The organism is Nonomuraea sp. NPDC005501, assembly GCF_040605905.1.
Taxonomy (GTDB): domain Bacteria; phylum Actinomycetota; class Actinomycetes; order Streptosporangiales; family Streptosporangiaceae; genus Nonomuraea.
Map to the genome: position 1 here is coordinate 1 of NZ_JBEXDT010000023.1, position 86,466 is coordinate 86,466.

Sequence of the window (86,466 nt, forward strand, 5' to 3'; positions counted from 1 at the left end):
TGCAGGAGCTGCCGGACGAGACGGCGCCCAGCCAGATGTTGTCGCCCATGCCGATCTCGTCGCCGTAGTAGAGCACCGGCGAGCCGGGCAGCGACAGGAGCAGCGCGGTGAACAGCTCGATCTGGTTGCGGTCGTTCTCCAGCAGCGGCGCCAGGCGCCGGCGGATGCCGACGTTGGCGCGCATGCGCGGGTCCTTGGCGTACTCGGCGTACATGTAGTCGCGTTCCTCGTCCGTGACCATCTCGAGCGTCAGCTCGTCGTGGTTGCGGAGGAAGATGCCCCACTGGCAGTTCTCGGGGATCTTGGGGGTCTGGGCCAGGATCTCGGAGATGGGGTAGCGCGACTCCCGGCGCACGGCCATGAAGATGCGCGGCATCAGCGGGAAGTGGAACGCCATGTGGCACTCGTCGCCGCCGCCGACCGGGTCGCCGAAGTAGTCCACGACGTCCGAGGGCCACTGGTTGGCCTCGGCCAGCAGGACGCTGTCGGGGTAGAGGCGGTCCACCTCGGCCCGGACGCGCTTGAGGTACTCGTGGGTCCGGGGGAGGTTCTCGCAGTTGGTGCCCTCCTCCTCGAACAGGTAGGGGACCGCGTCCAGCCGGAACCCATCGATGCCGAGGTCGAGCCAGAAGCGCAGGACCTCCAGCATCGCGTCCTGCACGGCCGGGTTCTCGTAGTTCAGGTCGGGCTGGTGGTGGAAGAACCGGTGCCAGTAGTACTGCCCGCGCACCGGGTCGTAGGTCCAGTTGGAGGTCTCGGTGTCGATGAAGATGATCCGCGCGTCGGAGTAGCCGGAGTCGTCGTCGGCCCAGACGTAGAAGTCGCCGAACGGACCCTCCGGGTCGTGCCGGGACGCCTGGAACCACGGGTGGGCGTCGCTGGTGTGGTTCATGACCAGGTCGGCGATGACGCGCATGCCGCGCTTGTGGGCCTCGTCGACCAGCTTCACGAAGTCCCCCAGATCGCCGAACTCCGGGAGGATCTTCATGAAGTCGGCGATGTCATACCCGCCGTCACGCAGCGGCGACTCGTACAGCGGCAGCAGCCACAGGCAGTCGACGCCGAGCCACTGGAGATAGTCGAGCTTGCTGATCAGGCCCTTGATGTCGCCCGTGCCGTCCCCGTTGGAGTCGGAGAAGCCTCGGATCAGGACCTCGTAGAAGACCGCGCGCTTGTACCAGTACGGGTCGCGAGGCTTTTCCTCGTCGTAGGGGTTGGGTATGGGTGCGGAGCTCATGAGGCCTCCCTTGGAGGGCTCATGAGGGAGGCGCTGACACACACGTTGAAGACTCCCCGCTGAATTCTGGTCTACCGTGGCGCGGCTCGAACGGTGAAGATGTGGGCAGGACGGATATGGGGATCGAGGCGGACATAATTCCTCTGTCGCCAACGATACGACTCGCCGGACAGTTCGTCGTCCACCACGAACTCCGCGTTCCAGTCGAGGCCGAGCGCGGGCATGTCGAGCTCGACCGTCGCCTCGTGGGTGTGGTGCGGATCGAGGTTGACGACGGCCAGGACGACGTCGCCCAGCCCGTGCCTTCGTGTGGCGGGGTCGTAGGCGCCCGGGAGCCGCTTGGAGAAGCAGACGGTGTCCGGCTGGTCGACCCGATGGAACCGTAGGTTACGCAATTCCTGCAGTGCCGGATGGGCTCTTCGGAACAAATTAAGATGCGTGATGAACGGGGCGAGAGTACGACCTTCGCGCTCCGCCGCATCCCAATCGCGAGGTCTGTACTGATATTTCTCGCTATTGAGATATTCTTCGCTTCCAGGGCGAACTGGACTATTTTCTCCGAGCTCGTACCCGGAATACACGCCCCAGGTCGGCGAGGTCAGCGCGGCCAGCACGGCCCGGATCTTGAAGGCGGGAAGCCCTCCGTGCTGGAGGTACTCGTGCAGGATGTCCGGCGTGTTGACGAACAGGTTCGGCCGCAGGAAGTACGACGTGTCCTGGGCCAGCTCCGAGAGGTAGGACTCCACGTCCGGCTTGGAGTTCTTCCACGTGAAGTACGTGTACGACTGGTGGAAGCCCACCTTGGCCAGCGTCTGGAGCATCGCCGGCCGGGTGAACGCCTCGGCCAGGAACAGCACGTCCGGGTCGGTCTGGTGGATGTCGGCCAGCAGCCGCTCCCAGAAGCCCACCGGCTTGGTGTGCGGGTTGTCCACCCGGAAGATCCGCACGCCGTGGTTCATCCAGTGCCGGACCACCCGGTTGACCTCGGCGAAGATGCCCTCGGGGTCCTTGTCGAAGTTGATCGGGTAGATGTCCTGATACTTCTTCGGCGGGTTCTCGGCGTACGCGATCGTGCCGTCGGCGCGGATCGTGAACCACTCCGGATGCTCCTTGACCCACGGGTGGTCGGGGGAGCACTGGAGCGCCAGGTCGAGCGCGACCTCCATGCCGAGCTCGCGGGTGCGGGCGACGAACGCGTCGAAGTCCTCCAGCGTGCCGAGGTCCGGGTGGACCGCGTCGTGCCCGCCCTCCTCCGAGCCGATCGCCCACGGCGAGCCAGGCTCGTCGGGCTCCGGGCTGAGCGAGTTGTTGCGCCCCTTGCGGAACGTCCGGCCGATCGGGTGGATCGGCGGCAGGTAGACGACGTCGAAGCCCATCTTGGCGACGGCCGGCAGCCGCTTGGCCGCCGTCAGGAAGTTCCCGGACTGGGTGACGCCGGACTCGTCGGCGACCGCGCCCTCCGACCGCGGGAAGAACTCGTACCACGAGCCGTACAGAGCCCTGCGCCGATCGACCCTGATCTTCCTCGGCCGTGACCGGGTGACCATCTCGCGCAGCGGGTGCGCCTCCAGCAGCGCCGCCGTCTCGGGGAGCTGGGCGATCGCCAACCGGGCCCGCGGGTCCAGCTCGTCGTCGCGCAGCGTGGACGCGACGGCGAGCAGCGCCGCCCGGTGCCCGCACGCGCTCGCGCCCGTCCCCTGCTCCCGGGACGCCTCCTTGAGTGATCCCTGCCTGGCCGCCGCGCGCGCGGCGGCTCTGGCCGGGTCGGCCGGGATGTGCCCGTTCCTGGCCTGCGGCGCCGTGCGCCCGCCGGCAACCGGACAGTCGGCCTGTCGCACGCCGCGGGCGGCCCGCTCGAACAGCCGGGCGCCCTCCTCGCACATCAGATCGGCGTCCAGGCCGCGCGGAATCTTGATGTCCGCGTCGTGCAGCCACGTCGCGATGGGGTCGCTCCACGCCTCCAGGCGGAAGAGCCACTCGCCCTCGGTGGGCAGACTCACCTCGACCCCCCACCGGTCGGTGCCGGGGGCCAGCTCGTGCATCGGTCTCAGGCGGTCACGCTGCCCGTCGGGCGCGGTGAACACCACGCCCGCGGCCACGGCATCGTGACCTTCTCGGAACACGGTCGCCGAGACCTGGAAGGTCTCGCCGGCGACCGCCTTGGCGGGCCACTGCCCGCAGTCGACGACGGGGTGGATGTCCGTGATGGGAATTCTTCCGATCATCGCGCATTTCGAGGTTGCGACGGCACACTCGGTACCGCCGGAGGCTTCCGTGGCAAGAACGATCCTTGCATGTAAATTGTGGGCAGCAGCGGATAGACCTCCCGTGTCCCCGGGAGAACTGACAATGGTGGAAGTTGCCCCAATCGTCGCGCTTCATGCTTCTTCCCGGAAGGGGTTTGAACGTCCTTGCTGAGGGTGAGGGACTGAGAGGTCCCTCCTAGCCCATAGGGTGCACAAACGTGAGAGCTATCCGCCGGTTTACCGTACGCACAGTCCTGCCCCGGGAGCTGGCCGCACTCGGCGAGCTGGTCCACAACCTCCGATGGTCGTGGCACCCCGAGACCACAGACCTGTTCGCCGAGGTCGACCCGTGCCTGTGGGAACAGGTGGGCCACGACCCGGTGGCCCTCCTCGGCGCCGTGGACCCCTCCAGGCTTTCCGAGCTGGCGGCCGACCGCCGCTTCCTGCGCCGCCTGGCCGACGCCGCCGACGACCTGCGCGAGTACATGACCGCCCCGCGGTGGTACCAGACGCTGCCCGACGCCGCGCGTGCCATCGCCTACTTCTCCCCCGAGTACGGCATCGCCGCCGCGCTCCCGCAGTACTCAGGCGGGCTCGGGATCCTGGCCGGAGACCACCTCAAGGCCGCCAGCGACCTCGGCGTCCCCATCCTGGCCGTGGGCCTGCTCTATCGCCACGGCTACTTCACCCAGTCGCTGTCGCCCGAGGGCTGGCAGCTTGAGCACTACCCGTCGCTCGACGCGGGCGGCCTGCCGCTGACCCTCCTGAAGGAGGAGGACGGCACCCCCGTCAAGATCCGCGTCGGCCTGCCCGAGGGCCGGGCGCTGCACGCCCAGCTCTGGGTGGCCCAGGTCGGCCGGGTGCCGCTGCTGCTGCTCGACTCCGACGTGGCCGACAACGACAACGCGGCCCGCGACGTCACCGACCGCCTCTACGGCGGCGGCACCGACCACCGGCTCATGCAGGAGCTGCTGCTCGGCGTGGGCGGCGTGCGCGCCATCCGCGCCTACTGCCGCATCACCGGCCACCCGGAGCCCGAGGTGTTCCACACCAACGAGGGCCACGCCGGGTTCCTCGGCCTGGAGCGCATCCGCGAGCTCACCGAGGCGCGGCTGTCGTTCGACGAGGCGCTGGAGGCCGTGCGGGCCGGCACGGTGTTCACCACGCACACGCCCGTCCCCGCGGGCATCGACCGGTTCCCCGTCGAGATGATCGAGCGGCACTTCGGCGGCGACAACGCCTGGCCGACCGTGCCCGTGGAGCGCATCCTCGCCCTGGGCGCCGAGGCCGACCCCGGCCGGTTCAACATGGCGGTCATGGGCATGCGGCTGGCCCAGCGCGTCAACGGCGTGTCGGTGCTGCACGGCGAGGTCAGCCGGGAGATGTTCAAGAGCCTCTGGCCGGGCTTCGACGTGGCCGAGGTGCCGATCGGCTCGATCACCAACGGCGTCCACGCCCCCACCTGGGTCGGCCGTGAGCTGATGGAGCTGGCCGGGCGCGAGCTGCCCTCGCTGATCGAGCGGGCGCGCGGCTGGGAGGGTGTGCAGAAGATCGCCGATGGCGACCTCTGGGACATCCGCGGCATCCTGCGGCGCCGCCTGGTCGAGGGGGCGCGGGTCCGGCTGCGCCGTTCCTGGCGCGACCGCGGCGCCTCCGACGCCGAGCTCGGCTGGATCGACGACGCGCTCGACCCGGACGTGCTGACGATCGGCTTCGCCCGGCGGGTGCCGTCGTACAAGCGGCTCACGCTCATGCTGCGCGACCCCGAACGGCTGAAGAGCCTGCTGCTCGACCCGGACAAGCCGGTGCAGATCGTGATCGCCGGCAAGGCCCATCCGGCCGACGAGGGCGGCAAGAAGCTGATCCAGCAGATCGTCAAGTTCGCCGACCAGCCCGAGGTGCGGCACCGGATCGTGTTCCTGCCCGACTACGACATGGCGCTCGGCCAGCTCATGACGCAGGGCTGCGACGTGTGGCTGAACAACCCGCTGCGCCCGCTGGAGGCGTCCGGCACGTCCGGCATGAAGTCGGCGCTGAACGGCGGGCTCAACCTGTCCATCCGCGACGGCTGGTGGGACGAGTGGTACGACGGCACCAACGGCTGGGCGATCCCCACGGCCGACGGCGTCGCCGACACCGACCGGCGTGACGAGCTGGAGGCCGCCGCCCTCTACGACCTGATCGAGCACGAGGTGTCCGACCGGTTCTACGACCGGGCCGCGGACGGGCTGCCGCGCCGCTGGCTGGAGATGGTCAAGCACACGCTGACCTCGCTCGGGCCCAAGGTGCTCGCGGGGCGGATGCTGCGCGACTACGTCGTCGGCCTCTACACGCCGGCGGCCAAGGCGGGCCGCGCGCTGTCGGCCGACTCCTCCGCCGGGGCCCGCGCCTTCGCCGCCTGGCGGCTGCGCGTGGCCAAGGCGTGGCCGGGGGTCCGGGTCGAGCACGTGGAGGGCTCGGGCATCGGCGACACCCCGGAGGTGGGGGCCGCGCTGGAGCTGCGGGCCACGATCGCGCTCGGCGACCTGACCCCGGACGACGTGCTCGTCCAGGCCGCCTACGGAAAGGTCGGGCCGCACGACGAGCTGATCCGCCCCAGCTACCTGGCGCTCACGCCCGTCGACACGGACGACGACGGCCGCGCCCACTACACGGGCGTGGTGCCGCTGGACCGCACGGGGCCGTTCGGCTACACGGTCCGGGTGGTGCCCCATCACGAGCTGGCGGCCTCGCCGGCCGAGCTGGGGCTGGTCACCGTGCCGGAGGAGCCGGTCGGGATGACCAACGGCACCCTCCGGTGACGACAGGGTCTCCGCCCGGCCGGGGCGGAGGGCCTTGACGGCGCTGGATAATCGGGATGTGGACGACAGCGGGAACGGCGTGCGAGCCGACACTCTGGTGGCCACGGTCCGCGGCGTGCTTCCCTCGTTGACGCCCGCCGCGCAGACCGTCGCACGCCTCATCCTGGAGGATCCCGCGACGGTGGCGCGGAGCACCATCACCGAGCTGTCCGCCGCCTCCGGCACCAGCGAGGCCACGATCGTGCGCACGGCCAGGCTGCTGGGCTTCGCGGGCTATCCGCAGCTCCGCCTGGCCCTGGCCGCCGCGGCCGCCCAGCCCGACCGGCTGGTGCCCGGCGACCTCGCGCCCGACGATCCGCTGTCGGAGGTCATCGTCAAGGTGGCCAGGGCCGAGTCCGAGGCGATCAACGACACGGTCGCCCAGCTCACCTCGGAGCGGCTCGGCCTGGTCATCGACGCCATCGTGGGGGCGCGCAGGGTCGACGCCTACGGCGTGGGCGCCTCGGGCCTGGTCGCGGCGGACGTCGCGCAGAAGCTGCTGCGCATCGGCCTGTCCAGCCACGCCTTCCAGGACGCCCACCTGGCGCTGACCAGCGCCGTCCTGCTCAAGCCCGGCGACGTGGCCATCGGCATCAGCACGTCGGGCGAGACGCCCGACGTGCTGGAGCCGCTGGGCCGGGCGAAGGAGGCCGGCGCCACCACCGTGGCGATCACCAACAACCCCCGCTCGACCATCGCGGAGCTGGCCGAGCACGTGCTCATCTCGGCCGGGCGCGAGACGGAGTTCCGTCCCGGCGCGCTGGCCAGCCGCATCAGCCAGCTCCTCGTCATCGACTGCGTGTTCGTCGGCGTCGCCCAGCGCACGTTCGACTCCTCACAGGAGGCGTGGAACAGCACCAGGCGCGCCGTTCAGGAGTTCACCCGGAGAACGTCACACGCACGTCGTCAGCCTTGACGAACATGACGCGGTGCCCGAACTGGATCTCCAGGTACTTCGTCTTGCCCTTGACCACGGTGTGCGGCTCCGGCTCGAAGGTGACCGCCCGGTAGTACTCGGTCGCCGCCGGGCCGGCCAGCGTGTACTTCTCGCCGGCCGAGAAGGTGTACTGCAGCGGGGTGACCGCCTGGTACGGGATGTCCGCCGGGTACGCCTCCTTCTCCGGATAGGCCCTGCCGTACACCGGGACCGTGGCGAGGCCCGGCTTGGGCGTCACCACGAGGCCCATGGAGGGCACGGCGGTCGGCGCCGAGGCGGGGTTGTGGAACCACGCCTTCTGGCCGAGGTACCAGATCGCCGTCCAGTCGCCCTGCCGGTCGGCCACGGCGAAGCGCTGGCCGGTGGTGGCGCGGGCGCTGTGGTCGTACACGCTGTAGAGCGACTCGCCGGTGGGGTGCTTGCCGATGTCCTTCACCAGCGGCGCGTCGGCGCGCGGCTCGGTGCGCAGCCAGACCGTGGAGGCGGGCAGCGGCGGGCAGGCGTTCTCCGGGTTCTTGCGGTCGCAGCCGTAGAAGTACGGCTTGTTCGTCGCGAAGTCCGGCTTGATCATGATGGAGCCGGCCCTGGGGCCGCCGAACTGGTGCAGCGGGGCGCCGATCAGCTGGAAGTAGTGCGTCCAGTCCCAGAACGGGCCCGGGTCCTCGTGCATGCCCTTCACCGTGGTCGGCAGCGTGCCGGGCACGTTGTCGTGGCCGAGGATGTGCGCGCGGTCGAGCGGCACGCCGTGGCGCAGCGCGAGGTAGCGCACCAGCTTGGCCGACGACCGGTACATCGCCTCGGTGTACCAGGTGCTGCCCTCGGCCAGGAAGCCCTCGTGCTCGATGCCGATGGACTTGGCGTTGATGTACCAGTTGCCGGCCTGCCAGCCGACGTCCTTGGTCTTGATCTGCTGGGCGATGTGGCCGTCACTGGAACGGACGGAGTAGTGCCAGCTGCCGGGCCAGGTCGGGTCCTGGTTCAGCTTGACCGAGGGGCCCCAGTAGCCCTCCATGTCGTGGATGACGATGTAGTCGATCTTCTGGCTGGCGGGGCGGTCGGCCAGGTCGTAGTGGCCGTAGTCGTCGCCGGGGAGCTGGGCGTAGGCGGCCGGGATCCACTCGCAGGAGATCGTGGGCGGGCACTCGACGCCGTCGCGGCGCGGCGGGCGCAGGCCGAGCTTCTCCAGCCACTTCTCGACGGCCTCCAGGCCGGGGATCGGCCTGAGGGTGACACGGTCGCCGTCGTCGGTGACCCGGTCGGCGCCCTCCTTGATGGTCGCGTACACCTCGTCGGCGAAGACCTTGGCGGCCTGCGACTCCTCGGCGCCGGAGTACTTCGCGACCGCGCCGTACCACTCGGCCGGGTCGCCGCTCAGCGGCGCGCCGATCGACTTCTGGTAGTCGGCGAGCAGGGCGGCGCCGCCCCTGATGTTGGCGGCGTCGTCGGCGCGCAGCTTCTCGCGGCTCTCGCCGGTGAGCTCGGCGGCCTTCTCGATGGTGCGCAGCGAGGCGGGGATCTCGGCGGGGGCGGGGGTCGCGGTGGGCGCCGCCAGTGGCCGGGCCTCGTCGCCGCGGGGGTCCTCCGCGCCGTCCGCGTGGTGGTTGGAGCCGGCGAAGGAGGCGGCGTCGGTCAGGTGCATCGGGCCGAACCCGGCGTTGTTGCTGGGCTGGCCGGCGTGGGCGTCCCAGCGCGACTCCAGGTAGGAGACGCCGAGCAGGACGCTCTCGGGGACCTTGAACTCCTCGGCGGCGGCGGTGAACGCCTGCTGCCGGTCGTCGGGTTCGGCGGCGTGGGCCGCCGTGGGGATGACCGTTAAGGGAAGGCTCGCTAAGGGAAGGAAGGCGACAGCGGCGATCGCCAGCGCTCTGCGCATGGGCGCTCCTAGACTGCTGGGGGCGTGGTGCAGGCACAGCGTCTCAATATTTTCTTTCTTCGGCGAGAGCTTTGCGAAGGTTTTTTTCAGCAGTTCACGGCGGCCGATCTTCCGCAGGGCGCTCTTGTAGGGTCGGGGCATGGCTGAGTTCGTACGCGTAGAGGTCGCCGGGCAGACCGCCACCATCAGGCTCGACCGCCCCAAGATGAACGCACTCAACGGCCAGGTGCAGAGGGAGATCGCCGAGGCGGCCCGCGCCGTCGACGCCGACCCCGACGTCCACGCGGTCGTGCTCTACGGCGGCGAGCGCGTCTTCGCCGCCGGCGCCGACATCAAGGAGATGGCCGGCATGTCCTACGCCGACATGGCCCTGCACTCCCGGACGCTGCAGGACTGCTTCACCGCCGTCGCGCGCGTCGGCAAGCCCGTCATCGCCGCGATCACCGGCTACGCTCTCGGCGGCGGGTGCGAGCTGGCGCTGTGCGCGGACTTCCGCGTCGCGGGCGAGTCGGCCAAGCTCGGCCAGCCGGAGATCCAGCTCGGCATCATCCCCGGCGCGGGCGGCACGCAGCGGCTGCCGCGCCTGGTCGGGCCGGCGCGGGCCAAGGACCTCATCTTCAGCGGCCGGCACGTCCCGGCCGCCGAGGCCCTCGCGATGGGGCTGGTGGACCGGGTGGTGCCGGACGCGGACGTCCACACGGCGGCGCTGGAGTGGGCGGCCACGTTCGCCGGCGGCCCGACGGTGGCGCTGCGGGCCGCCAAGCAGGCGATCGACCAGGGCCTGGAGACCGACCTGGACACCGGGCTGGAGATCGAGCGCCTCCAGTTCTCCGGCCTGTTCGCCACCGACGACGCGCATGCCGGGATGACGGCCTTCGCCGAGAAGACGCGCCCCAAGTTCTCCGGGCGCTGACTTCCTTCCGTCACGGCACGGCCCGGCAGCCCCCAGCCGCCGCACGCGGCTGAGGGCCTCCAGGGACACGGCCGCTGAGCCCGCACGGGGCCGGGCGTCGTTACGGCCGCCAGGTCACCGGGGCCGTGGTCACCCGTCGACCACGACCGTGGTGAGGGCCCGTGGGGCCAGGGTCACCGTGCGGTTCCTGACCGGGGACGGGGTCAGGTCGTTGGTCTCGTCCGTGAGGTATGCCGTCGCCCGGCCGCGTACGTCGCTCCACGTGACCGGGGCGGTCCCCGTGTTGAGGACCTCCACCACCCGGGAGCCGTCCGCGTTGCGGAACGCCGAAACTTTCAGCGCGGGGTCGGCGGCGGAGGCGTCAACCCGCACCGCGCCCGGCCGGATGAACCGGCTGTAGGCCGCCAGCGCCCACAGCCGCTTGGACACGTGGTACGTCCTGGCCGTCTCGTCGATCTGGAGCAGCGCCCGGGTGGCTCCGCGCGAGGCGCCCAGCCAGTAGACGTAGCCGCTGACGTTCCCGAGGGTGAGCGCGTCGTGCACGGCGGAGGCGATCGTCATGCCGTCGGAGCCGCCGCCGTCGTCCCAGCGCTCGTCCCAGGTGCTGCCGTTGGGGTTCCACTCCGACATCCACGTCCGGCGGGCGGTGGGCAGGGGGCCGTCCACGGGGCTGGCGTAGGTGTGGCCGGTGTGGGTCTTCACCCAGCGACGGGCCTGCGGGTCGGCCTCGATGGCCGCCGTGTACGCCTTGGCCTCGTTCCAGCCGAAGGAGTCGCAGCACACCACGTCCACGCCCTTGGCGATGGGCCCCAGGACCTTGGCGAACTCCGCGGCCTCGGCCGGGGTGAACCGCATGGAGGCGTACGTGGCGGTCCAGTCGGGCTCGTTGGTGAAGCCGAGGTCGGTGATCCTGATGCCCTCGCGGGCGTAGAAGCGGGTGTACTGCGCCAGGTAGCGGGCGTAGGCGGCGCGCCACTCGGGCTTGAGGGAGCCGCCGTTCTTGTCGTCGCCGTTGTCCTTCATGTAGCCGGGGGCGCTCCAGGCGTCGGCGAAGAAGCGGCGCACCCCGTACTCCTTGGCCGCCTTGGCGACCCAGACCTGGCTGTTGTCGTCGCCGTCCCAGACGTAGCGGGGCGGCGCGTCGGGGCCGCCCGGGTCCTCGGGCTGGATCGACACCATGTGGTCGTACGGACTGCCGGCGGGGGAGGAGCCGATGCCGAGGCGCAGGATGCTCAGCCCGGCCCCCTTGCCGCGGTCGAACCACAGGTCGAGGATCTCCCGCTGCTGGGCCTCGGGCAGGGCGCGGACCAGCTCGTTGCGGCGGAACGCCTGGGAGATGCCGAAGCCGTCGATCGCCTGGTGGTGGACGTGCTCGCGCACCGTGATGGCGGCGGCGGCCGCGGACGGGCCGGGGGCCGGGTCAGGGGGCGGATCGGTGGATGGACCGGCGGATGGGACGTGGACGGCCGGCAGGCCGAGCAGGGTGATCGCGACAACGCCTCGCCACATGGCGCCCTCCGAAACTTTCGGAACTTCAACGATACATTTCGCGCGCGTCCCGGAAACGTAAGCGCCGGCCGGGCATCCGTCAACACCCCTGTCAGTGCCGGGAGGCGTGAGCTGGGCGGCCTTCCCGCTCCGGGGCGCGGGTCCGCGAGGGCACGAGTAAGAGATGGTGTTGCCATTCGGGCACGGCGCGATGGCGGGTGGCGATTTCCCACTATGGTGGCGTTTCATGATGCGCGTCCTGGTCCCCGCGCGGCTCCGTCAGGCCGTGCGCACGTGGTTCGATGCCCGGTACATCTCCATCGCCGACCACCGCCAGGACATCCGGGACGCCCTCTGGGAGGTCCAGACCCTGCGCCGCGAGATGGCGACGCTCCAGGCCGAGGTCGAGCGCCTGCGCAACGCCAGGCCCGCGACGGCGGGGGCGGACCGCGCCAAGCTGGACGAGACCCGCCGCCTCGCCCAGGACGCCCAGCGCCTGGCGCAGGAGACGGCCAAGGCGATGGACGGCGTGCTGCAGAACGAGGTCCTGGTCTGGCAGGCCATCGACGACCTCAGGTCCCACGCCGGCGCCCAGGAGCGGTCGTGAGGGTCGTCTGGTCGGGCGGTCACCTGACCTTCCGGCTGGACCCCGAGGACGAGATCACCGGCCACGCCTCCGACGGTCACCCCGTCAAGCTCGCGATCAACTCCTGCACCGTCTCGGGCGTTCCGGACGACGCGCACCCCGACCTGTTCGCCGTGGCCGCGTGGACCGTCGCCGCCCCGTGGACGCGCAGGCGGATCACCTTCGACCGGGCCGTGTCGGCCGAGGTCGCCGCCGCGCTGCACGACGGGTGGGGCGTCGAGGCCGGGCCCGTGGGCGCCGAGCCCCGCCGCGCGGGCAGCACGCTCGCGATCTCCTACAGCGGCGGCGCGGACTCCGTGGCCGCGGCCACCGTCTACCCGGATGCCCCCTTCGTCCACTTCCGGCGGGTGCCGCACTCCCGCGTGCCGAACCGGTGGCCCCACTACCGCTCGGATGTCCTCGCCAAGCTGGCCAAGGGCACCGGGCGCGAGCTCACGGTCTTCGAGTCAGACCTGGAGTACACGCTCGCCGAGCCCCGCCCCGGCTACCCCGAGCACCAGGCCGTCGCGGCCGGCGCGCTGCTGTCGGCCGACCGGCTGGACCTCGGCGGCCTCGGCTTCGGGTACGAGATGGGCTCCCGGTGGCTCGGCGGCGGCCGTTACCTGCTGCGCTACACGCCCGACAACGACCTGTGGGCGCCGCACGGCAAGTGGGGGCGGCTGTTCGCCGCGGTGGGCGTGCACATCGTGCTGCCGGTCGGCGGCGTCAGCGAGGCCGTCACCATGCGGCTGGCGCTGGGCTCGGACCTCAAGGACCACGTCCGCTGGTGCCTGCGCGGCACCGACGGCCCCTGCCGCACCTGCGGCAAGTGCCTGTACAAGGAGCTCATCCAGGCCGCCGTCGAGCGGCGGCCCCTCGACACGCCCATCACCGCCGACCGGGCCGTGGCCCGCAAGTGGATGCGCCCGCCGCCCTACGGCGGCCAGGAGATGATCCAGTACGGCCTGGCGCGCGTGCCCGGCATCGAGAACACCGTGTTCGCCAAGGCCCTGGAGTACTTCGACGTCACCGAGGAGTCGACGAGCTGGCTCGACCACTGCTACCCGCCGGCGATCGAGGAGATCCCGCGGGCATGGCGCGAGCGGGCGGCGGCGTTCATGGCCGCCGAGGTCGGGTTCATGACGGACGACGAGGTGCGCCGGGTGGAGACCTGGGGCTCGTGAAGGAGGAGCGGCGGATGAAGGTGTACCTGTCGGTCGACATGGAGGGCGTCACCGGGCTCACCGACCCGGAGGAGATGCACGCCGGCAAGCGCGGCTACGAGCGCGGGTGCGAGCTGATGACGGCCGACGCCAACGCGGCCGTCGCGGGCGCCTGCGCCGCCGGCGCCACGTCGGTGCTGGTCAACGACGCGCACGGCTCCACCAAGAACCTCCGCATCGACCTGCTCGACCCGCGGGCCACCCTCGTCCGCGGCCCCGGCAAGGCGCAGCGGATGGCGCAGGGCCTGGACGGCTCGTACCAGGCGGCGGGCTTCGTCGGCTACCACGCCCGCGCCGGCGTCCAGCACGGCGTGCTCAACCACACGTGGATGGGCAAGGAGATCCAGAACGTCTACCTCAACGGCGAGGTGTGCGGCGAGACCCGGCTGGTGGCCGCGTGCGCCGGGTTCCACGGCGTCCCGGTCGTGCTGGTGACCGGTGACGAGGCCGTCGGTGAGGAGGCGCGCGAGCTGCTCGGCGACGTCGAGACGGTCGCGGTGAAGAAGGGGATCGACAAGTTCTCGGCCGAGTTGCTGCCGCCGGGCGTCGCCCAGTCCCTCATCCGTGACGCCATGGAGCGGGCCCTCAACCGGTTGACGGACTTCACGCCGTACCAGCCGGCTCCGCCGTACACGCTGGGGGTGGAGTGGAACTCCACGGCCATCGCCGCCGCGGTGGGGCTGATCCCGGGGGTGAAGGCGGTGGGGTCGCGGCACGTCGAGTTCACGACGGACGACTTCACACAGATCATGGCGCTGTTCGGCATCTTCGCCACGATCGGCGGCCAGATCGCCTGCGGCAGCGGCCCCTACGGCTGACACGGCCCGGCCGGACCCGCCGCGACCGACGCGGGGTGTACGGTGCGGAGCGGCCGTCGCCCCGCCGAGGGGGACGGCCTTCTGGATGTCCGGAGACCTGCCTGGAGAGAGGTACGGCGTGGAGGGTGCGGCGCTGACGCGGCGGGGGCTGCTCGTCGGCATCGGGGCGGCCGGCGGCGCGGGCGCGATGTACGCCGCCATGGGCGCTCTGGGCCTGGCGCCGTCCGGTCAGGACAAGGCGTTCGCGGCTCCGCGCCCCGGCGACTTCTCCCTCAGCGGCAGGGCCGCGGCCAAGGTGGTGATCCTGGGCGCCGGGGTCGCCGGGCTCACCGTGGCGTACGAGCTGGGCAAGGCCGGCTACGACTGCACGCTGCTGGAGGCGCGCGGGCGGGCGGGCGGGCGCAACCTCACGCTGCGCGGCGGCGACCGGCTGACCGAGATGGGCGGCGGCTCGCAGGAGGCGAGGTTCGGGGAGGGCGTCTACTTCAACGCCGGCCCCGGCCGCATCGCGCAGTGGATGGTCACGCTCGACTACTGCCGCGAGCTGGGCGTGCCGATCGAGACGTTCGTGAACAGCAACGCCCAGGCGTACGTCCACACGAACGGCGGCACCGTGCGGGCCCGCACCGCAAAGGCCGATATGTACGGATATATAGCGGAGCTGTTGGCCAAGGCGACGAACGCCGGAGCCCTCGACCGGCGGATGACCAAGGACGACCAGGAGCGCCTGCTGGACTTCCTGCGCAGGTTCGGCGATCTCGGCCCCAAGCTGGACTACGAGGGCTCGCCGCGGCGGGGTTACCTGACGTACCCGGCCCTGGACGGCGGGACCCCCGTCACCGGCCCCGGCACGCTCCACGACGTCCTCGCCGCCGGCACCGGCCGCGCCATACTCAACGACTTCGGCTACGACCAGGCCACCCCGATGTTCCAGCCGGTCGGCGGCATGGACGCCATCGTCGCGCGGCTGACGGAGGCCGTGGGCGCCGACCGGATCAGGACCGGCGCCCGCGTCACGAAGATCACGAACCTGGCCGACGGCGTCGAGGTCACCTGGGACGGCGGCAGCCTCAAGGCCGACTACTGCGTCGCCACCCTGCCGCCCCATCTGCTCGCCCGGGTCCCGCACAACCTGGGCGCCCAGGTCACCGCCGCGCTGAGAACGCCCGTCCCCCTCGCCGCCGGCAAGATCGGCATGGAGTACGGCCGGCGCTGGTGGGAGCTGGAGGACCGCGTCTACGGCGGCATCACCGAGACCGACCTCGACATCGCCCACATCTGGTACCCGTCGTACGGCTACCACGCCGAGCGCGGCCTGATCGTCGGCTACTACAACACCGAGCGCGACGCCGAGCTGTACGGAGCCCTCACCCCCGAGGACCGCCGCCGCCGCGCCCTCACCCAGGGCCGCAAGATCCACGGCGACAAGTACGGCAAGGACCTGCTGTCCACCGTCTCCATCGCCTGGGAACGCCAGGAGCACATCCAGGGCGGCTGGGTCCGCTGGCCGGCCTTTGATTCGTCGTTCACTCTTCTGCAACGTCCCAGCGGAAGGGTCTACTTCGCGGGCGACTGGCTCACCCACCTGATCGCCTGGCAGGCGGGGGCCATGGAGTCGGCCCGCGCCGCCGTCACGCAGCTGCACCAGAGGGTGCTGCGCGCGCAGTGACGGCGCCGCTGTCACCGGGACCGCGTAGGGTCCTGGGAGAGCGAACGAGGAGATGGGATGACGTTGCACTGGGTGCCCGCGACCGAGCGGACCGACCTGCTGGCCGACCCGGTGGCCCGCGCCGTGCGCGAGCTGGCCGAGGCCGCCGAGGTGGCCGAGATCGACCCCGAGCTGGCCGACACGGCGGCGTTCTGCGAGCGCTACGGCGTCGGCATGGACGAGTCGGCCAACTGCGTCGTCGTCGCGGCCAGGCGCGGCGGCGAGACCCGCTACGCGGCCTGCATGGTGCTGGCCACGATGCGGGTCGACGTCAACGGAGTGGTGCGCAAGCACCTCGACGCCCGCAAGACGAGCTTCGCGCCGATGGCGCAGGCGGTCGAGCTGACCGGCATGGAGTACGGCGGCATCACGCCGCTGGGCCTGCCGGCCGGCTGGCCGATCCTGGTCGACGCGCGCGTGGCCGAGCATCCGAAGGTGGTCATCGGCAGCGGCCTGCGCCGCAGCAAGCTGGCCGTCGCCGGCTCCACCCTGGCCGGGCTGAAGGGCGCGGAGGTGCTCGCCCTGGCCACCGACGCCTCATAGGACAACAGCCAGCAGAAAAAGCACCAAGTAGAACAACACCCAGCAAAACAATACAAAGCAGACGGTCGCCGCGGCCCGCGAATGTCGTGGCCGATTCGATACCGACGGATCGGAAACCGATGGCCCCGATCCGGACGTTGTACGAGTGGGAATGTGGCCTCATGGTTCATCTCGTGGGCGGGGATTAAGCCGGTATGGTGCTTCATGCCATGAACGATGACCGACTTGGCCCTTACCGGCTGCTCAGGCGGCTCGGTGAAGGCGGAATGGGCGTTGTCCACCTCGCTGCCGACCCCCAGGGCCGGCAGGTGGCGGTCAAGGTCCTGCGGGGCGAGGTCGCCGGCGACGAGGTCGCCAGGCGACGGCTGTCGCGCGAGGTCGAGACCATGCGCCGCGCGCGCAGCAAGTACATCGCCGAGGTCGTCGACGCCGACGTAACCGGTCATCGCCCGTACATCGTCACGCGCTACGTCGCCGGACGCTCGCTGGACGAGATCGTCAAGGACGACGGCCCGCTGGACCTGCCCGCGCTGGTGCGCATCGCGCACGGCGTGGCGACGGCGCTGGCCGCCGTCCACTCCGTCGGCGTGATCCACCGCGACCTGAAGCCGGGCAACGTGCTCATCCTCGACGGCGAGCCGGTGCTCATCGACTTCGGCATCGCGCAGGCGGTCGACGCGACGCGGCTGACCCAGACCGGCATGTTCATCGGCACGCCCGGCTACCTCGCCCCGGAGATCATCGAGGGTCAGGAGGCGGGGCCGGAGGTCGACGTCCACGCGTGGGCCGGCACGCTGCTGTACGCCAGCACCGGCCAGCCGCCCTTCGGCAAGGGCACGCTGGAGATGGTCTTCTACAACATCACCGCCGGCAAGGCCGAGATCGGCGCCGCCCCCGCCGAGCTCCAGCCGCTGCTCAAGGCCGCCTTCCAGCGCAACCCGGCCAAGCGGCCGAAGGCGGCCGAGCTGGCCGAGCAGACCGCGCGCATGCTGCCCCGGACACCGGGCCGGGCGCCTGACGAGATCTCCACCGTGCCGGGGCCCGACCGGTCGCAGTTCGACCTGGCGGCGCCGCGGCCCGTCACGGAGCGGCCGTCGTGGGAGATCTCCACGCCGCCGGTCACGCCCCGGCAGCTCCTCGACGGCCAGGACGCCCGCTTCGGCCGGCCCGGCGGGCCCGTTCCCGGGGTTCCCGGCGTCTCCGGGGTCTCCGGGCAGATGCCGTCGCACCAGGACCTCGCGCAGACGGACCAGCCGTTCGTGTCGCTGCTTCCCGGCCAGGCAGGCGCGCCCGCGGTCGGCGGCCCGGCCGCCGGCGGCGACCAGGACGACCCGTGGGCGAGCGACGAGGGCGACCCGTGGCCGACCCGCCGCGTGACGCCCGAGGAGCTGCGCCGCATGCAGCAGGAGGCCGGCTCGCAGCCGTGGCGCAACGCGCCGCGGCCGGGCGACGACGCCGTCTCCGCGCGCCCCGGCGAGCACGTCCCGCCGCCGTCGCACGACGGCGACCTGCCGACCCGGCGCGTACGCCCCGACACGCCCGACTACGGCCGTCCGAACGTCGACTACGGCCGCCCCAACGCCTCACCCGCCCCCGGCACGGGACCGAACGCCGGCCCCGCGCCGTATCCCGGATCGGGACCGAACGCCGCCTCGGCGCCGCCCCACGGACCGGCCCAGTCCCACGGACCGGCCCAGTCCCACGGACCGGCCCAGTCCCACGGATCGGTCCCGTACCCCGGACCGGGCCCGCACGCCGGGCCCGCCGCGTTCTCCGGGCCGCACGCCGCGCCCGGCGCCGGCCACCAGGCGAGCCATCAGGGCGGGCACCAGGGCGGGCACCCGGCGGGACATCCGGCCGGGCACGGGTTCGGCATGGGCGGACCCGCCGGACCCGGCGGACCGTCCGGCCCCGCGCCGGTGCCGCAGCCGCGCCCCGTCCAGCAGCAGCCGCCGCCCTACATCCCCGCACAGCCCCAGTACCCCCCGGACCCGAGGACCAAGCGGGAGCCGTTCATCCCGGGCGCCGTGCCCGGCCAGGCGCTCCAGCGCTCGCGGGCGTACGGCGTGGCGGGCGCGATGCTGCTCCTCATCATGATCGTGTCGGCGGTCATGGCGCCCGTGCTGGTGGCCGTGGTCGTCGTACCCGTCGCGGTGCTGCTGCGCGCCGCCGACCTGGCCCAGCCCGAGCTGATCGCCCGCCGCTCGACCGGCGCGGCGGCGCTGGACGTGGTCAGGGTGTTCGGGCATCCGCGAGCCCTGGCCAAGTCCGTGGGCATCACGCTCGCCCTCGTGCTTTACGCGCTCATCCTCGGGCTACCGGTTACGCTGCTGCTCACCGTGGTGCTCGGGACGGACCCGTACAACGCGCTGGCCTGGGGGGCGGCGGTCGCCCTCTGGACCCTGTGCGCGGGGCCGGGAGTGGAGGGTCCGGGGCGCCAGATGCGCAGGACGCTCGCTTCCCTCGTACCCTCGAGAACAGCGGCGGTGGTCGTCGCGGGCGTCCTGGCGGCGGCCGCGGCGCTGTCGCTGGTCCTCGCCTACGGCACGTTCAGGGACGACGCGAGGAGGGCCCTATGGACTCCGGTGGACGTGGGACCTGTGGTGAAGCAGCTCGACGGACTGAAGGGGGACGCGGGGGGATGACGGGGGGAAGACGGCGATGAGCACGGGCAACACCCAGGCGCCAGAGCGGCTCGGCCCCTACCGGGTGGTACGGAAGATCGGCGAAGGCGGCATGGGGGTTGTCCACCTCGGCGTCGACTCCGAGGGCCGCGAGGTCGCCATCAAGGTCCTGCACCCGCACGTGGCCGCCGACCTCAAGGCCCGCGACCGGCTCACCCGTGAGGTCGAGACCATGCGCCGCGTGCGCAGCCCGCACGTGGCCGAGGTGCTCGACGCCGAGCTCGTCGGGGGCCAGCCGTACGTGGTGACCCGCTTCGCGCCGGGCCGCACGCTGGAGGAGACCGTGCTCAACGACGGTCCGCTGGCGGCGGGTGAGGTGATCAAACTCGCCCGCGGGCTCTGCCAGGCGCTCGTGGCCATCCACGCCGCCGACGTGATCCACCGCGACTTCAAGCCGTCCAACGTCATGCTGGTCGACGGTGAGCCGCTGGTCATCGACTTCGGCATCGCCCATCTGGTCAACGCCACCCGGCTGACCCAGACGGGCATGTTCGTCGGCACGCCGGGCTACCTCGCCCCGGAGATCATCCGCGACTCGGAGATCACCCAGGCGGCCGACGTCCACGCGCTGGCCTCGACGGTGTTCTTCGCCGCGACGGGCGCGCCGCCGTTCGGGACCGGCACGTTCGAGGTGGTCTGCTTCAACATCATGGAGGGGCGGGCCCAGCTCGACAAGGCGCCCGCGTGGCTGCGCGGCTGGCTCACCCGCGCCCTCGACGTCGAACCCGCCTCCCGGCCCAGCGCCCAGGAGCTGCTGCGGATGGCCAGGGCGCTCGACCCGTCGGTCACGACCTTCCACGAGACCACGCCGGACACCGGGCCCGGCGGCACCAAGAAGCTGTCCAGCCGCACCCGGGTCCTCGACTCGTACGCCGACTCCTACGCCGACCTGCTGCCGCCCGTCGAGTACGGCACGCCGCCGCCCCGGCAGGAGCCGCCCAGGCCGCGGCAGGAGGAGCGCCCGCCGCCCTACGTACCGGCGCCCATGCCGGTCCGCGCGCCCGCGCCGCGGCCGGACCAGCGGGTCGCCGGCCATCCCGGCCGGGCCCCCGGCTACCCGGCTCCCGGATACCGGCCGCCCACGGCACCCGCGAGCGCGCCCGCGACCCAGGGCGGTCGCCGCCCGGCCACTCCGCCCCCGTACACGCCGCCCGCCGAGCGCAAGCGCTACCTCGTGGGCAGCCAGCTCATCGGCGGGCTGCTGCTGGTCATGCTCGTCGCGCTGACCGTCATGATGCCCGTCGCCGTGGGGGCGGTCGCCATCGCGCTCGCGGTGGTGCTGCGGGTGGGCGACTACCTGTTCGGCGACATGGTCAAGCGCCGCCAGATCCGCGGCTCCAGCGCCGCCGACCCGCTGCTCGTGCTCGTCGGCACCCCGTGGGCGCTCGTCAAGGCGGCGCTCGTGTCGCTGGTCCACGTGCCGCTGTCGATCCTGTTCGGCCTCTGCGCGTACGGCGTGCTCCGCTGGGGCGGCGGCATGGGCGTCAACGAGGCCGCCGCGTGGGCGGCCGGCGTCTTCTCGGCCGGCCTGTTCGTGCTGCCGGGCGGCGGACCGCCCCGCCGGACCGTCACCCGCGCGATCACCGGCATGCTGCGCAGCCCCGGAGCCGCCACGGTCGCGCTGCTGGCGGTGGGCACCCTGACGCTGGTCGTCGCGATGTTCGCGCTGGGCCAGGAGACGGTGTGGAGCCCGTGGCGCGCTCCCGAGACCGTGATCAGGGAGCTGACGCGCAACGCCCAGGACAGCGCGATGGGGCTTTTCACCGGCCTTGTCGACGACCTCCTGCGAAGGGTGGGACTGGGCTTCCTGTCGCCCTGGTCGTGAGTGTCCCGACGCGCCCCTGAGGGGAAGGAAGCGGTATGAGCGAGCATCTCGGCCCGTACCACCTGCTCTCCAGGCTCGGCTCCGGCGGTTTCGGCGAGGTGCATCTCGCGCTCGACCCCGAAGGGCGCACGGTCGCGGTCAAGGTGCTGCATCCGCACGTCGCGGCCGACACCGTCGCGCTGGCGCGGCTGGCGCGCGAGGTCGAGACGATGCGCCGGGTCGGCGGTCCGTACGTGGCGGAGGTGCTCGACGCCTCGCTGGACGTGGCGCGGCCGTACCTGGTGACCCGGTACGTCCAGGGCAGGCCGCTCAGCGCGGTGCCCGTACCGGTGGCCGACCTGCCGCGGCTCGCGGCCGGGCTGGCCGCGGCGCTGCTCGCCATGCACGAGGCCGGGGTCATCCATCGCGACCTCAAGCCGGCCAACGTGATGATGGCCGAAGGGCGGGCCGTGGTCATCGACTTCGGCATCGCGAGCGCGCTCGACTCGCTGTCGGTGACGGCCTCGGGGGCGGTGGTGGGCACGCCGGGCTACCTGGCGCCTGAGGTGCTCGAAGGGCATGAGGCGGGCATGGCGGCCGATGTGTTCTCCTTCGGCGCCACGCTGGCGTACGCGGCCACCGGACGGCAGCCGTACGGGCAGGGCCCGGCTTCGGCGGTGGCCTACCGGGTCGTCCACCACGAGCCGGACCTGGAGGGGACACCGGAGTGGCTGGAGCCGCTGCTGCGCCGCTGTCTGTCCACGGATCCTGCGGACCGCCCGACGGCCGCCGAGCTGTGCACGCACCTGGGCGCCCTCGCCGGTCCCGCGCGAGCCGGGGCGGTGGAGGCGCACGACGGGCAGCAGCCGCCCGCCACCTCGCCCGCTGCCACTTCCACCGCCGCCTCGGCCGCGTTCTCCCCTTCGCCGCGAGAGTTCGTGCCGGGAGCGTCCGTGCCGGGCGACTCCGTGCAGGGAGAGTCCGTGCAGGGAGAGTCCGTGCAGGGAAAGTCCTTGCTGGGCGAGTCCGTGCCGGGCGGTTCAGCCGGGGGCGCTCTCGCGGCGGGCGTTCCTCCGTTGGGTGGCGCTGCGGCCGGAGGTCCGGCGGTCCGGCCGCGGCCCGCCGACCTGCCGCGGCCCGCCGACCTGCCGCGTGAGCGCCGCCGATCGCGGGCCGAGCGTCGCCGCGAGGGGCTGCACGACCTGGAGACGCGCGAGTGGCGGCCCGGCGACGATCCGCGGCGCCGCTCCGCCGAGGAGTCCATGGCGCGGCACCGGGAGAAGGTGCGCAGGCGCTGGGTGGTCGGCTCCGCCCTGTTCGTGGCGCTGCTGGCCGCCGCGGCGCGCGAGCCGCTGCCGGAGGTGGCGCTGTTCCTGCTGGCCGGCTACACGCTGGCGGTGGTGGCCGACGCGGGCGTGGCGCTGTTCTCCCGCAGGCCGTACCGGACGAGCCGGATCGTCGTGGACTTCGCGAGCATCGCGGGCGCGGCGGGGCTGTGCCTGGGGCTGAGCGCGGCGTTCAGCACGTTCACGCTCGCCCTCTTCGCGGGCACGGCGCTGGTCGTCGGGATCGTGTTCCTGCTGTCCGCCTGACCGGTGGCCCCTCACCGCGTACCGAACAAAGTTCGGTAGGGTGGGCCTGGTGAAGCCGGGACGCGGGTACGGAAGGTAGTGTTTGCGACTAAGCTACCCATGGGTAACATGTCGGCGGGGGCCGGGAACGACTCGTGCCACCCGCTGTCACGGAGCCCACGCGACACCTGGCAGTCTGGACAGCATCCAGCGCCCGCCGCACCGACGCGGTGGCGCACGCGAGCACGGGAGGTCGGCCACCGGCCATGAACATCGTCGTCTGCGTGAAGCAGGTCCCCGACACGGCGACCGAGCGCAAGCTGCGGTCCGATGACAAGACGCTCGACCGTGACGCCGTAGACGGCGTGGTCAACGAGCTGGACGAGTACGCGGTCGAGGAGGCCCTCAAGCTCAAGGAGGCCCACGGCGGTGAGGTCACCGTCCTCACCATGGGCCCCGGCAAGGCCACCGAGACCATCCGCAAGGCCCTGGCCATGGGCGCCGACAAGGCGGTCCACCTCAGCGACGACGCCCTGCGCGGCTCCGACGCCCTGTCCACCTCCTACGCGATGGCGCAGGCGCTGAAGCGGATCGGCTTCGACCTGGTCATCCTCGGCTCCGAGTCCACCGACGCCCGCACCGGCGTGCTCGCCGCGATGCTGGCCGAGCGGCTCGGCACCCCGCAGCTCACCCTCGCCAACAAGGTCGAGGTCGACGGGTCGTCCATCACGATCCAGCGGCTGACCGACTACGGGTTCGACCGGGTCGAGGCCACCCTGCCCGCCGTCGTCTCCGTGGTGGAGAAGATCAACGAGCCGCGCTACCCGTCCTTCAAGGGCATCATGGCGGCCAAGAAGAAGCCGGTCGAGACGCTCGGCATCGCCGACGCGGAGATCGCCGCGGACCAGGTGGGCCTCGGCGCGGCCTGGTCCGAGGTCGTCGACTTCGCCGCGGCCCCGCCGCGCGCGGCCGGCACCATCGTCAAGGACGAGGGCGACGGCGGCGTGAAGGCCGCCGAGTTCCTCGCCTCCAAGAAGTTCATCTGAGAACGGGGGTTTTGCTGATATGTCGGAGATTCTCGTTCTCGTCGAGCAGGTCGACGGCGAGGTCAAGAAGGTCACGCTGGAGCTGCTGACGCTGGCCCGCTCCCTCGGCACGCCGGCCGCCGTCTGGGCCGGCCCCGGCATCACCGACGGGGCCAAGGCCAGGCTGGCCGAGTACGGCGCCGAGAAGATCTACGTCGCCTCCTCCAGCGACGTGGTCGACTACGTGGTGGCCCCCAAGGCCGAGCTGCTCGCCCAGCTCGTGGCCGAGAAGTCGCCCGCCGCGGTGCTGGTGGCGGCCACGGCCGAGGGCAAGGAGGTCGCCGGCCGCCTCGCGGTCAAGACCGACTCGGGCGTCATCACCGACGCCGTGGGTCTCGGCGAGGGCTTCGTGGCCGACCAGTCGATCTTCGGTGGCGGCGTGAACGTCCGCTCCCGGGTGCGCAGGGGCACGCCCATCGTCGCCGTACGCCCCAACTCGACCGCCCCCGAGCCCGCCGCCGGCGCCGGCACGGAGGAGGAGGTGTCGCTCTCCCTGAGCGACACCGCCAGGGCGGCCCGCATCGTCGAGCGGGTCAAGCAGGAGAAGGGCGCGCGTCCGGAGCTCACCGAGGCCGCGATCGTGGTCTCCGGCGGGCGCGGCGTCGGCTCGGCCGAGAACTTCTCGGTCATCGAGGGCCTGGCCGACGCGCTCGGCGCGGCCGTGGGCGCCTCCCGCGCCGCCACGGACGCCGGCTGGTACCCGCACCAGTTCCAGGTCGGGCAGACCGGCAAGACCGTGTCGCCGCAGCTCTACATCGCGGCCGGCATCTCCGGCGCCATCCAGCACCGGGCCGGCATGCAGACCGCGAAGACGATCGTGGCGATCAACAAGGACCCGGAGGCGCCGATCTTCGAGCTCGCCGACTACGGCGTGGTGGGCGACCTGCACCAGGTCGTGCCGCAGCTCGCCGACGAGGTCGCCAAGCGCAAGTAGCCGCAGGGGAGAGCACGGCCTTCGCTGAATGGCGCTTCGCGCAGAGAGCTCAGGCTGTGACATTGGGGGGCGCAGCCCCCCAAACCCCCGCTCAAGAGCCGCTTCGCCGATTCGCTGGCCGATCACGTCGGATCGGCGTCATATGGCGGGGAACGCCCTGGATCAGCGAATGACGCCACCTCCGGGGTCACCAGTCAGGGGCTGCGCGCCGGAAGACGTCAGGGGTGGTGGCGTGGGGGCGGGCGGAGGCCTCCGGAAACGGCGAGCTCGGACTGCCATTTTCCGTAACTCCATGTGCTTGACGTGTGACAATAAGTGCCATGCCGTCCCCCCGTCATGACGCCCTCATCCGGCTGTTCAGTAACCGTCCCCAGTTGGCGGTCGAGGTTCTGCGTGATCTTCTGGGATTGGACCTGCCTGCCACTCCGCTGATCCGGCTGGAGGAGTGCACCTTCAACACGCGACCTTCCGACGACATCGAGGCCGATCTGGTCCTCGTCCTGGGGCCTCCGCAGGCGCCCGCACACGCCATCATCGTGGAGATCCAGCAGGACAAGTCCAAGGCCCCCCGGCAACTGGCGCGCTATGCCGCCGCGTTGTGGTTGATACTGCGCTGTGATGTCACGGTCCTGATCGTCTGTCCCGATCGTGGGGTTGCCGCCCACTATGCGGTGCCGATCGATTCCGGGCTGACCGGTTATCGCTTGCAGGCCCGGGTGCTGGGCCCGGACGGCATACCGGCCATCATCGATCCTCAGGAGGCGGCGGCCAACCTGGCGTTGTCGGCTATGGCGGTGATGGTTCACGGCCGTGACCGCAAGGTGGTGGAGGCCTTCGCCACGGCGTTGACCGCGCTGCGTGACGAACACGCTCCGAAGTACTATGAATACGCCTACAGCATGTCGGCGCCCGAAGTGCGGCACCTCCTGGAGGAGATCATGACGTCCACAGACTGGCCCGTCTACAGCCCCTTCGCCCGCGAACACTACGGTCGCGGTCTCGACGAAGGCAAAGCCGAGGGCAAAGCCGAGGGCAAAGCCGAGGGCAAAGCCGAAGAGGCGGCCAGGATGCTCCTGCTCGTGCTGGGCGCCCGTGGCTTCGACGTTCCAGACGACATACGCGCCCAGATCTCCGCCTGCGCTGATCTTGCCCGGCTGGAGAGCTGGACCACCCGCGCGGTGACCGTCCAGACTCTGCAGGATCTGTTCGACCTGAGCGACGGATAGTCAGAGGAGATCATGACGTCCACAGACTGGCCCGTCTACAGCCCCTTCGCCCGCGAACACTACGGCCGCGGTCTCGACGAAGGCAAAGCCGAGGGCAAAGCTGAAGAGGCGGCCAGGATGCTCCTGCTCGTGCTGGGCGCCCGTGGCTTCGACGTTCCAGACGACATACGCGCCCAGATCTCCGCCTGCGCTGATCTTGCCCGGCTGGAGAGCTGGACCACCCGCGCGGTGACCGTCCAGACTCTGCAGGATCTGTTCGACCAGAGCGCCGGATAGTCATCAGCGCGGACACCAGCAGCTCGTAGAACTGGAGGAGGCTGGAGACCGCCGGGATCGCGCAGACCACGGCTGTGGTGTACGGCTTCACCATGGCGTTCAGCCTCGCACGGCGGCTCTCGACGGAGCAGCCCAGGTGCGAGGCTGAACGGTGACAACGGTCAGGCGGCGACCTCGACGCGCTCGCGCGCCGGCAGCACCCGGACAGCCGCGGGCTCCTCGCGCGGCAGCAGGCGGGACGCCAGCGCGATCAGCACGCCGAGCACCACCGCGATCCCGAGCGCGGTACGCAGTGAGGTGGCGTCCGACAGGAAGCCGATGACGACCGGCCCGAGCAGCAGCCCCGCGTACCCCATGGCCCCTGCCTGCGCGATGGCCGGACCCGGGTTGTCCGTGGCGGTCCCCGCGAGCGAGAGCGTCATCGGCGAGATCGTCGCCACGCCCAGCCCGACGAAAAACATCGCGAGCACCGCCATCAGCGGCGCGGGCGACGCCAGCACGACCGTGAAGAACCCGGCCGTGGCCAGCCCCGACACGGTCAGCATGCCGCGCACCCCGAACCGGGACCGCAGCCGGTCGCCGGTCAGCCGCGCGAGCAGCATGCCCGCCTCGAACACGGGATAGCCGAGCGCCGCCAGCGCCTCCGGCGCGCCCAGTGTGTCGCGCATGAACAGGCCGTTCCAGTCGGCGACCGTGCCCTCGACCATGAACGCGAAGAACATCAGCGCGCCCAGCAGATAGACGATCGGCGGCATGCGACGCCGCGCGGCCGTGCCGGCCTGGGAGGCGGGGGCCTCGGGCAGGTACGCGCGGCCGGCCAGGATCATCACCGGCAGGGAGAGCAGGCCGACGAGCGCCAGGTTGGCGGTGAACGACATGCCCAGCGCGATGGCCACGCTGCCCAGGGCGCCGGCGGAGATGGCGCCGACGCACCAGCCCGCGTGCATGCCGTTCATGAGGGGACGTCCGTAGGCGCGCTCGACCGTGGAGCCCTGGGCGTTCATGGCGATGTCCACCATGCCGAACGCCATGCCGAAGAACGCGGCGGCGGCCAGGAGGACGGGCAGGTTGGGCGCGTACGCCACGGCGGCCAGGCCGACCGCCGTCAGCGGCCCGCCGACGCGCAGGACCGACCTGCTGCCGAACCGGGCCATGGCGCGGCGCATCGACTGCATGGTGACGAGGGCGCCGAGGCCCCAGACGAGCAGGATCGTGCCCACGACGGACTCCGACAGGCCCAGCTTGTCGGTCAGCGCCGGGATGCGCACGGTCATCGTGCCCACCATCAAGCCGGCCATCACAAATGTCAGGATTGCCCCGTATCGGGCCATCCGCAGGTCCTTCGCCATCAGCACACCTCTCAGAGCGTCACGCAAGGTCAGTCAGTCGGAATGTCGGGGGAACGGGCGCCGGCGGGGGACCGGCGCCCCTTCGAGGGCGGGCGCCGGCGGGGTCGGCACCCGGGGGGAACGGGCGCCGTGGGGTGCCGGCGCCCGTTCGGGGCGGGTGCCGGCCGGGGCCGGCGCCCTTCGGGGCGGGAGTGGGAGCGGCGGGAGTTCCGCGTCCCTTGGGGCAGTCGGGCGCCTCGGGGCACGCGGCCGCCGTCCTGCGGGCAGGAGGCGGAGCGGCGTGCGCCTGGACCGTGGGGGGCTGGGGCGAGGTCCGCGCCTTCGCGCGTCCACCCTTCGGGGCCCGCCGAGCCGGGCACGGCGCCTCCGACTCGGCCGGAGATCCTGCCGAAGCCCTGGGACGGGGGCGTTCCGCTCGGCGTGGAACGTTCCGGTCGGGCCAAGGCGTCCCGGCCCGGACGGCGGGTCACGTCGCGACTGCCGAGCCGCGCGCAGGCCGCCGTGGCCAGGCACGATTCCCGAGCCAGAGCCTCCAACACCGCCCCGCGCCGCCTTATTTCCGCCGCGCGCCGCGTTCACGGCCCGCCCGGAAACCGCGCCCGAAGCCCGCCCGTGAACGGCGCCCGAAACCCGCACGGAAACCCCGCGCCAGGGACCTGGAGCGGCCGCGGCGGAGGGAAACCCCAGGGCGCTAGGACACGGGAGGAGGTTTCAGCAGGGAGCGGAGGCGGGCCTCCAGGGCCTGCAGGTCGCTCTCCGTGTTGAGCTCCGGGTCGTGGCTGGCCACGTCCCAGAGCCCCTCACACGCGAGCCGTACGACCTGCGACGCCAGCGGGTCGGGCTCCCCGCGCAGCTCGTCGCGGTGCCAGCGGGTCATGGCCTCGCGCAGCGGCGCCAGCAGGAACAGGTTGCCCGAGGCGCCGGTCACGACGGCCCATCTTCGCAGCCGGCCCGAGCGTACGGCGGCCAGCGTGGCCGTGAGGTAGCGCTCGGTGTAGGTGTCGCCCGGCTGGGCGGCCATGAGCTGGTCGAAGTCGTCGATGAGGCGCTCGACCATGGCTTTGATCAGGGTCTCCTTGCTACTGAAGTGGTAGAGGAGACCGCCCTTGCTCACTCCCGCGCGGTCGGCGACGGCGGAGAGCGTGAGCGCGGCCGCGCCCTGGTCGCACAGCAGATCCTCCGCGGCGTCCAGCAGCTCATCCCGTCTCATGCCTCCACTGTACCGTCCGGACGGTACAGTGGCAAACGAGATACCCTTGCCGGGTGAACAGACCCTCGGTCTACCTCGATCACGCCGCGACCACGCCCATGCTCCCCGAGGCGATCGAGGCCATGACGGAGCAGCTCGGCCAGGTCGGCAACGCCTCGTCGCTGCACGCGGCCGGGCGGCGGGCGCGCAGGGTCGTCGAGGAGGCGCGCGAGACCATCGCCGACGCGCTCGGCGCCCGGCCGAGCGAGGTGGTGTTCACCTCCGGCGGCACCGAGGCCGACAACCTCGCCCTCAAGGGCCTCTACTGGGCGCGCGCCCCGCGCCGCCGCATCCTGATCAGCTCGATCGAGCACCACGCCGGCCTCGACCCCGTCCACTGGCTGGCCGACACGCAGGGCGCCCAGGTGGAGCCGCTGCCCGTCGACGAGGTCGGCCGCGTCCACCCCGACACGCTGCGCGCCGCCATCGCCCGCGACCCCGGCGGCGTCGCCCTGGTCAGTGTGATGTGGGCCAACAACGAGGTCGGCACCGTCCAGCCGGTCCAGGCGCTGGCGGCGGTGGCGCACGAGCACGACATCCCGTTCCACACCGACGCGGTGCAGGCGGTCGGCCAGCTGCCCGTGTCGTTCGCCGGGTCGGGCGCCGACGCGATCACCGTCAGCGGCCACAAGACAGGCGGCCCGGTCGGCGTCGGCGCGCTGCTGCTGGCGCGCGGCCTGACGCCCGTCCCCGTGCAGCACGGCGGCGGGCAGGAGCGTGACGTGCGCTCGGGCACGCTGGACGTGCCCGCCGTCGCGGGCTTCGCCGCCGCGGTGCGGGTCGCGGTCAAGGAGCAGGAGAGCCAGCGGCTACGGCTGACGGAGCTGCGCGACGACCTCATCCGGCGCGTACGGCAGGCGGTGCCCGACGTCGTGCTCAACGGCGACCCGGAGGGGCGGCTGCCGGGCAACGCCCACTTCTCCTTCCCCGGCTGCGAGGGCGACGCGCTGCTCATGCTGCTGGACGCCAAGGGCGTGGAGTGCTCGACCGGCTCGGCCTGCTCGGCGGGGGTGGCCCAGCCGTCCCACGTGCTGCTGGCCATGGGGGCCGACACGGTGGCGGCGCGCGGGTCGCTCAGGTTCTCGCTGGGTCACACCTCGACGCGGGAGGACGTGGACCGGCTCATCGAGGTGCTCCCGGCCGCCGTCGAGCGCGCCCGCCGCGCCGGCCTCGGCTGACCCGGGCGATCCGCCGCCCAAGACGGAGAAGTCAGGACGGAGAAGTCAGGTGAGGAAGGGGGCGACCGCCGTCCAGGCGGGGTCGTCCGACACCTGCACCCGCGCCCTGCCCTCGGTCCACCCCTTGACCAGCTCCTCGGCCCAGGTGTGGGCGTCGCCGTCCCGGTCGGCGTACAGGTGGAAGATCCGCAACCCCTCGGCGCTCAGCCGGACGGCCAGCAGGGCCGTCTCCCGGCGGTCGAGCAGCTCGGCGGTGAGCCGATCCTCGAAGGACTGCAGCGAGCTCAGCGAGCCGACGGCGGGCAGGCCGCCCTCGTCGCGGTGCCGGTACGGCAGCGTGATCTCGATGTGCCGGTCGAGCAGCGGATGGTCCACCGGCCGCAGCGGATGGCGGGCGCTCGCGTGCAGCGGCGCACCGCTGACCGTCTGCCCCTCCAGCAGCGCCCACTGCTCCTCGCCGGGGCCGGGGGCGAGGTCCGAGGCCAGGTCGGCCACCACGGCCGGCAGGTGCGCGGCGGCCACCGCGTCGATCGGCTCGAACGTCACCGGCGTGATCTCGCCCACCCACCGGGCCACGTCGTCCTCGCCCAGCAGCCAGTCGAGGGCGAGCAGCGTCGCCTCCATCCGGATGTCCTCGTCGAGCTCGCCGAAGATCGGGTGGTAGGCCGACACGTCCACGCGCGAGCCGTCGCGCGGCACGCGCAGCCCCAGCGTCAGCTTGTCCAGCTCGACCGTGCGCCCGTCCATGTCGAAGGTCCGCTCCGAGGCGCGCGGGTCGGCCTGCCGCGACGGGTGGAACTCCCACAGCAGGTCGCCCTCCGGCGCCGCCCTGGCCCAGCGGTGGGCCAGCGGCCGCAGCTCGGCGTCGCCCGCGGCGGTCACCACCAGGGCGTGCGCCGCCTCCTTGCCCGGGGCCAGCTCCCAGACCAGGCCGGGATGCAGCGCGCTCACGGCGGGGTCGAGCAGCTCCGCCAGGCCGTCCGCGTCACCGGCCGCCACCACGGCTTCGACGCGGGGCCGCGCCTCCTGCCACCACGCCCAGAACGCGGGCACGCCGGCGCCCGGCCCGCCCGTCCCGTGCCCGCCGGTGCCGTCCTCGCCGTCCTTGCGCCCGAACAGTCGCATAGTCGTGCATCCTTTCAGACCCCGCGCGTCCTCGCCTCCTCACCCCGGGGGCGTCATCAGGCGTCACCGGCTCGCGGCGGCCCGCCATCGGCGCGAGGCGCACTCTCCACGGGACAGTACGCTTGGAACGTCATGGGATTGCGTGTGCTTGCCGCCATGTCGGGCGGCGTCGACTCAGCCGTGGCCGCGGCCCGGATCGCCGAGGCCGGCCACGAGGTGACCGGTGTCCATCTCGCCCTGTCGGCCAACCCTCAATCCCACCGTACGGGAGCCAGGGGCTGCTGCACGATCGAGGACTCGCGGGACGCGCGCCGCGCCGCCGACGTGATCGGCATCCCGTTCTACATCTGGGACATGGCCGAGCGCTTCCAGCGTGACGTGGTCGAGGACTTCGTGGCCGAGTACGCGGCGGGCCGCACGCCCAACCCGTGCCTGCGGTGCAACGAGAAGATCAAGTTCGCGGCGGTGCTCGACCGGGCGCTGGCGCTCGGGTTCGACGCCGTGGCGACCGGCCATCACGCCAGGCTCGTGGACGGCGTGCTGTCCCGCAGCGTCGACCAGGGCAAGGACCAGTCGTACGTGCTGGGCGTGCTCACCCGCGAGCAGCTCAGCCACGCGATCTTCCCGCTGGGCGACTCCACCAAGGCCGAGGTGCGCGAGGAGGCCGCCCGGCGCGGCCTGACCGTCGCCGACAAGCCCGACAGCCACGACATCTGCTTCATCGCCGACGGCGACACGCGGGGCTTCCTGGCGAAGCGGCTGGGCGAGGCCGAGGGGCCGATCGTCGACGAGTCGGGCGAGGTGGTGGGCAGCCACCAGGGGGCCCACGGGTTCACGGTGGGGCAGCGCAAGGGCCTGCGCATCGACCGGCCCGCCTCCGACGGCAGGCCGCGCTACGTGCTGTCGATCGAGCCGGTGTCCAACACGGTCACCGTGGGACCGCGGTCGGCGCTGGAGGTCACGACGATCACGTGCGGCCGCCCGGTCTGGAACGGGCCGTCCGTCCACGACGACCCGCCCGGCCGGCTCCGCGACCTCACCGTCCAGCTCCGCGCGCACGGCGAGGTGTACGGGTGCCGCTTCGAGGAGACCGGCGACCGGCTGCACATCGAGCTGGACCGCCCGGCCACGGGCGTCGCCGCGGGCCAGGCGGCGGTGCTCTACTCCGGCGCGACCGTCATCGGCAGCGCCACGATCAGCCACGCCGTCTGATCCGAGGCCCGCGCTTCCGCGCGCGGGCAAGGCCCGGGGTGGCGCTGTCAGCCGAGGGTGACCGACTCGCCGACGGGGATCCGCCGGATGTCGGCGCCCTGCTTGTCCGACTCGAGCTTGAGCCAGCTGTCCAGCAGGCCCAGCCCCACGTCGCTGTACAGCGCGTCGTGCGTGGAGTACGCCCGCGCCGGCCGTACCGTGCGCAGGTACTCGACCATGTCCGGCAACCTGAGCCACGGCGCGGAGGTGGGCACCAGGAGGGTCGGCACGTCGGCTTCGGGCACCGTGAGCGCGTCGCCCGGGTAGAACACCTCGTCGTCGATCATGAAGCCGACGTTCTGCACGATCGGCATGTCGGGATGGTTGGCCGCGTGCCACTCGCCGAACGCCTTCACCCCGAACCCCGCCACCTCGAACGTGTCGCCGTGGCGCACCGTACGGACCTTGGCGGGCACCCCTTCCGCCGCGGCCAGCTCCTCGGCGACCGCCTCGCACGTCCAGATCTCCAGCTCCGCCGGGGCGGCCCTCAGCCGGTCGGGGACGACGTGGTCGGCGTGCTGGTGGGTGATCAGCACCGCGTCGGCGCCGTCCAGGGCCTCGGCCTCGCTGAACATCCCCGGGTCGATGACGAGGACCTTGCCGTCCTTCTCCAGCCGCACGCAGGCGTGACCATATTTGGTGAGTCTCATCTTGGAGAGCCTACGCTTGTCCCATGTTGACGTGGGAAGCCACCGGGGTCGGGTCGCAGCCGGGGCAGGATCATCTGGAGGCGGCACGGCTGGTGTTCGGCGAGCTGCCGGACCTGCCCTACCTTCCGGAGCTCCCCGCCCGGGGAGTGGGCGCGGACATGATCGGCCGTACGGCGGGGCTGCTGGTGGAGCTCCCGGTGGAGGTGCAGCCGTCGGGCTGGCGGCTGACCGGCCGGCCGGGGCGCGACCACCAGCGGGCCGTGGACCACCTCCGGCGCGACCTCGACGGCCTGGAGGAGGTGGGCCACGCCTACGAGGGGCCGTTGAAGGTGCAGGTGTGCGGCCCGTGGACGCTGGCGGGCGCGCTGGAGCTGCGCCACGGCGACAAGGTGCTGTCCGACCACGGGGCCGTGCGCGACCTGGCCGACTCCCTCGCGCAGGGCGTCGCCGAGCACATCGCGGAGGTGCGGCGGCGCCTGCCCGGCGTCACCGAGGTGGTGCTCCAGCTCGACGAGCCGGGCCTGCCGGGGGTGCTGGCCGGCACCGTGCCGACCGCCTCGGGTTTCGGCCGGCTGGCCGCCGTGGAGGAGTGGCGGGTGGAGGCGTCGCTGCGCCGGTTCCCCGCGCCGATCGTCCACTGCTGCGCGCCGTCCGTCCCGTACGACCTGCTGCGCCGCGCGGGCGTGCGCGGCGTCTCCGTGGACGCGTCCCTGGTCAGGCGGCGTGACGAGGAGGCGGTCGGCGAGGCGGTGGAGGCCGGGCTGCTGCTGTTCCTCGGCGTGGTGCCCGGCACCGACACGCGGCTGCCGGACGTGGGCGTCGTCGCCAAGCCCGCCGTGGAGCTGTGGCGGCGACTCGGGTTCCCGGCGGAGCGGCTGGCCGGGCAGGTGGTGCTCACGCCGTCGTGCGGGCTGGCCGGGGCCTCGCCCGCGTACGCGAGGGCGGCCCTGGCGGCCTGCCGGAAGGCGGCCCGGGTGCTCCGTGATGATCCGGAGGCGGGGGGCGCCGAATGACGCCCCCACCTGGCCAATCTTGTCGGTGCCCGGCGATAGCGTTCTCCCAGGGGTCGAGGAAGGAAGGGGTGCCGGCGTGAGCGAGCTGAACACCGAGGCCGGGGGCGTGCCGGTGGAGGCGCTGAAGCGGCATGCCGAGGTGTCGGAGCTGGTGGAGGAGGCCCGCTGGCGCTACTACGTGCTCGACCAGCCCACGGTCAGCGACGCCCAGTTCGACGCCTGGTTCAACGAGCTGCTGGCGCTGGAGGAGGCGCACCCCTCGCTCCAGACGCCCGACTCGCCGACCCAGAAGGTGGGCGCGCCGGTCTCCGGCGACTTCGCCAAGGTCGATCACCTCGCCCGCATGGAGAGCCTGGACAACGCGTTCAACGCCGCCGACATGGCCGCCTGGCAGGCGCGCGCCGAGCGGCTCGCCGAGCGCGACCCCGGCCCCTACCTCGTGGAGCTCAAGATCGACGGGCTCGCGATCGCGCTCGTCTACCGCGACGGCAGGCTGGAGCGCGGCGCCACCCGGGGCGACGGCCGCACCGGCGACGACGTGACGGCCAACGTCCGCACCATCAGGGGCGTGCCCCACCGGCTGACGGGCGACGACGTGCCCAGCCTGGTCGAGGTGCGCGGCGAGGTCTACATCCCGGTCGCCGACTTCAGGACGCTCAACGAGCAGCTCGTCGAGCAGGGCAAGCCCCCCTTCGCCAACCCGCGCAACTCCGCGGCCGGCACCCTGCGGCAGAAGGACCCGCGCATCACCGCGCAGCGGCCGCTCCGCATGATCGTCCACGGGGTCGGCGTCTGGGAGGGCGCCACCCCGCCGCGCACCCAGTCCGAGATGTACGAGCGGCTGCGCGCCTTCGGGCTGCCGGTGAGCGACCTGTACCAGGTCGTGGGCAGCGCGGCCGAGGTCAACGAGTTCATCGAGCACTACCACGTCCACCGGCACGACCCCGCGTACGAGATCGACGGCGTGGTGGTCAAGGTGGACGACTTCCGCCTCCAGAGGGAGCTGGGCTCCACCTCGCGGGCGCCGCGCTGGGCGATCGCCTACAAGTACCCGCCGGAGGAGGTCAACACCAAGCTCCTCGAGATCCAGGTGGGCGTGGGCCGCACCGGCCGCGTCACGCCGTTCGCGGTGATGGAGCCGGTGACCGTGGCCGGGTCCACGGTGGAGCGGGCCACCCTGCACAACGCCGCGATCGTGGTCAAGAAGGGCGTGCTGATCGGCGACACCGTGGTGCTGCGCAAGGCCGGCGACGTCATCCCCGAGGTCGTCGGGCCGGTGACGGCGCTGCGCGACGGCTCCGAGCGGGAGTTCGTCATGCCGACGCACTGCCCCGAGTGCGGCACCGAGCTGGCCTACGAGCGTGAGGGCGACGCCGACCTGCGCTGCCCCAACGCCCGCGGCTGCCCCGCGCAGATCCGCGAGCGCCTCTACTTCGCGGCCGGGCGCAGCGCCCTCGACATCGACGGCCTGGGTTACGTCGCGGCCACCGCGCTCAGCCAGCCGCTGCCGCCGCAGGAGCCGGTGGTGCGCACCGAGGCCGACCTGTTCGACCTGACGCTCGACCAGCTCATCCCGATCCGGTCCGTGGTGCGCGACATGGACAGCGGCCTGCCCAAGATCGACGCGAAGACGGGCGAGGAGAAGGTCGTCTCGTTCTTCTCCAACCTCAACGGCGAGGCCAGCCAGAACGCGCTCAAGCTCATGGAGTCGCTGGAGCAGGCCAAGCAGGTGCCGCTCTGGCGCGTCCTGGTGGCGCTGTCGATCCGTCACATCGGCCCGCCCACGGCCAGGCTGCTCGCCGGCGAGCTGCGCTCGATGGACGCCATCATGAACGCCTCGGAAGAGGAGCTGGCTGCGGTCAAGGACATCGGGCCCCGTACGGCGGCCACGATCCGCGAGTGGTTCCAGGTCGACTGGCACCGCGAGATCGTCGAGCGCTGGCGCGCGGCCGGGGTCCGCATGGAGGACGAGCCGGCGCCGGAGAAGGGGCCGCAGATCCTCGACGGGCTCACGTTCGTGGTGACGGGCACGCTGGAGGGCTACACGCGCGACTCCGCGGCCGAGGCGCTCACCAGCCGGGGCGGCAAGGTGTCGGGGTCGGTGTCGAAGAAGACCTCGTTCGTGGTCGTCGGGGAGAACGCCGGGTCCAAGTACGACAAGGCGGTCAGCCTGGGGGTGCCGATCCTGGACGAGGCGGGCTTCGAGGTCCTGCTCAAGGACGGGCCGGAGGCGGCGGCCAAGGCGGCGGTGACGCCGGAGGGGTGACCGGGCCCGATCGCCGCCCCGCCCGGATCGGGCGCCATGAGGCAGGGGCGAGGTCCTGTGTGACACGACGCGGGGGGAGACGGCCGGTTACTTGTGTGCCAGGGCTCGGGCAGCAGGCCGGGTTCTTGTATGACACCACGTGGGGAGGAGGCCGGTTCCCTACGTGACACGACGTGGGGAGGAGGCCGGTTCCCTACGTGACACGACGTGGGGAGGAGGCCGGTTCCCTACGTGACACGACGCGGGGAGCGGGGCGGGGCGCTGGGCGACACGCCCGGGGAGCGCACGGATCACATCGGCGGGGAGCAAAAGGGCCGAAAGCCGCCGCGCAGGTACAGAGCGTCGATATGCTGGCTACACAGTGTGCTTTCCGGGCATATGTCCGAAAGGAGAAGTGACGGAACGTACGCGCTTGGTTTCGCGAAGTGGGGTAAAGGTCGTACCCTCCCATAGTGACCTGATGGGGGTTCTGTTTACCGATGACTGACCCAACCGACACCCGCGACACAGGACCACGCGTCGGCACGCCCCTGTGGGCGTACCTCGCGGGCATCACCGTGATCGGCTTCACCGCCCTGATCGTGGCCCTGCTGAGGCTGGATCCCGCGCCCCTGGTGGAGCTCGCCCGCACGCCCCTGTTCTGGGTGCTGGCCGTGCTGGTCATCCTGGGAGAGCTGCGGCCCGTGATGGTGTCCTCCGCGGCCGTGGTGGGCGGCACCTACCCCTCCACGATGTTCACCTTCGCCGTGCTGCTGCACTTCGGCCTGCCCGTGGCGGTGCTCATGCAGTGCGTGGCCGTCGTGATCAACGGTGTGGTGACGCGCCGGGCGTGGCACCGGGTGATGTTCAACACCGCGCAGTCGACGCTGGCGCTGACCGCCGCCGCCGTGGTGCTGGGCGTGTTCGGCATCATGCCGAGCCCGGCGCGGCCGTGGGTGCCCGACGGCAGCGACCTGGCCGCGCTCGGCATCGCCGGCGTCGCCTACTTCGCCATCCGGGCCGCGCTGGTCAGCGGTGCCGTCGCCCTGCACGAGCGCCGCTCGATCGTGCGGGTGCTCAGGGCCTCGGCCGGGCCGCAGAGCCTCGTGTACGCGGGCCTGCTCGGTCTCGCGCCGCTGGTCGTGGTCGTCATGGGCCAGGCGCCGGAGATGGTGCCGCTGTTCGTGGCGCCGCTGGCCGCCGTCTACTTCACCGCCACGCTGTCGATGCGCCGCGACCACCAGGCCATGCACGACGAGCTGACCGGCCTGCCCAACCGCAAGATGCTCATCGTCAGCACCGAGGAGGCGCTGGCCGAGGCCCGCCAGGACGAGCGGGTCGGCCTGTTCCTGCTGGACCTCGACCGGTTCAAGGAGGTCAACGACACGATGGGGCACCCGGTGGGCGACCGGCTGCTGCAGATGGTCGCCCACCGGCTCACCCACTCCGTGCGTCCGGGCGACGTCGTGGCCCGGCTGGGCGGCGACGAGTTCGCCGTGCTCCTGCCCTCCATCCGCGACGCCCACGCGGCACGCGAGGTGGCGGCCCGGTTGCGGGCGGCCCTGACCGAGCCCGTGCGCCTGGAGGGCATGACGTTCGATCTCGACGGCTCGGTCGGCATCGCCCTCTACCCCGACCACGCCCCCGACTTCGAGCTGCTGCTGCAACGCGCCGACGTGGCCATGTACCTCGCCAAGGAGAGCCGCACCGGCGTGGAGCTCTACCAGCCGAACAAGGACCGCAACTCGCCCGAGCGTCTCAACCTCCTCGGCGACCTGCGCCGCGCCGTCGACAACGGCGAGCTGCGGCTGCACTACCAGCCCAAGGTGAGTCTCACCGACGCGGCCGTCCACGGGGTGGAGGCGCTGCTGCGCTGGCGCCACCCGGTGCACGGGCCGATCGCGCCGTCGGAGTTCATCCCGCTGGCCGAGCAGTCCTACCTGATGCGCCAGCTCACCGCGTACGTCATCGACAGCGCGCTGGAGCAGGCGGCCCGCTGGTGGCACACGGGCCTGCGGGTGCGGATCTCGGTCAACATCTCGGCCCGCGACCTGCTCGACTCGGCGCTGCCGGAGCAGCTGGAGATGGGGCTGGCCAAGTACCAGCTCCCGCCGGCCGCCATCCAGCTGGAGGTCACCGAGCGCATCCTCATGGGCGACCAGGTCTACCAGCACGAGGCGATCAAGGCGCTGGCCGCGCTCGGGGTGCCGCTCGCGCTGGACGACTTCGGCACCGGCTACTCCTCGCTCATCCGGCTCCAGCGGCTGGCCATCTCCGAGGTCAAGATCGACGCGTCGTTCGTGCGGCGGATCGCCGAGTCCGAGGACGACGCGCGAATCGTGCGCTCGATCGTCGACCTGGTCCGCTCGATCGGGCTGCGCTCGGTCGCCGAGGGCGTCGAGACGGACGCGGTCGCCCTGCGGCTGGCGGAGATGGGCTGCGACCTCGGCCAGGGCTGGCTGTTCGGCAAGCCGATGCCCCCGGCCGACGCCACGGCCTGGCTCCGCGACCGCTTCGACCCCTCCACCTCGGACATCGAGTACGGCTACCGCCCGGAGGTCACCCAGACGGCGTAGGAGATAGGAGTACACTTCGTCGAAGTACACTCCTACATCCTTGGGCGGTTTGTGTGTTCCCCAAGCCCGAGCGTGTCTTCGCCCGTGACTTCGAATGGCGGCACCTGGCTCGCTTCGCCGCCGGCGTCGGCCGCCGTCCCCAGCTCGGCGTCGTCAGCGGGCGCCGCCGCCAGGGCAAGACCTTCCTGGTGGAGGCGCTGGCGCGAGAGACCGGCGGGTTCTACTTCGGAGCGACCGAGGCCACCGAGACCGAGTCGCTGCACCTGTTCTCCACCGCGCTCACCGAGCATGTCCAGGAGCCGACGCCGTACCGGTTCGGTGACTGGGACGAGGCCATGCGCCGGCTGTTCGCGATCAGCGCCGAGCGGCGCGAGCTCATGGTCATCGACGAGTTCCCCTGTCTGAGCAAGGTCTCGCCTGTACTCCCGTCGATCATCCAGCGGGAGATCGACCGGGCCATCGCCGATGACCGGCCCGCGTCGTTGCTGCTGTGCGGGTCCGCGATGTCCGTCATGGGCCGCCTGCTGGCCGGCGGCGCGCCGCTGCGCGGCCGGGCGTCCATGGAGCTGGTCGTCCGCCCCTTCGACTACGACCTGGCCGCCCGGTACTGGCGGATCGACGATCCGCGGCTCGCCGTACAGGTGCATGCTGTCGTCGGCGGCACGCCGGCCTACTTGCGTTTCGTGGGGGGCGACACGCCCGCAGGGCCAGGTGACTTCGACGACTGGGTGCAGCGGACCGTGCTCGACCCGGGCACCCCGCTGTTCCGCGAGGCGCGCTACCTCCTGGAGGAGGAGGCGGACGTGCGTGACTCGGCGCTCTACCACTCGGTGCTGGCCGCGGTGGCGACGGGCAACGGCACTCGGGGCGGGATCGCCGCCTACATCGGGCGCAAGGCCGCCGACATCGGCCATCACCTCAACGTGCTGGAGGACAGCTCCCTGCTGCGCCGGGAACCCGACGTCTTCCGCCCCTCCCGCTCGGTCTATCACGTGTGCGAGCCCCTGGTCACCTTCTACCAGGTGGTGATGAGGCCGCGCTGGGGCCTGCTGGAGAGCGGTCGGGCGGCGGCGGTCTGGAAGGACTCGCGTGGCCGGTTCAGCGACCAGGTCCTCGGCCCGCACTTCGAGGAGATGTGCCGGGCGTTCGCGCGTGTGGAGGACGTTTTCGGCGAGCTGCCCGGTGAGGTGGGCGCCGGAGTGGTCACCGACACGGCGGAGCGCCGCCAGATCGAGGTGGACGTCGTCGTCTTCGCCCCCGCCATTCCGGGCGAGCCCCGCCGGATCCTGTCCCTGGGGGAGGCGAAGTGGGGCAGGACGATGGGGGCCGGGCACAGCGGCCGCCTCCGGCGGGCCAGGGAGCTGCTGGGAGCCAAGGGCTACGACGTGCGCGACACCGTGCTGGCCTGTTACAGCGGCCTCGGGTTCGACGGCGCGCTGCTGGGGGAGCGGGACGTCAGGACCGTCGGCCTCGCGGAGCTGTACGGGTGAGTGCGGGCGGGGCGCGTGTTTCCAGGTGGTTAATGGTTCGGAGGCGATCCGTCAAGGCCCCTAGGATGTGAGTGTCCAAACTCCATCCACGAAACGGGTTCAACGACTCATGTCCGCCATAACCCGCGACGAGGTCGCACACCTGGCCCGGTTGTCCAGGCTGGCGCTCACCGACGACGAGCTCGACCACTACGCCACGCAGCTCGATGCCATCATCGAGTCGGTCGCGAAGGTAGCCGAGGTCGCCGCCGAGGACGTGCCGCCGTCGTCGCACGCGCTCCCGCTGACCAATGTCTTCCGTGCCGACGAGGTGCGACCGTCCCTGACGCCCGAGCAGGCGCTCTCCGGCGCCCCCGCCGTCGAGGACGACCGCTTCCGGGTGCCGCGCATCCTCGGGGAGGAGGCATGAGCCTGATTCGTAAGACCGCCGCCGAGCTCGGCGCGATGATCGCGGCCGGCGAGGTGTCGGCCGTCGAGGTGGCCGAGGCGCACCTCGACCGCATCGCCGAGGTCGAGCCGAAGGTCAACGCGTTCCTGCACGTCGACCGGGAGGTGACGCTCGGCCAGGCGCGCGCCGTCGACGAGCGGCTGCGCGCCGGTGAGCGGCTCGGCCCGCTGGCCGGCGTGCCCATCGCGCACAAGGACATCTTCGCCACCGAGGACATGCCGACCACGGCCGCGTCCAAGATCCTCGAAGGCTGGCACCCGCCGTACGACGCGACCGTCACGCGCCGCCTGCGCGAGGCCGGGCTGGTCATCCTGGGCAAGACCAACCTGGACGAGTTCGCGATGGGCTCCTCCACCGAGAACTCCGCCTACGGCCCGACCCGCAACCCGTGGGACCTGGACAGGATCCCGGGTGGCTCGTCGGGTGGTTCGAGCGCGGCCGTCGCCGCGTACGAGGCGCCGCTGTCGACCGGTACCGACACGGGCGGCTCGATCCGGCAGCCCGCGGCGGTCACCGGCATCGTCGGCATGAAGCCGACCTACGGTGGATCGTCCCGCTATGGCCTGATCGCGTTCGCCAGCTCGCTCGACACGCCGGGCCCGTTCGCCCGCAACGTGCTGGACGCGGCGCTGCTGCACGAGGCGTTCTCCGGGCACGACCCGATGGACTCGACCTCGATCGACGCGCCGGTGCCCTCCGTGGTGGAGGCGGCCCGGCAGGGCGACGTGGCGGGCCTGCGGGTCGGCGTGGTCAAGGAGTTCGGCGGCGACGGCTACCAGCCCGGCGTGCTGGCCCGCTTCCACGAGGCCGTGGCGGTGCTGGAGTCGCTCGGCGCCAAGGTCGTCGAGGTGTCCTGCCCGTCGTTCGCGACCGCGCTGCCCGCGTACTACCTGATCGCGCCGTCGGAGTGCTCCTCCAACCTGGCGCGTTTCGACGCCATGCGGTACGGCCTGCGCGTCGGCGACGACGGCACCCGCAGCGCCGAGGAGGTCATGGCGCTGACCCGGGCCGCCGGCTTCGGCCCCGAGGTCAAGCGGCGCATCATGCTGGGCACCTACGCCCTGTCGAGCGGCTACTACGACGCCTACTACGGCCAGGCGCAGAAGGTGCGCACGGTCATCTCGCGCGAGTTCGAGGCCGCCTACCACCAGGTGGACGTGCTGGTCTCGCCGACGACGCCCACGACGGCGTTCCCGATCGGCGAGCGCGCCGACGACCCGATGGCGATGTACCTCGCCGACCTGTGCACGATCCCGACCAACCTGGCCGGCAACGCGGCCATCTCGGTGCCGTGCGGCCTGGCCGACGAGGACGGCCTGCCGGTCGGCCTGCAGATCATGGCCCCGGTGCTGGGCGACGACCGCTGCTACCGGGTCGGCGCCGCGGTCGAGAAGGCCCTGGAGAGCCGCTGGGGCGGCCCGCTGCTGAAGGAGGCTCCGGCACTGTGACGGACACCGGTACGACCACGAAGATGCCCTACGACGAGGCGCTCGACCGGTTCGAGCCGGTGCTCGGCCTGGAGACGCACGTCGAGATGGGCACCGCGTCGAAGATGTTCTGCAGCTGCCCGACCACGTTCGGCGCGCCGCCCAACACGCACGTGTGCCCGACCTGCCTGGCGCTGCCCGGCTCGCTGCCGGTGGCCAACGCGAAGGCGATCGAGTCGACGATCCGCATCGGCCTGGCGCTCAACTGCTCGATCGCCGAGTGGTGCCGCTTCGCCCGGAAGAACTACTTCTATCCGGACATGCCGAAGAACTACCAGATCTCCCAGTACGACGAGCCGCTCTGCTTCGACGGCTACGTCGACATCGAGGTCGAGGGCAAGACGGTGCGCATCGAGATCGAGCGGGTCCACCTGGAGGAGGACACCGGCAAGTCCACCCACATGGGCGGCGCGACCGGTCGCATCCACGGCGCCGACTACTCGATCGTCGACTACAACCGGGCCGGCATCCCGCTGGTCGAGATCGTCACCAAGCCCATCCCGGGCACCGACCGGCTGGCGCCGGAGGTGGCCAAGGCGTACGTCACCGAGCTGCGCGAGATCATGCGCTCCCTCGGCGTCTCCGACGTGCGCATGGAGGAGGGGTCGCTGCGCTGCGACGTCAACGTCTCGCTCATGCCGCGCGGCTCGTCGGAGTGGGGCACCCGCACCGAGACCAAGAACGTCAACTCCCTGCGCAGCGTCGAGCGGGCGGTGCGCAGCGAGATCGAGCGGCAGGCCGCGGTCCTGGCCGGCGGCGGCCGGATCGTGCAGGAGACCCGCCACTTCCACGAGGACACCGGCACGACCACGTCCGGCCGGTCCAAGGAGGAGGCGCAGGACTACCGCTACTTCCCCGAGCCCGACCTGGTGCCGATCGCGCCCGACCCGGCGTGGGTGGCCGAGCTGAAGGCGGCCCTGCCGGAGCTGCCGTCGGTCAAGCGCCAGCGGCTGCAGGCCGAGTGGGGGCTGTCCGACCTGGACATGCAGGCCATGCACAACGCCGACGCGATCGACCTGGTCGAGGCGACGGTGGCGGCGGGCGCTCCGGCGGCCGACGCGCGCAAGTGGTGGATGGGCGAGCTGGCCCGCCGCGCCAACGAGACCGGCGTCGCGCTCGCCGAGCTGCCGATCACGCCGGCCCAGATCGCCCGCGTCACCGAGCTGGTGGCCTCCGGCGCGCTCAACGACAAGCTCGCCCGCGAGGTGCTCGAAGGCGTGCTGAACGGCGAGGGCACGCCGGACGAGGTGGTCGACAAGCGCGGCCTCAAGATCGTCAACGACGAGGGCGAGCTGTCGGCGATCATCGACGAGGTCCTCGCCGGCAACGCCGACGCGGTCGAGAAGGTCCGCTCCGGCAAGATCGCGGCGGTGGGCGCGCTGGTCGGCGGCGTGATGAAGGCCAGCCGTGGCAAGGCCGACGCGGCCCGGGCACGGGTGCTGATCCTGGAGAAGCTGGGCGTCTCCGAGTAGGCGCGCACCGACGTAGGCGCGCACCGACGTATGTGCGCACCGAGGTAAGTGCGCTCAGGACGCGCGAAAGGTCCCGCCGGCACCTGAACGGCGGGACCTTTCGCACATCCCCTTGACGCCTCCCCTGAAGAAGCACTGACGCCAGTGCCCCCCAGGGCGGCGGCTAATCCTCTTCGTGGATGACGGCCGGCGCCAGGTCCTTCCGCACGGCCAGCCTGCGCACCACCGGCGTGAGCAGCGCCGCCAGCGCGAGCACCAGCAGCACCACGGCGACCGGGCTCTTGACCAGCACGGTGACGTCGCCCGCGCCGATGGCCAGGGCCCGGCGGAGCTGGATCTCCGCCATCGGGCCGAGGATCATGCCGATGACGGCCGGCGCGACGGGCAGCCCGAAGCGGCGCATCGCGAACCCGAGCAGTCCCAGCACGAACAGCACGACCAGGTCCACCACGGTCCCGTTCAGGGCGTAGACGCCGAGGGCGGCGAACACCACGATCCCGGCGTACAGGTAGGGCCGGGGGATCCGCAGCACCCGCGCCCACAGCGGGGCGAGCGGCAGGTTCAGCACCAGCAGCATCGTGTTGCCGATGAACAGCGACGCGATCATGCCCCACACCAGCGCGGGGTTGTGGTCGAACAGCTGCGGACCGGGCTGCAGGCCGTACTGCTGGAAGGCGGCCAGCAGGATCGCGGCCGTCGCCGAGGTCGGCAGGCCGAGCGTCAGCAGCGGCACGAGCGTGCCCGCCGCGGAGGCGTTGTTGGCCGCCTCCGGCCCGGCCACGCCCTCGATGGCGCCCTTGCCGTACTCCTCGCGGGCGACGCCGCGGGCCAGGCGCTTCTCGGCGGCGTACGACAGGAAGGTGGGGATCTCCGCGCCGCCGCCCGGCAGCGCGCCGAACGGGAAGCCCAGCGCGGTGCCGCGCAGCCACGGCGCCCAGGAGCGGGCCCAGTCGGCGCGGCCCATCCAGGCCCGGCCCACGGGCACCACCTCGGGCGTGGAGTGACGCAGCCGCGAGGCCACGTACAGCGCCTCGCCGAGCGCGAACAGCCCGACCGCGACGATCACCACGTCGATGCCGTCGAGCAGTTGCGGGATGCCGAGCGTGAGCCGCGCCTGCCCGGTCTGCTGGTCGATGCCGATGAGCCCGATCACCAGGCCGAGCCCGAGCGAGGCGAGGCCGCGCACGAGAGAGCGCGACAGCACGGCCGACACGGCGGTGAACGCGAGGATCGCCAGCGCGAAGTAGTCCTCCGGCCCGAACGAGATGGCGAAGGCCACCACCGCGGGGGCGGCGACGACGAGCAGCGCGGTCGCGATCGTCCCGGCCACGAAGGAGCCGATGGCGGCTGTGGCCAGGGCCTGGGCGGCCCGCCCGCGCCGGGCCATCTTGTTGCCCTCCAGCGCGGTGATCATCGACGACGACTCGCCGGGCGTGTTGAGCAGGATCGACGTGGTCGAGCCGCCGTACATGCCGCCGTAGTAGATGCCGGCGAACATGATGAACGCGCTCGCGGGCGGCACCGTGAACGTGATCGGCAGCAGCAGCGCCACAGTCATGGCCGGGCCGATGCCGGGCAGCACGCCGACGAGCGTGCCGAGCGTGACGCCGACCAGCGCGTACATGAGGTTGACCGGGGTCAGCGCGGCGCCGAACCCGTCGAGCAGGAGCTGGAGCGAGTCCACCTACAGCACCCCCCTCAGCCAGCCGCCCGGCAGCGTGACGCCGAGCCCTCTGACGAACAGCAGGTACGTGACGAGCCCGATGACCACCCCGACGACCGCCGCGCGCACCTTGTGCTCGGCGCCGAGCGCCACGGACAGCCCGAAGAACAGCAGGGCCGAGCCGATGACCCACCCGACGACGTTGAGCACGGTGACGAACGCCAGGAAGATCCCGCTGACCAGCGCGACGCTGCGCCAGTCGGCGGGCGCCCCGGCGTCGACGTCCTCGCTCTCCTCGGGGTCACCCTGGCCGCCGCGCAGCACGTCGGCCACGTAGAAGACGCCCACGACGATCATCGCGCCGCCGACCAGGGTCGGGAAGAACCGCGGGCCGAGACCGAGCTGCGAGGCCGCCGCCGACACGCCGAGCGTGCCGACGATGACGAACACGCCCAGCCCCAGCACCACGAGGGCCAGCACCAGCTCGGGCCGCCACCACCGGCGCGGCGCCTCCCCGGCCGAGGGCTCACCGGAGGGGGCGCGCACGGGTGTGTGTGGGGAGGACATCAGGACACGAGCCCCATCTCGGCGATGATGCCCTTGACCCGGGCCTGCTCGGCGTTGAGGTAGCCGGCGAACTCCTGGCCCGTCTGGAACGAGTCGATCCAGCCGTTCTTGGCGACCGCGTCCTTCCACGCCTGCGAGTCGTGCATCTTGGTCACCAGGTCGGTCAGGGCCTGCTTGTCGCCGTCGCTGATCCCGCCGGGCGCCACGAAGCCGCGCCAGTTGGCCAGCTCCACGTCCAGGCCGCCCTCCTTGAGGGTGGGCGCGTCGAGGCCGGAGATCCGCTGCCCGGAGGTGATGCCGAGGGCGCGCAGCTTTCCGGACTTCACGTGCTCGGCGAACTCGCCGATGCCCGAGACGCCGATCGTGACCTTGCCGCCGAGCAGCGCGTTGAGCGCCTCACCGCCGCCGGAGTGGGCGATGTAGTTGACCTGCTTGGGGTCCACGCCCGCGGCCTTGGCCATGAGGCCGGCCACGATGTGGTCGGTGCCGCCGGCCGAGCCGCCGGCCACGGAGACCTTGGCCGGGTCCGCCTTCCAGGCCGCGACCAGGTCGGAGAGCTGCTTGAGCGGGGAGTCGGCCGGGACCACGACGATCTCGTACTCCTCGGTCAGCTTGGCGACGGGCGTCGTCTCGGCCAGCGTGACCTTGGACTTGTTCTGCTCGATCGCGCCGAGCATGACCAGGCCCATGGTCATCAGCAGGTTGCCGTTGCCCTTCTCGCCGGCGAGCTGGGACAGCCCGATGGTGCCGCCGGCGCCGGGGACGTTGTAGACCTCGACCCTGCGCTTGGGGTCGGCGGACTTGATCGCCTGCTCGGCGACGCGGGACGTCTGGTCCCAGCCGCCTCCGGGGGAGGCGGGCGCCATGATCCGAAGGGCGCTGGTGCCGCCGGAGGCGGCGCCGCCACCGGCGTTCTCTCCGCAGCCGGTCAGGGCCGTGACGGAGATCGCCGCCAGGGCGGCGAGTATACGCAGACGCATGAGAACTCCAAGGGGGGATTTCACGGTATGAAATCTGGATGGTGAAGTCCGTCCCAGGCAGAGTCGAGCTTTATCCGATAGTCGTCGTTTAGGTCTTTTTGGTCGCTACCCGCCTGTGACCTGCGGGTGTTTCCATGAGTCGGGTGAGACGGGTACGTGACGCGTCCCTGGGGACGCAGCTCTTCGTGCTCCAGATGGTGATCGTGCTGCTCGCCGTCGGGGGCACCGCCGGCGTGTGGGCCGAGCACACGCGCGACCAGCTCGACGCGCTGCACCAGCAGCGGGCGCTGGCCATCGCCCAGTCCGTGGCCGCGCTCCCGCAGGTGCGCGACGCCTTCGACCTCAAGAACCCCGAGACGGTGCTGCAGCCGCTCGCGGCCAGCGTCCAGCACTCCACCGGCGCCGACTACGTGGTGATCGCCAACCGCGAGCAGACCCGCTACGCCCACCCCAACACCGCGCTCATCGGCCGCAAGCTGTCCACCGACGGCACCGCCGTGCTCACCACGGGCCGCAGCTGGGTCGGCACCGAGACGGGCACCATCGGCACCACGGTGCGCGGCAAGGCGCCGGTCTTCGACGAGTACGGCGAGGTCATCGGCCTGGTGTCGGTGGGGGTGCTGGAGACCACGGTCACCGGCCAGCTCGCCGGCGCGCTGCCGCCGCTGCTGTGGACCGCGCTGGCCGTCCTGGTGGCGGGGCTCGCGCTGGCGGGGTTGATCACCGCGCGGGTGCGCAGGCAGACGTTCGGGCTGGAGCCCGCCGAGATCGCCGCGCTGCTGGAGCAGCGCGAGGGTGTCCTGCACGGCGTGAAGGAGGGCGTGCTCGCCCTCGACCTCACCGGCAGGGTGACGCTGGTCAACGACGCCGCCCGCGAGCTGCTCGGCGAGGTGGGGGAGGACCTGAGGCGCATGCCGGTCTCCGACCGCATGCGCGACGTGCTCGGCGGCGCCGACCCCGGCGAGGACCGGATCGTGCTGCACGGCGACCGCGTGCTCGTGCTCAACCGCACCCCCGTGTCCGTACGCGGCCAGCACCGGGGCTGGGTGGTGACCCTGCGCGACCGCACCGAGCTGGTACGCCTGGCCCGCGAGCTGGACGACACCAGCAGCGCCACCGAGGCGCTGCGGGCCCAGGCGCACGAGTTCGCCAACCGCATGCACACGGTCGTCGGGCTGCTGGAGCTGGGAGAGCACGACGCCGCGATCGGCTTCATCACCCGCGGCACCGGCGCCGCCTACGCCGCCGACCTGCGCGAGCGGGTCCAGGAGCCGACGCTCGCGGCGCTGCTGCTGGCCAAGTCGGCCGAGGCGGGCGAGCGCGGAGCGCGGCTGGTGCTGTCCGACGACTCGGCGGTGCCCGAGGGATCGCTCGGCGACCCGCGGGACGCCGTCCTGGTGGTCGGCAACCTGGTGGGCAACGCGATCGACGCGCTCGACGGAGCGCCCGGCACGATCGAGGTGTCGGTACGGGCCGACGCGGACGGTCTGCGGGTGCGGGTGGGCGACTCCGGCCCCGGCATCGCGCCGGACCTGGTGGAGGAGGTGTTCCGGGAGGGGTTCACCACCAAGGCCGCCCACTCGGGGCCGCGCGGGCTGGGCCTGGCGCTGACCCGGCAGGCATGCCTGCGCAGGGGCGGCTGGGTGAAGGTGCGCAACGAGCGGGGCGCGGTCTTCACGGCCCTGCTGCCGCCCCAGGTGGAGGCGGTGGCGCGATGACACGCGGCGGCGAGGACCGGCGGGACGCCGGCACGGCCGGGACCGGCGACGACGGGGCGGAGCTGCGCGTGCTGGTCGTGGACGACGACTTCATGGTGGCGCGCATCCACAGCGGCTACGTGGCGCGGATCCCCGGCTTCCGGGTGGTCGCGACCGCGCACACCGGCGCGGACGCGCTGGCCGAGGCCGCCCGGCACCGGCCCGACCTCGTCCTGCTCGACATCTACCTGCCCGACATGTCCGGCCTGGACGTGCTCAAGGACCTGCGCGACACCGACGCGCTGGTGATCAGCGCCGCCCGCGACGTGCCGACCGTCAAGGAGTCCATGCGCCGCGGCGCGGTCAACTACCTGATCAAGCCGTTCACCGCGGACGCCCTGGCCGAGCGGCTCCGGCAGTACGCCGAGACCCGCAGGCGGCTCACCTCCATCGGCCCCGAGGCGCGGCAGGACGACGTGGACCGGCTCTTCGGCACGCCGACCTCGGCCGCGTCCCTGCCCAAGGGCCTGTCGCCGGCCACCTGCGCCCTGGTCGCCGAGACATTGCGCGAGGCGGGCGGCGATCTGTCGGCGGCCGAGGCCGCCGAGCTGGCGGGCCTGTCGCGGGTCAGCGCCCGTCGTTACCTGGAGTTCCTGTGCGCGGAGGGCCGGGCCGAGCTGAGACCCCGGTACGGCAGCGCCGGTCGTCCCGAACATCGCTACCAGTGGAGAGGATGACACCCTTCCGTAGCCGTATTCCGTGACATATCCCCATGCTCGTGCCTTACTGTTGCCTGAAGATGTGGCTGCGGAGCGGGAGGAGATTGAGGCGTGCGTAACGCCGGGCCGATCGACTCGCCGACCGATCCCTTCTCCTCGGTGCCCCTGCCCAGTTCGGGCACCACGAGCAGGAAACCGCGGATCGAGGGCCTGCCCCCCGGAGTGTCCCGGGACATCTTCGGCCCCACCGGACCGCCCGTGCCGCCGGAGCCCCGCACCGCGCCGGCCCCCGGACCGGGCGGCCCCGCGAACGGCTCGCCGGACGGCGCCCCCAACGGCGACGGCACCCCCGCCGGCAAGAGCGCGCTGCCTCCGATGGCGGCCCCCGTGCAGCCGTGGCCGGTGAGCCGTACCCGGGTGGACCCGCCGCGCGGCCCCGTCTTCGGGATGCCCGAGCTGCCGGAACGGCCCGAGCGGACACCCTCCCTCCTCGACCCCGAGCCGCCCCGCCGCGGCCGTCTGCTGCCCGCCCTCCTGCTGGTCGTCGTGGCGCTGGCCGTGCTCGCGTACCTGGTGCCCGCCGTGCTGATGTCGGGCTCCGTCTTACGCGGCACCCGCGTCGGAGGCGTGGACATCGGCGGCCTGACGGTCACCCAGGCGGCCGACAAGCTCCGCGACCGGCTGGCCGTCAAGCTCAACAAGCCCGTCACCGTGGACATCGGCGGCCAGAAGGAGATCATCCAGGCCGACGAGGCCGGGCTGGAGCTCGACGTGGTCGGCACGATCGGCCAGGCGCGCAGCGGCTTCCCCAGCCCCGTCGACGTGTGGCGGGGCCTGACCGGGACCGTCGACCTGGAGCCGAAGGTCACCATCGACGTCGCCCAGCTCACCCGGACCGTCGAGGGGCTCGCCGAGAGCCACGACAAGGTGCCGCGCGAGGGCCGGGTCACCTTCGACGGGCTGCGGCCGGTCGCGACGGAGCCGCGCGACGGCGTGCTCCTCGACCGGGACGACGCGGTCCGCGCCATCGACGCCGCCTTCCGCGCCGGCCGCGAGCTGGCCCCCCTCACCCTGCGGCCCGCCAAGCCCGAGAGCACGCCCGAGACCGTCGCCAAGGCCAAGGCCCTGGCCGAGCAGGCCGTCGCGGCCCCCATCACCCTCGCCCTGAACGGCAGGCAGGCCCAGATCCCACCCGCGATGATCGCCGCCAACCTCACCTTCGCCGTCGGCGAGGACTCCGAGGACGGCGAGCTGACCCCCCGCTTCGACGCCGAGAAGGCCCTCGCCACCGTGGAGAGCGGCCTCATCGACGAGGCGCAGGCGCCCCGCGACGCCACCTACGACATCGTGAACGGCAAGCCCGTCCTCGTCCCGGCCCGCACCGGCAGGGGAGTGGACCCCGACCGCCTAGCCGCCGACGTGGCCCGGGTCGTCGCCGGACAGGGCAGCCGCGTCGTCCCGGTGAAGCTCGCCACGGTCAAGCCCGAGGTGGCGACGAGCCAGGTGAGCGGCCTCGGCATCAAGGAGAACGTCGGTGAGTTCACCACCACGTTCGAGTGCTGCCAGCCCCGGGCCACCAACATCCAGCGGATGGCCGCCCAGCTCGACGGCCGCGTGGTCCGGCCGGGCCAGACGTTCTCGCTGAACGACGCCACGGGGGAGCGCACCCGCGAGGGCGGCTACGTGGAGGCGGGGCAGATCGTCGGCGGCCGGCTCGTCAACATCGTCGGCGGCGGCGTCTCCCAGTTCGCCACGACCCTCTACAACGCGGCGTACTTCGCCGGGTTCGAGGACGTCGAGCGCACGCCGATGGACTACTACGCCGTGCGGTATCCCGCCGGCCGCGACGCGGCGCTGCTCTACCCGGACCGGGACCTGAAGTGGCGCAACGACTCCGACCACGGGGTGCTCATCAAGACCGCCACCACGGGCACGTCCGTCACGGTCACGCTGTGGAGCACCCGGCGCTACGACAAGATCCAGGCGATCGAGTCGGAGAAGCGGGACTTCACCCCGTTCCGCACCCAGACCAGCAGCGACCCGGCGTGCGTGCCGACCGCCGGCGTGCAGGGCTTCACGGTCGACGTCACGCGGGTGTTCGTCAACGACGGCAAAGAGGTCAAGCGCGACCGCAAGCAGACCACCAAGTACCGCCCCCAGGCCCAGGTGATCTGCGCCGCCGAGTGACGGGACCCGCCCGGCTCTACGGGATGCGGAGCGGCACCGACAGGATGCGGTCGTCGCCCCGCCGGGGCGAGCCGCGCCCGTCCTTGTTGCTGGTCGACACCCACAGCGCTCCACCGGGGGCCGCCGCCACCCCGCGCAGCCGGCCGTACCTGTCCGTGAAGCGGGCCACCGGCCGCCCCACCGAGCCGTCGGCGCCCAGCGGCACCTGCCAGAGCCGCTGCCCGCGCAGCGCGCCCATCCACAGCGACCCGCCGGCGTAGGCGAGGCCCGACGGCGAGGCGTCGGAGGTGGGCCAGACCAGCACCGGATTGGTGAAGCGCGGGTCGTCGCCGCGGCCCTCCACCTCCGGCCAGCCGTAGTTGGCGCCCGGCTTGATGAGGTTGAGCTCGTCCCAGGTGTTCTGCCCGAACTCCGAGGCGTACAGACGGCCCGAGGGGTCCCAGGCGAGGCCCTGCACGTTGCGGTGGCCGAGGCTGTACACGAGCGTGCCGAACGGGTTGCCCGGCGCGGGCGCGCCGTCCGTGGTCATGCGCAGGATCTTGCCGCCGAGGGAGTCGCGCCGCTGGGCGAGGCCGCGATCGCCGGTCTCGCCCGTGGTGGCGTACAGGTAGCCGTCGGGGCCGAACGCGACCCGGCCGCCGTTGTGGATGACGCCCTTCGGGATGCCCTGGACGATCACCTTCGGCTCACTCAGCCGGCCGCCGGCGAAGCGGTAGCGGACGATCCGGTTGTCCTCGGCCGCGGTGAAGTACAGGAACACCTGCTCGCCCTTCACCGCCACACCCATCAGCCCGCCCTCGCCGTCGGGCTCCACGCCCTGCACGGTGGCCACCTCCGTGACGCGGCCCTGCGGCGTGACCCGCACCAGCCGCGCCGAGTCCCGCTCGGTGACCAGGGCGTCGCCGCCCGGCAGGAACGCCGTCCCCCACGGCACCGCCAGGTCGCGGGCGACCGTGCGCGGCTCGCCCGGCACGGCCGCGTCGCCCGGCGGGGAGGCGGCCCCCGACGGCGCCGCCACGCCGGACTCCGCCGCCACGCTCGACTCCGCCGCCCCGCCCGTGCCCGAGCACGCTCCTACGGCCGCCGCCAGGCCCGCCACCAGAAGGATCTTCCTGAGCTTCCTCATGTGGTTCATACTTCCCCCCGGGTCGTAAGGTTCTCGGCATGAGGATCTGGGTTCCTTCCGACGCGGTGGCCGATGTCCTGTCCGACCTGCCCGGCGTGGAGTGCGCCGTGTTCGACGGCTCGGGACCGCTGCCGGAGGGCGTCGAGGAGGTCGAGGTCTGGATCCCGCCCCTCGTCACGGTGGCCGACGTGCCGGGGATCCTGGCGCGGATGACCTCCCTGCGCCTGCTGCAGACGGTGACCGCCGGCGTGGAGCCGTACCGGCCGCACGTGCCGGAGGGCGCGGTGCTGTGCAACGCGCGCGGCGTCCACGACGCGGGCACGGCCGAGTGGGCGGTCGGCGCGATGATCGCGGTGCTGCGGGAGTTCCCCGGGTTCGTGGACGCGCAGCGGCGGGGCGAGTGGACCTACCACCACACGGGCGTGCTGGCCGACGCGACCGTGCTGATCGTCGGCTACGGCTCCATCGGCGCCGCCCTGGAGCGGCGCCTCGACGGCTTCGAGGTGGACGTCGTCCGCGTGGCCCGCACCGCCCGCGACGGCGCCCAGGGCAGGGTCCACGGCATGGACGAGCTGCCCGCGCTGCTCCCCGAGGCGGACGTGGTCGTCCTGCTCGTGCCCGCCACCCCCGACACGGCGGGCATGGTCGACCCCGCGTTCCTGGCCCGGATGAAGGACGGCGCCGTGCTGGTCAACGCCGCCCGCGGCGGGGTCGTCGACACCGACGCGCTGGTGGCCGAGCTGAAGACCGGGCGGCTGCGCGCCGCGCTGGACGTGACCGCGCCGGAGCCGCTGCCCGCCGGCCATCCCCTGTGGAGCGCTCCCGGCGTGCTGATCACCCCGCACGTCGCGGGCAGCACCCCCGCCTCCGGGCGGCGGCTGCTGCGCCTGCTCCGCTCCCAGCTCCTGCGTCATCTCGCAGGTGAGCCCCTCAACAACGTCATCACCGACGCGTACTGAGAGGAATCCGGAAAGTGGCTGCACCGTGACCTTCGGTGCGTACGGTTGCTTCTACCTAAGATTCCTGACTCACTGTCAAGTAAGTTCTCGGAGCAGATTGGTCCGCGCGGTTATCAGATCGGTGACGACATCGGCGTTGTCACCACCCGGGCCCGCGCGAGCGCACACACTGGCGATGTGGCCGGCGGCCTTCGGCGGTCACTGAGCGAGTTCGAGACGGGATGGGCGACGACTGTGATCCGCTGGCGTGATCCACGTGCACCGCTGACCGCCGCCGCGGCGACCGGTGCCGCTGGTTTCGCGGCTGCGCTCCTTGCGGGCGGTCCGGCCTCGGTGACCGGCACGGTCGCCGGTGTCCTCGCGGCGCTGCTCGCCGCCGTCTCCCTGCTCACCACCTCGGCACGGCTGAACGACCACCGCCTCGCGGCGACGGGCACCCGCTGGATGGGCGGCGGCGCCGTCGTCTGGGCCGGGGGCGTGGCCCTGCGTCCGGTCGCCGAGAACACCGGCCTCATGGTGAGCTTCGCGGACCTGCTGGTCCTGCTCGGCACCGTCCTGCTGGCCGGCGGCGCGCTCATCGCGAGCGGCCGCTCCCTGCCGGGGACCGTCGTGTTACGGCTCGTCACGGACTCCTACCTGTGCGCCGTCTCGCTGTTCCTGATCGGCTGGGTGGTCGCCCTGCGCAGGGTGTACGAGCAGGCCGATCCCGCGACGTTCACCTTCACCATGCTCCCCCCGATGCTGGCGCTGCTCGTGACCTGCGCCGCGGTGCCGTCGGCGTGCAGGGGCCGGTCGGCGCCGCTGGCGGCGGCCGGGGTGGGGGTGCTGGCCACGACCACGGTCGCCGGGATCGCCGAGGCCGTCGCCCGGCTGACCGACGCCGCGCCGCCCCTGTGGAGCGTCATGCTGGCGCCCATGGCGTTCCTGCTGCTGGCCGCCGTGCCCTGGGCCGCGCGCGAGCAGGACCCGCCGCCCGCCGGCGCGTCCTTCGGCAACGTGATCGCGCTCGTGCCGCTCGTGCTCGTCGGCGTGGCCACCTGCACGCTGCTCGCCCACCTGGCGGGCGTGCGCCAGCTCGCGCCCGTGACCGGCGTCGTGGTGCTCGCCGGCTCCGCCGTCCTGCTGCTGCTCTTCCGCGTGTTCGTGCTGTCGGGCGCCAACGGCCGGCTGCGCCGCCTGGCCGCTCTCGGCGACCGCCAGCTGCGCGAGCTGGCCGAGAGCACCGGCGACGTGGTGCTGGTCTGCGACTACGAGGGCATCGTGCGGGAGATCGGCGCCGGCGTCGAGGTCACCTACGGTTACCGCCCCGACGAGCTGGTGGGCGGCACGATCTTCGAGTACATCCACCCGGAGGACGTCCCCGGCATCCAGGCGGCGCTGCGCGCGATGGGCCTCGACGACGACGGCGCGAGCCCCGGCGCCTGCCTCATCGCCTGCCGGGTACGGGCCGCCGACGGCACCTGGCGGCCCACCGAGTCGGTCGCCACCCGCCACGTGGGCGGCGAGGACCTGCTGCTCGTCACCACCCGCGACGTGAGCGACGAGGAGGCCCTGCGCAACCAGGTCGCCCACCTGACCTTCCACGACGGCGTCACCGGGCTGCCCAACCGCGCCTACTTCGAGGAGCGCACCCGGGAGGTGCTCTCCGGGCGCGCCGGCCAGGTCGCGGTCATCTTCCTCGACCTCGACGGGTTCACCTCGGTCAACGACTCCGTGGGCCACGCCAGCGGCGACTACCTGCTCGGTCAGGCCGCCCGGCGGCTGCGCGGCGCCGTACGGCCCGACGACACGCTCGCCCGGTGGGGCGGCGACGAGTTCGCGGTGCTCGTGGAGACCGGGGGAGAGGCGCAGCTCGCCGTCGACCTGGCCGAGCGGCTGCTGCGGGAGGTCTCCCAGGAGCCGTTCCGGGTGGCCGACCGCGACGTGGCGCTGACCGCCAGCGTGGGCGTCGCCTTCGCCGAGGACGAGATGCCCTCCGGCGACCTGATCCGCAACGCCGACGTGGCGATGGCGCGGGCCAAGGAGCTGGGCGGGCGCAGGGTCGAGGTGTTCGCCGCGCAGATGCACACCGACGTGGTGCGCCGGCTGGAGCTGGCCGCCGATCTCCAGCGGGCGCTCATCGAGCAGCAGTTCGCGATCGAGTACCAGCCGGTCGTCGACCTCGCCACCTCCCGCGTGACCGCCGTCGAGGCGCTGGTGCGCTGGTGGCGCGGCTCGGTGTTCGTGCCGCCCGAGCAGTTCCTCGGCCCCGCCGAGGACACCGGGCTGATCGTGCCGCTGAGCGAGTGGATCCTGCGCGAGGCGTGCCGCGAGGTGGCCGCCTGGCGGGCCTCCTCCTGGGACATCGGCCTGTCGGTCAACCTGTCGGCCCGGCAGATCACCGCGCCGCGCTTCGTGGAGACCGTCGAGGAGGCGCTGACCGAGAGCGGGCTGCCCGCCTCGGCGCTCACCCTCGAAGTCATCGAGGAGATGCTCGTCGAGGACGCCGACGAGACCATCCGGCGCCTGTCGGAGCTGCGCGCCCTCGGCGTGCGCCTGGCGATCGACGACTTCGGCACCGGGTACGCGTCGCTGGCGTTCCTCCGGCAGCTCCCGGTGGACATGATCAAGATCGACCCGTCCTTCGTGTCCGGCCTGGGCCGCGACGACACGCTCACCCTGCTCACCCGGACCATCGTCCGGCTCGGCCACGACCTCGGCCTCATCGTGGTGGCCGAGGGCATCGAGCGGCCGGAGCAGCTCGAACTGCTGCGTGAGATGGGCTGCACCCGTGGCCAGGGCTTCCTCGTGGCCAGGCCGATGGCCGCCCGCGGAGTGGACTCGCTGATGAGGACCAGTCTCACTGTTTGAGACACGCGTCCCATCAAGTTGACATGAACCCGCGATGGGCGGCTATGGTGAGGCCATGCTTCGCATGCAGATCCTCGTAGTACTTCGCTGGCGCGCAGGCCGTTAGCGAAGCACGACGACCTGCGCGCCGCCCCTTGGTCCCGCCTGACGGTGGGGCAGGGGCATTTTTTATGTCCTCAAGAGACAGCCACGCAAGGAACGAGCCGATGACCGAACGGATGACAGGTGCACAGGCCCTCGTCAGGGCTCTGGAGCACGTCGGAGTCGACACCGTGTTCGGGATCCCGGGCGGCGCCATCCTCCCGGCCTACGATCCCCTCTACGACTCGACCAAGGTCCGGCACGTGCTCGTACGGCACGAGCAGGGCGCCGGTCACGCCGCCGAGGGCTACGCCCAGGCGACCGGCCGCGTCGGCGTCTGCATGGCGACCAGCGGCCCCGGCGCCACCAACCTGGTGACCCCGCTGGCCGACGCCTACATGGACTCCGTGCCGATCGTGGCGATCACCGGGCAGGTGGCCAGCAAGGCGATCGGGACCGACGCCTTCCAGGAGGCCGACATCTCCGGCATCACGATGCCGATCACCAAGCACAACTTCCTGGTGACCGACCCGGCCGAGATCGGCCGCACGATCATGGAGGCGTTCCACATCGCCTCCACCGGCCGTCCCGGACCCGTGCTGGTGGACATCTCCAAGGACGCCCTGCAGGCCGAGACCACGTTCTCGTGGCCGCCGGTCATGCAGCTGCCCGGCTACCGCCCCGTCACCCGTCCCCACTCCAAGCAGATCCGCGAGGCCGCCAAGCTGATCGCCGAGGCCCGGCGTCCGGTGCTGTACGTGGGCGGCGGCGTCCACAAGGCGGGGGCCGCGGCCGAGCTGCGCCGGCTGGCCGAGCTGACCGAGATCCCCGTGGTGACCACGCTGATGGCGCGCGGCACGTTCCCCGACAGCCACCCGCAGCACATGGGCATGCCCGGCATGCACGGCACCGTGGCCGCGGTGGGCGCGCTGCAGAAGTCGGACCTGATCATCGGCCTCGGTGTGCGCTTCGACGACCGGGTGACCGGCGACCTGGCGTCGTTCGCCCCCGACGCCAAGGTGGTCCACGCCGACATCGACCCGGCCGAGATCTCCAAGAACCGCCACGCCGACGTCCCGATCGTCGGCGACTGCAAGGAGGTCATCGGCGACCTCGTCGCCGCCATCGAGGCGTCCGGCCAGCAGGGCGACTACGCCGCCTGGTGGGCGCTGCTCAACGGCTACAAGAAGACCTACCCGCTGGGCTACGACGAGTACGAGGACGGCTCGCTGGCGCCGCAGTACGTCATCGAGCGGCTGAGCGCGATCGTCGGGCCCGACGCCTTCTACGTGGCGGGTGTCGGCCAGCACCAGATGTGGGCCTCGCAGTTCGTCCAGTACGAGAACCCGGGGACGTTCATCAACTCGGGCGGCGCCGGCACGATGGGCTTCGCCGTCCCGGCGGCGATGGGCGCCAAGATGGGCCGGCCCGACGCCACGGTGTGGGCCATCGACGGCGACGGCTGCTTCCAGATGACCAACCAGGAGCTCGCCACCTGCGCCCTGGAAGGTGTCCCGATCAAGATCGCCGTCATCAACAACGGCAACCTGGGCATGGTCCGCCAGTGGCAGACCCTGTTCTACGACAAGCGCTACTCCAACACCGACCTGCAGTCCGTCCGCCGCATCCCGGACTTCGTCAAGCTGGCGGAGGCCTATGGTTGTGTGGGGCTGCGGTGCGAGCGTCCCGAGGACGTCGATGCCATCATCGAGAAGGCCATGGAGATCAACGACGTGCCCGTCGTGATCGACTTCGTCGTCCACGCGGACGCGATGGTGTGGCCGATGGTGGCGGCCGGCACCAGCAACGACGACATCAAGATCGCCCGTGACATGGCGCCGACGTGGGAGAACGAGGATGAGTAGGCACACGTTGTCCGTGCTTGTGGAGAACAAGCCCGGTGTCCTGGCCAGGGTGTCGGCGCTGTTCAGCCGGCGGGGGTTCAACATCGACTCGCTGGCCGTCGGCCAGACGGAGCACGACGACATCTCCCGCATGACCATCGTGGTCAACGTGGAGGAGCTCCCGCTGGAGCAGGTCACCAAGCAGCTCAACAAGCTGGTGAACGTGCTCAAGATCGTCGAGCTCGACCCGGCCCAGTGCGTCCAGCGCGAGCTGATGCTGATCAAGGTCAAGGCCGACGCCGACAACCGCTCCTCCGTGCTGGAGCTCGTCCAGCTCTTCCGCGCCCGCTGCGTCGACGTGTCGGCCGACGCCGTGACCATCGAGGTCACCGGCACCACCGACAAGCTCGAGGCCTTCGTCAGGGTGCTTGAGCCGTTCGGCATCAAGGAGCTCGTCCAGTCGGGCATGGTGGCCATCGGCCGCGGAGCCCGTTCCATCACCGACCGGTCCCTCAGGGCACTGGACCGTACCGCCTGAAAGGTTTTATGCAAGTGACCGAGATCTTCTACGACGACCAGGCCGACCTCTCGATCATCCAGGGGCGTCATGTGGCCGTGCTGGGGTACGGCAGCCAGGGCCACGCCCACGCGCTCTCCCTGCGTGACTCGGGCGTCGACGTGCGCGTCGGCCTTCCCGAGGGCTCCAAGAGCCGCGAGAAGGCGGAGAACGACGGCCTGCGCGTCCTCACCCCGTCCGAGGCCGTCGAAGAGGCCAACCTGACGATGATCCTGGCGCCGGACCACATCCAGCGCCACCTGTACGCCGAGCACGTCGCGCCCAACCTCGTCGAGGGTGACGCGCTGTTCTTCGGCCACGGCCTGAACATCCGCTACGGCCTCATCGAGGCCCCCGAGGGCGTCGACGTGTGCATGGTGGCCCCCAAGGGCCCCGGCCACCTCGTGCGCCGCCAGTTCGAGGCGGGCCGCGGCGTGCCGTGTCTCGTCGCCGTCGAGAAGGACGCCTCCGGCAAGGCGCTCGACCTCGCCCTGTCGTACGCCAAGGGCATCGGCGGCACCCGCGCCGGCGCGCTGAAGACGACCTTCACCGAGGAGACCGAGACCGACCTGTTCGGCGAGCAGGCCGTGCTGTGCGGCGGCGTGTCCGAGCTGATCAAGGCGGGCTTCGAGACGCTGATCGAGGCCGGCTACCAGCCGGAGGTCGCCTACTTCGAGTGCCTGCACGAGATGAAGCTCATCGTCGACCTCATGTACGAGGGCGGCATCTCGAAGATGTACTGGTCGGTGTCCGACACCGCCGAGTACGGCGGCTACACCCGCGGCCCGCGCGTCATCACCGACGAGACCCGTCAGGAGATGCGCCGCATCCTCGGTGAGATCCAGGACGGCACGTTCGCCCGGCAGCTCGTCGAGGAGTTCGACGGCGGCCAGAAGGACTTCTCGCGCTACCGCGAGGAGCTGGCGGACAACCCGATCGAGAAGACGGGCGCCAAGCTGCGCCCGATGATGAGCTGGCTCAAGGCCTGACATCGGGGACGCCGGCGCGGGACGCACCCCGCGCCGGCGGGCTCTCAGGAGGCGGGGACGTCCACGGGGACGAACGACGCCTCGAAGGAGTTGCGGGCGATCCGGTCGAGCTGGTCGTCCGTCATGCCCAGCTCGTCACGCAGCGCCCGGTAGTTGTCCTCCACGTACCCGCCGAAGTAGGCCGGGTCGTCGGAGTTGACCGTCACCAGCAGTCCCTCGTCCAGCATCGCGGGCAGGATGTGGTCGCGCAGCGTGGGCACGACCCGCAGCCGCACGTTCGACAGCGGGCACACCGTGAGCGGGATCCGCTCCTCACGCAGCCGCGCCACCAGCTTCGGATCCTCCATCGCGCGGATGCCGTGGTCGACGCGCTCGACCTTGAGGACGTCCAGCGCCTCCCACACGTAGTCGGGGCCGCCCTCCTCCCCGGCGTGCGCGACGCGCCGGAGCCCCTCGCCGGCGGCGATGTCGAACACGCGCCGGAACAGCGACGGCGGATGGCCCACCTCCGCCGAGTCCAGCCCCACGCCGATGAACCGCTCACGGTACGGCAGCGCCGCGCGCAGCACGGTCTCGGCCTCCTCGGCGCCCCGGTCGCGCAGGAAGCACAGGATGAGGGCGGTGGACACGGGGCTTTCGTCGAACGCCGCGGCCAGCCCGGAGAAGACCGCCTCCAGCGGGACGCCGCGCGTCAGGTGCGCCTGCGGGTCGAAGAAGATCTCCGCGTGCCGTACGCCCTGCTGCTCGGCGCGGCGCAGGTAGGCGGCGGCGAGGTCGTGGAAGTCCTGGTCGGTGCGGAGCACCGCGAGGTTGTCGTAGTAGACGTCCAGGAACGACTGGAGGTCGGCGAAGTCGTACCGGGAGCGGATCTCCTCGGTGTCGAAGGTGGGCAGCTCGACGCCGTTGCGCCGGGCGAGCTCGACGACGAGCTCCGGCTCCAGGGTGCCTTCGATGTGCAGGTGGAGTTCCGCTTTGGGACGCATGGGACCGAGTAAACCGGAACGGGGGCCGTCGCGGTATCGTGCGAACCTCTGAACTGTTGCCCCCTGACCTGGCATAACATCAAATTTTGTGAAATCGGGGGTGTTGCATGAGGCTGGCGGACCTGCCGGCGCGTGACGACATGAGCCTCACCGTCGTGACCGGCCACGACGCGCTCGACCGGGAGGTGCGGCGGGCCTACCCGACCGACCTCCCCGACCCGCGACGCTACCTGCGCTCCGGCGACCTCGTGCTCACCAGCGGCGTCTGGTACGGCGAGCCGTCCGACTGCGACACCTTCGCCGACGCGCTGTGGGCCTGCGACGTGGCGGGGCTGGTCGTGGGGCTCATCGTGCTCGGCGAGCTGCCCGAGGCGCTGGTACGGGCCTGCGAGCGGCGCGGGCTGCCGCTGCTGCTGGCCGCGCCGGACCAGTCGTTCGGGGCGATCACCGAGGCGGTCAGCGCGGAGGGGTTCGCCGCCGAGCAGCACAGGGCCGAGCGGGCCCGCGCGCAGACGCTGCTCGACGTGCTGGGGACGCAGCAGCTCGCGCCGGGCGAGGTCTCGGCCCACCTGCGGCTGCTGGGCGCCGACCCCGGGCTGCCGACCACGGCCATGGTGGTGAGCGCACCGGTCGCCGGACACGACCTGCCGGCCATGCTGCACGAGGGCCTGGCCAGGAAGGGGCGGCACCTGGTCGTCGGCGGGCGGCCGGACGAGGCGGTGGTGCTGGTCAACGGCCGCGCGACGCGCAAGAGCCTGACCGAGGAGCTGCGCGCCCTCGCCGCCGCGCGGCCCGGACTGCGGATCGCGGCCGGGATCAGCGAGGCGGCCACCAGCGTGTCCCAGCTCGGTGAGGCGCTGGAGACGGCGCGGCGCGGCATGGAGTCGGCGCTCGACGGCGAGGGACCCGTCTCGGTGATGTCCGTGGCCGACGTCGCGAGCTTCGACCTGCTGCTCGCGGGACTGCCCGGCGGGGTGCGGCGCACGTTCCGCGAGCACGTGCTCGGGCCGGTAGAGGAGTACGACGCGCGGCACGGCTCGGAGCTCATGCGCACGCTGGACGTGTTCCTGGAGACGTGCGGGTCGTGGCAGCGGGCCGCGGACGAGCTGTACGTGCACGTCAACACGTTGCGCTACCGGATGCAGCGGATCGAGGAGCTGACCGGGCGGCGCATGTCGTCGATGCGTGACCGCACGGACCTGTACCTGGCGCTCAGGTCCGTGACGTCACGGCCGAGGGCCGGGGAGGGCGCCCGCGACGAGCCGGCCCCGTGACACCACGGCCACGATGTTCTCGGTGGCCAGGTCCTCGATGCGCTCCCACGGGCGGCCGCGCAGCACGACCAGGTCGGCCCCCAGCCCCGGCGCGATCCGGCCGACCGGCGCGCCGATCGCGTCGGCCGCGTCGGAGGTGGCCGCGCGCAGCGCCGACCCGGCGTCCATGCCGAGCACCTCGGTCATCCGCACGACCTCGGCGAGCTGGTCGCCGAACTGGACATGGTGCCCGTTGGCGTCGGTGCCGAGCACGAACCGCACGCCGAGCCGGGCGGCCTCGGCGAGCAGCACGTCCCGCCTGGCCACCAGCTCGGCGGCCTTGGCCATGGCCTCGGGCGTCACCGGGACGCGGCCGGCGGCGATGGCCTCGTTGATCAGCAGCGTGGGCGCGACCGGGGTGCGGCGCGCGGCCAGCGTCTCGGCCAGGTCGCGGCTCATCAGCGTGCCGTGCTCGATCGAGTCGACGCCCTCCTCGGCGGCGACGCGGATGCCGTCCTCGGAGTGCGCGTGCGAGGCGACGAGCATGCCGAGCGCGTGCGCCTCGTCGACGACGGCCCGGATCTCCTCGCGCGTGTAGTTGCGCCAGGCGTTCTTGTCGCCGATCGACAGCACGCCGCCGCTGGTGGTGAGCTTGATGCCGTCCATCCCGGCCCGCGCCCAGGTGCGTACGAGCTTGCGGCACTCGTCGGGGCCGTCGGCCGTGGGCTTGCGCTGCGGGAACGCCGGGGGCACGAACAGGTCGTTGTGGCCGGCCGTCATGCCGACGACGCCGTGGACCTGGACGCGCGGGCCGGGCAGCACGCCGGTGTCGAACGCGCGGCGCAGCGCGATCTGCGCCTCGTCGCCGGCCAGGTCGCGCAGCGTCGTGACGCCGTTGCGCATGGCCCGCTGGGCGTGGGCGGCGCCGTGCAGCACCTGCTCGTCGCGGGTGGTGACGAGCGGCCAGGTCGCGAAGTCGGGCGGCGGCCGGTGCGGGCCCGCGTACCCGACGAGGTGGACGTGCGTGTCGACCAGGCCCGGGATGACGCACAGGTCGTCGTGCCGCTGAGCGGCGGGCCGTACCTCGCCGATGCGGTCGGGCTCCCAGTCGATGTCCACCGGGCCGCGCGCCTCGGTGCCGTCCCAGAGCAGGATTCCGTCAAGTCTCATTCTCGTCCCAGCCTCGTCTCCTCGCCGACGCTACCGGAGCCCTTCAGCGGCTGGAGGGATCTACGGACCTGCCCGGACGCTCTCGTAGGGACCTACAGGGCACGGCACCGGGCGCGGAGCGGTTTCCCCTGCGTGCACGGCCGGAGCGGTCCGCAGCGGTCAAAGAGGGCCCGACGCACCACCGGATGACCGAAATTCCGTCACATGATGGTAATAATCGATGTATACCGTCCTGACCTGCGGATTCACCCGCCGCACCTCCCTCGCTCCAAGGAGAATCATGGCTCCCCTCGACCGTCGCGCGTTCCTGCGGACGACCGGTCTGGCCGGGTTGGCGCTCGGTCTGGCCGCCTGTGGCGACAACTCCGCCTCCACCGGCGGCGGTGGCGGCGAGGGTGGTCTCGGCTCGGTGAAGCTCCAGCTCTCGTGGAAGAAGAACGTCGAGTTCGCCGGCGAGTACTTCGCCGACAGCAAGGGCTACTTCAAGGCGGCCGGTTTCTCCGAGGTCGAGCTGCTGTCCGGTGGCGGCTCCGGCACCTCGGTCGAGTCGGGCCTGACCACCGGCCGGTGCTGGATCGGGCTCTCGGCCCCCACCATCACCGCGCCCGCCGTCCTCCAGGGCGCCCCCTTGAAGATCGTCGGCGCGACGTTCCAGAAGAACCCCTTCGCGGTCGTCTCCCTGTCCAAGAACCCCATCGAGGACCCCAAGGCGCTGGTCGGCAAGAGGATCGGCGTCCAGGACTCCAACGAGCTGGTCTGGAACGCGCTGCTCAAGGCCAACGGCATCGACCCGGCCAGTGTGACCCGCGTGCCGTTCCAGTCCGACCCCTCGATGCTCACCTCCGGCCAGCTCGACGGCTACGTCGGCTTCGTCACCAGCGGCCCCGTACGGCTGAAGATGCAGGGCGTGGACGCGGCCCACCTGCTGTTCGCCGACCACGGCCTGCCGCTCGTCGCCGAGACGTTCACCGTCACCCAGCAGACCATCGACACCGAGCGCGACAAGCTCAAGGCGTTCCTCACCGCGGAGATCAAGGGCTGGAAGGACGCCGTCGCCGACCCCGCCAGGTCCGCCGAGATGGCCGCCAAGACCTACGGCAAGGACCTCAACCTCGACGTCGCCGAGCAGACCGAGGAGGCCAAGATGCAGAACGAGCTGGTCGTCACCCCCGACGCCAAGGCCAACGGGCTGTTCACGATGACCCCCGAGCTGATCGAGCAGAACATCGCCTCGCTCGGCAAGGCCGGGCTCGCCGTCAAGGCCGAGCAGCTGTTCGACCTGACGATCCTGGACGAGGTCTACAAGGCCGACCCGAGCCTGAAGCTCTCATGACCGGAATCGCGATCTCGGGGCTGAGCAAGACGTTCGCCAAGGGTCTGACCGCCGTCGACGACGTCGACCTGAGCACGCCCAGGGGCTCGTTCCTGTCGCTGCTCGGCCCGTCCGGCTGCGGCAAGTCCACGGTGCTGCGCATCCTGGCCGGCCTGGAGAAGCCCACGACCGGGGAGATCCGCGTGAACGGCGAGACGCCCGAGGAGCTGCGCCGCGGCCACCACCTCGGCATCGCCTTCCAGGACTCGGCGCTGCTGCCGTGGCGCAGCGTCACCGCCAACATCCGGCTGCCCCTGGAGGTCGCCGGGATCCGGCCCGAGCCCGGGGCCGTCGAGGACCTGGTCAAGCTGGTCGGGCTCGAAGGCTTCGAGAAGGCCAGACCGGCCGAGCTGTCCGGCGGCATGCGCCAGCGCGTGTCCATCGCCCGCGCCCTCGTGGTCAGGCCCAGCGTGCTGCTGCTCGACGAGCCGTTCGGCGCGCTGGACGACATGACCCGGCAGCGGCTCAACCTGGAGCTGCTGCGCATCTGGACCGAGAAGCCCGCCACCACGCTCATGGTCACCCACGGCATCGGCGAGGCGATCTTCCTGTCGGACGTCGTGGCCGTCATGAGCCCGCGCCCCGGCCGCGTCGTGGAGCTGGTGGAGATCGACCTGCCCCGGCCGCGCACGCCCGAGATGATGCGCACGCCGGAGTTCCACGCCATCCACGACCACCTCAGCGCCCTGCTGTTCGGCGGCGGCCGGACCGAGCCCCTCGGGCGCGGCACGTGAGGCGGGTCCACGGGCCGGCCGGCGTCGTCGCCCTCATCGGCCTCTGGTGGCTGCTCGCCGCGACCCTCTTCGCGGACGGCGGCGCGGTGCCCACCCCGTGGCAGGTCCTCGCCGGCATGGCCCGCGACGGCTGGGCCTTCTACGGCCCCAACGTCACCGCCACCGTCGGCGCCGCCCTCCAGGGGTTCCTGTGGGGCAACGGCCTGGCCGTCGTGGTGGCCGTGCTCGTCCTGCTCGTCCCCCGGCTGGAAGCCGTGGCCACCCAGCTCGCCGTGATCAGCTACTGCATCCCGCTGCTCGCCATCGGGCCGATCATCCTGGTCGTCTTCGGCGGGCCCGCCACCGTGGTGTTCCTCGCCGCCGTCTCGGTGTTCTTCACCACGCTCATCGGCGCCCTGCTCGGGCTCCGCTCGGCCGACCGGGCCAGCCTCGACCTCGTCACCGTGTACGGGGGCGGGCGCCTGGCCAGGCTCCGGTACGTGCAGGTCATCGCGGCGCTGCCGAGCACGTTCGCCGGGCTGCGGATCTCGGCCCCGTCGGCGCTGCTGGGCGCGATCATCGGGGAGTACCTGGGCAGCGACGACCAGGGGCTCGGGGTGTCGCTCATGATCTCCCAGCAGCAGTTCCAGGTGCCACGCACGTGGGGGCTGGCACTGGTGGCCGGGCTGGTCGCCGGGCTCGGGTACGCCGTGGTCGCGCTGGTCGCGCGGGTGGTCACCCCGTGGTCGTCCGGCCGTACGGAATCGGGGTCGGCACTGTGACGGGACGTACCGGGCTGAGAACCGGGCTGCGGACCGGGCTGCGGGTCGTCGGGCCGCTGGCGCCCGCCGTGCTCATCGTGGTCGCCGGGTGGTGGCTGTTCCTGGAGGCGTTCGGCATCAGCCCGCTCGTCGGCAAGCGGCCACCGCAGGTCTGGGACTACCTGTTCGCCCCGGACGCCGCCGCCCACCGCGACGCCGTGTTCGGGGCGCTCGGCGTCACGGTCCGGGACGCGGCCATCGGCTTCACCGCCGGGATGGTCGCCGCCATGGCGGTGGCGGTCGCGTTCGTGCTGTTCAGGACCGTCGAGCAGACGTTCATGCCGGTCGCCATGCTGCTCCGGTCGGTGCCGCTGGTCGTCATGACACCGCTGATCACCCTCGTCTTCGGCCGGGACCTGGCCGGCGTGGCCGTCATCGGCGGGATCGTGGTGTTCTTCCCCGCCCTGGTCAACATCGCCTTCGGGCTGCGCTCCGCCTCACCGCAGGCCACGGACCTCGTCCTGGCGTACGGGGGCGGGCGGCTCACGGTGCTGCGCAAGGTCGCGGTGCCGACGGCCATGCCCTCCGTCTTCGCCTCGGCCCGGATCTCGGTGCCCGCCTCGATCATCGGCGCCCTCATCGCCGAGTGGCTGGCCACGGGCGAGGGCATCGGGGCCGGCATCCTGCGCGCCATCGGCGGGTTCCGGTACGACGAGGTGTGGGCGGACATCGTGGTGGTCACGGCGGTGTCGATCCTGGCGTACGCGGTGGTGGGCGTGGTGGAGTCGCTGGTCCTGGCCCGCTTCTCCGACCAGCGCCCCTGACCCGCGTCACCGGGTCTACCGGCCCGCGGTCAGCCGCGGTGGGCGGCGGGGCGGCGGATCGGGCACGCATGCGCGGTGTGGCGGTTCGGGCAGCAGATCATCGCGATGCTCGCGAACCGCCCGTCCGTCAGCCACTCGCCCCACACCACGTCCACCCCGCGCGGCAGCGCGTCGGCGGCGCCGTCGAGCCGGGCCCGCAGGCCCACCCGGTCCGGGCGGGGGAAGGATCTCGCGGCCCGGCGGTACCGGGCGGCCAGCCACTCCAGCGCCGGGCCGGGCTCGTCGAAGGTCGCGGCGATGCGGGAGGCCGGGCGGGCCAGCCAGTCGCCGGTCAGCATGGGCGGCAGGTCCGAGGCGCCGAACTCCGGCGAGCCGGGCCGCCGCTCCTCCTCCCGCTCGCGCTCCGCGCCGTCGCCGACCCAGGCGTAGGCATGCCAGTGCACCGGCCACCCCCAACGGTCATGGAACTCCCACCAGGTTCCTTCCCCGCCCGGGTCCGGGTCGCTCACCTCCTGCCGGGGGAGCGACCCGCGACCCGGGCGGTCCGGGGGTCAGTGGTGGCCGGCCGCCGCGGCTCTCGGCAGCAGCGGCAGGCACAGCGCGCAGAGCACGATCACCCCGAGGACGCCGCACAGCGTGAGCAGCGCGCCCGACCGCGCGTCGTGGCCGGTGCTGACGGTCAGGAAGACCGTCGAGACGCCGGCCGCGCCGAACGCGTTGGCCAGCTGCTGCACGGCGTTGAGCGCCCCGCCGGCGCTGCCGGACTCGTCGACGCCGACGTCGCCGAGCGCCACCGCGAAGATCGAGCCGAAGCAGCAGCCCATCCCCAGCCCGCACACGAACAGCGGCGCCGTCAGCGCCCACGTGGACAGCCCGGGAGCCGCCACGACGGCCAGGTAGCAGAGCACCCCCGCGCCGGTCAGGCCGAGCCCGATCGCCACCAGCCGGCGGCCGAGCCGGGTGATGAGGCCGCGCGCCGAGAACGAGGCCACGATGATGCCGACGGACAGCGGCGCCATCGTCCCCGCGGTCGTCAGCGGTTCGAGCCGCTGCCCGTCCTGCAGGTACAGGGACGAGACGTACAGCAGACCCGAGACGGCCGCGAAGAACAGCGCGCCGACCAGGACTCCGGCGACGAACCCGCGGTTGCGCAACAGCGACGGCTCCAGCAGCGGGTTGCCGCCGCGTACCTGGTGGACGGCCAACAGGGCCAGGCAGGCCGCGCCGGCGGCGACGGCGAGCAGCGTCGCCGGGCTCCAGCCGCCGTCGCCGCTCTGGACCAGGCCGCCCAGCACGCCGAGGACGCCCAGCATCAGCAGGACCGCGGCGAGCGGGTCGATCACCACGGCGCGGCGCTCCCGGTCGGGCGGCAGCTCCTTCGCGCCGGCGAGCAGCACGGCGAGGCCGAGCAGCACGTTCCCGGCGAAGATGCCGCGCCAGCCGAGCCCGAACGGGTTCGCCTGGATGACCAGCCCGGCCACGACCGGGCCGCTGATCGAGCCGACGGCCATGAGCGGCGCGAACAGCCCGAAGACGCGGCCCAGCTCCTCACGCGGGAAGACGCGCAGCAGGATGCCGAAGCCCTGCGGGATGAGCAGGGCGCCGAACACGCCCTGGGCCAGTCGCGCGCCGATGATCGACTCGGGGCTCCAGGCGAGGGCGCACAGCAGGGACGCGACCGCGAACCCGGCCGTGCCGGTCAGGAAGGCCCGTCGCTGTCCGTACCGGTCGCCGATCCGGCCGCCGATCACCAGGATCGAGCCGAGCGCCAGCGCGTAGGTGGAGCCGAGCCAGGGCGTCAACGAGGGCGGGGCGTGCAGGTCGCGCACGACGGACGGGGCGGCGATGTTGGTGACCGTCGTGCTCAGCAGGTCGAGGACGTCGGCGACGAGGATGACGGCGAAGATCCGCCAGCGGGCGGAGACGCGGACGTCGGTGCCGTTTTGCGGCATGGCGAAGCACTCTCTGTTCTCGAGAGACTCAGACGTTCACCCGCTGTGGGGACGTCGTGCCGGCCGGAGGTCCCGGCACGAGACCACGCCCAGGCGTGCCTCGCCGCACCTTACGGATCAGCAGCATAGCGGAGGAAAGAGGGGCGGGCCCGGCCGCGGTCCGTGTGCGGGGGAGCCGCGGCCGGGCCCGCCGGGAAGGGAGCGCCGTGGCGGGCGGTGGGAACCGGCGCGGTGACGCGCTCGGCGGGGGCCAGGCGCTCCCTGGCTCGGCGACCCCTGGGCCGGGCCGGCGCGGGCCCGGGAGGTGGAGTCGGTAGTGAGAGGTACGCGAGGCCGGTCGCCAGGGTTCATCGGCCGGCGAAATTCTGCGTCCGGCCGGAATTACGACTGCCGCAGATTCATGAAAGCCATGTCGGCACACAGCGGCCGGCAGCCATTAGGATCAACGCCGTTTGGGGCTCATGACGCGGTTCTCGCCGCCACCCCGATGTCTCGAAAAAGAGATGTGATGTGACGGAAAGGATTCATGAAGTGGCATTAGCCGCCGGCATTCGGCGATTCATGGTGGATACGGGGGAACCCCGCGGATGGGTGTCCCCCAGGACAGACCTGGTGATGGCGCTGCTCGGGATCTGGTTCGGGGTCGGCCTGATGATCGACGCCTGGGCGCACACCAACCTGGCGGGCCTGGAGACCTTCTTCACGCCATGGCACGCGGTGTTCTATTCCGGGTTCGCCGTGGTCTCCGGCTGGATAATCTGGCAGGTCTGGCGCAACATGCGCGCCGGCCGTCAGGGGCTGGCGGCCGTTCCCACCGGTTATCTCGCCGGGCTGGTGGCGATTCCCGCGTTCGCCGCCTTCGGATTCGCCGACATGATGTGGCACACCATCCTCGGCATCGAGACGACCATCAACATTCTTTTCAGCCCGTCACATCTCGGCCTCATCGTGACGATGATGCTCATCATCACGACACCGCTGCGCTCGGCGTGGAACGCCCCCGACCTCGGCGCCCGGCCCTCGCTCGGCCGCCTGTTGCCCGCGCTGATCGGGATCGCGTTCGCCACCACGCTGGTGTCGCTGTTCCTGTCGTACGGCGACGCCCTGCAGTACCGTCCCGAGCGGATCGTCCAGGCGTTCTCCATGCTGGAGGACTCGGGCGCCGAACGGGTGGCCGTGGCGATGGTCGTCACCAACGTCATCATGCTCAGCCCTGTGCTGTTCCTGGTGCGCCGCTGGATGTTGCCGTTCGGCTCGGTGACCGTCATGTACGCGATCATGGTGCTCATGCCGGGGGCCCAGACGGCGTTCCGCAACGTGCCGATCCTGTTGTCGTTCGTGGCCGCCGGGTTCCTGAGCGACCTGCTGATCCGCCGGCTGCGGCCGTCGGGTGAGCGGCGCGCCGCGTACTGGGCCTTCGCCGGGCTGTCGGCCTTCGCCACCTGGTCGCTGTACATCGGGGTCGCCTCGGCCACCGGGGGCGGCCTGCCCGCCGTGCCCGAGCTGTGGACCGGCGCGCCGATCATCGCCGGGCTGATCGGGCTGGCGCTCGGGGCGCTGTTCCTGCCCAACGCGGTCAGCGCCGCGCCGGTACCGCCGAGCGCCGTCAGCGCCGAGCCGGTTCCGCCCGGGGCGGCCGACGCCGAGCGGGCATGATCCGAGCTCTGTGCCTCGCCGCCGCCTTCGTGCTGGCGATGGCCGCCCCCGCCGCGGCGCACAACGTCACGGCGGGGGCGGACCTGCGGATCGCCCAGACGATCGCCGGCGCCGAGGTCACCGTGGTGGTCAAAGGAACAACCCGGGTGCCGGGGCCGCTGCGGATCGGCGTCGTCGCCTACCAGCCGGTGTCCGGTCTGCGCGTCGGCCTCGAAGTCCGCTCCGTCGACGACGGCCACACGGTGACCGGCACCGCCCAGGCCACGGCGAACCCGCAGTTCACGCAGCTCCAGGTGGAGCGGGCCGGGCCGCACGAGCTGAGACTGAGCGCCGGGAACGAGGTCGCCGTCATCCCGTTCCGCGTCCTCGTCGAACGCCAGTCGGCGGGCGACCTCCTCATCTACGGCGGTCTGTTCGTGGCCGCGATCCTGCTGGTGGGCGGCCTGCTCACCGGGGCACTGGCCCGCCCCGGACCGGCGATGGCGCTGGCCGCGGGCGCCGCGGCCGGGGTGACGGTCGCCGCCATGGTCGTCGTGTTCGGATCGCAGGTGCCGCCGCCCGCGCCCGCCGGCGCGGCGCCCACCTCCACGACCGCGCAGGGGCGGCCGTACGCGCAGGTCCGCGTGGAGACGGTCCCGGCCCGGCCGGCGGCGGGGGAGGAGTTCACCCTGCGAGCCGATCTCATCGACGGCTCCACCGGGCGGCCCGTCGACGACCTCACCGCGCACCACGAGGCGCTCGCCCACGTGATCGTCACCAGCGAGGACGGACGCTACTTCCGCCACGTGCACCCCCTGCGCACGGCACCCGGGCACCTGGAGGTCAGACTGAGCGCCGACCGCCCCGGCCGGTACCTGGCGCACGCCGAGCTCGAACGGGAGGGCTCGGGCGGGCAACTCGTCGCCGCGGATTTCACCGTCGGAGGGACGGCCCAGGCGCCGGAGAAGTCCGGCACAGCCACGGAGCCCGGCGGTGCCGGCGCACCCGCCGCGCAGGCCGCTACGGCCGCCACGCCGCGGCTGCAACCCGGCGCGCCCGTCGCGGGCCGGCCCACGACGATCGAGCTGGACACCCCGGCCGGCGTGCGGACCTGGCTCGGCATGACCGGCCACCTGCTCATACGCAGCCAGGACGGCGACTTCTTCGGCCACGTGCACGAGATGGGCACCCCGGGGTCCCGGGTGCGCTTCACCTTCAGCTTCCCCGAGCCGGGCCGCTACCTCGCCTGGATCCAGTACGCCACCGCCGACCGCATCGTGACCGTACCTCTGACCGTGAACGTGACCGCATCGGAGAGCCAGTGATCAGGAGGTGGCACGTGCTGGCCGCGGCCACGCTCGTGGTCGCGGCGGTGGCGCTGTTCGTCGTGGGCAGGAGCACGGCCGCCGAGCCGGTCGACGTGACGACCACGGGCACCCGCTACGCCGCCACCGTCCTCATCGCGGACCCGGCTCCCGGCCGGGTCACCGTGGAGATCAAGGTGAGCAAGGGCGACGCCGACACCGTGGCCGTGTCGGCGGTGATGGCCGAGATGGGACACTCCACACCCGAGATCTCCGCCACCGAGCGGGAGCCAGGCCGCTTCGTGGCCGTGGGCGAGCTGTTCCCGATGAGCGGCGTCTGGGAGCTGGCGATCCGCCTCGACGGCCCCGCGGGGGAGGAACAACTCGCCGTCAAAACACTGATCACCAGATAGCGATTTCCTGCGGTCTCGGGGAAAGCGTCCGAGGCGCTCCCGAACGCCTCGGCCCGAGCCCCGTCACGCGGACGGAGGCTCGGGCCGGGGTGGGTGACTACGTTCCGGGCCGGGTCAGCACTCGGCGGGCTTGAGCCAGGAGCACTCGAGGTCCGGGGCGTCCACCGCGGCCTGACGGAGCTGCGCGGTGGCGTCCACCGTGGCGGTGCGGGAGAACTGGGCGAGGCGGATGGCGATCTTGTCCTCGATGTCCTTCGGCGAGCCGGACAGGAACTGGTTGAGCATGATCGAGAAGACCAGCGGCTCTCCCTCGGCGCTGGTCACGTACCCCGACAGCGACGTGACGCCGGTCAGCGAGCCCGTCTTGGCGTGGACGTTGCCGGCGGCCGGGGTGTTGCGCATCCGGCTGCGCAGGGTGCCGCCGACGAAGCGCTCGGCGTTGCCGGCGATGGGCAGGGCCTCGTACCAGGTCTTGAACCACGGCTTGCCGCGTACGGCGGTCAGGAGCTGCGCGATCGAGCCGGGCGAGAAGCCGTCACGCCGCGACAGGCCGGAGCCGTCACGCATGTTGATCACCTGGACGCCGTTCGCCTTGGCGAAGTCCGTGGACACCTTGAGGCCGGCCGCCCAGGTGCCCTTGCCGGAGACCTTGCGGCCCATCGCCTTGGTCAGGATCTCGGCGTGCATGTTGTTGCTCAGCTTCAGGAACGGCACGAGCAGCTCGCCGAGCGGCATCGACTCGTGCTTGCCCAGCTCGGCCGCGCCGGACGGGGCGGCGCCGGTCACGGTGGGGCCGAGCACGCGCACGCCGTGCTTGGTCAGCGCCTTGCGGAACAGCGAGGAGACGTAGCTCGTCGGGTCGTCGACGGCCACCCACTCCTGGTACGGGTCCGCCACGGTGCCGGTGATGACGACGGTGCGGCCGGCGTGCTGCCGCTCGATGAGGACATCGGTGGACGAGCCGACCGTCGCCTTGTTGACGATCTTCAGATAGTCGGTCTCGGGGGTGGTCGACACCTTGACCTTGTCGCCGTCGGCGGCCACCGAGACGATCACCGAGCCGGCGTCGTAGTCGCGGTCGGGCGAGGCGGTCAGCGCCGAGATCGGCGCCGCGTAGTACGCCGTCTCGTCGTCCCACGCCCAGTCGCTGCCGAGCCGCGTGGAGTCGAACCAGGTGTCGTCCGCGACCAGCTTGCCCGTGACGACCTTGATGCCCGCGGCGGCGACCTTGGCGGCCAGCGCGTCGTAGTCCTCGGCCAGCATGGTCGGGTCACCGGTGCCGCGCAGCACCAGGTCGCCGGTCAGCGCGGAGCCGATCTTGCGCCCGGCGGACAGGACCGTGGTGGGGAAGCGGTAGTCGAGGCCGAGCGTCTCGGCGGCGGCGGCCGAGGTGAACAGCTTGGTGTTGGAGGCGGGGATCATCTGCTTGCCGGCGTCGGTGGAGTAGAGCTCCTCGCCGGTGGTGGCGCTCTTGACCACCACGCCGGCCCGGGCGATGGTCAGCCGCGAGTCGGCGAGGATCTGGTTGATGTCCTGGGCCAGGTCGGCCACGCCGGGCGACGGTTCGAGCGCGATCGCGGACGTGCTGGGGCTGGACGCCCACGCGAGGGCCGCGACGAGCGCGCCCGCGACGAGGGAGGCTGAGGTGCGCCGCATGGAGTCTCCAAAGGGCTGGGGGTCTCGCCCTGGATCATCAAGCAGCGCAGACGCCCTGTAATCCGCAAATATCCGTATCTTTCGCCGCCGTACCGGAAGCGGAGGAGCGGCGGAGCGGCGGACAGCGGGTCAGGCGGCCGGAGGGCCGGAGGTGACCAGGAAGCCGCAGTCGCCGAAGGAGATCTCGTCGCCCGACGTGACCCGGGCCGGCCCGACGAGCCGCCAGCCGTTCAGCCGCGTGCCGTTGAGCGAGCCGAGGTCCACCAGCATCCACCCGCCGCCCTCCTCGCGCCGCAGCTCCGCGTGCACGCGCGAGACGGTGAGGTCGGACAGGACGAGATCGCACGCCGCGCCCCGGCCCACCACGTAGCGGGCGCGGTCGTCGTCGGGCAGCGCCAGCCGGGGCAGGCGCGGCTTGCGCCAGGCGGCGCGCAGGCCGGTGGTGAAGTCGGAGGCCGAGGACACCATGTCGGTCACGCGCTGGCGGAGCGATCGGCGCCGGGGCAGGTCGGCCACCAGGCGGTCGAGCTCGTCGCGACTGCGGGCGCGCAGGGCCTCGTCCACCCTGCCGACGAAGGTGTCGTGGGAGATGCGTCCCTCCACGGCCCGGTCGCGAAGCTCGCCGATCGCGCGATCGCGTTCCCCGTCGGACGCGCGAAACGGTGGATGCGTCGAGCTCATGCCCCGAGTATCGGCCTACTCCGCGTTCCGTGTCCAGAAACCGCGGATTCCACGGCAGTTCCGGCGTTCGCCTTGCGATGAGCATACTCGGTATGCATACTCAGTATTCATGTCGATCAGGCACGGACTGTTGGCACTGCTGAGCAAGGGGCCGCGATACGGCTACCAGCTCCGGGTGGAATTCGAGGCGTCGACAGGGGCGACCTGGCCGCTCAACATCGGCCAGGTCTACACGACGCTCTCCCGGATGGAACGCGACGGCCTGGTCGCCCCGGGCGGCACCGACGAGCAGGGCCGGGCCGTCTACACGATCACCGAGGCCGGCCGGGAGGAGCTGGAGCGATGGTTCGGCACCCCCGTCGACCAGGCCGACCGGCCTCGGGACGAGCTCGCCATCAAGCTCGCCATGGCCGTCGCCACGGGCGGCGTGGACGTCCACGCGGTCGTCCTGGCCCAGCGCATGGCCGCCATGGGGGCGCTGCAGAAACTCACGCGGGCCAAGCGGGCCGCGTCAGGCGGGCTCGCCGAAAGGCTCGTCCTAGATTCGTTGATCTTCAAGGCCGAGGCGGAACAGCGCTGGCTGGACCACTGCGAGGCCGTTCTGAGGGAGAAGAAGGCATGACTGTGGTGAAGCTGCGGGACGTGACGCGCGTCCACGGCGACGTGCACGCCCTGAGGGGGGTGAGCCTGGACGTCTCGCGCGGCGAGCTGGTCGCCGTGATGGGGCCGTCCGGCTCGGGCAAGTCCACGCTGCTCAACGTGGCGGGCGGCCTCGACCGTCCCACCTCCGGCACCGTGACCATCGGCGGCACCGATCTCGCCGCCGTGAAGGACCTGGCCGCGCTGCGCCGCCGCGAGGTCGGCTACGTCTTCCAGGACCTCAACCTCATCCCGTCGCTCACGGCGGCCGAGAACGTGATGCTGCCCCGGGAGCTCGACGGGGTGCGCACGGGCCGGGCGCGGGCCGAGGCGCTGGCCGTCCTGGAGGAGGTGGGCGTGGGGGACGTCGCCGGCCGCTTCCCCGAGGAGCTGTCGGGTGGCCAGCGGCAGCGGGTCGCCATCGCGCGGGCGCTGGCGGGGGAGCGTAGCCTGCTGCTGGCCGACGAGCCGACCGGGGCGCTCGACACGGCGACCGGCGACGAGATCATGCGGCTGCTGCGGGAGCGCTGCGACGGGGGCGCGGCGGTCCTGCTGGTCACCCACGAGCCCAGGTACGCGGGCTGGGCCGACCGGGTCGTCTACCTGCGCGACGGCGCGATCGCGGACGCCGCCGCCGTACGGCTGGAGAGCGCCCGATGAGCTCCTTCACCGCCGCGCTGCGCATCTCCCGCAGGGACGCCATGCGCTTCAAGGGACGCAGCGCCCTGGTCATGGTGATGATCGGCTTACCGGTGCTCGTCTTCACCGCCCTGTTCACCGGCTTGCGCACGCTGGATGTGAGCCCGCTCGAAGGGCTGACCACGCGGCTCGGCGCGGCCGACGCGCGGATCTTCGCCGTGGGATCCGCCACCGCCATCACCCAGGACGCCTCCGGTGACAACTGGTCGGTCACCGACACGGCGGACGCGGAGGAGCGCGAGCCGAGGCAGTGGACGACGGACACGCTCCGCACCGTCGTCGGCGGCGCCCGGCTGGTCCCTCTCCGCGCCGACGAGGTGGAGGCGCGGCTGGCCGACGGCTACGACCGGGTGAGGCTCCTTGAGGGGGATCTGCGCGATCCGATCACGCGAGGCATTCGCCTGCTCGTCGAGGGCAGGTTCGCCGCCACGCAGGACGAGATCGCCATCACGCCGCCGCTCGCGGATGCGGGGGTACGGGTAGGTGGCACCCTCAAGGTCACCCGATGGGACCGGCCCCGGCGGGTGGTCGGCATCGCCGAGAACCCGAACAGGCCCGGCGACATGGAGATCCTCGCCCTTCCCGGCGCTGTCCTGAGCCGGGACAACGCCCCCAACTCCTGGCTCGCCGACACGTCCGCGCCCTTACGGTGGGCCGACGTGCGCAGGCTGAACGCCGAGGGGCTGCGGGTGTCGTCCCGCGCCGTCATCGAGGCCCCCCAACCGCCCAGGGGAGCCTTCATGCGCGACCAGCGGCTGGAGGAGGAGACGCTGCTCTGGATCGCCACCGACGTGATCCTCGTCGTCATGGAGACCGTCCTGCTGGCCGGCCCGGCCTTCGCCGTGGGGCTGCGGCGGCGCAGGCGGGAGCTGGCTGTGATCGCCGCCCAGGGCGCGTCGGCCGCCCACCTCAGGACGATCGTGCTGGCGGACGGCCTGGTGCTCGGCGGCGCGGCCATCCTGCTCGGCGTCCCCGCCGGGATCGGCGGCGCCTGGCTCGTCACCCCCTTCGTCGCGCGGTCTGCGCTGTCGCTGGGGCCCCTGGACGTGCCGTGGGCGCAGGTGCTCGGCGTCGCGGCGCTGGGCCTGGTCAGCGCTCTGGTGGCGGCTGTGGTGCCGGCGGTGCAGGCCGCCCGGCAGAGCCCGGCCCAGGTGCTGGCGGGCCGCGAAGGCGAGGTGGGCGAGATCCGCGGCCGTGGGGGCCGGCCCGTCCTGGGACTCGTCCTGCTGCTGCTCGGCCTGGGGGCGACGGGGGCGGCGGTATTCGCTGTGCACCGGGGCGCGCTGCCGGTCGTGATGGCGTTGGTCCTGGTCGTGCTCGGTCTCGTCGCGTTGATGCCCTGGCTGGTCCGGTTCCTGGGGCGGCTCGCCCCTCGGCTGCCCCTTCCGGCCCGGCTGTCCGTGCGCGACGCGGTCCGTCACCGCGTCCGCACGGCGTCGGCCTCGGCGGCGGTCATGGCGGCCACCATGGCGGCGGTCGCGGTGGGCGTCGGCGCCGCCAGCGTGGACGCGAGCAGCGAGGCGCGGTACCAGCCCCACATGCGCATCGGCACCACACGGGTGAGCATGTTCTACCCGACCGACGACGCGGCCTGGGCCAGGATCAAGAATGCCCTTCACAGAAAGCTCCCTGGTGTGGAAGCGGTGCCCGGGCAGATGGTGATCGATGCCGAGGGCAACGGGCTGACACCGCAGCTCATGCCTGGGCAGGAGTGCTGGCCGGGAGTGTGCGGTGCGGGGGAGGCCATGATCGGAGACGAGCGGTTGCTCGCCTTGCAGATGGGGCGGCGCGACGCCCGCACGGTGTCGGCCCTGGCGCAGGGGAAGGCGGTGGTCTTCGACGGGCGGCTCTTGCGCGACGGCATGCTGGAGATCGGTGTGCCCCCGAAGACGGACTCTGCCACCCTCAAGCGGATCCCGGTGGCGGCCGTGGTGGCACGGGGCGCCCACGCGCGGCAGGGCGGCGCCATCGTCCCCCCGGCGGTGCTCACGAAGGCGGGCTTCACGCTGATCGAGCGGGAGCTGTACCTCCGTTACCGCCCGGCCGACGAGGATCGGTTCCAGCGGGACCTGTCCGCGGTGGACCAGCGGGCGAGCACATGGACCGAGACAGGCCACCTCAACCGCTACACGTCGATGCTCGTGGCCGCCCTCGGCCTGGCCCTGGTCCTGGTGCTCGGAGGCACCTTCGCCGCGACCGGGCTCGCGGCCGCCGACATGCGCCGCGACCTCGACACGCTGTCGGCCGTCGGAGCCGCGCCACGGACGCGCCGGCTCGTCGTGGCGGCCCAGGCCGGGTTCATCGCGAGCACCGGCACTCTCGTGGGACTGGTGGCGGGCCTGGTCGCTGGGCTCGCGGTGGCCTTTCCCAGTAGCCGCACCCCCGACCCCTCACCGGGCTGGACGACCGTGGGCGTACCAGACATCGTCGCGGTCCCGTGGCTCTACGTCGCCGCGATCGTGCTCGGGCTGCCGTTGCTGGCCGCCCTGGTGGCGGGCCTGTTCACCCGGACGCGCTGGACGCCGGCACGCCGCCTGGCCTGAGCCGGTACTTCAGCGTCATCAGCACCGCCAGGAAGAGCACCAGCGCCGGGACCGCGGTCTCCCCGATGAGGATCGCGGTCACGGCGCCGTCCGGCTGCCGGACCGGCCGGCTGGCCTCGGACTCCAGGAAGCCGCCCAGCGAGAGGACGCCGCCGAAGATCAACGCCCCGAACGAGCTGACCCCGCTCTCGATCGCCGTCCACAGCCCGGTGAACACCCCCGCCCGCCGCTTGCCTGTCCGCTCGGCGTCGGCCGCGATCACGTCCGCCAGCATCGAGAACTCCAGGAGCTGGACGCCCGCGTACCCCATGCCCACGACCAGCATGGCCGCGTGCGCGTACCAGGACCCGAAGACCGGCGTGGCGGCGGCGGCCAGCGTGCCGCCGCCGAACAGCAGCCCGGCCAAAATCATCGCCCCCCGCTTGTCGTACCGCTTGGCGAGCCACACCCAGGCGGGCATGGCCAGCAGCATGGGGCCCACGATGACCGCGAACAGCGTGCTCGTCGCCTTGGGATCGCCCAGGATGTACGAGGCGAAGTACGGCGCGCCGGCCAGCAGCATGCTCACCGCGGCCATCTGCGCGCAGCTCAGCCCCAGCAGCCAGACGAACGCCGAGTCGCCCCGGGCCGCGGCGAACTGCTCGCGCAGGCTGCCCGCGTCCGGCTCCGGCGCCCCGGTCATGGGGGCGCGGGCCGTGCCGAAGAACGAGCCGAGCATCGAGGCGAGCAGGACCACCGCGATGGTCACCGCCATCAGCCGGTAGCTGTCCAGGGTGCCGCCGGCGCCGTCGCTGTTGACGATCGCCGGGGCGACGATGCCGCTGATCACGGTGGCGGCGCCGATGAAGACCATCCGCCACTGCAGCAGCGAGGTCCGCTCGTGGTAGTCGTCGGTCATCTCGGCGGGCATCGCCTTGTACGGCACCTCGAACAGCGCGTACGCCGTCGCGGCGCCCATGAAGCAGGCCCCGACGTACAGGGCGGCCTGCAGCCCGGTCAGCGGCGGCCCGGCGAAGACCAGGAAGAACGCCACCGGCAGCGTGCAGGCGCCGGCCAGCAGCCACGGGCGCCGGGGGCCCAGCCGCGACGTGGTGCGGTCCGACCAGCGGCCGACGAGCGGGTTGATCACCAGGTCCCAGACCTTGGGCGCGGCGACCACGGTCCCGGCCAGCCATGCGGGCACGGCCAGGAAGTTCGTCATGTAGTACAGCAGCAGCAGACCGGGCACGGCGTTGAACGTGGCCGTGCAGAACGAACCGACGCCGTAGCCGAGGCGCACGCCCCTGGACACCGTGGGCACGCCCGAGGGCTTCGCGATCACGCCCTCATCTAAACCGAGCGAGCCCTTGTTCGGTAGGGCCCACTTCCACCGTGCCCGCCGACCCGGAGGCGGCGCCCGTACGGCTAGTCGGTGACGCTCGCGCACACCACGTGCGCGCCGATCTCGATCATGCGGCGCTCGCTGCGCGCGTCGGCCACGCGGGCCATGAGGATCGGCGCCCCGCTGGCCGCGAACTGCGGCAGCCGGGCGCGCACCCCGCGGTGCAGGTCGCGCACGACGTCCTCGGCCGCCGACATGTGCACCTTCACGTGCAGCATGATGCCGGGGACGCCCGAGGCGGTGCGGGCCTCGGAGATCCAGACGTGGTGGACCAGCGGGTAGTCCATCAGCAGGTGCGCGATGGCGCGCCGCAGCGCGGGCAGGATGGGGTGCGTGCAGCGCCGGTAGCCGGGATCGACCTGCTGCATCGGGCCCGACAGGTGCGGGCGCGGCGCGGGGATCCACGGCATCTGCGGCGCCTCGGGAGCCGGCGGCGCCACCTGGGCGAGCGCGGGGGCCCCGCGCGAGACCATGGCCATGGCGCCGGTCGCGTAGGCGGCGGGGGCGGCGCCCGACAGGACGGGCGTCGGCCCGGTGCGCGTCGAGGTCAGGAACCGCTGGAGGTCGTCGATCGGCACGGCGGCCGCGGCCGGCCCGGCGGCGTCGATGACGATCTCCCGCACACCCGTGACGCGCTGGATGTCGAGAATGGTGTCGGCGTCGCAGGCCGACAGGGCATGGCAACCGCGGTGCCTGGCGTAGGTCCCAGGGCCGGTGTATCCGAGCAGGACCCGGTCGCCGGCCTGCGTGGTGCCCAGGACGACGGACCGGTCGGGTCGCACGGCCACCAGGACTCCGCCCTCGGCCAGGGCCGCGAGCAGGCGGTGCGGGGCACCATGCTGGACGAGCACGTCGGCGAGCGCAGGATTCCCGATGCTCATATGACGAACCATAGGTAGTGGGCCACGGCTTATCAGGCTAATGGCGAAGAAATCCCCCTATCAAGACAAAGATGGGTGCGACGTGGATGACTTTGGCCGTCCACGGGTAGGGCGGCGTCCGTCTCACATGCCGGGTCCCTCGTGAACGCGTTCACAAGCGCGGATACACTCTGTGGGACTCCGAGGGGCTCGCCGACGTGCCCCTAGCCCGCCGCTCGCCTTAAGGATCCATCCGTGACAAAGCCCGTCGTCCTGGTCGCAGAGGAGCTGTCCGAGGCCGGCCTCGCCGTGCTCGGCGCCGATTTCGAGGTCCGCCACACCGACGGCGCCGACCGCTCGCAGCTGCTGCCCGCGCTCGCCGACGTGGACGCGCTGATCGTCCGCTCCGCCACGCAGGTGGACGCCGAGGCGATCGCCGCCGCGCCCAAGCTGCGCGTCGTCGCCCGCGCCGGAGTGGGCCTCGACAACGTCGACGTCGAGGCGGCCACCAAGGCCGGAGTGATGGTCGTCAACGCGCCCACCTCCAACATCACCAGCGCCGCCGAGCAGACCATCGCCCTCATCCTGGCCAGCGCCCGCAACACGGCCCAGGCCCACGCCGCGCTGAAGAACGGCGAGTGGAAGCGGTCCAAGTACACCGGCGTCGAGCTCGACGAGAAGGTCGTCGGCATCCTCGGCCTAGGCAAGATCGGGCAGCTCGTGGCGCAGCGGCTCCAGCCGTTCGGCGTCGAGCTGATCGCCTACGACCCCTACCTGCCGCCGGCCCGCGCCGCGCAGATGGGCGTCAAGCTGCTCAGCCTCGAAGAGGTGCTCAAGCAGGCCGACTTCATCACCGTCCACCTGCCCAAGTCCAAGGAGACCGTCGGCCTCATCGGCGACAAGGAGCTGCACGAGGTCAAGCCCTCGGTGCGGATCGTCAACGTGGCCCGCGGCGGCATCGTCGACGAGGCGGCGCTCTACACCGCGATCAAGGAGGGTCGCGTGGCGGGCGCCGGCATCGACGTCTTCGCCAAGGAGCCCTGCACCGACAGCCCCCTGTTCGAGCTCGACCAGGTCGTCGTGACGCCGCACCTCGGCGCCTCCACGCACGAGGCCCAGGAGAAGGCGGGCACCCAGGTGGCGCGCAGCGTGAAGCTGGCGCTGGCGGGCGAGTTCGTGCCCGACGCGGTCAACGTCCAGGGCGGCGCCGTCGCCGAGGACGTCAAGCCGGGCCTGCCGCTCGCCGAGAAGCTCGGTCGCGTCTTCACCGCCCTGGCCGGCGAGGTGGCCACCAAGCTCGACGTCGAGGTGCGCGGCGAGATCGCCTCGCAGGACGTGCGGGTGCTGGAGCTGGCCGCGCTCAAGGGCGTCTTCACCGACGTGGTCGAGGACTCCGTGACGTACGTCAACGCGCCGCTGCTCGCCAAGGACCGCGGCGTCACGGTGGAGCTGGTGACCAGCTCCGAGAGCCCCGACTGGCGCAACGTCGTCACCGTGCGCGGCGTGCTGGCCGACGGCCGGCAGGTCTCCGTGTCCGGCACGCTGTCCGGCCCGCGGCAGATCACGAAGATCGTCGAGGTCAACGGCTACGAGATGGAGATCGAGCCGACCGAGCACCTGTCGTTCTTCACCTACACCGACCGGCCCGGCGTGGTCGGCGTCGTGGGCCGCCTCCTCGGCGAGCACGGCGTCAACATCGCCTCGATGCAGGTGGCCCGTGACGTCAAGGGCGGCAAGGCGCTGATCGCGCTGACCGTCGACACGGCCATCCCGGCCGACGTGGTCGAGCAGATCGTCGGCGAGATCGGCGCGGACAGCGGCCGCTCGGTCGACCTCGACGGCTGACGGCCGTCCCCTTCCCGAAGACCGCCGCCGGACAGCACCTGTCCGGCGGCGGTCGTTTTTGTCTCACGATGCGAGATATTAGGACGTCCTAGGAGACAGCCGGGAGACCGGAAGGTACATTGCTAGCAATGCGCCAGGTTCTCGTACTCATTACCTGCCGCGGCGGGGCCTGTTAGGGCAGGCCGGCGACCCGCCGCGGTGTGGCGTCGCGTCGGCCGTCAGTCCCATCGCCTGGTCCGTGTTCCCGTGCCGCGAGCTCATGCTCGGCCGGGATTCGACTCCCGTCTGTACGACGCCCCGCGAAACGAGATGACCCACATGTATGAGATGTACTCCTGGAACGGCGCCGAGGAGCGCGACGACGAGGCGGCCGAGGCCGTGCAGACCGCGCTGGACCGCCGCGACAACGGCGGCGCCCCGCAGGCCGCCGACCAGCGCTGACCTTCCCCGGCTGCTCCTGACTCGGCCGGCTGTTTCCTGACTCGGCCGGCCGGTCCCTGACCCTGTCCTGATCCCCGTCATGCCGGTGGGCCGGGCGCGACCGCCGGTCGCGCCCGGCCTACCGGCAGTGGGTCACAGGACAGGTGTCACTGGATGGGCGTCACTTGACGGGTGTCACAGGATGGTGGCCGCGGGGATGTTGGTGGCCGGGGCCGGGGTCTTGCGCTCGGCCTTCATGGCGGCCCACGCCTTGACGCCCTTGGGGTCCGGGCGGACGGCGCCGACGAAGGAGGCGCGGCGCCAGGCCGACAGGCGCTCCACCTTGACCACGTCACCCGTCTGCGGGGAGTGCACCATGTACCCGGGCTTGGAGATCATCCCGACGTGCCCGAGGTTGTGGAAGAAGACGAGGTCCCCTGGCTTGAGGTTCTTCCAGGAGATCTTCCGGGAGAACGCCCGGTACTGCTCCGCCGCGGTCCGGGGGAGCCGGATGCCGGCGTGCTGGTAGGCCTTCAAGGTCAGGCCGGAGCAGTCGTAGCCCTTGCGGGTGGTGCCGCCCCACACGTACGGGGTGCCGCGTTTGTCGAGGGCGAACTTGAGTGCCCGTTTCCAGGCGGGGAGAGGGGTCTTCTTGTCGCGGGCGGCTTGGACGTCCGCCGCGGTCAACATGACGATCGGCGAGGTCAGGCGGGCCGTCGTGGTCTCCTCCTTGACGCTGCCCGGCAGCGAGGAGGACGCGTTCTGGAACGTTCCAGAAGAGGTGGGGGGAAGGGGGGTGCTTTGCCGCGACGGCTGGGAGGAGGCGAGGGAGGCGCTGGCCGGGGCGGCGAGCGCGACCCCTGCGGTCGCGACGGCGGCGAGCATGGCGATGCGAGACACGAAGGTCCTTCCATACGGCCTACCGGGTTAGCTGACGGGCTCGGGCCTGGAAGTGGCCCTACGGCGGTGACCTGCCGATTCGCCCCGAAAAGGGGAATGGGTCCCCGGCTCCACGCAACTGCTGCGCGGATTCGGCTCGACGGACTCTAACGAAACGGTCAAACGGCCGCAATACCTGGCAAAACGGATGTCCGGTACGTGAGATGGTGTGTTCGGCAGTCGAGACGAGCCGGTAGGGTACGGCCATGGATTCGCGCGACATTCGCCTGGCAGTGATCCCTGGGGACGGCATCGGCACCGAGGTCGTGACCGAAGGGCTCAAGGTGCTCGAAGCCGTCGGCACGAAGATCGAGGCCACCCACTACGATCTCGGCGCCGCCCGCTACCACCGCACCGGCGAGACCCTGCCCGACTCCGTCCTGGAGGAGCTGCGCGGCTACGACGCGATCCTGCTCGGCGCCGTCGGCGACCCCAGCGTGCCGCCGGGCATCCTGGAGCGCGACCTGCTGCTGCGCCTGCGCTTCGTCTTCGACCACTACGTCAACCTGCGCCCGGTCAAGCTCTACCCGGGAGTGGAGACGCCGCTGGCCCGCGCCGGCGCCGAGGACATCGACATGATCGTCATCCGCGAGGGCACCGAGGGCCTGTACGCGGGCACGGGCGGCGTGATGCGCGGCGGCACGCCGCACGAGATCGCCACCCAGGAGTCGCTCAACACCGCCCACGGCGTGGAGCGCGTGGTGCGCTACGCCTTCGCCAAGGCGCAGTCGAGGCCGCGCAAGAAGCTCACGCTCATCCACAAGACCAACGTGCTGACCTACGCCGGAGACCTCTGGCAGCGCACGGTCAACCGGGTGGCCGAGGAGTTCCCCGAGGTCACGACCGACTACAGTCACATCGACGCGGCCTCGATGTTCTTCGTCACGCAGCCCGAGCGGTTCGACGTGATCGTCACCGACAACCTCTTCGGTGACATCATCACCGACCTGGGCGCGGCGATCGCGGGCGGCATCGGCCTGGCCGCCAGCGGCAACATCAACCCCGAGCGCACCGCGCCCAGCATGTTCGAGCCGGTCCACGGCAGCGCGCCCGACATCGCGGGCCAGGGCAAGGCCGACCCGACCGCGACGATCCTGTCCGTCGCCATGCTCCTCGACCACCTCGGCCTGCACACCGAGGCCGCCAAGGTGGAGCAGGCCGTCGCCGACGACATCATCGAGCGGCTGAGCGGCGGGGCGAGCCGGACGACCGGCGAGATCGGTGACGACATCACCGCGCGAGTATCGGGCTAGGGCCGCCCCAGCTCCGTAAGCGCCTGGCGGTCCGAACCGGACCTGCCAGGCGCTTTTCGCATGTTCAGGGTCATACCATCCCAGTGACCCCTTGCCATCCCAAATAGCGAGACACTAGGAAGTACGTGGAGTGCCGGCGCGCAGTGCCGCCGGCATCACCGAGTCGTAGAGAGAAGGACCATCGTCATGACCATCGCTCAGAAGCTCAGCTTCGACGTGCAGCTATCCGACCACGCTCGCACCGCGGCGGAGCGCGAGCAGGTACTGGCGAGTCCGGGCTTCGGGCAGACCTTCACCGACCACATGATCTCCATCCAGTACACCGAGGGCGAGGGCTGGCACGACGCGCGGCTCCAGCCGTACGGGCCGCTCTCCCTCGACCCGGCCACGGCGGTCTTCCACTACGCGCAGGAGCTGTTCGAGGGGCTGAAGGCGTACCGGCAGATCAACGGCTCCGTCGTGACGTTCCGGCCGTACGCCAACGCGGCCCGCTTCAACCAGTCCGCGGTGCGCATGGCGATGCCGGAGCTGCCCGAGGAGACGTTCGTCGAGTCGCTGGAGCAGCTCGTGCAGGCCGACCGCGACTGGGTGCCGACCGCCGAGGGGCACAGCCTCTACCTACGGCCCTTCATCATCGCCACCCAGGTCGGGCTGGGCGTCAACTACCCGTCGCGCACCTACACGTACATGGTGATCGCCTCGCCGGCGGCCTCGTACTTCAGCGGCGGCGTCAAGCCCGTCTCGGTGTGGCTGTCCACCGAGTACACCCGCGCGGCCCCCGGCGGCACCGGCTTCGCCAAGTGCGGCGGCAACTACGCCGCCGCGTTCGTCGCCCAGCGCCAGGCCGTGGAGAACGGCTGCGACCAGGTGGTGTGGCTCGACGCGGCCCAGCACGCGTACGTCGAGGAGATGGGCGGGATGAACCTGTTCTTCGTCATCGGCGGCAAGCTCGTCACCCCCTCCCTGACCGGCACCCTGCTGCCCGGCATCACCCGCGACTCGATCCTCGCGCTGGCCGACGACCTCGGCCTGGAGGCCGAGGAGCGCCTGGTGAGCGTCGAGGAGTGGCAGGAGGGGTGCGCGTCGGGCGAGGTCAGCGAGGTGTTCGCCTGCGGCACGGCGGCGGTCGTCACGCCGGTCGGCTCCGTCAAGGGCGCCGACCGCTCCTGGACGGTCGCCGACGGCACCCCCGGCCCCGTCACCCTGCGGGTGCGCGAGGAACTGCTCGGCATCCAGTACGGCTCCCGCCCCGACCAGCACGGCTGGATCCACAAGGTCCTCTAGCCCCCGCTCCCGCGCAGCCCTCCCGTGGCGGCGCGCGGGCGGCCGGCCCCCCCGGGGGCCCGGCGCGGCGCGCGCCCCCCCGACGGGCTCCAGCTTGGCGGGCT

General features: G+C 72.0%; 68 protein-coding genes and 1 riboswitch. Of the genes, 47 read left to right on the forward strand and 21 right to left on the reverse strand.

Going from position 1 to position 86,466, the window contains the following annotated elements; all coding sequences use genetic code 11:
• Positions 1 to 1,237 (reverse strand): maltose alpha-D-glucosyltransferase (treS, locus tag ABZS51_RS14385; RefSeq protein WP_355440102.1); only part of this gene is annotated, 1,237 nt, incomplete at its 3' end.
• Between the two features lie 71 nt (positions 1,238 to 1,308).
• Positions 1,309 to 3,462 (reverse strand): alpha-1,4-glucan--maltose-1-phosphate maltosyltransferase, encoded by a 2,154-nt coding sequence (locus tag ABZS51_RS14390; RefSeq protein WP_355440105.1) that lies wholly within the window; start codon positions 3,460 to 3,462, stop codon positions 1,309 to 1,311.
• Positions 3,463 to 3,701: 239 nt separating this feature from the next.
• On the opposite strand from ABZS51_RS14390, the gene glgP reads away from it, so the two are divergent.
• Positions 3,702 to 6,284, forward strand: a complete 2,583-nt coding sequence (gene glgP, locus ABZS51_RS14395) for an alpha-glucan family phosphorylase (protein ID WP_355440108.1) — start codon at positions 3,702 to 3,704, stop codon at positions 6,282 to 6,284.
• 58 nt (positions 6,285 to 6,342) lie between these two features.
• Positions 6,343 to 7,239, forward strand: coding sequence for a MurR/RpiR family transcriptional regulator (locus ABZS51_RS14400; protein WP_355440111.1), 897 nt, complete (start codon positions 6,343 to 6,345; stop codon positions 7,237 to 7,239).
• On the opposite strand, the gene ABZS51_RS14405 is transcribed toward ABZS51_RS14400, so the two are convergent.
• Positions 7,202 to 9,133, reverse strand: coding sequence for a peptidoglycan recognition family protein (locus ABZS51_RS14405; protein ID WP_355440114.1), 1,932 nt, complete (start codon positions 9,131 to 9,133; stop codon positions 7,202 to 7,204). The genes ABZS51_RS14400 and ABZS51_RS14405 overlap by 38 nt on opposite strands.
• Positions 9,134 to 9,272: 139 nt before the next feature.
• Here ABZS51_RS14405 and ABZS51_RS14410 point away from each other — a divergent pair, with 139 nt between their 5' ends.
• Positions 9,273 to 10,046, forward strand: coding sequence for an enoyl-CoA hydratase-related protein (locus ABZS51_RS14410; RefSeq protein ID WP_310708710.1), 774 nt, complete (start codon positions 9,273 to 9,275; stop codon positions 10,044 to 10,046).
• 129 nt (positions 10,047 to 10,175) lie between these two features.
• Here ABZS51_RS14410 and ABZS51_RS14415 read toward each other — a convergent pair whose 3' ends face one another.
• Complete coding sequence (locus ABZS51_RS14415) at positions 10,176 to 11,555, reverse strand: glycoside hydrolase (protein ID WP_355440119.1); 1,380 nt, start codon at positions 11,553 to 11,555, stop codon at positions 10,176 to 10,178.
• A gap of 226 nt (positions 11,556 to 11,781) precedes the next feature.
• Between ABZS51_RS14415 and ABZS51_RS14420 the strand changes: the two genes are divergently transcribed.
• The 12 genes from ABZS51_RS14420 (at position 11,782) to ABZS51_RS14475 (ending at position 26,031) form a co-directional block, all read left to right on the forward strand.
• Positions 11,782 to 12,141: a hypothetical protein gene (locus ABZS51_RS14420; RefSeq protein WP_310708712.1), complete on the forward strand. Its 360-nt coding sequence runs from the start codon at positions 11,782 to 11,784 to the stop codon at positions 12,139 to 12,141.
• Complete coding sequence (locus ABZS51_RS14425) at positions 12,138 to 13,343, forward strand: DUF6395 domain-containing protein (RefSeq protein ID WP_355440122.1); 1,206 nt, start codon at positions 12,138 to 12,140, stop codon at positions 13,341 to 13,343. Before ABZS51_RS14420 ends, ABZS51_RS14425 begins: the two co-directional genes overlap by 4 nt.
• 14 nt (positions 13,344 to 13,357) lie before the next feature.
• On the forward strand, positions 13,358 to 14,200 hold the full coding sequence (locus ABZS51_RS14430) for a M55 family metallopeptidase (RefSeq protein ID WP_355440125.1): 843 nt from the start codon (positions 13,358 to 13,360) through the stop codon (positions 14,198 to 14,200).
• 85 nt (positions 14,201 to 14,285) lie between these two features.
• Positions 14,286 to 15,869: an FAD-dependent oxidoreductase gene (locus tag ABZS51_RS14435; protein WP_355440128.1), complete on the forward strand. Its 1,584-nt coding sequence runs from the start codon at positions 14,286 to 14,288 to the stop codon at positions 15,867 to 15,869.
• A 57-nt stretch (positions 15,870 to 15,926) separates the two neighbouring features.
• Positions 15,927 to 16,451, forward strand: a complete 525-nt coding sequence (locus tag ABZS51_RS14440; RefSeq protein WP_355440131.1) for a YbaK/EbsC family protein — start codon at positions 15,927 to 15,929, stop codon at positions 16,449 to 16,451.
• Between the two features lie 209 nt (positions 16,452 to 16,660).
• On the forward strand, positions 16,661 to 19,096 hold the full coding sequence (locus ABZS51_RS14445; protein WP_355440134.1) for a protein kinase: 2,436 nt from the start codon (positions 16,661 to 16,663) through the stop codon (positions 19,094 to 19,096).
• Between the two features lie 16 nt (positions 19,097 to 19,112).
• Positions 19,113 to 20,960 (forward strand): serine/threonine-protein kinase, encoded by a 1,848-nt coding sequence (locus ABZS51_RS14450; protein ID WP_355440137.1) that lies wholly within the window; start codon positions 19,113 to 19,115, stop codon positions 20,958 to 20,960.
• Between the two features lie 35 nt (positions 20,961 to 20,995).
• Complete coding sequence (locus ABZS51_RS14455; RefSeq protein WP_355440139.1) at positions 20,996 to 22,531, forward strand: serine/threonine-protein kinase; 1,536 nt, start codon at positions 20,996 to 20,998, stop codon at positions 22,529 to 22,531.
• A 245-nt stretch (positions 22,532 to 22,776) separates the two neighbouring features.
• Positions 22,777 to 23,556 (forward strand): electron transfer flavoprotein subunit beta/FixA family protein, encoded by a 780-nt coding sequence (locus ABZS51_RS14460; RefSeq protein WP_355440142.1) that lies wholly within the window; start codon positions 22,777 to 22,779, stop codon positions 23,554 to 23,556.
• 19 nt (positions 23,557 to 23,575) lie between these two features.
• On the forward strand, positions 23,576 to 24,529 hold the full coding sequence (locus ABZS51_RS14465; protein ID WP_355440145.1) for an electron transfer flavoprotein subunit alpha/FixB family protein: 954 nt from the start codon (positions 23,576 to 23,578) through the stop codon (positions 24,527 to 24,529).
• Positions 24,530 to 24,849: 320 nt separating this feature from the next.
• Positions 24,850 to 25,755, forward strand: coding sequence for a hypothetical protein (locus tag ABZS51_RS14470; RefSeq protein WP_355440148.1), 906 nt, complete (start codon positions 24,850 to 24,852; stop codon positions 25,753 to 25,755).
• A 12-nt stretch (positions 25,756 to 25,767) separates the two neighbouring features.
• A complete protein-coding gene (locus ABZS51_RS14475; RefSeq protein WP_355440151.1) occupies positions 25,768 to 26,031 on the forward strand; it encodes a hypothetical protein in 264 nt (87 codons plus the stop codon).
• A 161-nt stretch (positions 26,032 to 26,192) separates the two neighbouring features.
• Here ABZS51_RS14475 and ABZS51_RS14480 read toward each other — a convergent pair whose 3' ends face one another.
• Together ABZS51_RS14480 and ABZS51_RS14485 are read right to left on the reverse strand one after the other, a co-directional pair.
• Complete coding sequence (locus ABZS51_RS14480; RefSeq protein WP_355440153.1) at positions 26,193 to 27,380, reverse strand: MFS transporter; 1,188 nt, start codon at positions 27,378 to 27,380, stop codon at positions 26,193 to 26,195.
• 691 nt (positions 27,381 to 28,071) lie between these two features.
• Positions 28,072 to 28,590, reverse strand: coding sequence for a TetR/AcrR family transcriptional regulator (locus ABZS51_RS14485; protein WP_355440156.1), 519 nt, complete (start codon positions 28,588 to 28,590; stop codon positions 28,072 to 28,074).
• Between the two features lie 53 nt (positions 28,591 to 28,643).
• Here ABZS51_RS14485 and ABZS51_RS14490 point away from each other — a divergent pair, with 53 nt between their 5' ends.
• Positions 28,644 to 29,807: a cysteine desulfurase family protein gene (locus ABZS51_RS14490; RefSeq protein WP_310708725.1), complete on the forward strand. Its 1,164-nt coding sequence runs from the start codon at positions 28,644 to 28,646 to the stop codon at positions 29,805 to 29,807.
• 45 nt (positions 29,808 to 29,852) lie between these two features.
• On the opposite strand, the gene ABZS51_RS14495 is transcribed toward ABZS51_RS14490, so the two are convergent.
• Positions 29,853 to 30,932 carry a DUF695 domain-containing protein gene (locus tag ABZS51_RS14495; protein ID WP_355440160.1) on the reverse strand — a complete coding sequence of 360 codons (1,080 nt, stop codon included), beginning with the start codon at positions 30,930 to 30,932 and terminating at the stop codon, positions 29,853 to 29,855.
• Between the two features lie 132 nt (positions 30,933 to 31,064).
• Here ABZS51_RS14495 and mnmA point away from each other — a divergent pair, with 132 nt between their 5' ends.
• Positions 31,065 to 32,144, forward strand: coding sequence for a tRNA 2-thiouridine(34) synthase MnmA (gene mnmA / locus ABZS51_RS14500; RefSeq protein WP_355440163.1), 1,080 nt, complete (start codon positions 31,065 to 31,067; stop codon positions 32,142 to 32,144).
• 47 nt (positions 32,145 to 32,191) lie between these two features.
• Here mnmA and ABZS51_RS14505 read toward each other — a convergent pair whose 3' ends face one another.
• Entirely contained in the window at positions 32,192 to 32,833 is a 642-nt protein-coding gene (locus ABZS51_RS14505; RefSeq protein ID WP_310708728.1) for an MBL fold metallo-hydrolase, read from the reverse strand.
• Between the two features lie 23 nt (positions 32,834 to 32,856).
• Here ABZS51_RS14505 and ABZS51_RS14510 point away from each other — a divergent pair, with 23 nt between their 5' ends.
• The 7 genes from ABZS51_RS14510 (at position 32,857) to gatB (ending at position 43,564) form a co-directional block, all read left to right on the forward strand.
• Positions 32,857 to 33,846: a methionine synthase gene (locus tag ABZS51_RS14510; RefSeq protein WP_355440166.1), complete on the forward strand. Its 990-nt coding sequence runs from the start codon at positions 32,857 to 32,859 to the stop codon at positions 33,844 to 33,846.
• Positions 33,847 to 33,922: 76 nt separating this feature from the next.
• Complete coding sequence (ligA, locus tag ABZS51_RS14515; protein WP_355440169.1) at positions 33,923 to 36,112, forward strand: NAD-dependent DNA ligase LigA; 2,190 nt, start codon at positions 33,923 to 33,925, stop codon at positions 36,110 to 36,112.
• Positions 36,113 to 36,591: 479 nt separating this feature from the next.
• Positions 36,592 to 38,667 carry an EAL domain-containing protein gene (locus tag ABZS51_RS14520; RefSeq protein WP_355440172.1) on the forward strand — a complete coding sequence of 692 codons (2,076 nt, stop codon included), beginning with the start codon at positions 36,592 to 36,594 and terminating at the stop codon, positions 38,665 to 38,667.
• Between the two features lie 53 nt (positions 38,668 to 38,720).
• Entirely contained in the window at positions 38,721 to 40,157 is a 1,437-nt protein-coding gene (locus ABZS51_RS14525; protein ID WP_355440175.1) for an ATP-binding protein, read from the forward strand.
• Between the two features lie 109 nt (positions 40,158 to 40,266).
• Entirely contained in the window at positions 40,267 to 40,566 is a 300-nt protein-coding gene (gatC, locus tag ABZS51_RS14530; protein WP_113699768.1) for an Asp-tRNA(Asn)/Glu-tRNA(Gln) amidotransferase subunit GatC, read from the forward strand.
• The gene (gene gatA, locus ABZS51_RS14535; RefSeq protein ID WP_310708732.1) at positions 40,563 to 42,053 is read left to right on the forward strand and encodes an Asp-tRNA(Asn)/Glu-tRNA(Gln) amidotransferase subunit GatA; all 1,491 of its coding nucleotides are present in this window, start codon (positions 40,563 to 40,565) and stop codon (positions 42,051 to 42,053) included. The genes gatC and gatA overlap by 4 nt, the downstream gene beginning before the upstream one ends.
• A 23-nt stretch (positions 42,054 to 42,076) precedes the next feature.
• Positions 42,077 to 43,564 (forward strand): Asp-tRNA(Asn)/Glu-tRNA(Gln) amidotransferase subunit GatB, encoded by a 1,488-nt coding sequence (gene gatB / locus ABZS51_RS14540; protein WP_355440275.1) that lies wholly within the window; start codon positions 42,077 to 42,079, stop codon positions 43,562 to 43,564.
• Between the two features lie 163 nt (positions 43,565 to 43,727).
• On the opposite strand, the gene ABZS51_RS14545 is transcribed toward gatB, so the two are convergent.
• From ABZS51_RS14545 to ABZS51_RS14555, 3 genes are read right to left on the reverse strand one after another with little or no spacing between them, the layout of a single operon-like run.
• Complete coding sequence (locus ABZS51_RS14545) at positions 43,728 to 45,248, reverse strand: tripartite tricarboxylate transporter permease (RefSeq protein WP_355440179.1); 1,521 nt, start codon at positions 45,246 to 45,248, stop codon at positions 43,728 to 43,730.
• Complete coding sequence (locus tag ABZS51_RS14550) at positions 45,249 to 45,794, reverse strand: tripartite tricarboxylate transporter TctB family protein (protein WP_355440182.1); 546 nt, start codon at positions 45,792 to 45,794, stop codon at positions 45,249 to 45,251. It abuts the gene before it with no gap.
• A complete protein-coding gene (locus ABZS51_RS14555) occupies positions 45,794 to 46,774 on the reverse strand; it encodes a tripartite tricarboxylate transporter substrate binding protein (RefSeq protein WP_355440185.1) in 981 nt (326 codons plus the stop codon). Before ABZS51_RS14555 ends, ABZS51_RS14550 begins: the two co-directional genes overlap by 1 nt.
• 134 nt (positions 46,775 to 46,908) lie before the next feature.
• Here ABZS51_RS14555 and ABZS51_RS14560 point away from each other — a divergent pair, with 134 nt between their 5' ends.
• The 3 genes from ABZS51_RS14560 (at position 46,909) to ABZS51_RS14570 (ending at position 51,377) form a co-directional block, all read left to right on the forward strand.
• A complete protein-coding gene (locus ABZS51_RS14560; RefSeq protein ID WP_355440188.1) occupies positions 46,909 to 48,492 on the forward strand; it encodes a sensor histidine kinase in 1,584 nt (527 codons plus the stop codon).
• A complete protein-coding gene (locus tag ABZS51_RS14565; protein ID WP_355440191.1) occupies positions 48,489 to 49,208 on the forward strand; it encodes a response regulator in 720 nt (239 codons plus the stop codon). The genes ABZS51_RS14560 and ABZS51_RS14565 overlap by 4 nt, the downstream gene beginning before the upstream one ends.
• A gap of 93 nt (positions 49,209 to 49,301) precedes the next feature.
• Positions 49,302 to 51,377: a VanW family protein gene (locus ABZS51_RS14570; RefSeq protein ID WP_355440197.1), complete on the forward strand. Its 2,076-nt coding sequence runs from the start codon at positions 49,302 to 49,304 to the stop codon at positions 51,375 to 51,377.
• Positions 51,378 to 51,393: 16 nt separating this feature from the next.
• Here ABZS51_RS14570 and ABZS51_RS14575 read toward each other — a convergent pair whose 3' ends face one another.
• Positions 51,394 to 52,503 (reverse strand): PQQ-dependent sugar dehydrogenase, encoded by a 1,110-nt coding sequence (locus tag ABZS51_RS14575; RefSeq protein WP_355440200.1) that lies wholly within the window; start codon positions 52,501 to 52,503, stop codon positions 51,394 to 51,396.
• Positions 52,504 to 52,541: 38 nt separating this feature from the next.
• On the opposite strand from ABZS51_RS14575, the gene ABZS51_RS14580 reads away from it, so the two are divergent.
• The 5 genes from ABZS51_RS14580 to ilvC all read left to right on the forward strand — a co-directional run bounded on the left by ABZS51_RS14580 (position 52,542) and on the right by ilvC (position 59,782).
• Complete coding sequence (locus ABZS51_RS14580) at positions 52,542 to 53,462, forward strand: 2-hydroxyacid dehydrogenase (protein WP_355440203.1); 921 nt, start codon at positions 52,542 to 52,544, stop codon at positions 53,460 to 53,462.
• A 333-nt stretch (positions 53,463 to 53,795) separates the two neighbouring features.
• Complete coding sequence (locus tag ABZS51_RS14585) at positions 53,796 to 56,312, forward strand: EAL domain-containing protein (RefSeq protein WP_355440207.1); 2,517 nt, start codon at positions 53,796 to 53,798, stop codon at positions 56,310 to 56,312.
• Positions 56,313 to 56,518: 206 nt separating this feature from the next.
• Complete coding sequence (locus ABZS51_RS14590) at positions 56,519 to 58,258, forward strand: acetolactate synthase large subunit (protein WP_355440210.1); 1,740 nt, start codon at positions 56,519 to 56,521, stop codon at positions 58,256 to 58,258.
• The gene (gene ilvN, locus ABZS51_RS14595; protein ID WP_310708742.1) at positions 58,251 to 58,775 is read left to right on the forward strand and encodes an acetolactate synthase small subunit; all 525 of its coding nucleotides are present in this window, start codon (positions 58,251 to 58,253) and stop codon (positions 58,773 to 58,775) included. Before ABZS51_RS14590 ends, ilvN begins: the two co-directional genes overlap by 8 nt.
• A 23-nt stretch (positions 58,776 to 58,798) precedes the next feature.
• The gene (ilvC, locus tag ABZS51_RS14600) at positions 58,799 to 59,782 is read left to right on the forward strand and encodes a ketol-acid reductoisomerase (protein WP_310708880.1); all 984 of its coding nucleotides are present in this window, start codon (positions 58,799 to 58,801) and stop codon (positions 59,780 to 59,782) included.
• Positions 59,783 to 59,826: 44 nt separating this feature from the next.
• On the opposite strand, the gene ABZS51_RS14605 is transcribed toward ilvC, so the two are convergent.
• Complete coding sequence (locus ABZS51_RS14605; RefSeq protein ID WP_310708743.1) at positions 59,827 to 60,765, reverse strand: adenosine deaminase; 939 nt, start codon at positions 60,763 to 60,765, stop codon at positions 59,827 to 59,829.
• 107 nt (positions 60,766 to 60,872) lie between these two features.
• On the opposite strand from ABZS51_RS14605, the gene ABZS51_RS14610 reads away from it, so the two are divergent.
• Complete coding sequence (locus tag ABZS51_RS14610) at positions 60,873 to 62,039, forward strand: helix-turn-helix domain-containing protein (protein ID WP_355440214.1); 1,167 nt, start codon at positions 60,873 to 60,875, stop codon at positions 62,037 to 62,039.
• On the opposite strand, the gene ABZS51_RS14615 is transcribed toward ABZS51_RS14610, so the two are convergent.
• Entirely contained in the window at positions 61,992 to 63,188 is a 1,197-nt protein-coding gene (locus ABZS51_RS14615) for an amidohydrolase family protein (RefSeq protein ID WP_355440217.1), read from the reverse strand. The two genes, ABZS51_RS14610 and ABZS51_RS14615, sit on opposite strands and share 48 nt — an antisense overlap.
• A 280-nt stretch (positions 63,189 to 63,468) precedes the next feature.
• On the opposite strand from ABZS51_RS14615, the gene ABZS51_RS14620 reads away from it, so the two are divergent.
• Genes ABZS51_RS14620 through ABZS51_RS14635 form a run of 4 tightly spaced genes read left to right on the forward strand, consistent with a single transcriptional unit; the run spans position 63,469 to position 66,858 of the window.
• Positions 63,469 to 64,521, forward strand: coding sequence for an ABC transporter substrate-binding protein (locus ABZS51_RS14620; protein ID WP_355440220.1), 1,053 nt, complete (start codon positions 63,469 to 63,471; stop codon positions 64,519 to 64,521).
• Positions 64,518 to 65,294 (forward strand): ABC transporter ATP-binding protein, encoded by a 777-nt coding sequence (locus tag ABZS51_RS14625; RefSeq protein WP_355440223.1) that lies wholly within the window; start codon positions 64,518 to 64,520, stop codon positions 65,292 to 65,294. Before ABZS51_RS14620 ends, ABZS51_RS14625 begins: the two co-directional genes overlap by 4 nt.
• On the forward strand, positions 65,291 to 66,055 hold the full coding sequence (locus tag ABZS51_RS14630) for an ABC transporter permease subunit (protein WP_355440226.1): 765 nt from the start codon (positions 65,291 to 65,293) through the stop codon (positions 66,053 to 66,055). Before ABZS51_RS14625 ends, ABZS51_RS14630 begins: the two co-directional genes overlap by 4 nt.
• Positions 66,052 to 66,858, forward strand: a complete 807-nt coding sequence (locus ABZS51_RS14635; protein WP_355440229.1) for an ABC transporter permease subunit — start codon at positions 66,052 to 66,054, stop codon at positions 66,856 to 66,858. Before ABZS51_RS14630 ends, ABZS51_RS14635 begins: the two co-directional genes overlap by 4 nt.
• 29 nt (positions 66,859 to 66,887) lie before the next feature.
• On the opposite strand, the gene ABZS51_RS14640 is transcribed toward ABZS51_RS14635, so the two are convergent.
• Entirely contained in the window at positions 66,888 to 67,301 is a 414-nt protein-coding gene (locus tag ABZS51_RS14640; RefSeq protein WP_355440232.1) for a hypothetical protein, read from the reverse strand.
• Positions 67,302 to 67,409: 108 nt separating this feature from the next.
• Positions 67,410 to 68,810 (reverse strand): MFS transporter, encoded by a 1,401-nt coding sequence (locus ABZS51_RS14645; protein ID WP_355440235.1) that lies wholly within the window; start codon positions 68,808 to 68,810, stop codon positions 67,410 to 67,412.
• A 591-nt stretch (positions 68,811 to 69,401) separates the two neighbouring features.
• Between ABZS51_RS14645 and ABZS51_RS14650 the strand changes: the two genes are divergently transcribed.
• From ABZS51_RS14650 to ABZS51_RS14660, 3 genes are read left to right on the forward strand one after another with little or no spacing between them, the layout of a single operon-like run.
• The gene (locus tag ABZS51_RS14650; RefSeq protein WP_355440238.1) at positions 69,402 to 70,466 is read left to right on the forward strand and encodes a hypothetical protein; all 1,065 of its coding nucleotides are present in this window, start codon (positions 69,402 to 69,404) and stop codon (positions 70,464 to 70,466) included.
• Entirely contained in the window at positions 70,463 to 71,770 is a 1,308-nt protein-coding gene (locus tag ABZS51_RS14655; RefSeq protein WP_355440241.1) for a hypothetical protein, read from the forward strand. Before ABZS51_RS14650 ends, ABZS51_RS14655 begins: the two co-directional genes overlap by 4 nt.
• Positions 71,767 to 72,162: a hypothetical protein gene (locus ABZS51_RS14660; protein WP_355440244.1), complete on the forward strand. Its 396-nt coding sequence runs from the start codon at positions 71,767 to 71,769 to the stop codon at positions 72,160 to 72,162. Before ABZS51_RS14655 ends, ABZS51_RS14660 begins: the two co-directional genes overlap by 4 nt.
• 114 nt (positions 72,163 to 72,276) lie before the next feature.
• On the opposite strand, the gene dacB is transcribed toward ABZS51_RS14660, so the two are convergent.
• Positions 72,277 to 73,818: a D-alanyl-D-alanine carboxypeptidase/D-alanyl-D-alanine-endopeptidase gene (dacB, locus tag ABZS51_RS14665; protein ID WP_355440247.1), complete on the reverse strand. Its 1,542-nt coding sequence runs from the start codon at positions 73,816 to 73,818 to the stop codon at positions 72,277 to 72,279.
• Positions 73,819 to 73,947: 129 nt separating this feature from the next.
• Entirely contained in the window at positions 73,948 to 74,499 is a 552-nt protein-coding gene (locus ABZS51_RS14670) for a DUF1707 and FHA domain-containing protein (RefSeq protein WP_310708756.1), read from the reverse strand.
• A 109-nt stretch (positions 74,500 to 74,608) separates the two neighbouring features.
• On the opposite strand from ABZS51_RS14670, the gene ABZS51_RS14675 reads away from it, so the two are divergent.
• Genes ABZS51_RS14675 through ABZS51_RS14685 form a run of 3 tightly spaced genes read left to right on the forward strand, consistent with a single transcriptional unit; the run spans position 74,609 to position 78,380 of the window.
• Positions 74,609 to 75,121: a PadR family transcriptional regulator gene (locus tag ABZS51_RS14675; protein WP_355440251.1), complete on the forward strand. Its 513-nt coding sequence runs from the start codon at positions 74,609 to 74,611 to the stop codon at positions 75,119 to 75,121.
• Positions 75,118 to 75,798: an ABC transporter ATP-binding protein gene (locus ABZS51_RS14680; RefSeq protein WP_355440254.1), complete on the forward strand. Its 681-nt coding sequence runs from the start codon at positions 75,118 to 75,120 to the stop codon at positions 75,796 to 75,798. The genes ABZS51_RS14675 and ABZS51_RS14680 overlap by 4 nt, the downstream gene beginning before the upstream one ends.
• The gene (locus ABZS51_RS14685; protein ID WP_355440257.1) at positions 75,795 to 78,380 is read left to right on the forward strand and encodes an ABC transporter permease; all 2,586 of its coding nucleotides are present in this window, start codon (positions 75,795 to 75,797) and stop codon (positions 78,378 to 78,380) included. The genes ABZS51_RS14680 and ABZS51_RS14685 overlap by 4 nt, the downstream gene beginning before the upstream one ends.
• Here ABZS51_RS14685 and ABZS51_RS14690 read toward each other — a convergent pair.
• Positions 78,340 to 79,701, reverse strand: coding sequence for an MFS transporter (locus tag ABZS51_RS14690; RefSeq protein WP_355440260.1), 1,362 nt, complete (start codon positions 79,699 to 79,701; stop codon positions 78,340 to 78,342). The genes ABZS51_RS14685 and ABZS51_RS14690 overlap by 41 nt on opposite strands.
• An 83-nt stretch (positions 79,702 to 79,784) precedes the next feature.
• Complete coding sequence (locus ABZS51_RS14695) at positions 79,785 to 80,642, reverse strand: hypothetical protein (protein ID WP_310708761.1); 858 nt, start codon at positions 80,640 to 80,642, stop codon at positions 79,785 to 79,787.
• A gap of 234 nt (positions 80,643 to 80,876) precedes the next feature.
• Here ABZS51_RS14695 and serA point away from each other — a divergent pair, with 234 nt between their 5' ends.
• Positions 80,877 to 82,466, forward strand: a complete 1,590-nt coding sequence (serA, locus tag ABZS51_RS14700) for a phosphoglycerate dehydrogenase (protein WP_355440264.1) — start codon at positions 80,877 to 80,879, stop codon at positions 82,464 to 82,466.
• A gap of 318 nt (positions 82,467 to 82,784) precedes the next feature.
• Positions 82,785 to 82,907, forward strand: coding sequence for a hypothetical protein (locus ABZS51_RS14705; protein ID WP_310708763.1), 123 nt, complete (start codon positions 82,785 to 82,787; stop codon positions 82,905 to 82,907).
• Positions 82,908 to 83,081: 174 nt separating this feature from the next.
• On the opposite strand, the gene ABZS51_RS14710 is transcribed toward ABZS51_RS14705, so the two are convergent.
• Positions 83,082 to 83,786 (reverse strand): C40 family peptidase, encoded by a 705-nt coding sequence (locus ABZS51_RS14710; RefSeq protein ID WP_355440267.1) that lies wholly within the window; start codon positions 83,784 to 83,786, stop codon positions 83,082 to 83,084.
• A 1-nt stretch (position 83,787) separates the two neighbouring features.
• Positions 83,788 to 83,933: riboswitch (cyclic di-AMP (ydaO/yuaA leader) on the reverse strand.
• Between the two features lie 98 nt (positions 83,934 to 84,031).
• Between ABZS51_RS14710 and ABZS51_RS14715 the strand changes: the two genes are divergently transcribed.
• The gene (locus tag ABZS51_RS14715; protein ID WP_355440270.1) at positions 84,032 to 85,078 is read left to right on the forward strand and encodes a 3-isopropylmalate dehydrogenase; all 1,047 of its coding nucleotides are present in this window, start codon (positions 84,032 to 84,034) and stop codon (positions 85,076 to 85,078) included.
• 186 nt (positions 85,079 to 85,264) lie between these two features.
• Positions 85,265 to 86,362, forward strand: a complete 1,098-nt coding sequence (locus ABZS51_RS14720; RefSeq protein WP_355440273.1) for a branched-chain amino acid aminotransferase — start codon at positions 85,265 to 85,267, stop codon at positions 86,360 to 86,362.
• The last annotated feature ends 104 nt before the right edge of the window (positions 86,363 to 86,466 follow it).

Excerpts from the sequence above, each read along its gene's own strand:
- ABZS51_RS14390 (WP_355440105.1), bottom strand. The coding sequence starts at position 3,462 with ATGATCGGAAGAATTCCCATCACGGACATCCACCCCGTCGTCGACTGC.
- ABZS51_RS14405 (WP_355440114.1), bottom strand. The coding sequence starts at position 9,133 with ATGCGCAGAGCGCTGGCGATCGCCGCTGTCGCCTTCCTTCCCTTAGCG.
- ABZS51_RS14410 (WP_310708710.1), top strand. The coding sequence starts at position 9,273 with ATGGCTGAGTTCGTACGCGTAGAGGTCGCCGGGCAGACCGCCACCATC.
- ABZS51_RS14415 (WP_355440119.1), bottom strand. The coding sequence starts at position 11,555 with ATGTGGCGAGGCGTTGTCGCGATCACCCTGCTCGGCCTGCCGGCCGTC.
- ABZS51_RS14420 (WP_310708712.1), top strand. The coding sequence starts at position 11,782 with ATGATGCGCGTCCTGGTCCCCGCGCGGCTCCGTCAGGCCGTGCGCACG.
- ABZS51_RS14430 (WP_355440125.1), top strand. The coding sequence starts at position 13,358 with ATGAAGGTGTACCTGTCGGTCGACATGGAGGGCGTCACCGGGCTCACC.
- ABZS51_RS14435 (WP_355440128.1), top strand. The coding sequence starts at position 14,286 with ATGTCCGGAGACCTGCCTGGAGAGAGGTACGGCGTGGAGGGTGCGGCG.
- ABZS51_RS14440 (WP_355440131.1), top strand. The coding sequence starts at position 15,927 with ATGACGTTGCACTGGGTGCCCGCGACCGAGCGGACCGACCTGCTGGCC.
- ABZS51_RS14445 (WP_355440134.1), top strand. The coding sequence starts at position 16,661 with ATGAACGATGACCGACTTGGCCCTTACCGGCTGCTCAGGCGGCTCGGT.
- ABZS51_RS14450 (WP_355440137.1), top strand. The coding sequence starts at position 19,113 with ATGAGCACGGGCAACACCCAGGCGCCAGAGCGGCTCGGCCCCTACCGG.
- ABZS51_RS14455 (WP_355440139.1), top strand. The coding sequence starts at position 20,996 with ATGAGCGAGCATCTCGGCCCGTACCACCTGCTCTCCAGGCTCGGCTCC.
- ABZS51_RS14460 (WP_355440142.1), top strand. The coding sequence starts at position 22,777 with ATGAACATCGTCGTCTGCGTGAAGCAGGTCCCCGACACGGCGACCGAG.
- ABZS51_RS14465 (WP_355440145.1), top strand. The coding sequence starts at position 23,576 with ATGTCGGAGATTCTCGTTCTCGTCGAGCAGGTCGACGGCGAGGTCAAG.
- ABZS51_RS14470 (WP_355440148.1), top strand. The coding sequence starts at position 24,850 with ATGCCGTCCCCCCGTCATGACGCCCTCATCCGGCTGTTCAGTAACCGT.
- ABZS51_RS14475 (WP_355440151.1), top strand. The coding sequence starts at position 25,768 with ATGACGTCCACAGACTGGCCCGTCTACAGCCCCTTCGCCCGCGAACAC.
- ABZS51_RS14480 (WP_355440153.1), bottom strand. The coding sequence starts at position 27,380 with ATGGCGAAGGACCTGCGGATGGCCCGATACGGGGCAATCCTGACATTT.
- ABZS51_RS14485 (WP_355440156.1), bottom strand. The coding sequence starts at position 28,590 with ATGAGACGGGATGAGCTGCTGGACGCCGCGGAGGATCTGCTGTGCGAC.
- ABZS51_RS14495 (WP_355440160.1), bottom strand. The coding sequence starts at position 30,932 with ATGCGACTGTTCGGGCGCAAGGACGGCGAGGACGGCACCGGCGGGCAC.
- mnmA (WP_355440163.1), top strand. The coding sequence starts at position 31,065 with ATGGGATTGCGTGTGCTTGCCGCCATGTCGGGCGGCGTCGACTCAGCC.
- ABZS51_RS14505 (WP_310708728.1), bottom strand. The coding sequence starts at position 32,833 with ATGAGACTCACCAAATATGGTCACGCCTGCGTGCGGCTGGAGAAGGAC.
- ABZS51_RS14510 (WP_355440166.1), top strand. The coding sequence starts at position 32,857 with ATGTTGACGTGGGAAGCCACCGGGGTCGGGTCGCAGCCGGGGCAGGAT.
- ABZS51_RS14520 (WP_355440172.1), top strand. The coding sequence starts at position 36,592 with ATGACTGACCCAACCGACACCCGCGACACAGGACCACGCGTCGGCACG.
- gatC (WP_113699768.1), top strand. The coding sequence starts at position 40,267 with ATGTCCGCCATAACCCGCGACGAGGTCGCACACCTGGCCCGGTTGTCC.
- gatA (WP_310708732.1), top strand. The coding sequence starts at position 40,563 with ATGAGCCTGATTCGTAAGACCGCCGCCGAGCTCGGCGCGATGATCGCG.
- gatB (WP_355440275.1), top strand. The coding sequence starts at position 42,077 with ATGCCCTACGACGAGGCGCTCGACCGGTTCGAGCCGGTGCTCGGCCTG.
- ABZS51_RS14550 (WP_355440182.1), bottom strand. The coding sequence starts at position 45,794 with ATGTCCTCCCCACACACACCCGTGCGCGCCCCCTCCGGTGAGCCCTCG.
- ABZS51_RS14555 (WP_355440185.1), bottom strand. The coding sequence starts at position 46,774 with ATGCGTCTGCGTATACTCGCCGCCCTGGCGGCGATCTCCGTCACGGCC.
- ABZS51_RS14560 (WP_355440188.1), top strand. The coding sequence starts at position 46,909 with ATGAGTCGGGTGAGACGGGTACGTGACGCGTCCCTGGGGACGCAGCTC.
- ABZS51_RS14565 (WP_355440191.1), top strand. The coding sequence starts at position 48,489 with ATGACACGCGGCGGCGAGGACCGGCGGGACGCCGGCACGGCCGGGACC.
- ABZS51_RS14575 (WP_355440200.1), bottom strand. The coding sequence starts at position 52,503 with ATGAGGAAGCTCAGGAAGATCCTTCTGGTGGCGGGCCTGGCGGCGGCC.
- ABZS51_RS14580 (WP_355440203.1), top strand. The coding sequence starts at position 52,542 with ATGAGGATCTGGGTTCCTTCCGACGCGGTGGCCGATGTCCTGTCCGAC.
- ABZS51_RS14590 (WP_355440210.1), top strand. The coding sequence starts at position 56,519 with ATGACCGAACGGATGACAGGTGCACAGGCCCTCGTCAGGGCTCTGGAG.
- ilvN (WP_310708742.1), top strand. The coding sequence starts at position 58,251 with ATGAGTAGGCACACGTTGTCCGTGCTTGTGGAGAACAAGCCCGGTGTC.
- ABZS51_RS14605 (WP_310708743.1), bottom strand. The coding sequence starts at position 60,765 with ATGCGTCCCAAAGCGGAACTCCACCTGCACATCGAAGGCACCCTGGAG.
- ABZS51_RS14610 (WP_355440214.1), top strand. The coding sequence starts at position 60,873 with ATGAGGCTGGCGGACCTGCCGGCGCGTGACGACATGAGCCTCACCGTC.
- ABZS51_RS14615 (WP_355440217.1), bottom strand. The coding sequence starts at position 63,188 with ATGAGACTTGACGGAATCCTGCTCTGGGACGGCACCGAGGCGCGCGGC.
- ABZS51_RS14620 (WP_355440220.1), top strand. The coding sequence starts at position 63,469 with ATGGCTCCCCTCGACCGTCGCGCGTTCCTGCGGACGACCGGTCTGGCC.
- ABZS51_RS14625 (WP_355440223.1), top strand. The coding sequence starts at position 64,518 with ATGACCGGAATCGCGATCTCGGGGCTGAGCAAGACGTTCGCCAAGGGT.
- ABZS51_RS14645 (WP_355440235.1), bottom strand. The coding sequence starts at position 68,810 with ATGCCGCAAAACGGCACCGACGTCCGCGTCTCCGCCCGCTGGCGGATC.
- ABZS51_RS14655 (WP_355440241.1), top strand. The coding sequence starts at position 70,463 with ATGATCCGAGCTCTGTGCCTCGCCGCCGCCTTCGTGCTGGCGATGGCC.
- dacB (WP_355440247.1), bottom strand. The coding sequence starts at position 73,818 with ATGCGGCGCACCTCAGCCTCCCTCGTCGCGGGCGCGCTCGTCGCGGCC.
- ABZS51_RS14670 (WP_310708756.1), bottom strand. The coding sequence starts at position 74,499 with ATGAGCTCGACGCATCCACCGTTTCGCGCGTCCGACGGGGAACGCGAT.
- ABZS51_RS14675 (WP_355440251.1), top strand. The coding sequence starts at position 74,609 with ATGTCGATCAGGCACGGACTGTTGGCACTGCTGAGCAAGGGGCCGCGA.
- ABZS51_RS14680 (WP_355440254.1), top strand. The coding sequence starts at position 75,118 with ATGACTGTGGTGAAGCTGCGGGACGTGACGCGCGTCCACGGCGACGTG.
- ABZS51_RS14685 (WP_355440257.1), top strand. The coding sequence starts at position 75,795 with ATGAGCTCCTTCACCGCCGCGCTGCGCATCTCCCGCAGGGACGCCATG.
- ABZS51_RS14695 (WP_310708761.1), bottom strand. The coding sequence starts at position 80,642 with ATGAGCATCGGGAATCCTGCGCTCGCCGACGTGCTCGTCCAGCATGGT.
- ABZS51_RS14705 (WP_310708763.1), top strand. The coding sequence starts at position 82,785 with ATGTATGAGATGTACTCCTGGAACGGCGCCGAGGAGCGCGACGACGAG.
- ABZS51_RS14715 (WP_355440270.1), top strand. The coding sequence starts at position 84,032 with ATGGATTCGCGCGACATTCGCCTGGCAGTGATCCCTGGGGACGGCATC.
- ABZS51_RS14720 (WP_355440273.1), top strand. The coding sequence starts at position 85,265 with ATGACCATCGCTCAGAAGCTCAGCTTCGACGTGCAGCTATCCGACCAC.